We start from the raw sequence: 109096 nt of genomic DNA on the forward strand, positions 1-109096 counted from the left end.
TCCATATTCGCGACGCCGATGCCGGCACCGAAAAAGAAGTAGCTCGCATAGAGCATTACGCGCCCGTGCTGCACCGAGAACGGCCCGAACTCGAACCAGCTGCTTGGTCCATAATACATCAGCCCGGGAACATAGAACGCCGCGGTGACGGCAAGCATGACCGCGAAGAACGCGGCGGGCCGACGCCGACCGTATAGCGAGAGGCGGTTGATCGGATCGAGCAGGGTGGGTGACAGCCGATGCAATATGCAGGCTACCACGTCGAATCCGAGCAGGACCCAAAGGAACCAGATCGGCCCGCTCGGCCACGGGCCCTTCGTGATCATATTCCAATAGTATTCCGAAAAGCCGATCTCGGGATGGTGCCTGAGCGAGATGGCGTAATAGGCGAGCGGGATGATCGTGAATGCGCAGATCACGAATGGCAGGCCAAGCCGAAGCAGGCGATCTGCCAGATAGTTCAGCGCGCCCTTGCGGGCGATGCCCGACCACGCAAACAAGCCCGACAGGAAGAAGAACATCGCCATGAAGAAGCTGTCGGTGGCCAGCACGATCATGTCGAAGCCGAAGAAGAATTTCGGATCGGTATGACCGAAGTAGGTATAGGGGATGACGGCATGGTGCAGCAGCACCACCAGCGTCAGGAAGGTGCGGGCGCGGTCGAGCGACAAATTGCGCGCCTTGCTCTTCGGCGCGACGGGTGCCTCCGCGCCGATCATCGCAGAATCTGAGATCGTGGTCATGGTCGCACCGGTTGCGTTGCTGCCCCGGCTGGACTGTGCCGCCCGGAACCGGATTCAGCAAGGGCGTTTGAGCCGGACTTCAGTCCTGACACCCTTGGGAACCAGTTCCGCGCCGCGAAGTTAGCGTTCGCGAAGGGGGCGGCCGCACCCTGCGGCCTCAAGGTCGGAGCTGGCGATGACTATCCTGAAATGGGCGCTGATCTTCTTACTTGTCTCGATCGTGGCCGGCGTGCTCGGCTTCACCGGCGTCTCGGCCGCCTCCGCCGATATCGCCCGCTTCCTGTTCTATATCTTCGTCGTGATCTTCCTGGTGCTGCTGGTGCTGGGGCTCACGATATTCAGGGCGTAGCCGGGTCGCCGCGCGACACCTGACAGGACGTGCCGGCCCCCAGGCCGGCCGTTCAATCTGGCACGAGAGGTCTGACGTAGGCGACCAGCTCCGCCAAGAACTCGTCGGGACGATCGAATGGAATGAAATGACCCCCGCCGCGCACCCGCACGAATTCCTTATGCGGAGCGATGATCTGATTGAAGAGCTGTTCGGCCGGCCCGCTCGGCGTGTTGTAGTCCGCATCGCCCTCAATGAAGACCACCGGGATCGGAAATGCGAGCCCCAGTGAGGCGACGTCGCGCTTGAACATGGGGCCTTCTCGCCCGCGTAGATATTTTGCGGAGAAGGCCATGCCTTTGCGCCAGTTGTACCAGTCGAGCAGCGAGAAATCCGGCATAAATGGGGGCGGGACGGGGCCCGCCAACTGGAAGCTCTCGATCGAGGGCAGCCCCAGCGACTTGCTCCATTTGTCTGCAACCAGTCGGTTCTGTGGCGTAATCCGAGGTCGCGCAACGATTGGCGCCAACTCCGCTAGGGCCTCGCTGTTGCTTGCGGACTGCGCCAACTCCTGCAGATGCGTGATCGCAAGTTCGAATGACTTCTCGAATGTCACCCTGCCGACCACCTGTCCCGTGCCGACATAGGCATAAAACAGATCCGGGCGCTGCTTGACGATGTGAATGCCCAGGAACGAGCCCCAGGAATGCCCGACCAGGACAATCTTGTCCTTGTGAAGATGGTTTCGCAGATACTCGACGAGCTCGATGCCGTCCTGCGTCATTCGCTCCAACGTCATGGTTGGCGCGAGCGCATCTTCTCCAGCGGCGCCATAGGTGCGGCCGGCGCCGCGCTGGTCCCATTGGACAACGGTGAAATGCTTTTCCCAGGGCCGCCACCCCGACGAGATCGGCAAGGTGGAGCCTCCAGGCCCGCCGTGAACGAACAGGAGAACCGGGTTGTCCCGATCCTCGCCGCGGATCTGGATCCATTGCTTGATGCCGCCGATGTCGACGTATGCACCCTCCTGCACGCCGTTCGGCGAGCGGATCGCGAGAGTTTCGGCAGCAAGATGCTGGCGATAGGCGCGAAAGCCCAGTCCGGCAACGGTCGATGCAACGAGGACGCCGGCCAATCCCAGCAACGAGACCCCAATCAGTCTTGCGGCCTTGCGCGGCATCGCGTGCCTTGAGTCGACGCGGGGAGGCGAACCTGATGATCGCCCCGGCGTCAGAGCGCCAAAGAGCTCACCCCACTTCCTCGATCTTCACCTTGTCCGGATAGAAGGCGAGATGGCCGGAAATTTCGGTCATCGCGGGGTAGGGCGTCTCATAGGTCCAGATCGCGTTGTCCAGCGTCTTGCCGTCGGCCTTGACGCTGTAATAGCTCGCATCGCCCTTGTAGGGGCAGTGGGTGGTGCGGTCGGTGCGCTCCAGGAGCGCCATGTTGGTGTCCTCCCGCGGCACATATTGCACTGCCGGATATCTGGCCTCCTTGAGGGTCAGCGCCCTGCTGGTCTCGGCGATCACGATATCGCCCGCCGTGACGCGGACGCGCCGGGGGTTTTGGGTGATGGTGATGGGGTGGTCGGGCCCTGGAAGCTTCATGATTTCACGCCTTTTCGATCAATCTGCCGCGCGCGGCACTTTGTCGTGCCTTTATCCTGGTGGGATCACGGATATAGTGCCGGAAAGCGTGACGCAGAAGCCCGTTCACGCTAAGTTTGTCGCCGCCGGCGAGGGGACCCCGGCAGCGATTCGACGGTGAGGCTGATCCAAGCCGAGATTAAGGAGCTAGACTCGAATGCCCATGGACGCCCACGATATCGAGGCGATGATCAAGGCAGCAATCCCCGATGCCGAGGTGACCATCCGAGACCTCGCCGGCGATGGCGACCACTACGCCGCGACCGTGATCTCGGAATCCTTCCGCGGCAAGTCCCGCGTCCAGCAGCACCAGATCGTCTATCAGTCCCTGCGCGGCCAGATGGGCGGCGTGTTGCATGCGCTGGCGCTGCAGACCGGGGTGCCGGGTACTTGACCCGACTGGGCCTGATTGACGAGCACCTGATCTGACCAGCGCGACGGGGGACGACGATGGCTGCGGACAATCCGCGCGGCGCGATGTTTCGCGTCATCGTGCCGAACCAGCACAGCCGCGTCACCAATGCCGAGCTGTTCTTCGACCTCGTCTTCGTGTTCGCGATCACGCAGGTGTCGCACACGCTGCTGCACCATTTCACGCCGCTCGGCGCGGTCGAGGTCACGCTGCTGTTCCTCGCGGTGTGGTGGGTGTGGGTCTACACCGCCTGGGTCACCAACTGGCTCAATCCCGAGCTGACGCCGGTCCGCATCCTGCTCTTCGTGATGATGCTCGGCGGGCTCGTGCTGTCGACGACGATTCCGACCGCCTTCGAGGGGCGGGGCCTGTGGTTCGCGATCGCCTACGCGACCATGCAGGTTGGACGTACCGCGTTCTGGATGTTCGCAACCCCGCGCCACCGCACCGCGGTACGGCACAACGCGATCCGCATCCTGGTCTGGCTCTGCGGCTCCGCGGTCTTCTGGATCCTCGGCGGGCTGGCGCACGGGGAGCAGCGGCTGTGGTTCTGGATCACGGCGCTGACGATCGAGTATGTCTCGCCGGCGGTCCGCTTCTGGGTCCCGAAGCTCGGCTTCTCGTCGGTGGAGGCCTGGGCCGTCGAGGGCGGCCACATGGCGGAACGCTGCGCCGGCTTCATCATCATCGCGCTCGGTGAAGCCATCGTCGTCAACGGCGCCACCTTTGCCGAGCTGGAGTGGACCGCGGACAACATCCTGGCCTTCGTCTCGGCCCTGGTCGGCAGCATCGCGATGTGGTGGGTCTATTTCCACAGGGGCGCCGAAGCCGGCTCCGAACGGATCTCGAAATCCGCCGAATCCGGCCTGCTGGCACGGCTCGCCTACACCTACCTGCACATGCCGATCGTCGCCGGCATCATCCTGACCGCGGTCTCGGACGAGCTGGTGCTGAAGCATCCGACCGGCCATTCGGATATCAGAACCATCCTGAGCACGATCGGCGGTCCTCTGGTATTCCTGATCGGCACCATCCTGTTCAAGCACTCGATCCGCGGCTTCCTCCAGCTCTCGCACGGCATCGGCATCATCCTGCTGCTGGCGCTGTGGTGGTTCGCCGCCGATCTGTCGCCGCTCTGGCTCTCGGTCGCGACAACCGTGATCTTGATCGTGGTGGCGGCGTGGGAGTCGGTGTCGCTGGGGTCGAACGCGGAGGAGGCCGAGGAGCATTGAACCGCGGAGCGGCCCGATGACAGGCTCCGCGGTCGTCTCGAAGGATGCGCCGCAGGGAAAGCGCTCTCAAATAGCGGGAAGAAGCGGTGGGAGCGCCTACTCCGCCACTTCCAGCGCGTGCACCGAGAACATCTTCGCTGCATCCGTCCAGCTCTCGCGCACGCGCCAGCCGGCGCCATGCGCCAGCGCCGCGAAGCGCTCGATGCTGTATTTGTAGCTGTTCTCGGTGTGGATGCTCTCGCCCGGACGGAACGAGAAGCTGGTGCCGAGCAGGCGCACGGTCTGGTTCTTCTTGCTGATCAGATGCATCTCGATGCGGTGTCGCTCACGATTGTAGATCGCGCGGTGAGTGAAGGCGGAGAGATCGAAATTGCCGCCGAGCTCGCGGTTGATGCGCACGAGAACGTTGAGGTTGAAGCGCGCGGTGACGCCGGCGGCGTCATTATAGGCATCGAAGAGCACGCGCTCGTCCTTCTCCAGGTCGGCGCCGATGATCATCTGCGCGCCCTTGCCGAGGATCAAGCGTGCGCTGTTCAGGAAGGCCTGCGCCTCATGCGGCTCGAAATTGCCGATGGTCGAGCCGGGGAAGAAACCGACTTTTGGCATCGCCGCGACCGCTTTGGGCAGCTCGAACGGCGTGGTGAAGTCGGCCGCGACGGGATAGATGCCGAGCGCCGGAAAATCCCGCTTCAAGCCATTGGCCTGCGCGGTCAGGAAGTCGCCGGAGATGTCGACCGGGACATAGGCCGCGAACTTGCAGTGATTAAGCAGCAGGCGGACCTTCGTGGTCGCGCCGGCGCCGAATTCGACGAGGGCGGCATGCTCCGGAATGATTTTTGCGATCTCGCTGCCGCGCTCCCTCAGGATCGATAGTTCGGTGCGCGTCGGGTAATATTCCGGCAGCTTCGTGATGGCCTCGAACAGCTCCGAGCCGGTCGCATCGTAAAAATACTTCGGCGACAGCTTTTTCGGCTGTTGCGAGAGGTCCTCGATGGCCTCGCGGGCGAAGGCAGTGGTCTGTTCGTCGGGCAGATGGGCTTCGGCCAAAGCGCTGGCGTGCACATTCATGATACTCTCCTGAACGCGCTGTCCGGCGCGCATTGTCGTCGGATAAGAACTAGTCGTACTGGGCGAGCCGCAGGCCCGTGAATTGCCAGCGGTGGTGTGGATAGAAGAAGTTGCGATAGGTGATACGGCTGTGGCCCTCGGGAGTTGCAAGCGAGGAGCCGCGCAGCACCAGCTGATTGACCATGAACTTGCCGTTATATTCCCCGAGCGCGCCTTCGATGGCACGATAGCCGGGGTAGGGCGAGTATGAAGAACGCGTCCACTGCCAGACGATGCCGAAGGCATCGTTGAGCTGGCCCGCGCGAGCCGCGACTTCCCATTCCATCTCGGTCGGCAGGTGCTTGCCGGCCCAGCGGGCGAAGGCGTCGGCCTCGTAATAGCTGACGTGGCAAACCGGCGCGTCCGGATCGACCGGCTTGAGGCCGGCGAGCGTCATCACCTGCCATGCGCCATCGACCTCGCGCCAATGTCCCGGCGCCTGCCAGTCTTCCTTGCTGGCCGCGGCAAAGCCATCCATCAGCCACAGCGTTGCTTTCGCATAGCCGCCGTCGCGCATGAAGGCGAGCCATTCGGCATTGGTGACGAGATTGCGGGCGACTTTGACCGGACCGACGAGGGCGCGATGCGCCGGCTTCTCGTTGTCGAAATGAAAACTGTCGTCGACATGACCGACGGTGTGGATGCCCTCGTTGAGCGTCAGCCAGTCCTCGCCGCTGCGCGTCGCGGACGGGAAACGCCAGTCCGGATCATAGGCCGGGTAGACCGGGTTCTGCGCGAAGGCGTGCAGGATGTCGGTGAACATCAATTCCTGATGCTGCTGCTCGTGGTTGAGCCCGACCTCGACCAGCGGCGCGAGGGAGCGAAGCTTGTCCTCACCAGCCTCGCGGAAGAATTTGACGATCGACGCATCGACATGGCGGCGATAGGCGCCGACCTCGTCCGCGCTGGGACGGGTGATGTCGCCGCGATGATTGCGGGCATGGCGCGGGCCGGCGCTGACGTAATAGGAATTGAACAGGAAGGCGAAGTCGGGGCGGAAGGGCCGGTAGCCGGTCGCGTGCTCGCCGAGCAGAAACTGCTCCCAGAACCAGGTGGTATGGGCCCGGTGCCATTTCGCCGGGCTCGCATCGGGCATGGACTGGATCTGCTGGTCTTCAGGCGACAGCGGGGCGGCCCGGCGCTCGGTCTCGTTGCGGACGGCAAGATACGCGTCCTGGAGCCGCTGGGCGAGGTTGCCGGGGGCGGAGAACGGTGACGAAAGCGGGTCGGTGGCCGTGGCTGAGGCTGGTTTCGTCACGTTTTTCTCCAGACAGAACAAGAGAACGTTGTTGGCGTTGCCCGGTTCCAAAACCAGGGTTCGTCCTAGATGGGGCCTCCGTTACGGGATAAAAGTCCTCCCCGCCGTTAATATTAGTGTCATCAGCCCATCGGCCCGGGGCCGTCCCGGCCAGCCGTCGCCGCCATTTTACTTTGGATGCACAACGGTTTGGGCTACATATATGGGTAAGGATCGGGTTAGATCGGCTGAGCCGGCCCGAGGGAATTGTTGAGGGCTCCGCCCCAGAAGGACACGGATATGAGCATCGAGGAATTCATCGCCAACGAAGTGAAGTCGAACGACGTGGTTCTGTTCATGAAGGGCACGCCGCAATTTCCGCAGTGCGGTTTCTCCGGCCAGGTCGTCCAGATCCTCGACCACATCGGCGTCGGCTATAAGGGCCTCAACGTTCTCGAATCCGCCGAGTTGCGCAACGGCATCAAGGAATATTCGAACTGGCCGACCATCCCGCAGCTCTATGTGAAGGGCGAGTTCATCGGCGGCTGCGACATCGTCCGCGAGATGTTCCAGGCCGGCGAATTGCAGCAGCTCTTCACCGAGAAGGGCGTCGCTGTCGCGGCCTAAGGCATGACCGCGCTGACGCGCCGGATTGGCGGCGCGGAGCTCGAAGTCATCGTAGCCGACATCACGACACTCGGCGTTGACGCCATCGTCAACGCCGCAAATTCGTCACTCCTTGGCGGGGGCGGCGTCGATGGCGCGATCCATCGCGCGGCCGGTCCTGAGCTCGTCGCAGAATGCCGCATGCTCCACGGCTGCAAGACGGGCGATGCCAAGATCACCAAAGGCTACCGGCTCAAGGCCGCGCATGTGATCCACACCGTCGGGCCGGTCTGGAACGGCGGCACAATCGGCGAGGACGACCTGCTCGCCTCCTGCTATCGCCGTTCGATCGAGCTGTGCGGCAAGCACAAGCTGACCTCGGTGGCATTCCCCGCGATTTCGACCGGCATTTTCCGCTTTCCCGCCGACCGGGCCGCGAAGATCGCGGTCCATACGACCATTGACGCCCTGCCGGCCGCGCCGCTGGTCGGCCACGTCATATTCTGTTGTTTCTCCGAGGCAAGTGCCGCGCTCCATACGGACGTTCTGGCGCGCTACGGCAGCCCTTGTGCCTGATGGCGCGGCCGGTACACTCCGCCTGGCCATGTTCCGGGGAGGGGATATGATTTCAAATTCTGGACTGCGTGCGCTGGTTTGCAGCGCGCTGGTGTCGCTGAGTGCGACGTCGCTCGCACGCGCCGAGGGCACTTACGAGATTCCGGCCGGCGCGCACTTCAATCAGGAGAAGCTCGGCAAGATTAGCGACTTCTTCAAGAACGAGGTTGCGACCGGCAAGATCGCCGGCGCGACCGTGCTGATCAACCAGCACGGCAAGCCGGTCTATCACGAAGCCTTCGGCGTGCAGGATGTGGTCAGCAAGGCGCCGATCACCGACAAGACCATCTTCCGCCTGTTCTCGATGACCAAGGCGATCACCGCGGTGGTCGCGATGAAAATGCTCGAGGACGGCAAGATCAAGCTCGACGATCCCGTCTCCAAGTACATCCCGTCCTTCGCCGATGTGAAGGTCGGCGTCGAGAAGAAGGCGGAGGATGGCACCAAGTCGCTCGAGCTCGTGCCACCGAACCGCCCGATGACGGTGAAGGATCTGATGACGCACACTTCGGGCGTCACCTACGGCTTCTATGGCGACAGCCTGGTGCGCAAGGCCTATCGCGACGCGAAGATCTATGACGGCGATTTCGATCTCGCCGAGTTCGCCGAGCGCATCGCCAAGCTGCCGCTGCACAATCAACCCGGCGCACTCTGGCAATACGGACATTCCACCGACATCCTGGCGCGGGTCATGGAAGTCGCCGCCGGCAAGCCGCTGATCGACATCATGCGGGAGAAGCTGCTCGATCCGCTCGGCATGGTCGATACCGGGTTTTTCGTCACCGCTCCCGAGAAGCAGAAGCTGCTGGCGCAGCCGGTGCCGAACGACAGCGATTTCCGCGTTGGCCGGATCAACGATCCGACCGTCGTCAAGAAGATCCAGTTCGCCAGCGGCGGCATGGTCACGACCATGGCCGACTATCAGCGCTTCGCGCAGATGCTGCTCAACGGCGGCAGCCTCGACGGCAAGACCATCCTCAAGCCCGAGACGTTCAAGCTGATGGTGACCGACCAGATCGGCCCGAAATCGGGCGTCGATCGGGACTATTTCTACTTCCCCGGTGACGGCTTCGGCTTCGGCTTCGGCCTTGCCGTCCGCACCGATCCCGGCAACGCAAAGCCGCCGCCGCCTGGCGATCTCGGGGAATTGAAGTGGGACGGCGCCTCCGGCTGCTATTTCGTGATCGACCCCAAGCAGGACATGTTCTTCGTCCTGCTCGAGCAGACCCCCACCGAGCGCCAGCGCGTGCAGCGGACATTGAAGCAGTTGGTCTATGAAGCCATGGAGAATTGACATGTTCGGGCGCCGCACGCTGATTGCGGCGCTCGTCCTTTTGTTTGGTGCAGTCGGTGCGCAGGCGGGCTCGGAGGGGCGCACCGCGCACAATCTCTCGCCCGAAGGTTTGGCAAAGGTCTCCGACTACATCCGGAGCGAGATCGCCGCCGGCACGTTCCCGGGCGCGATCCTGCTGCTCCAGCAGCACGGCAAGCCGGTCTATTACGAGAATTTCGGCGTTCGCGACGTTGCGACCGAGCTGTCGATGAGCGCGGACACGATCTTCCGCCTCTACTCGATGTCGAAGCCGATCACATCAGTGATGGCGATGATGCTGGTCGAGGAGGGCAAGCTCTCGCTCGACGATCCCGTCGCCAAGTACATTCCGGCCTTTGGCACGATGAAGGTCGGCGTCGAGACGAAGGCCGAGGACGGCAAGGTTTCGCTGGTGCTGGAGCCGGTGAATCGTTCGGTCACGATCAAGGATCTGATGCGCCACACCTCCGGGCTGCCTTACGGCTATGTCGGCGGCGGCATGGTGCGCGAGCTCTATGCCGAGGCCAATCTCTTCAACAGCAATCTCAGCAATGCCGAGTTCGCCGCGAAGGTCGCCACGCTGCCGCTGGTCGAGCAGCCCGGCACGATGTGGGATTACGGCTATTCCACCGACGTGCTCGGCCGCGTCGTCGAGGTGGTGTCGGGGAAGACGCTGCTCCAGTTCGAGAAGGAGCGGCTGCTCGATCCGCTCGGCATGAGCGAGACCGCGTTCTTCGTCGCCGATCCCAAAAAATTTCCCCGCATCGCCGAGCCGATGCCGGCGGATCGCAACATCAATCCGACGACGCAGGTGCGCGACATCAGGCTGCCGCTGAAATGGGAGTCGGGCGGCGGCGGCATGGTCGGCACGATCGGCGACTACGCCCGTTTCGCGCAGATGCTGCTGAACGGCGGCACGTATGACGGCCGGCGCTATCTCAAGCCCGAGACCATCGCGCTGATGGCGTCGGACCATATCGGCCCTGAGACCAGGATCGGGCGCGACCAGCACTATTATCCGGGCGGGACGAGCGGCTTCGGCCTGGGCTTCGCGGTGCGCACTTCGGTGCCTTCAGGGACGTCATGGCCTCTCGGCGAATATCGCTGGGACGGCGTCGGCGGCACGTTCTTCTTCATCGATCCCGAGGACGATCTGTTCGGCATCTTCATGGTGCAGACGCCGTCACAGCGCGGCCGGATCCAGCTCGCGCTGAAGACGCTGATCTATCGGGCGATGGGGCGGTGAGCGCGAGGGTTGCTGCCTTCGTCGCCCGTATGGAGCGAAGCGCAATCCGGGATTCGCGCCGCCGAAAGACTGCCCCGGATTTCGCTGCGCTCCATCCGGGCTACGGGACTCATGCCCCGCGCACGATCTCGCGGACGTAGCCGATCGTCTCCTCGACCTGGCCCGCATTGACGTCGAGATGGGTGCAGGCGCGGATGCGGCCGTCCATCATCGCGAGCGTGACGCCGCGCTGGCGCAGCGCTGCGACCATCTTGTCGCCGGCAACGCCAGCACCATCAGGCTTGAAGAACACGAGATTGGTCTCGGGCTCCTGCACCTCGATGCCTGCGATCTGCGACAGACCGCGGGCGAGCGCGCGCGCATTGGCGTGGTCGTCGGCAAGGCGCTCGACGTGGTGGTCGAGCGCATAGATGCAGGCGGCGGCGCAGATGCCGGCCTGCCGCATCGAGCCGCCGAGGCGCTGTTTCCACTGCCAGACCGCATCGATGAAGGCACGCGTGCCCGCGAGCACGCCGCCGATCGGCGCGCCGAGGCCCTTGGAGAAATCGATCCAGGCCGAATCCCAGCCCGCGGTCATGTCGCGCGGGGAGATGCCGCTCGCGACCGTGGCGTTCAAGAGGCGCGCGCCGTCCATGTGGGTGACGAGGCCGTGCTGTCTGGCGATCGCGACGATCTCGTCGAGCGCCGCCTTCTTCCAGATCGTGCCGCCGCCGATATTGGCGGTCTGCTCGACGCTGACGACGGTCTGCGGCGGCTGGTAGCGCGTGCGCGGATGCAGCGCCTTGCGAAACGTCTCCGGCGTGAACTGGCCGTCAGGACCCCTGAGCTGCGTCACCTGGAAGCCGCCGATCGCGGCATGCGCGCCACCTTCGCGGGCGATGATGTGCGCGGTCTCATGCGCCAGGATCTCGTCGCCGGGACGGCAATGCACCAGCGTCGCGGTGACGTTGCACATCGTGCCCGAGGGCATGTAGACCGCCGCTTCCTTGCCGAGCAGATCGGCCACGCGCTCGCACAGCGCATTCACCGTCGGATCGTCGCCCACCTGCTCGTCGCCGACCTCCGCCCGCGCCATCGCCTCGCGCATCCCAGCGGTTGGTTTCGTCTGCGTGTCCGAGAGCAGATTGATGCGCACCGGCGGCGCCTTGGGATCGATCGGGGGAGGGGTGTAGAGCATGGCGGATCTCGTCATTTCATCTAGTCGAACAATTGCGGTCTGATGTCTTGTGCGCCGTGAAGAATGGCACGGATTTCGACGTGGTCGGGCTGCACCGTGTAGAAAATCAGATGGGATTGGAAGCGGAAACGTCGATAGCCCGGAGCGAGCTCGTCCACTTGCTGGCCGATCAGGGGGAAATCGGCGAGGAGTCCGAAGGAACGGACGCGGCCAGCGTAATAAGCTTCAGCCTGATATTTGCCGAACCGGCTCTCGGTAAAGTCGTAGATGTCGATCAGGTCGGCTCGGGTACGCTCCGATAACCGGTACTCAGCCATGGCGGCGTTGAGCAACGCGTTGACGTGCGGCAGCGAGGATGTCGTCCGGCGTATCTGCGGTAAAACTGTTGCAATCGGGCTGAGCGAAGAGCGCCTGATATCGGCGGACCTGCTCGTCGCGGGGCAGCTTGGCCCATGCCTCAAGCTCTGCCTCCGAAGGCGTTGCCGATGGGGCAATGTTGGCGAGCTGGTCGGTAGTCTGGGCCATCGTTCGCAGGTTACCACAAGAAAAAGGCCCCGGAAACCGGGGCCTTTGAAAGTCGTTCCGCCGAACTATCAGCGCGAATAGAATTCGACGACCAGATGCGGCTCCATCTGCACCGGGAACGGTACGTCGGAGAGGCCGGGGATGCGCACATACTTGGCGGTCATCTTGCCGTGGTCGACTTCGAGATAGTCGGGGACGTCGCGCTCGGGCAGCTGGCTGGCTTCGAGCACGTGGGCGAGCTGCTTGGAGGCTTCCTTGACCTCGATCACGTCGCCGACCTTGAGCTGGTAGCTCGAGATGTTGACCTTGCGGCCGTTCACCTTGACGTGGCCGTGGTTGATGAACTGGCGAGCGGCGAAGATCGTGGAGACGAACTTGGCGCGGTACACGACCGCGTCCAGGCGACGCTCGAGAAGGCCGATCAGGTTCTCGCCGGTGTCACCCTTGAGGCGGCTGGCCTCGACGTAGATGCCGTGGAACTGACGCTCGCTGATGTTGGCGTAGTAGCCCTTCAGCTTCTGCTTGGCGCGCAGCTGCACGCCGAAGTCGGAGAGCTTGCCCTTGCGGCGCTGGCCGTGCTGGCCGGGGCCGTACTCGCGGCGGTTCACGGGGCTCTTCGGGCGGCCCCAGATGTTCTGGCCCATACGGCGATCGATCTTGTACTTCGCCTCACTGCGCTTAGTCATCGCGTCCTCTTCGGTTGCATGGTTTGAGGAAACGCGCCCTCCTGTGTGACGGGATGATCCCGGCACCGACAGGTCCGATCCCCAAAGCTAGAGGGAGCCGACCACGGGTCGCGAAACGCTTCGCGGGCCGAAATCGGCCCGCGAGCAGGCGGCTTTTAGGGGAGTTTGGGGTTCGCTGTCAATTCTTTAGCCCGTCATTCCGGGGGCCTTAGGCCGTCATTCCGGGGCGCTCGTAGAGCGAACTATGGTGCGCAATTGCGCACCTGAGAATCTCGAGGTTCCGGGTTCGGCTCTACGAGCCGCCCCGGAACGACGGTACTTATATCCCGACCGCCCGGATCGACTTTGGCGCCGCTGCCCCCAATTCGGCAGCGATTTCAGTGTTCAGGACCTGCTCCAGCCGGGTCAGGACCCGGGCGATGGGGGCCGCGTCGGTCACTCGATGATCCCAGCGGATCACGACATGGATGGTCTGGTCGCCCTCGACCGCCCCATAGCTGAGGATGAAGGGGCCCGGCGTGACCGGGTGGAGCTCGCCGCCGCCATAGGCGGCCACCGAGCTCACCGCGAAGCTGCCGAACCAGTTGCCGCGCTGCCGGCCGAAATTGAGGCCGACCGCCCAGCACAGCCGCCGCAGGGGCAGCGGCAGACGGGTGGCGCGCATGACCTTGCGGAACATCGGAACGTCGTCGACCGGGGCGGTCTTGGCGCGCCGGATCTCGGCATCAACCGCCACCAGCGTCATGGCCTCGGGGGCAGCGATCCGCTGCGGCATCACGCATTCCTCGCCGTCCTCGACCCGGGCGATCGCCACCGACGCCACGCTATTGGGCAGCTCGTAGAGCGTCGGCCGGGGCCATTTGGCGTAGACCGTGCGCAGGACCGGCTCGTTCCTGGCGACCAGGGCGAAGGCCTTCACGAACATCGCGGCCCAGCCGGCGGGCGCCATCGCGCCCGTACGCGCCTCCAGCAGCGGGCGGATATTGAGCGAACGGGAGAGCGAGACGAACGGCACGTCCATCGAGGCGTGCATGAGGTCGCAAATCAGGCGGCGCGGCAACGAAATGGTCTTGGGCGTCCCGCGCATCGGCTCTTTCGGTTCCCCTGGATTAAAAAATGTGCAGCGAGCGGGGTCCGCTCGCGGCTGCTGTAGCACGACCCAGCCCACTTGGGGGCGGTCGGTTCGCCGCATCAGGGCGCCGGCGAGGCCAGTGGCTTGGTCTTGTCGACGACGTAAACTCCAAGCACTTTCATGGCCTTATCGCCATGAGTCTTGGCGTCGTGCACGGCCCCTGCCGGGATCTGGTAGGAATCACCAGCTTTCAGGGTTTTCTCCGGCTGACCGTCGATGAGGAGACTTAGCTCGCCTTCGAGCACGTAACCGGTCTCGATTCCCGGATGGGTGTGGCGTCCGGCCGAGCCGCCCGCCGGAACTTCCGCGATGGCGGTGATGGTGTTGTAGCCGTCTGGGAATTCGACCTTCTGGAGTGGGGTGCGCTTGATGCCGGGCTGCTGAGCGAAGGCCGCAAAGGCAAGGCCTGCGAAGGACAGAGCGAGCAAAGTCTTCTTGAGCATGGTTGTTTTTCCTCCCTGGAATGCGCCGACCCTAGCAGCGCGGCGGTTCCCGGCAAGGTGGTAATCGGCTGCTCAGCGCCTGATCCCGTCGAACGCCGCCATGATGCCGCGCTGGAACAGGGACCAATCGAAGCCGAGTGCGATCGCGCGGTAGCCGCGGTCGATCAGCTCGTTGGCCTGGTCGGCACTGCGCGCCACGCCGCCGATCGGCACGCCGCTTCTGAGGATGCCGGCCTCGGCGCGAGCGACCAGCGCCCGCAATTCCGGATCGTCCATCTGCCCGCGCTTGTTGATGGAGGTGGCGAGATCGCCGGGTCCGATCACCGCGACGTCGATGCCTGATGTCGCCATGATCTCGTCGATGCGGTTGACGGCATCGACATGCTCGATGGTGACCATGCAGATCATCTCGTCGTCGGCAGAGGCCATGTAGTCGGGCATCGACTGGCCCCAGCGGAATGGCGCGTGGAACGGACCCCAGAGTCGATCGCCGCGGGGCGGATAGCGCACGCTGCGCACCGCCTTCTCGGCCTCGTCGCGATTGGTGATCATCGGGAAATTGATGCCGAAGGCGCCGATGTCCATCGGTGCCTTCGCAAGCCACGGCTCGTTGGCCGCGATCCGCACCAGGGGCGTGCACGGCGTGCCTGTCGTCGCAGCGATCATCGCATGCGCTTCGGTGAGGCCGATCGGGCCGTGCTCGAGATCGACGATGATCCAGTCGAGCGAGCGCGCCATGATCTGCACCAGTTGCACACTGGGGATGGTCGCGATCGCGCCGAAGGCGGGACGGCCCTCGCGCCACAATTGGCGGAGGCGATTGAGCGGCTTTGATGGGGCTGACATGGCCAGAAACCTGCGAGGGAGCGACGGTGCAACCTAGCAGCGTGCCAGCGCAGCGAAAAGTCAGGCCGGCACGCGACCGCCGAAGAACGGCCTCAGCGCAGGGCCGAGACTATGGGCACGCTTGGACGTGAAAACGATTTCGGCCCCCGATTCGACGAGATCCGAAACGCGCGGGCCCAGCAGATCCGAGACGCGGCGGGCGATTGCCGGAGCCGGATCGATCCAATTCACCGGCCAAGGTGCGAGTTTGATTAACCGGTCGAGCAGCAGCGGATAATGCGTGCAGGCGAGCACGATCGTGTCGGTGCGCCCCGTCACATCCTCGGGTTTTCCCACGAAGCAGGGCTTCAACTCCGCGAAAATGTCGCCGTCGCCGACCGTGTTGCCGCTGAGCGCAGCCTCCGCGAGCGAGGCAAGCTCGGGTGAACCGACCAGGGTCACCTCGCAGCCCTGGCCGTGGTCGCGGATCAGCGCCTGCGTGTATTCGCGTTTGACGGTGGCTTTGGTGCCGAGCACGGAGACGCGTCGGGTTTTCGACTGCGCGCAGGCCGGCTTGATCGCCGGCACCGTACCGACAAAGGGCACGCGATAGGCGGCACGCAAGTGGCCCATGACCGAAACGGACATGGTGTTGCAGGCGATGACGGCGAGGTCAGGATCATGGGTGCCGATCAGCTCCCCCATCAGCGGCACGACGCGGGCGATGATCTCGTCCTCGCTGTGGTGGCCGTAGGGAAAGAAGGCGTCGTCGGCGACGTAGACGTAATGCGCATCCGGGCGCGCGGCCACGACCTCACGGAGCACCGTGAGCCCGCCAAGGCCGGAATCGAACACCAGGATCGTCGGAGAATTGGTCACAGCTTTACCCTAACCCGCCATGGTTACCATTCGGTTTTTGGGGCGGTTTTGCGGCGGGCTGGCCCCGCCGGCAATTTGGAACGATTCAATTTCGCGTTGCCGCATTGCCCCGCTATCAGGCAGCGGTATTGCGCTGCGGATCGGGGGACATATCCGCAAAATCCCGGGGGCTGACATGATCAGAAACACAAAGGCCGGCTGGGGCAGCGTTTCCCGGTGGCTGCACTGGATTCTGGCGCTCGCCATCATCGGCATGATCGGCTTCGGCTGGTGGATGAACCACATCCCGGCGCGTCCGGACCGCTTCTTCTACCGCTCGATCCACGCCGACATGGGCTACGTGATCCTGCTGCTCACGCTGCTGCGCCTGGTCTGGCGCGTCATCAACCCGACGCCGGCACTGCCGGCCGACAGCCAACCCTGGCAGAAGCTCGCCGCCCGCGTCAGCCACGGCGCGCTCTACCTCGCCGTGATCATCGTCATCATGCTCGGCTGGGCGCATTCCGGCGCACACACGCCGGACTATTCGGGCTTCTTCGGCCTGTTTCACGTGCCGCAATTCACCACGCCCGACCGCGCGGCGGCGAACGCCTATGAGGACCGCCACATCCTCTTTGCCTATGTGCTGCTCGCGCTGATCGCGCTTCACATGGTCGCCGCCCTCTGGCACCACTTCATCCGCCGCGACCGCGTGGTGGCGCGGATGGTGGCGGACGAGGCGAGGTAGGAGACGGTCTCGGTGTAGTGGCAATGCGTCCCCATCCGACGCTGTCATGCCCCCGGCTTGACCCGGGCATCCAGTAGGCCGCGGCTTCTCCGTATCCTCGCGCTGCTCTGGAATACTGGATCGCCCGCCTTCGCGGGCGATGACAGTGAGGTTGTGCTGCGCTCCCAATGACGTAGTAAGATGTCACGACTGATCCGACAGTCTCAGGAAGGCCCCCCATGCTCACCGTCCATCATCTCGGCAAGTCGCAGTCCGAGCGCATCGTCTGGCTTTGCGAGGAGCTCGAACTTCCTTACGAGCTGAAGCGCTACACGCGCGATCCCGTCACCATGCTCGCGCCGCCTGATTACAAGGCGCTGCATCCGATCGGGGCGGCGCCGGTCATCACCGACGGTGATCTCGTGCTCGCCGAGTCCGGTGCCATCGTCGATTACATCATGGCAAAGCACGGCAATGGCCATCTCGCGCTTCGTCGTGATGATGCTGACTTCGCGCAGTTCCTGTACTGGTTTCACTTCGCCAACGGCACGCTGCAAGCCGGCATGGGCCGGCTGATGATGCTGAACCGGCTCAAGCTTGCCGAGGACAATCCGATGCTGGCCGCGACAAGGGCGCGCGTCGATCGCGCCTTCGATCTCGTCGATGCGCGCGTGCGTGATGCCGAATATCTGGCGGGCAACACCTTCACCACCGCAGACATCATGATTGGCTTCTCGCTCACCACAATGCGCTACTTCCAGCCTTATGATCTGCAGCGCTGCCCGAACGTGATGAAATATCTCGGACGGGTCAGTGCGCGGCCGGCCTACCGGCGCGCGATGGAGAAGGGCGATCCGGGCATGGCGCTGCTCTTGAGCTGAGCGGCGGTCACGCGATCCTGTTGGTCGTGGCCGCCTGCGCGGTTGCCAGCTGCTTCTGCAGGCGATCGATGTTCTGCAACAGGCGCTGGCTGGTCAGCACCAGGAAATAGTAGCCGAACTGCGGGTCCTGGAAATAGATCTCGAGCAGGCGGTCGTAGGTGATCGTCAGCACCTGGCCGTCCTCGATGCATTCGATCGTTCCCGTGCGCCGGTTATCCGGCGTGAGGAAGCCGAGCTCGCCCATGAGAGCTCCGGGCCCGATCTCGACATTGATCTCCTTGACGAGGAACTTGCCGGTCACGGTGAGGAGCATCTCCTTGGCGGGATCGCCCAGCTTGAACAGCGTGTCGCCGCGGCGATATTTGCGCTCGGTCATGAACGGCTTCAGCCACTCGATCGACATGTCGCCTTCGGCGGCATGACGCGCCTTCTTGACCAGCTTGAGCATCTGCCGCAGGCGCAGCGCGTTGATCGGAAGCAAGAGCAGATACAGCAGGAACGTCGAGACGTTGGCGGAAAGCGCACCGAAAATGGCAAAGAACGCGCAGCCGATCATGTTGGCGACGCGCAAGGGCACCATCGTCCGCATCAAGAGCGTGGCGACGAAGAAGCCGGCGCCAACCGCGGCAAACAGATTGGCGAGCGTAATGTTGTGGACGAAGATCTCCAGCAGGCGGTTGAAGATCGCGTCGTAGGTGACGTTGTTGGGATCGAGGCCCATCTGGACCAAGATCTTCGCGATCCTGAGGTTATCCGTCGCCGCATCGAGGATGCGGTCGAGGATCGACGAAATGTCTGCGCTGCCGGACGGCATGGTACTAACCCCGCGTAAGGCCTTCAGTCCCGGTCGGTATTCGCGACAGCTATAGCCGAGATCGAATGACGACCGCTTGAAATGAAGCCTTCGGTCGCCCTGCCGCAAGAGGCAAATTTTAGCCTGATCGGGCGTTTCGGCAATTGCCCGTTGGTTGGGCGTATTTGAAGTGCTCGTGATTCGGGAGCCGGAACGGGCGCCGGCGTGGTCGATCCTGGGCGCCCGACGAGGCAGGCGCGAGGCGATCTTGGCGTTACGGCTTGGCGGCGGGCTGCAAGACCTGCTGCTCGACCAGGGCAAGATGGCCCGGCAGCGCGCCGGCGCGCAGCAGCATGGCGACGCTGCTCGCTTCCTCCAGCGTGAAATTGCCGGAGATCTGGCCCGAGCCGCCGATGATGGGCTCGCGGATCACGGGGGCGGAGATCACCTTGCCGTCGAGCACGATGGCGAAGGGCTTTCCGATGTTCTCCTCGGTGACGTGTGCGAACCGGCGGGTGCCGCGGCCGTTGAAGCGGAACGAGGCGATCGGGTCCTTCGTGCCGCTGGCAAATCCCGGGCCGGCATAGCTGATGTCGTCGCCGTCAATCGCGCTGTCCTTGGCAACCAGATAGGGGCGCTTGTCCTTGAAACCGAGCAGGACTTCCGCGCCCGCAGGCGGCGTGCCCGATTGCGCCTGCTCTCCCGACATCGAGATGTCGACCATGCGGAAGCTGACCTTGACCTTCGTGGCGAAGATCGCGGTCACGCGCTCCGGTTCCATCATTCCCGGGATGAAGATGCGGATGCGGTCGGTCCCGTCGGGCTGGACGCTCGCGAGTGTGATGTCGGCGTCCTTCAGGCGCTGCTCGATCATGGCGACGGAATCCTCGACCAGCTCGCGCAACCGTGCGGCGGAGGCGGCATCGGTCGGCGTGAGCCTGACCAGCCCGTCGCCGCCGTCAGTCACGGTGAGCGCATGTGATGGCAGTCCCTCAGCGGCCGATGCGAGCTTGCGCTTCAGCTCTTCGCGGCCCTTGGCATCGGCAATCTTCACCTCGACGCCGCCATCGCGGATCGCGAGGCCGGAGAACGCGATCTTGCCCTCGCGCAGGATCTTGTAGACGTCGTCGCGCAAGTCCGTGACTACGTTCTCGCGCAGGCCGTCGGTGTCGACCTTGTAGACGACGCGCGAGCCGCCGAGCTTCTGCATCTTGTCGCCGACGAAGGCGGCGATCCTGGCGCGCATCTTGTCGAACTGGCTGTCCTCGGCGAGCGCCGCGCGGGGGAGGGCGATCGCGGATGCCGTGATCATCGATGTCATGACGAGCGCGGCGAACAGCCGTGCGATGCGATCCCGCGGGGGCATGGTCATGATCACCTCAAGTCTTGCGGCAGGACGCTGACAGGCGAATCCAATGCTTGTTCTTGGTGCTCCGATCGGCAACGGAGGTTCAAACGCCTCGAATCCGGGTGCTACGACCGTAGCCGTCAAGCCATGGACGAACGCCAAATCATCCATCATTCTGTCCGCGCTCGACCGGCCATCGGTCGAGGCTCCGCCTGAACCAAATGTCAAAAGACAGCGGGCGGGGGCATGCATCTGAGGGAGGACGGAATTCCATGGCGGGCATCCACGCGCTCGATCGGTTCATCGGCGACGACTACCCCGACTTTTTCACGGACGCGGAGGTCAGGGCTTTCGAGCAGGTCCCCTATGCCGATCGCGTCGCCGCCGCGAGCACCTATGATGCCGTCAGGCTGGGCGCGGCGCTCAATCCCGACGGTGCGGCGATCCAGTTTCTGCAAAATGCCGATCCGGCCGATACGCCGGTGGTGGTCACGTATCGCGACCTGATCGCACGCGTGACCCAGGCGGCGAACATGTTTCACGCGCTTGGCGTGGGAAAAGACGACGTCGTCAGCTTCATGCTGCCGCTGGTGCCCGATGCGTTCGTGACGCTGCTCGGCGCGGAGGCGGCCGGCATCGCCAATCCGGTCAATCCGCTGCTCGAGCCGCATCAGATCGCGGAAATCCTGGAAGCTGCGAACACCAAGGTCCTGGTGGCGCTCGGGCCGGTGCCGGGCACCGATATCTGGCAGAAGGTGGAGCAGATCCGTCCGCAGCTGAAGCATCTCAAGGCGGTCGTGCAGGTGTTCGGCGGCGGCGATCCCGACAAGGGCATCTTTTCGTTCAACGATCTGATCAAGCAGCAGCCGGCGGACCGGCTTGTCAGCGGGCGCAAGATTTCGGGTGCCGACATCGCCGCCTATTTCCACACCGGCGGCACCACGGGCACGCCAAAACTGGTGCGGCACACCCACGCCAACCAGGTCTATCAGGCCTGGGCGCTCAACCTTCTGCTGAAAGCCAAGCCCGGCGCCAATCTGTTGTTCGGCATGCCGCTGTTTCACGTCGGAGGATCGTTGACACAGGTGCTGCTGATGCTGTCGAGCGGCGGCTCGCTGGTCGTGCTGTCGCCGAGCGGCTGGCGCAATCCGAATTCGGTGAAGAACATCTGGGGGCTGGTCGAGCGGTATAGGCCCGAGGCGCTGTCGAGCGTGCCGACGGTGCTCGCAGCAGCGCTCGGGGTGCCTCCCGGCAATGCCGACATCTCCAGCCTGAAATATGCCGCCGGCGGCGGCTCGGCGATCCCCGTCGCGGTGGGCTCCGCGATCCAGGACAAGCTCAAGCTGCCGGTGGTCGAGGTCTACGGCATGACCGAGACCTCGAGCGTTCACACGCTGGCCTATCCGTCGCGGCCGATCCGGCTCGGCTCGGTCGGCCTTCCCATGCCTTATGCGCGCGTGCGCATCGTGCAGCTAGATGCGGACGGCCGTCTGATCCGCGACTGCAAGCCCGACGAGATCGGCGTTGTCATCATGGCCGGGCCAGGCGTGTTCGGCGGCTATCTCAACGACGAGCACAACAAGGGTGCCTTCGTCGACGAGGTCTGGGTCAATTCCGGCGATCTCGGGCGGCTGGATGCCGGCGGCTATCTCTGGATCACCGGCCGCGCCAAGGATCTCGTGATCCGCGGCGGCCACAACATCGATCCGGCGCCGATCGAGGAGATCATGTTCCGCCATCCCGCCGTCGGCTTTGCCGCGGTGGTCGGGCAGCCCGATGCCTATGCCGGCGAGCTGCCTGTCGGCTACGTGCAATTGAAGCCGGGCACGAGCGTCGAGCCGGGCGAGCTGGAAGCCTGGGTGCGCGAGCGCACGCCGGAGCGCGCCGCCGTTCCGGTGCAGGTCATCCCGATCGATCCGATGCCGGTCACCGGCGTCGGCAAGGTGTTCAAGCCGCAGCTGCGCTGGGATGCGGCGCAGCGCGTGTTCACCAAGGTGCTGACGCTCTCGCTGAGCGCGGCATCGACTGCAAGGTGAAGGTCGGCGCGCACGGCAGCCACGGCTCGATCGCAACCGTGACGCTTGCTGGGCTGCCGGCCGACCAGCGCGAAATCGTCGCCGGCGAGGTGCACACGTTGCTCGCGCCGTTCGTGATGCGGCACGAGGTGGTGCATGCCTAGGTGAGGGCGGGTTGCGGCGAGGCTTGCGCGCCTCGCCGCAAGCGCGCATCATTCCCAAAAAACTTGGGGGAAAACGATGCCTCAATTCTCGCGCCGCCGGCACCTTCAGCAATTGTCGGCCGTGGTCGGAGCCGCCGCGCTGCCTGCATGGCCGAGGTCCGCGTCGGCGTCGGAGGCGGACGTTCCCCAAGAGGGTATCGGCAAGGGCATCAAGCACATCTCCTACAGCGACATCGGCGGGCGGCCCGACAGCGTGCAGGTGATGTTCAACCGCCAGCACGTCTATGTCGGGCACATGTTCAGCGACGGCGTGACCATCCTGGATGCATCCGATCCACGTGCGCTCAAGCCGGTCAACTTCTTCACCGCAGGGCAATACACCCGCACCCACCATCTCCAGGTGGCGGAAGACATGCTGTTGCTTGCGAACGGCGCCAACATCGTTGCGATGCAGTCCTACGACAGCATGCGCGGCTATTTCGAGAACACGCTGGCCGACAGCATCACCAAGGCCAAGAAATTCCGTTCCGGCCTCTCGATCCACGACATCTCGAAGCCGGGCGAGATGCGCGAGATCGCGTTCCTCGAAATGCCGGGCTTCGGCATCAACCGGCTGTGGTGGCCGGGCGGCCGCTATGCCTATGTGTCGGCGCATTTCGACGGCTTCACCGACCACATCCTCTGCATCGTCGATCTCAACACCATCACGAAGCCGGAGATCGTCGCGAAATGGTGGCTGCCGGGCATGAACCGCGCGGGCGGCGAGCCGGCGACGCCGAAGGGCAAGCGCTTTGCGCTGCATCACATGATCACGGCGGGCGATCGCGGCTATGCCGCCTGGCGCGACGGCGGCTTCACCATCCACGACATCAGCGATCCCACCAATCCAAAACTCTTGTCCCACATCAACTGGTCGCCGCCCTTCGCGGGCGGCACGCATACGCCGCTGCCGTTGCCGAAGCGCCAACTCGCGGTCGTCGCGGACGAAGCCAACGCGGACCAATGCGCCAAGGGCCTGTTCCACACCTTCGTGCTCGACGTGCGCGCGCCGCAAAATCCGGTGCCGATCGCGACCTTGCCGACGCCGCGCGATCGCGACTTCTGCAGCAACGGTACCTTCGGCCCGCATAATCTGCACGAGAACCGCCCGGGCTCGTTCCAGAGCGAGGAGACGATCTTCGCGACCTACAACAATGCCGGCGTCAGGGTGTTCGACATCAAGGACGCTTTTTCGCCGAAGGAGATTGCGTATTGGGTGCCGCCGACGCCGAAGAAGCTGGTCGATCCGCGCCCGAACGTCGCGCTCGCAGCCAAGACCTGCGACGCCTATGTCCGGCCCGACGGGATGATGTTCGTCTCCGACTGGAACGCCGGGATGCACGTGCTGCAATATCAGGGATGAACACCGCACAAGGTGGGTTGGCGGCTTTTCTGCCGTGGCCAGTTCTTCCGATTGGACAACGCCTCGCCGCTACCCGCGGATCGCCGCATTGGCCCTTTCGGCTGCGCCTGTCATCGCATCCTTCGCCGATTTCGCACCGTTGACCACTTCATTGACGCCGATCATGAAGGCGTCGAGGATCGGTCTCGATTGCGGATGGAAAAGAATAGCCTTGGCACGATCGACGTCGGCATTCTGCAAGTTGGTCAGCGCCGCCTCGGCGGCTTGCGAGCCGAACGCCTTCTTGAAGCCGTCGCTCGACCAGGCCGACACGCGTGTCGTCGCCAGCCCCGCTGCAGCAGTCTGCAGCGAGGTCGCCTTGCTCGTCGCCCAGATCAGGAACAGGAAAGCCGCCCGTTTGTTTCGTGATTTGGAATTGATGCAGGCCTGCCAGTGCGACATGAAGGGGACGGGTGTGCGACCAGGGACACGCGGAAAGACCGCAAACTGGGCCTGCTTCGCGACGCGACTCCTGGCTGGATTGGAGATGTCGGTCGCGAAATTGCTGCTGTCGATCGCGAGTGCAGCCCGCCCCTGCAGGAAGTCGTCCAGCACGTGGTACCATTCGTAGCTGCCGACGCCGCTGGGTCCGGCCTGGCTGAGCAGCTGTCCGTACATCTCGACGGCCGCGATCGCTTCGGGGCTTGCGAACACGGCCTTGTTGTCCTTGACCATGGCGCCGCCGTAAGAGAACAGGAAGCCCATGGCCGGCGGGGAGGAATTGCCGCTGGCCTGGGCCCGCATGGCGATCCCCGACATCTCGCTGGACTTGAGCGCCTTGGCGGTCACAAGCAGCTCTTCGAATGTCTGCGGAACCGGCAGGTTCTTGGCCGCCAGCGCGTCTCCGTTGATGAACATGGTCATCGCCTCGGAGGTGATCGGTATGGCGTACCGTTCGCCGTCAGACCACAGCGGGAAGGCCCGAGCCGTCTTGAGCAGGTCGCTCTCGTCATACCAGCCGAGATCGGTCAGCGATCTGTTGGAATAATAGCCGTTCAGCGGCTCGAGCCATCCTCCTAAGATGCCCTGGCCATAGGTCGTGAACATGAAGACGTCGGGCGTTGTGCTGCCGCGGGCGAGCCTGATCGCTAAGGCGCCGAGGAATGTGGTTTCGAGTTGGAAATCGATGGTGACGCTGATGCCGGTGAGTCTGGTGAACTCCGGCAGCAGCGGCGTGATCGCATTCGACCAGGGATGGATCGCGCCCGCCAGGGTGATCGTCTGTCCCGCAAACTGCTGCCAATCGATGTTCGCGTTGGCGTACGTCGCAGCGCGATCCTCGGCAAAGCTCCACCGCGGCAGCGCGGCCAGGGCCGGCAAGACTGCGCCCGCCGCCCCCAATCCCCTAACGAAGCTGCGACGGCTGGTCGGCTTTCGACCGCTCTGTGCGTATGTCATGCTGGCTCTCCCTGCGACGGGCAATCATTCGCGACACGCGAGCGAGCCATACCGGTGATGTTGCGGCCCTCGCGCGACGACTGACGGCCAAACCGGTGTAATCTTGGGGACGAGAATGTCGGGTTCGCGACCCACCTAACCATGCTATTATTCTATCATGCTCCGGCGTCGACACCAGAAGACGCGCAGTCACACGGGCACCAAAGACCCAAGGCCAATGTCAGTCCGTGCTCGGGTCCCGTCTTTGCGATGGCTTGCTCGTCCGCTGATCGTGGCGGTCGTGGCGCTTCTGACGCTGTTTGCCGCGACCGCGTTTCTCGGCCTGCAATATCGGCAGGAGCGGCAGGCGGCCCATGACCTGCTCGGGCATAGCCGCCAGGTGCTCGAAACGCTCGATCGCTTGCGCGCGCTCACCGCCGAGCTGGAGACCGAACGGCGCGGGTATCTAATGACCCTCGACCCCACTTATCTCAAAGCCTACGGCGTCTCCGACGAAGGTGTGCGGCGCGAGGCGCAGGCGCTCCAGGCGCTGGTTGCGGACGATCCGTTGCAGAGTCTGCGCGCTCAACATCTGGCGCTGACCGTTTCGGCCAAGCTGCGCGAGATCGACGAGATGGTGAAGACCGCCGGCACATCCGGGCAGGCGGCGCTGGCGATGATCCGCAGCATGGATGAGATCCGCTCGCAAATCGACCAGATGGTGGATCACGAGCGCTTTCGGCTCGCCGACCGGGAGACGCACGCCGAAGCATTCGAGCAACGCTGGATCTGGCTGATCGCCGGCGCCGTCGTCCTCATCGTTGCGCTGGCGGGAGCAGCGTTGGCGCTCGCGCGGCTCGAAGCGAAGCGGCGCAGACAGGCGACCGAGGAGAACATTCAACTCCAAAGCGATCTTGCAGCGCGAGATATCAAGATCCGACGCCTGTTCGATGCCAACATCATCGGCATCATCATCTGGGAGGTCGAGGGGCGCATTCTCGAGGCCAATGATGCATTCCTGCGCATCGTGGGATACGACCGGGATGACCTCACCTCCGGGCGCCTGCATCGGTTCGACCTGACGCCGCCGGACTGGCGCAACCGCGACGTACAAACCGTGGCGGAATTGAAGCGGGTCGGGACGGCCCACCCATTCGAGAAGGAGTATGTGCGGAAGGACGGAAGCCGTGTGCCTGTGCTGATCGGCGGGACGATGCTTGCAGAAGGCGGGGATCAAGGGGTCGGCTTTGTCCTCGATCTGACGGCTCTCAAGCGGGCGGAGGCCGAAGGCCGCGAGCACGAGCGGCGCTACCGTGAAGTCCTGATGGAGCTAGCGCACGCCAGTCGCGTCACCACGATGGGGCAACTCACCGCTTCGATAGCCCATGAAGTCAACCAGCCGATTGGCGCGATCGTGGCGAACGCCGAGGCCGGGTTGAATTGGCTGCAGGCTCAACCGCCAAATCTGGAGCGGGTTCGACAGACGTTCGACTGCATCGCCGGCGACGGCATGCGCGCCGGCGACATCATCGGCCGGATCCGGGCGATGATCAGGAACGCGCCCCCGCAAACGGAGGATATGGAGATCAACCAGGCGGTGCTTGAGGTCATCGCGCTGACACGCAGCGAGGCGTTCAAGCACGAAGTCTCGGTGCGAACGCAGCTTGCCGAAGGCCTGCCGCCTATTCAGGCAGATCGGGTTCAACTTCAGCAAGTGTTGCTCAACCTGATTGTCAACGCGATCGAGGCGATGGCTGCAGTCGGCGAGGGAGGACGCGAGTTGCTGATCAGCACCGAAAGGGATGCATCGAACGGCGTTCACGTCACGTTGCGGGATTCTGGTCCGGGACTGGATCCGAAGAATGTCGAGTCCCTGTTCGATGCCTTCTACACCACCAAGCCAACAGGCATGGGGATGGGCCTCGCCATCTGCCGCTCGATCATCGAGGCGCATGGCGGGCGGATGTGGGCCGGCGCAAACGACCCTCGGGGCGCTGTCTTTCAGTTCACCCTGCCTCTTGCGTCAGACGAGACCAAGTCGCGCCTGTTGGAGGCGGACGAGCCAACGGGCCTGCGCTCTGTGGCCCGCTGACGGGGCCGCGTAACTTATTTTTTTGCGGTTACGCGGCTACGCCGCACGCGCCTTTCGTGATCCGGCCCCTGGTGCAACCGCAGGAAGTGAGGCGGCATCAGAGCTCGGCCCGGCCGGACTGAACGGCGACGCTTCGCCGCACGATCAGCAAGCTGTCCGAACACCTTATGTGACGACTGTCACATAGGGAAGAATTGGCATTCGGGCATACTCCGAATAGTCTCATGGAATTGCATCCGGGGGGACGCAAGTGATTCCGGTTCGGCTATTTGCTTTTGTGATTTTTGCGATGAGCCTTGCCTGCGGATCGGCGCATGCCGACCGGCGGGTCGCGCTCATCATCGGCAATTCCGCTTACAAGAGCGCGCCCAAGCTCGGCAATCCCGTGAACGATGCCGCGCTGGTCGGCGGCATGTTCAAGAAGGCCGGCTTCGATTCCGTCGACGTCAGGCTGGATCTCAGCGCCAGCGAGATGCGGCGCATGTTGCGCGAGTTTGCCGGCAGGACGCGCGATGCGGACATGGCGGTGATCTATTACGCCGGTCACGGCATCGAGCTCGACGGCAACAACTATCTCATTCCGATCGACGCCACACTGGAGACCGATGGCGACGTTCTCGACGAGACCATTCCGGTCGAGCGTGCGCTGTTCGCAGTCGAGCCGGCCAAGCAGCTGCGCTTGATCATCCTGGACGCCTGCCGCGACAACCCATTCGCGAAGACGATGAAGCGCACGCTGGCCTCGCGCGCGATCGGACGCGGCCTCGCCAAGGTCGAGCCGACCAGCCCCAACACCATGATTGCGTTCGCAGCCAAGGCGGGATCGACTGCATCGGACGGCGATGCCAGAAACAGCCCGTTCGCCGCTGCGCTGGTCGAGCACCTGCCGAAGCCCGGACTCGATCTGCGCAAGGCCTTCGGCTTCGTGCGCGACGACGTGCTCAAGGCGACCGGCTACAAGCAGGAGCCTTATGTCTACGGCTCGCTCGGCGGCGACGACGTGCCACTCGTCGTCAGGCCAGCGGCAACCGGTCCCCAGGCCAACCCGCAGGATGCCATTCGCAGGGACTATGAGCTCGCGCTTCAGCTTGCCACGCGTGACGCTTGGGAAGCGTTTCTGGCGGCCTACCCGGACGGGTTCTACGCCAACCTCGCCAAGGGCCAGTTGAACAAGATTGGCGCCGAAGAAACGCGCGTGGCAGCCGAGCAAAAGGCCAGGGCGGCAGAGCAGGAAAAGACAAGGCTCATTGCCGAGCGGGCTCAAAAGGCGGAGCAGGAGAAGGCGGCGGCGACAGCCAAGGCCGCCGAAGAGGCACGGATCGCGGCTGAAAGGAAGAAGGAGATCGAGCAGGCGAAGGCCGAAGCGGCCGAACGCGAGCGCAAGGCGGCGGAGGCGGCGGCTGCGAAAGCGCTGGCCGAGAAGCAGGCGGCAGAGAAGGCCAAGGCCGAACTCGCTGCAAAGCAGGCGGCGGAGAGGGCAGAGCAGGCTGCAAAGCCGGCGGCCGACCGGCAGTTGCCCGAGGTCGAGCAAAAAGTCGCTGCGCTCTCGCCCGGGCCAACATCACAAATGTCTGCGGTCGACCTCACGAAATCCGTGCAAAGCGAATTGCGCCGTGTCGGCTGCCTCACCTCGGCCGCGGAAGGCGAGTGGACCTCCGCCGCGCAGCGTTCGCTGACGCTGTTCAACAAATATGCCGGCACCCAGTTCGACGCGAAGCTTGCCAGCGTCGACGCACTCGATGCGCTGAAGGCGAAGCCGGGACGGGTCTGTCCGTTGGTGTGCAATTTCGGCTTCAAGGCCGACGGCGATCAATGCGTGAAGATCACCTGCCGCGCCGGCTATCGCGTCGGCGACGACAACGAGTGCGAGAAGATCCAGGAGAAGAAACCGGTCGCGACGCGCGAGGATTCGAGGAGGCGGGACGCGGACCGGAAGACAACCGAAGCTGCGCCGTCCAAGCCGGAAGCGAGCGGGCAGATTGTCTGCAATTCGGCAGGCTGTCGTCCGGTGCAGAAAGGATGCAGGCTCGTGGCCGGGGCCACGCCCGGAAGATATAACGCCGCCGTGGGAAGCGGCAATTACGAGGTCTGTAATTGATCGTGCGGAATCGTAGTTCGGATCAGCGGAGCGACCATCCGGGGCCGTACTGAAATCGTGCGAGACGTGTCCCGGGCGTCGCTGCCGACTTCGCTCTTCGAGCTATGGCGGACAAGTCGCTCACCCGGGCTACAAGATTTGCAAAATGCGACGTCAGCTACGCCGGCATCCGTGTCTCGATCATGCGCACCCAGAACGAGGCGCCGTGGCCGAGGATGTTGTCGTTGAAGACATAGGCCGGGTGGTGGCACTCGTTGCCGTCACCCATGCCGACCAGCACCATCGCGCCGGGACGTGCTTCCAGCATGAAGGAGAAGTCCTCGGCGCCCATCATCGGAACGAACTTGTCGTTGACGCGCTCGGTGCCGACGATGTCGCGGGCGACGTCGGCGGCAAGGCCGGCCTCGCGCGCATGGTTCATCGTCACCGGATACATCCGCGTGTATTTCGTCTCGGCCGAGCCGCCATAGGCGCGGGCGACGCTGTCGGCGACCTCGCCGATGCGGCGCTCGACGAGATCACGGACTTCAGGATCGAGTGTGCGCACGGTGCCGGCGAGCTCGGCGACCTCCGGGATGATGTTGAAGGCGGTGCCGGCGTGGAACTGGGTGATCGAGATGACGGCCGATTTAAGCGGGTCGACATTGCGCGAGACGATCGACTGCAGCGCGTTGACGATCTGCGATCCGATCAGGACGCTGTCGACCGATTTGTGCGGGCCGGCGCCGGCATGGCCGCCCTTGCCATTGACGATGATCTGGATGTTGTCGGAGGAGGCGAGCATCGCGCCCGCCGTCGTGGCGAAATGGCCTTCGGGCAGGCCGGGCATGTTGTGCATGCCGTAGACCTCCTCGATGTTCCAGCGCGTCATCAGGCCGTCCTCGACCATGGCCTTGCCGCCGCCACCGCCTTCCTCGGCGGGCTGGAAGATCAGAACCGCGGTACCGTCGAAATTGCGCGTCTCGGCGAGATATTTGGCGGCGCCGAGCAGCATGGCGGTGTGGCCGTCATGGCCGCAGGCGTGCATCTTGCCGGGCACCTTGGAGGCGTAGGGCACGCCCGAGGTTTCCATGATCGGCAGCGCGTCCATGTCGGCGCGCAGGCCAATGGTTCTGCCCGAAGCCGACTTGCGGCCACGGATCACGCCGACCACGCCGGTGCGGCCGATGCCCGTCACCACCTCGTCGCAGCCGAACTCGCGCAGCTTGTCGGCGACGATGCCGGCGGTGCGGTGAACTTCGTAGAGCAACTCCGGGTTCTCGTGGAAGTCATGGCGCCAGGCGGCCATTTCGTCGGAGAGGGCGGCAACGCGGTTGACGATGGGCATGGGGGGAGTCCGTTCCTGTGGTCTTGGCGCCCGGATGAGCGAAGCGGCTTTCTACGCCCGGATTTGGCGGAGGGGGAGGGCGAAACGGCTGGCGGGACGAGGTTTGCCGGGGATGGCGCAGGCGGCGGGCCGATTTGCCAGTTCCCGACCATGGCCCGGGGACGGGCCGCAAAAATTAACTGTCAGTCACGGATCATTGACTGACAGATATTGAAATCTGTTAGCTAGACGTGTATATCCCTTCCCGGACGCCCCGATTGGGCGTCCCGTGGTCATCCCATCCCGGGGGCCCGACGTCCAAAACACCGGACCGAGGGGCGTAATTTGGGGGTGGGGACCGCGGACGAATGGAGACTTAAGAAAATGACGACCGAAATCCTCAATTTCACCGGCGCGATTGGGCATTGGCTCAATTTGCTGGTGGCGCGCCAGATCGCGGCGCAGGCTGCAAAACTGCCTCATTAAGGCGAGAGCTTTCCGAAACGACCGGCACGGGCGCTTCGGAAGCAGCCCTATCGCCGGATGAACCCTGAACGGGAACAAGGTGCTGGCATGAATGAAGCCGTTGTCTTGACGCCGGAGCGGATCCTCGAAGTCACCGAGGACGTTCTGCGGCGCTACGGACTTGCCAAGGCCACCGTGGTCGACGTTGCCCGTGCGCTCGATGTGAGCCACGGCAGCGTCTATCGCCATTTCCCGAGCAAGGCCTCGCTGCGCGAGGCCGTTGCCAAACGCTGGCTCGATCGCATCGACGCTCCGCTCCTGGCGATCGCCAGGGAGCAGGGCCCTGCGCCCGACAGGCTCGACCGCTGGCTGCGCACGCTGTTCGCCGCCAAGCGTTCGCGCGTGCTCGACGATCCCGAGATGTTCGAGACCTACCTGACGCTGGCGCGCGAGGCCTGCGCGGCGGTCAAGTGCCACAAGGACACGATGATCGACCAGATCGCGGCGATCCTGACCGACGGCGTCAAGCGGGGCGAGTTTGCCGTGGACGACGTCAAGACCACGGCGCGCGCGCTGTTCGATGCGACCTGCCGCTTCCACCATCCGGCCCATGCCGACGAGTGGAAGGATGCGGAGCTGCCTGCGCGCGTTGATGCGACGCTGGCACTGGTGCTGCGCGGGTTGAAGGCCTGCTAGACCGCGACCGCCTGACTTACCCTCTCGCCTTGTGAAGAAGCGCGCTCTCCCGAACGGTGGGCGAGGCAGTCGCGTGCCTGCGTGGGTGCATCCCGCCGTTGGCTGATGGCACGACCGGCGGGCTCTCCGGATATGCATTGACCGCGATCTCGACGGCATCCTTTGATCGCTTTCGAAGGCGGTAGAATGTCAGCTCCTGCTCGAGCATGGGGCAGCGGAAGTGAACGACGGCCGTGTCGGGCAGGCGGCAAAGTTCGTCGATGAGCTCGCCTACAGTGATGATCGGGGGATGGTCGATTGCCTTGTGATGAGCCTTGCGCATGGCGATTTACTCCTCCACTCCACTACTAACCGGAGCTGGATGGCCTCCGTTCCATCCCGCTGGGCAGATTCAAGATCGCCAAGCGATGTGAGGAAAGCGGCAGCCCCGCTGCTAGATTTTCGTCAGCCCGCAACTCGCCGCCAGCCGCACGAGCTGGGCATCCGTCCGTGCGCCCGTCTTGGTCTTGATCAGATAGTGATAGTTCTGGACCGTCTTCACACTGAGATTGAGATGCGCCGCAATCTGCTCGGTGGTGGCGCCGCCGGCGAATTGACGCAGGATCTCGATCTCGCGCTCGCCCAATTGGTCCAGCGCCGAGCCTGACGACAGGCTGTCCTCGGCGAGGATGTGCGCGATGTCGTCGCTCATGGCGCGCTCGCCGCGGGCGACGCTGCGGATCGCGGTGACGACGGCGGACGGCTCGCTGCTCTTGGTGACGAAGCCGCTCGCGCCGGCGGCAAAGGCGGCTTTCACCAGCACCGCCTCGTTGTGCATGGTGAAAACGAGGATGCGCGCACGCGGATTGCGGGCGCGGATGTTGCGGATCGCTTCCAGCCCGCTCGCGCCTGGCATCGAGATGTCGAGCACGACGACGTCAGGGTCGTGCGCCTTGAAGGCGCCGTAAGCATCCGCGGCGTTGTCGGCCTCCGCCACGACAACCAGATCGCCCTGGCTTTCCAGCACGCGGCGGTAGCCTTGCCGCACGATCGGATGATCATCGACCAGCAAAACCGAGATGCCTGTTGCCGCGACCTCGGTCATGCCTTCCTCATGCGGCGAGCGGAATGGTGGCGGCGACGCTGAGGCCGCCGCGCGCAGGCAGGATCGACAGCGATCCGCCGGCGGCCGTGACGCGCTCGCGGATGCCGGTGAGGCCGAAGCCGGCCGACTGCGCGACCCGTTCCGCATCGCCGCCGCCGTCGTCCTCTACCCTGATCAGCAGTGCATCGTCCTCGCCCGCGCGCCGCTCGACACGCAAGGAGATCTCGCGCGCGGAGCTGTGACGCAGCGCGTTGGTCAGGCATTCCTGGGCGACGCGATAGGCGGTGGTGGCGGCCGGGCCGCTGATGTCGGTGAGATCGCCTTTGACGTCGAGCTGGATCGTTGGCCTCGCCGCGCTTTGCGAGCGCCAGCTGTCGACGAGATTGACGAGGCTCGCCTCAAGCCCCAGCTCCTCGGGCAGGGGATTGCGCAACCGCTTCAAGGCATCGCGCAATGATGCCATCAGGTGATGGGTGGCCTGCGAGATCATGCGCGCGTCCTGCGCGATGCTGTTGTCCTTGCGGTCCCTCGCGCCGGCTGTCTCGATGGTGTTGGCGAAGGCGAGGATCGCCGACAGGTTCTGCCCGAACTCGTCATGCAGCTCGCGGGCAAGCGCCCGGCGCTCGTCGTCGCGGATTTCGATCAGTCGCCGCGTCAGCGCCGCGCGCTGTTCGGTGGCCTCCTCCAGCCGGCCGCCGAGCTCGCCGACGGCGTTGCCGATCATCGCCAGCTCCATCGAGCGGAAGCGCGGCAGCCTGGTGCGATATTGGCCCCGCGCCATGCGCTGGAGCGCGGTGACGATCGCGCGCGCCGGCGCCAGCGCATGCGCGATCGCAAGCGAGGCGAGGATCGCGATCGCCGCCGCCATCAGAAGCGCGACGTCGATCACGTTGAGAATGTACTCCCAGGCGAGCGAGATCGCGGCTGCGGCATCCGGCGTTGCGACGACCGTTCCGGCCGACGCGGCGCGGGGGCTGACCGGCCGCACCACCTCGGCATGGCTGCCGAGGAAGGTCGGCACGATCGAGGCGAACCAGCGCGGCGGCGTCTTGCCGATGCCTTGGCTCTGGCCGCAAAGCGGCTTTTCGAATGCGATGGCCGGCTGGAACTCGACGCAGACACCGGGCGAGATCAGCTTCATCGTCTCCAGCGTGCGCCACTCGGGAACCGGCAGGAGCTGCTCGCGCGTTCTGCTGCTTCGCAGCAAGAACTCGTGCCAATACAGTGCCTGAAGCGCCTGCGCGACCCGCTGGGCGGACGCCGCGGTCGCCCGGTCGACGCTGCGATAGGCATCGAACGTGGCCCACACGGTCGCGGCGCCAAGGCACAGCACCACGATGAGAAGCAGACGGGCGACAAGCTGAAGCACGAGGCGCATGCGATCATCCCCGACGTTTGATAAGCTCAGCCTAACAATGCCGCCGGTCCTTGCCAATTGCGGGGTTTGGACCGGATCACAGCTCGGGCAAATTTCCCAATCCGGATTGGGCATCGCTCTTTGGACCGGGCGCGGTGGCTTTGATCTAATGGCCAAGGAATCGTTGCAGGCCAGTCCCTGCAAGATGAGGAGCAGTGCCGCATGAGCTCGATGACGATTGGACCAATTGCAGGGTCTGCTGCCGACCCGTCCGAGCGCAGCGCGCTGCTGTTCTGGATGATCTTCACCGGGCTTTCGGTCTTCGCCGTCGTGCTGCTGTGGCGATTCGGCCTGATCCATCTGATGCTGACCTCGGATCGCACCTACATTTCCAGCGTAATCGCGGTGCTCTATGTCCTGACCTGCGGCCATTGCTTCCTGCGCACACGGGCGATCGCCCGCGAGGGCGCGGCGGCGCGGCGCTGCCGGGCGGCGCTCGCTGCGCCCGACGGCGGCAAGCTGCTCGATGCGCGCGCGGCGGCGCTCCCACGCGGGCTGGTGCGCGATCACATCGAGAGCCTCGTCACCAAGGCCGCGGCACAGGACTACCGTCCGGTCGACCAGACGCTGCTGCTGCGGACGCTCGCCGACCGTCTGCGCGGCTCCAACGGCTTCGGCGCCTTCGTCTCGGACACGCTGATGAAGCTCGGCCTGCTCGGCACCATCATCGGCTTCATCATCATGCTGGCGCCGATCGCGGGACTGGACGCCGCAGACAAGGTCGCGATGCGCTCTTCCATGGGATTGATGAGCGACGGCATGGCGGTCGCGATGTACACGACGCTCGCCGGCCTTGTCGGCTCGATCCTGGTCCGCATCCAGTATTACATGCTGGATGCCGCGACCCAGCGGGTGTTCTCGGATGCGGTGGTGCTGACCGAGACCTATGTGACGCCGGTGCTCGAGCGCCAAGGCGCTGGAATCAAAGGCGCTGGAACCTCGTCATGATGGATGACTTTGGTCTCTATCCGCGCGAGGAGCCGTTCGATCCGCTCGGCGTCATGCTGTTCAAGGCGCTCCAGGTGATCGCGTTCCTGTTCTTTCTGGCGCTGCTCGCGATCTCGCCCGATGCCAAGGACGGCAAGATCGACTCCAAGGCCGAGTTCATGATCACGCTGGACTGGCCGGACAACCACCCCGACGATCTCGACCTGTTCGTGCAGGATCCCGCCGGCAACATCGCCTGGTATCGCCACCGCGAGGCCGGCTTCCTCACGCTCGACCGCGACGACCGCGGCGGTGCCAACGACTTCATCATGGTCGCCGGCAAAAAGATCGCCTCGCCCATCCGCGAGGAGATCGTCACCGTGCGCGGCATTCTCGCCGGCGAATACACGGTGAATGTCTCGCACTTCGTCGCCACGACCGGTGAGCCTGTCACCGCTAATGTGAAGGTGCAAAAACTCAATCCGACCGCGCAGGTGATCTTCGACAACAAGTTCACGCTCGACCACACCGGCGACGAGAAGACCGCGGTGCGGTTCCGGCTCGACGCTGAGGGCAAGGTCGTCAATGTCGACCAGCGGCCGAAATCGCTGCTGGAGACGTTCCGCAGCAGCTGGCGCAACGGCGCTGATGTCGATCCGAAGACCCGGGTGAGGGTGCGCCGTGAGTGATTTACAGACGGTGATCCTGACGCTGTCGATCGCCTACGCCGTCATCGGGGCGCTGCTGCTGGTCGTGCTGGTCTATGCCCGGCTGCACTGGTCGTTCAAGGCAGTCGCGGTGGTCGTGACCAGCGCATTCTATGTCGTCAGCTTCACCGAGATGCGCGGGCTGCTCGGCTGGGCCAGCACGGACCGGCTGCCCACCACCTTCAAGCTGCTGAAGGCGCGCATCGTGGAGCCGCATTCGCTGGAAGGCGATCCCGGCTCGATCTATCTCTGGGTCGAGCAGCTCGACGAGGACAATCGCCCGAGCGGCATCCCGCGCGCCTTTCGCGTACCCTACAATGACCGGCTTGCCGACAAGACCCATGCGGCCGAGAACGAGATCGCGGCCGGGCATCCGCAAGGCGGCCGCGCCGCCGATTTCGGCGGCGGCGATGGCAGCCTGATCGACATGGTCCGGGAATATGTGACGCCCAAGACCATCATCGAGACCAGCGGCGGCGATTCCTCGACCGGCGAGTTCAATGCCCCACCGGCCGGCGCGCAAGGCGCCGTGTTCACCCCGATTCCGCCGCCCCGGATGCCGCCGAAGGACGAGCAATAGGCCCTTCACCATCGCAGCAGGGGCACGCTGGAAAACCGCACCCAGCTGGCGCATCTTGTTGACGTCCCTCAAATTGGCTTTATCGGCTCCCAATAAGGTTTGAGGGTGGAGGGTGCGTGCTTCTCGCTGTCTTCTCGGATATCCACGGCAACCGGCAGGCGTTCGAGGCCTGCCTGAAGGCGGCGCGCGCGAAGGGCGCGGAGCGGTTCGTGCTGCTCGGCGATTTCGTCGGCTATGGTGCCGATCCCGAATGGGTCGTGGAGACCGCGATGGCGCTGGTCGCGGAGGGCGCCATCGCTGTCCGCGGCAATCATGACGAGGCCGTCAACACCACGACCGAGACCATGAATGCCGAGGCGCAGATCGCGATCGAGTGGACGCGCGGCCGGCTCGACGTCGCGCAGCGGCGGTTCCTGGCCGAGCTGCCAATGGTGGTCGACGAGAAGGAGCGCCTTTACGTCCACTCTGAAGCCTCCAGCCCGCAGCGCTGGCATTATGTCCGCTCGACGGCGGATGCGGCCAAGAGCCTGATCGCGACGCCCGCCCATGTCACGTTCTGCGGCCATATCCATCGCCCCGCACTCTATTCGATGTCGGTGACGGCGAAGATGACGAGCCTCGTGCCCAAGACCGATGTCTCCGTGCCGCTGCTGCGCGGACGGCAATGGCTCGCGGTGCTCGGCTCGGTCGGCCAGCCCCGCGACGGCGATCCATCCGCGGCCTTCGTGCTGTTCGACACGATCTCCCGCGAGATTACGTATTGCCGCGCGCCCTACGACATCGAGGCGGCCGCGAGCCGGATTCGCGACAACGGCCTGCCGCACTGGCTCGCTGACCGGCTGTCGCAGGGGCGCTAGAGGCCGATGCCCAAACCCCTGGTCAAATCAGGCGCCGTCATCGACGGCTACACCATCGGCGAATGCGTCCATGCCGGCGGCATGGCGACGCTGTGGACCGTCACCCATCCCGGCATCGACGTGCCGCTGCTGATGAAGATTCCGCGGGTGTCGGAGGGCGAAGACCCCGCCGCGATCGTCTCCTTCGAGATGGAGATGATGATCCTGCCGCGGCTCGCAGGGCCGCACGTGCCCTCGTGGTTCGGCACCGGCGATTTCGCGCATCAGGCCTATGTCGTGATCGAGCGCATCGCCGGCACTACGCTCTACAAGCGGTTGCCCGATTTGCCGCTGCCTTACGACGAGGCGCGGCAGCTCGTCGCCAAGGTCGCAACCGCGCTTGCCGACCTGCACCGGCAGAACGTGATCCATCACGACATCAAGCCGAGCAGCATCATGTTCCGCGAGAGCGGCGAGGCGGTGCTGATCGACTACGGCCTGTCGCACCACGACCATCTGCCCGACCTGTTGCAGGAGGAATTCCGCCTGCCTTACGGCACCGCGCCCTATATGGCGCCGGAGCGGCTGCTCGGCGTGCGCGACGATCCGCGCAGCGATCTGTTCTCGCTCGGCGTGCTGCTCTATTTCTTCACCACGGGCGAGCGTCCCTTCGGCGAGGGCGAGACGCTGCGCGCGATGCGGCGCAGGCTGTGGCGCGATCCGCATCCGCCGCGCGCATTGCGCGCCGACTATCCGCCCTGGCTCCAGGAGGTGGTGCTGCGATGCCTCGAGATCGAGCCGGTGTGGCGCTATCCGACCGCGTCCCAGCTCGCCTTCGATCTCGCCCATCCGGATCAGGTCAAGCTCACCGCGCGCTCGGAGCGGTTGAAGCGCGATCCGCTCAGCGTCGCCTGGCGGCGCCGATTCAACCAGGGTGTGATGCGGCCGCGCGCCAAATCCGACGTCGCGGAACAGATCGCATCGAGCCCGATCCTCGCGGTCGCGCTCGATACCGCGGAAGGCGCGCCGGAGCTGAACGAGGCGCTGCGCATTACCACCGAGCGCATTCTGGCCACGTTACCTTCGGCGCGGCTTGCCTGCGTCAATGTCCTCAAGCTCAACCGCATCGCCATTGACAAGACGCTGGACGAGCAGGGCTCCAACAAGCACATCGACCGCCTGGTGGCGCTCCGGCATTGGGCCACGCCGCTGAAGCTCGACGAGAGCCGGCTGTCGGTTCACGTGCTGGAGGCGGTCGATCCCGCCACGGCGCTCTTGGAATTCGCCGAGGTGAACTCGGTCGACCATCTCATCATCGGGGCGCGGCAAAATTCGTTCATGCGTACCTGGCTCGGTAGCGTCTCGGCCAAGGTGGCCGCGGAAGCGAGCTGCACCGTCACCGTGGTGCGGCCGCCGCGGATGGCCGCGACGAAACCAGACGCCGGCGTGGTGTGGGGCTAAAGCATGATTCGGAAAAATGCGAAGCGGTTTTCCGAAAAGATCACGCCGCGTGAGCGGTGTGGACGGCGCGCTTGCGGCGGATCGGCCAGGAGAAGTGCGGGCCCGGTTCGCCGTGATCTGCGCTGCCGCCAAAATACTGGATGATCTCGCGGCAGGGCTCGCAATTGAACAGGTTACGCGACGCGGATGCCTTGGTCATTTCCTTCAGGCAGTTCGGGCAGTGCGGCTTCATGGTGGCGTTCCGGAAGTAGGAAGTCTCAGTGGTGGCAGTGGTCGAGATCCGGATTGTCGAACCCGGCATCCTCGTCCAGCGTGCCATCGCTGCGTTCGAGGCGGCCGAAGAAATAGTCGAGGCCCGGATGCGGGCGACGCGGGATTCGGCACCTGCGCTTCGGCTGGCGTTTCACGAGCGCGATCTGCATGGCGCTCAGCCCCGGCGGCGATGAAGCTGGATGATGCGGGCGGAAGCCGCGACCTTCACCGGTCGCATCACGTAGATGCAGCGAGCCGCAATCGCAGCGTTGAATCCGAGCCACAACGCCACGCCAGTCCATACCAGGGTCGTCGTCATGATGTGCTCCCGTCAAAAGCAGGCAGGAGTCACTTGCAGTGATTTGCGCGAATCAGGGAAGTCCGGAGGAGTACGGAATTTGGTTACAATTTGACGAATTGCGCGCTGCACTGCGGCAAGAGCCGCAATGTTTGCACTGTCGCGTCAAGCTTTCGAGTGCAGCTCAGATCGCTTCGCCGCGTGCCCCGAGCGCCGCGTTGCGGATCGCGGCGATGTTGGTCTTGTAGGCGTCCTGCGTGCCGCCCTTGAACACGGAGGTGCCGGCGACGAAGGCGTTGGCGCCGGCTGCTGCCAGCGCGCCCGCAACGTCCGGGCCGACGCCACCATCGACCTCGATGTCGATCGGGCGGCCCGCCGTCATCGCGCGGATGTCGCGGATCTTGCCGATGGCGGAGGGGATGAAGGCCTGACCGCCGAAGCCGGGATTGACCGACATCACCAGCACGAGGTCGACGAGGTCGAGGACGTATTCGAGCGCGCTGATCGGTGTGCCCGGATTGAGCGAGACGCCGGCCTTCTTGCCGAGCGCGCGGATTGCCTGGAGCGAGCGGTGCAGATGGGGGCCGGCCTCCGCATGTACGGTGATGTGGTCGCAGCCGGCCTTCGCAAAGGCCTCGAGATAGGGATCGCAGGGCGAGATCATCAGATGCGCATCGAACACCTTCTTGGTGTGCGGGCGCATCGCCTTGATGACGTCGGGGCCGTAGGAGATGTTGGGAACGAAGTGCCCGTCCATCACGTCGAGATGGATCCAGTCGGCGCCGGCGGCGTCCACCGCGCGCACCTCTTCGCCGAGCCTGGAAAAATCCGAAGCCAGGATCGAGGGCGCGATGGCCAGGGGGCGGGGAGCGAAGGCTTGGTTCATGGCGCGGTTTCCGTGGCGGCCGTAGGAAGATCAGGCCCCGCCTAACATGGGCATCTCGGCCGGGCAATGCAGGGGAGGCGTGCTTCCTGTGGGCGGAAATTTCTGCCGCGACCGGCATGAATTGCCGGTGTTCCCGCACCCGCCAGACGCGGCAAGGGCGGATTTCATTGAGCTTTTCGCGCTGGCACGACGCTTGCTGACTTCACGTCCAGAACATTGGCCGCGGCATGCCGCATCGTTGGAGTTGTGCAATGTTGTTCGCCCTTGGTGCCGTATCGAGCGCGCTCGACGCGATCCAGTCGCTGACGAACTCGAAATCGTCCTCCGCGACGCAGAAGACCGGATCCTCGCAAAGCGCTGCGACCAATCCGTTCGCGATCGACAGCGGCAGCAGCATAAGTAGCGGCGCGGCCTCGTCGGTCAATTCGGGCAATTGCGCGCAGATTTCCCCGGAGACGATGAGCGCGCTGATCGCGGCGCAGAGCCAGTCGTCGGACACGACCGGCAGCACGAGCAGCTCGACCTCGTCGGGCTCGACCTCCTCGACGTCGATGAGCCGGGACGCGGCGCTGAAGGACCTGTTCTCGCAGATCGATGCGGACGGCGACGGCAAGATCAGCAAGTCCGAGTTCGAGAAAGCGCTCGGAGCCGGCGGCACCAATCTGGCGCAGGCCGACGACGTCTTCTCGAAGATGGATGCCAATTCCGACGGCAACGTCAGCCTGGACGAAATGTCGAAGGCGCTGAAGAGCGGCCATCACGGCCGCCATGCGCATGGGGCGAGCGGCGCGGGCGATGCCTCCGGCAGCGGCTCGGATTCCTCATCCTCGTCGAGCGGCGGTTCGACCTCGACCACGACGACCAACGCCGACGGCTCGACCACCACCACCGTCACCTATGCCGACGGCTTCAAGATGTCGACCACGGTGCCGGGCGCCTCCAAGTCCTCCGCCAATTCGGCTTACGATCTGTTCGCGCAGTTGATGCAGCGGCAAGGCGGGCAAGGCCAAGGCGCCTCAGCGACTGCCGGCTCGTCCATGTCGATGAGTGTGTGAGCTAAGAGCGCTCTCTCGGCGAATTGCGCTGTCATGCCCCGCGAAAGCGGGGCATGCAGTACGCCGCGGCCTTCCGGTTCAATCACAACCGTCTCTGGAATACTGGATCGCCCGGTCTTCGCCGGGCGATGACACCCGATGTGAGGCGCTAGCCGAACCGGTCCTTCCACGCCGGCTGCGCGCCCGGGAACGGCAGGGCGGTCGCACTGTAGACGCCGCGGGCGATCGCGCGCGCGACCACGTTGGCGGCGACCATGCCGAGCTCGGTGAGGCCGACGAGCGGCTCGACCGGCTTCTCGCAGGTCGCGGCGGCGAACAGCACGTCGCCGTCGGTCGGCGCATGCACCGGATAGATCGCGCGGGCAAAACCCGTGTGCGCGATCATGGCAAGGCGCTTGGCCTGGGGCTTGGTCAGCGTGGCGTCGGTGACGACGACGCCGATCGTGGTGTTCTCGCGCTCGGCTGCGGCGGGCCCGCCCTTGATGCGCATCCTCAGCATGTCCTCGGTGAACGCGTTCGGTAGGCCGCGTCCGCCGAACTCGCCCGCCACCTCGAACGGCGCCGCCCAGAACCACGGGCCGTCGCCGACGGTGACGCTGCCGACCGCATTGACGGCGATGATGGCTGCCACCCTGGCGCCGCTGCTCGTGACGGCGGAAGCCGAGCCGAGCCCGCCCTTGAGGGTCGCCGTCGTCGCGCCAAAACCGGCGCCGACGCTGCCGAGCGCAAAATCGGATGCGGCGGCCGAGGCTGCCGCGGCGTAGCCGAGGTCGCGATAGGGCGCAAATCGCCCCCAGGCCTTGTCGCCGCCATTGAGCAGATCGAACAGGATTGCGCCCGGCACAATCGGGATCAGCGCCTCGCGGACGCGAAAACCGCGGCCCTGCTCGGCGAGCCAGGCCTGAACGCCGCCGCCGGTCTCGAGTCCGAAGGCCGAGCCGCCCGAAAGGGCGATCGCATCGACGCGCTCGACCGTGTTGGCAAGGTCGAGCAGGGCATCCTCGCGGGTGCCGGGACCGCCGCCGCGCACGTCGATCGCCGCAACGGCCGGCTGGTCGAACACGACCGCCGTCACGCCCGAGGCGATTTTCGCATCTTCGGCATGGCCGACGCGGACGCCGGCGATGTCGGTCAGCAGGTTGTTCACGATGGCGATTCCCTCACGTTCGATTTTGCGATGCGAAGGGCGGCATTATCCGCCGGCGGACGAGCCCGTCAATCGCGGCGCCGCCACGAACGATCCCGGCTTGACCGTGCAGCCGGGCTCGAACAATCTGAGGATGTCGCGAGATGACTGCGCCAACCGTCCATCGAATGGGAGATTGGAGATGCTGAGCTGTCTGGTCGATGCTCTCCGCTATGTGTTGCCCGCGATCAGTTTCATCGGCCTTATCGTCGGGGGCATCGCCTACGTCACGAACCAGCCTTATCGCGACGACATCGACCATGCTCTTAGAGGCGATCTGAAAATTCCGGAGCGAATGCTGCCGTGGGGCTACAATGCGGATCAGGTCCGGCAGGTGAAAGAAAGGCTCCGCGGCAAGCTCGTCGACGATCGGCAGACGCTGCTCGATGTCTATGTCAGCCCGGTCCTGTACTGGAACGACATCGTGTTCGCGGTGGGGATCGCGGTGTTCTCGGCCTCACTCTGGCTGTGGGTCCTGCTTCAGTTCGAGCCCACGGGCCTTGCGCGCTGGCTCGTGATCATCTTCGCCGCAAGCGGCGTGCTGTACGGCATCGCCGATGTCGCAGAGGACGTCATGCTTGCCCGGCTGTTCAGGGCGAACAGGGTCTCCGCCGATGAGGCTCATCTTGCGAGCGCGCTGACGCTTGCCAAGGTGGTCACGATGAGCGCATCTGTCGCCGGCGGCTTGGTCTTCCTGGTGTTGAACGTCCTGACGCCGCACAAGACGTTCGCGCCGGTCAACTCACCAGCGCCGTCCTGAGCATCTTGGCGAGCTCGGTCTTGCGGTAGGGCTTGGCCAGCAGCAGCACGCCGGAATCGAGCCGGCCGTGATGCACGATGGCGTTCTCGGTATAGCCCGAGGTGAACAGCGTCTTCAGGTCGGGCCGCCGCCGCGCCGCCTCGTCGGCGAGCTGCCGGCCGTTCATGTTGCCGGGCATGATGACGTCGGTGAACAGCAGGTCGATGTTGTCGTCGGCGTCGATGATGGTGAGGGCTTCGGCCGCATTGGCGGCTTCGAGCGCGGTATAGCCGAGGCTCTTGACCTGGGTCACGACGTACTGCCGCACCAAGGCGTCGTCTTCGACGATCAGGATCTTCTCGTCGCCGCCGGCGATGGGCACGTTCTGGAGCGCCTCGTACTCGGTCTCCTGCACGCCGCTCGATCGCGGCAGGTAGATCTTCACGCTGGTGCCGTGGCCTTCCTCGCTGTAGATCTTGATGTGGCCGCCGGACTGCTTGACGAAGCCGAACACCATGCTGAGCCCGAGGCCCGTGCCCTTGCCGACCTCCTTGGTGGTGAAGAACGGATCGAACACGCGGTCGATCAGTTCAGCGGGAATTCCGCTGCCGGTGTCGCTGACCGCGATCATCACGTAATTGCCGGCGGCGACGTCGGGATTCATGCTGGCATAGCCGTCGTCGAGGAAGACGTTGCGGGTCTCCAGCACCAGGGTGCCGCCGTCGGGCATGGCATCGCGCGCGTTCAGCGCGAGATTGAGGATTGCGGTGGAGAGCTGGCCGGGGTCGACCAGTGTCGGCCAGGCATCCTCGGTCAACTGCGGCATGATCGTGATCTGCTCGCCCAGCGTCGGATGCAGCAGCTTGGCGGCCTCGAGCGCCAGCGCGTTGACGTCGATCTCGCGCGGCTGGAGCGGCTGCTTGCGGGCGAAGGCGAGCAGATGCTTGGTCAGCTGCGCGCCGCGCTCGGCGGCATCGTCGATCAGCTTGGTGATGGCGGCAAGCTCCGGCCGGTCGGCGACGGCATCGGCCAGGATGCCGATCGTGCCGGTGATGACCGTCAGCACGTTGTTGAAGTCGTGGGCGACGCCGCCCGTCAACTGGCCGATCGAGTCCATCTTCTGGACCTGCCTGAGCTGGGCCTCGGCGGCCTGCTTCTCGGTGAGGTCGCGGCCGATGAAGAAATGGCGCTTCACCGGCTCCGACCAGGTGCCCATCCAGTTCAGCGTGACCTCGTGGCCGTCGTAGTGATAGTAGCGCGCCTCGAAGCTGCGCTTGACCGCGCCGCGCCTGGCCGCGCGCATCTCGTTTCGGGTGTTCTCGAGGTCATCAGGGTGGATGAACTCGGTCGCGCTGTGCCCGACCATGTCCTCCGGGCTGAAGCCCAGGATGGCCTTCACGCTGGGGCTGACCTGGATGAAATTGCCGAAGCCGTCGGTGACCAGGATGAGGTCCTGCGAGGTCTCGAAGATGCGCTGGCGCTCCTCGATCTCGCGGTTGAGCGCGGTCTCGGTCCGCTTCCGCTCGGTGATGTCGCGGGCCACCTTGGAGGCACCGATGATCTTGCCATCGGTCGATCGGAGCGGGACCTGGCTCAGCACCACGTCGATCGGCTGGCCGCTCTTGTGCAGCCGCACCGTCTCCTGCTGGTCGATGACCTCGCCGTTGCGCGTGCGGGCCAGGTTCTCGGCGACTTCGTCGCGCTGATCCTCCGGCATGATGATGTCGATGGGACGGCCGATCGCCTCGTTGGCGGAGTATCCGAAGACGCGCTCGGCCGCATTGTTCCAGGTCGTGATGGTGCCGTCGAGCGACTTGGTGATGATGGCGTCGTTGGAGGATGCGACGACGGCGGTGAACAACCGCTCGCGCTCGACGTGATAATTGCGCTCCTCATCCGATCGGCGCTTCAATGCGTCGACCATGCCCGCGGTCTGCGCCTGGAGACGGACATTCTCGATCAGCAGCACGGCGAGAACGAAGGTCGCCGCGCAGAGGCCGTAGAGGCGGCCGGCGTAGAAGCCGAGATCGAAGCGGGCGACGTTCACGATCGCCGACAGCGCGATGTCGAACAGCCAGGCGCACATCACGACCATGAGCCAGACGTCGATCACCGAATGCGGCCTGCGGAACCACAGCGAGACGAGCGCGGCAAAGCTCAGGGACCACACGAAGGACACGACCCCGATCATGGTCGGCGTGTAGCGGCCATCGCGCAGCAGGACCGGCAGCAGATCGTGCTGAGTGGTGACGATCCAGGCGAAGACGCCCATCGCGGCGATGACGCCGAGGACGCACGCGTAGATCGCGGTGCTCATCGCGCCCTGGACCCGGGGGCCGCCGTCCTTTTCCTTCAGCCAGGCATAGCCCAGCACGAACAGCGGAAAGCCGCCGTGCCAAATCATGTAGAGCCAGACCGTGGTTTGCCCGCCCGCGCCGAAGAGCCCGGTCGGTGCGAACAGGCCCGGGAAGGTGAGGGCATGGACCAGCGCGGCTGCGGCGGTGAACAGGTAGCCGGTCGCGAGCCATTGGAGTGCGCGGGTACGCAACACCGCAAACTGCGACAGCAGCAGCACGGCCGTGACGATGTCGCTGACAGCGAGGGCGGATTGATAACTCGCTACGAAGGCCGGGACCGGCAGCAGCGGGATACCCGCGAAAGGAACGGCCAGCGCGAACAGGACCGAGGACACGCCGACGATCCACAATGCTGCCCTGCGGTCGGTCGAGGTGGCCGGCAGGGTCGAAAGGAATGTGCTTCGGTCTATCGTTGTGGGCACGTCCACCTCTCGTCGACCGGTCTTCGCCATCTTCGCCGACTTCATCCGGAGTCCCGCAGCCTTGCTCCATGGTAGCGGGTTCTGGGCTCGAATCCCGAGCCGTTGCGACCGCGACTCAACCGAAGGTTAGAGCTTACTTAATTGGGATGGGAACACGGAATAGGCAGCGGGTAAGATGCGCTTTACTGAACGGTGTCATAATGCCCCTCCGCTGCGGCGGGTTCCAGGTTTAAAATCAGACGATTTCGATCTTGCTATCGGGAGTTGGTCCCCATGCCCCGCGTTCTCATCATCGACGACCAGAAGGACGTCCGCGCGATGATCGCGATCGTGCTGCGGGTCAATCGTTTCGAGGTCGTGGAGGCGGAGAGCGGCGCTGCGGGGCTGAAAGCCTTTGCGGACGAGCCGTTCGACGCGGCGATCGTCGACATCTTCCTTGGTGACACCAGTGGCGTCGACGTCATCGCGACCCTGCGCGAGCGTGCGCCTGGACTCCCCGTCATAGCGGTATCCGGGATGACGGCACTCGACTTCATGGAACAGGCGCCCCACCTCGCCAACGTGGTCTGCCTGCAAAAGCCGTTTCGGCCGAACGATCTGCTGCAAGCGCTGCGCAAGGCCCAGGCCGGCGCCGGCGGCGAGCTGCCCGCGGCCGTCTGAACTCGCCGCAAGAAGAAGCGCCCCGGGGAGAGCCGGGGCGCGGTCATGATCGGCATGGTGGCCTTGAGGCCTGGCAAGCGCGCTTAGGTGCCGTTGCCGCGGACTTCGGCGTAGCCGCCCTTGGCGTCCCATTTGTAGACGACGTAGTCGATCTGCTTGATGTCGCCCTTGGCGTCATACTCGATCGGGCCGATCACGGTGTCCCACTTGCCGGCCTTCATCGCCTCCATGACCTTCTTGGCGTCGGTGGTGCCGGCCTTCTTGGCAGCCTGCGACCACACCTGCATCGCCGCGTAGGTGTAGAGCGTATAGCCTTCGGGGTCGATGTTCTTGGCCTTGAAGGCGTCGACGATCTTCTTGGCGGTCGGCTTGTTGCGCGGATCGGGGCCGAAGGTGAACAGGGTGCCTTCGCCGGCGGGGCCGGTGATGGAGGCGTACTCCTTGTCGGCGAGCGCGTCGCCGGCCATCAGCACCGTCTTGAGGCCCTGGTCGCGCATCTGGCGCAGGATCAGGCCGCTCTCCTGATGATAGCCGCCGACATAGACGAGGTCGATATTGTCGCGCTTCAGGCGCGAGACGATCGCGTTGAAGTCCTTGTCGCCCTTGTTATAGGACTCGTACATCTTCTCGGTGATGCCGGCCTTGTTGAGCGCCTTCTTGGTCTCGTCGGCAAGACCCTTGCCGTAGGTGGTCTTGTCGTTGAGGATGGCGATGTTCTTGCCCTTGTAGTTCTTGGCGATGTACTGCGCCGCGATCAGGCCCTGCTGATCGTCGCGGCCGCAGACGCGCGCCACGTTCCAGAGCTTGCGCTCTGTGAACAGCGGATTGGTCGAGGCCGGGGTGATCTGCAGCACGTTGCCGTCGGCATAGGCTTCCGAGGCCGGGATCGACGACGAGGAGCAATAATGTCCGGCGACGAAAGGCATCTTGGCGCTGGCGATCTTCTCGGCGACCGAGCGTGCCTGCTTCGGATCGCAGGCATCGTCCTCGACGGAGAGCGCGAGCTTCTTGCCGTTGACGCCGCCGGCGGCGTTGATATCGGCGACGGCCATCTCGGCGCCGTTCTTCATCTGGCGGCCGAAGGCGGACTCGCCGCCGGTCATCGGGCCTGCGACTGCGACGGTGACATCCTGCGCGAATGCCGCGCTCGACAGCGCGAGCGATGCGCCGAATGCCAGTCCGATGAGCTTCAGTGATTTCATGAGATACCTCGCGGGTGGTCGCCTGTGGAAGTTGCCGGGCCTGCCCGGTCCAAACCGGCGCCATTCTTGAATGAATTCGAGGAGAAGTCACCGGCAAAATACGGGCATGTGTGGAGATATCTCGCCACATTCCGCCGCACGCGATCCGCTTTCTGGCCCGGTCAGCCGTGCCGGCCGCCTTCGAGGTAGGCGGCGCGGATTTCGGGGCGCTGCAGCAACTCGGCGCCGGTGCCCGCCAGCGTGATCAGGCCATTGACCATGACATAGCCGCGATGGGCGAGCTTGAGCGCGTGGTTGGCGTTCTGCTCGACGATCAGCACGGTCAGGGCGTCCTGCCGGTTCAGGGTGCGGATCGCGTCGAAAATCTGGCGGGCGATCAGCGGCGCGAGCCCGAGCGAGGGCTCGTCGAGCAGGAGCAGGCGGGGGCGGCTCATCAAGGCGCGGCCGATCGCCAGCATCTGCTGCTCGCCGCCGGACAGGGTTCCGCCGCGCTGGGCGTAACGTTCCTTCAGCCGCGGGAACAGCGTGAAGACGCGTTGCAGCGTCGCCTCGCGTTCCGCGTCGGTGCATCCGGTGGCGTCCGCGCCCATCTGGAGGTTCTCGGCGACACTCATGCGCGGGAAGATGCGGCGGCCTTCCGGCGACTGCGCGATGCGCAAATGCGCAATTTCGTGGGTGGGAACGCCGGTGATGTCGCGGCCTTCGTACAGGATCTGCCCCGAGCGGGCGCGTGGCTTGCCGAAGATCGTCATCATCAGCGTCGACTTGCCGGCCCCGTTGGCGCCGATCAGCGCCACGATCTCGCCGGCGTTGATCTCGACATCGACGCCCTTCAGCGCCTCGATCTTGCCGTAGGCTGCACGCAGGCCCCGGATCGCGAGCAGGGGAGTGGGCGACGTCACGACCCGCTCTCCATCACCGCCGCCGCCTCGTCCTCGTCGGTGCCGAGATAGGCGGCGATCACCTTGGGATCGTCGCGGACCTCGCGGGGCGAGCCTTCGGCGATCTTGACGCCGTGATCCATCACCACGATGTGGTCGGAGATCTCCATCACCACCGACATGTCGTGCTCGATCAGCAGGATCGAGGTTCCATCGTTGCGGATCGAGAGCAGCAGCTCGCTGAGAGCGGCGCTCTCGCGCGCGTTGAGGCCGGCGGCGGGCTCGTCCAGGCACAGCAGCGCCGGCTCGGTGCACATGGCGCGCGCGATCTCGAGCCGGCGCTGGTCGCCATAGGCGAGGTTGCCGGCGGCGTCGTCGGCGCGGTCGAGCAGGTTGACGCGCCTGAGCCAATCGGTGGCGAGGTCGATCGCGTGCTTCTCGGCGTCGCGGTACACGGGGGCGCCGACGAGGCCGAGGAAGGTGAAGCCGGATGCGCGCATCAAGGCGTTGTGCTGCGCCACCATCAGATTCTCCAGCGCGGTCATGCCGGGAAACAGGCGGATGTTCTGGAAGGTGCGGGCCACCTTGGCCTGCTTGGCGATACGAAAATCGTTCAGCCGCTCCAGCGCGATCACCCGGCCGTCGTCATGGGTGAGGCGGATGGTGCCTCCGCTCGGCTTGTAGAAGCCGGTGATGCAGTTGAATACGGTGGTCTTGCCGGCGCCGTTCGGCCCGATCAAAGCGGTGATCTTCTTCCGCTCGGCGGCGAAAGAGAGGTCCTGCACGGCGACGATGCCGCCGAAGCGCATGGTGAGCCGGTCGACACTGAGGATCCTGTCGCCGCTCATCCGTGGCCTTCCTTGACCAGGTCGGAGGAAATCGCCTGCGCCTTGGTTAGATACACGGTCGGGGCGCGATGGCCGATCAGGCCGCGCGGCCGCCAGATCATGATCAGCACCATGGCCATGCCGAACACCAGCATGCGGTAGCCCTCCAGGCCCCGGAACAGCTCGAAGCCGCCGATCATGGCGAGGGCGGCGAGCGCGACGCCGAGCTGGGAGCCCATGCCGCCGAGCACGACGATGGCGAGCACCAAGGCCGATTCCTGGAAGGTGAAGGATTCAGGGCTGATGAAGCCCTGGCGCGTCGCGAAGAACGCGCCGGCAAAGCCGCCGAACATGGCCCCGGTCGCGAACGCCGTGAGCTTCGTCGTCGTCGTGTTGATGCCGAGCGCGCGACAGGCGACCTCGTCCTCGCGCAACGCTTCCCAGGCGCGCCCGATCGGCAGGCGGCGCAGGCGGATCGTGACCCAGTTGGTCAGCAGCGCGAGCGCCAGGATCAGATAGAACAGGAAGACGATGCGGTGGGTCGGGGAGTACTCGATGCCGAGTTTTGCCGCGAGCCCGTCGTCGCTGTTGTCGAGCGGAATGCCGAAGAAGGTGGGGCGCGGAATGCCGGAGACGCCGTTGGGGCCGCCGGTGAGCTCCTGCCAGTTGATGATGACGAGGCGGATGATCTCGCCGAAGGCGAGCGTCACGATGGCGAGATAGTCGCCGCGCAGCCGCAGCACGGGAAAGCCGAGCAGCACGCCCCAGAACGCGGCGAGGATGCCGGCGAGAGGCAGGCAGATCCAGAACGACCAGCCGAAATTGGTGGCGAGCAGGCCGTAGGAATAGGCGCCGACCGCGTAGAAGGCGACGTAGCCGAGATCGAGCAGGCCGGCGAGCCCAACCACGACGTTCAATCCCCAGCCCAGCATGACATAAGTGAGGACGAGGATCGCGAGGTCGAGGATGTAGCGCTGGTTATAGAAGATGACGGGCACCAACAGCGTGAAGATCAAGAGCGCGGGCGCGAGATAGCGGCCGATGAACGACATTCCGCTCTGCACGGCTGGTGGCACCAGCTTCTCGGCGCCGGTCGGGCCGATCCATTGCCGCAGCAGCTCGATCACGATCGAGCCGCCGAATACTGCGGCAACGAGGGATGCAAGCTCGCCGAAGCGCGTCCAATAGGTGAGCTGGCCGTCGGATCCGGCCTCGGTGCGGATGCCGACCATCAGCGAGAACAGCACCAGCGCGACCAGCGCGTTGAAGAAGGCTGTCTTCAGAAGGGGGAGGATGCCGGCGGAGCGACTTGCGGATGCGGTATCTTGCGAGAGGGCTGTCACGCGCGGACCGTCAGACTTTTTCGACTTCGGGACGGCCGAGCAGGCCGGTCGGCATGAAGATCAGCACGACGATCAGGATCGAGAACGCCGCGACGTCCTTGTACTCGACCGAGAAATAGGCCGACCAGAACGTCTCGATCAAGCCGATCGCAAGGCCGCCGAGCATGGCGCCCGGCAGCGAGCCGATGCCGCCGAGCACGGCTGCGGTGAACGCCTTGATGCCGGCGACGAAGCCCATGAAGAAATCGACCAGGCCGTAATAGAGCAGGTACATCAGGCCGGCGACCGCGGCGAGCGCGGCACCGATTACGAAGGTCATGGAAATGGTGCGGTCGACGTCGACGCCGAGCAGCGCCGCCATGGTCTGGTCCTGCTCGCAGGCGCGCATGTCGCGCCCGAGCCGCGTGCGCGAGACCAGCCAGGTGAAGATGGCGAGCAGCACGATGGTAGTGACGACCACCATGATCTGGATGTTGGAGAGCTGGATGACGAAGCCGTCCGGGCTCTCATGCAGGGTGTAGCCGCCGGTGATGAAGGGCGGGATCGGCTTGACGCGCGCACCTTGCGCAACTTGCGAATAATTGGTCAGCACGAACGACATGCCGATCGCCGACAGCATCGGGGCGAGGCGGAAGGAATGCCGCAGCGGCCGGTAGGCGATGCGCTCGATGGTCCAGCCATAGAGCGCCGTGATCGCCATCGCGACCAGGAGCACCACGAGCAGGATGACCGGGATCGCGGTCAGGCCGAGCGAAACCAGGATCAGGAAGGTGATGAGGGCGATGAAGCCGCCGATCATGAAGATGTCGCCATGGGCGAAATTGATCATGCCGACGATGCCGTAGACCATCGTGTAGCCGATGGCGATCAGGCCGTAGATCGAGCCGAGTACAAGGCCGTTGATGAGCTGCTGGGCGAAATAATCCATGGACTGCCGTACCAACCTGACGCGGCTCAAAGGGAGCTCTTGAGAGAGAGTTCTTGGGCCCCGGCAGCCCTTGAGCGTTCGTCTCGTTTTCTAACAGGAGGGAACTGGCCGCCGCAACAGCCGAGGCCTCGGCATAAAGGCTTGTACAGAGGTCATTTCGGCTACGGACGTCATTTCGGCGGTTCCGCAGGTGCGGGAACCGGGTTCCGCAGGGCAACCAAAATGCGGGCGGCACGTTATCTCCGCTCTGACGTCCAACAAGGGAGTTTCCCCGAATGACGAAGCAGCAGAACCAGAATCCGGGCCAGCAGAGTCAGAACCCCGGCCAGCAGCGCCCCGGTCAGCCAGGGCAGCAGCAGGGCGGCGGTCAGAAACCCGGACAGCAGCAGCAGAACGACCCGATGCGCCAGGGCGACCGCCCCGGCCAGCAGAGCGGCCAACGCAATCAGGAATAAACTTTGGGAGTCCAAGGGAGTCCACTTAGGGAGTCCAAGAGCGGAGAGTAGTAAGAGAGGTCCCGCCGAAAGGCGGGGCCTTTTTTCTTTGGCAGGCAATGCGCCGGGCCAGTTAAGGTAAATAAAGGGTTTAAATTGCCGCCACAGTCTGATGCGAGTTAGCTCCCGGCAAAGCCTTCCCAGTGAAGGCGCGTGGCAGGCGAAGCGGGAAGCGGCATGTTCAGGAATTGGCGGATCGGCTCGGTGAACGGCGCGCTGCTGGCGGCCTATTTCATTCCGGCCTGGGCCCTCGTCGCCTTCAACATCATGATCGCGCCGGTGCACGGCCTTTACGAGCGGCCGAGTGTCGCGGTCGCCCTGTTCCTCAGCGACCATCTCCAGATGGCGGGAATGGAAACGGTGCGCGCGGCTTGGCTGCTGGCGCTCGGCCGGGCGACCGTGGTGGCGTTCTTCGCGATCTATCTCGTGTTGCTGTGCATTCCGCGCACCCGCAAGAGCGGCAGCAGCGACGAGGCGCTCGGGATCGCGCTGGCGATCGGCAGCCTGATCTCGTTCGCCAGCATGGTGATGGCCTCCAAGGTCGGCGAGATGGCCGCGCTGCGGCTGCACGCCACCGAGCTCCTGCTCCTGCTCGGTGCCGCCATCGTGGTGGTGATCGAGAAGCCGGCGGCAGCGCCCAAGATGGTTCAGAAGGCCGTCGAGGCGCCTGCGCCGCTAGCTCTTGAGCAGGCCGAGCTCCTGCACAATCGCTGAGGCTTCCTTGACGGCGTGGTTCGCCGCCGGCACGCCGCAATAGATTGCCTGCTGCAACAGGATTTCCTTGATGTCGTCGGGCGTGAAGCCGCCCTCGGCGAGCGCCGCCCGCACATGCAGGCGGAACTCGTCCCATTGCCCGAGCGCGACCATGGTGCCGATCACGAGCACGCGCCGCGTGCGCTCGTCGAAATGCGGCCGCGTCCAGATCTCGCCCCAGGCGTAGCGCGTGATCAGGTCCTGGAAGTCGGTGTTGAAGGCGTTGCGGTTCGCGACCGACTTGTCGACCCAGGCATTGCCCAGCACCTTGCGGCGCACATTCATGCCGGCATCGCGGCGCTTCTGGTCGTCCATTCTATCCTCCTCTCCGTCATTGCGAGCGTAGCGAAGCAATCCAGAAATGCGTCAGCAGAGGCAGTCTGGATTGCTTCGTCGCTACGCTCCTCGCAATGACGGTTGTTGCTATCGCTGCGTCAAGAAGCCCACCACTGCGTCGGTGAACGCGTGCGGCTGCTCGACGTTGGAAATGTGGGCGGCGTCGATGATGGTCATGCTGGCGCCGGGAATGCTGGAGCGGATCAATTCGCCCGCCGAGATCGGCGTCGCCATGTCGTGGCGGCCGGCGATCACCAGTGTCGGGCTCTTGATCTTCGGCAGCAGCGCGCGCTGGTCGAGCGTCGACAGCGCCTCGCAGCAGGCGAGATAGCCTTCGACGGGGGAGGCGAGCAGCATCGATTTCATCTTAGCGGCGATCTCGGGCTCGCGTTCGCGGAAATCAGCCGTGAGCCAGCCCGCCAGCACGGCATCGGCGACCGCCGCGATGCCGCCCTTCTTCACGGCGTCGATGCGCTCCAGCCATTTGGTCGGCTCGGCATAGTAGCAGGAGGTGTTGGCGAGAATCAGCTTGCCGAAGCGCTCCGGCGCATTGGCGCCCAGCCATTGCCCGACCATGCCGCCCATCGACAGGCCGCACCAATGCACCTTCTCGATGTTAAGGTCGTCGAGGATCGCGAGCACGTCGCGGCCGAACCGCTCCATCGTGTAGGGGCCCGGCGGAACGTTGGACCTGCCGTGGCCGCGGCGGTCGTAGCGGATGACGCGGAACACCTGCGTCAGCGCCTTCATCTGCGGCTCCCACATCTGCAGCGTGCAGCCGAGCGAATTGGAGAGCATCAGGGTCGGCCCGCCGTCGCGGCCCTCGACGGAGACGTTGATCAGGCAACCGTCGGCATCGATCATGGGCATTGCATGTTCCTTGTCATGCGCGGGCTTGACCCGCGCATCCATCCAGAAAGTGAATCTATCCTAGATGATGGATTGCCGGGTCAAGCCCGGCAATGACATCAGGAGAGATCCAACGAAGCGAGCAGGCGGTCGATCAAGGCCTGCGATGCGCCTTGATAGGCCATCGGCTCGAACAATGCCGCAATTTTTTCCGGTGAAAGATGCGTGGTGACCTGCGAATCGGCCGACAGCACCTCGCGCAGATGCTTCTTCTCGGCAACCGCGCGCTTGCTCGCGGCCTCGATCAGATGATGTGCATCGCTCTTGCCGATCTTGTCGGCGAGCGCGAAGGTGACGGCCTCGGCCATGATCAGCCCATGGGTCGCATCGAGATTGCTGCGCATGCGCGCGGCATCGACGTCGAGGCCTTCGGCGATGTCGACGATGGCGGCGAGCGCGCCGGAGGCGACCAGCATCAATTGCGGCAGTGTCGGCCATTCCGCGTGCCAGGGGCCGGCGCTGCGCTCGTGGTCCTGCACCTGGGCTGCAAAAATCGTTGCGGCGAGCTGCGGGGCCATGGTGGCAGCGCCGAGCGCGCTTGCGGCTGCGACCGGATTGCGCTTGTGCGGCATGGTCGAGGAGCCGCCGCGGCCTTCGCCGGCGGGCTCGAACGCTTCGCCGACATCGGTCTGCATCAGCAGCGAGACGTCGCGGGCGATCTTGCCGCAGCTGCCGGCGAGAATCGCAAAGCATGAAGCCGCCTCGGCGATCCGGTCGCGATGGGTGTGCCAGGGCGCTTCCGGCAGCGGCAGGCTCAATTCCTGCGCCAATCGTTCCGCAACGACGAGCCCCTTGTCGCCGAGCGCGGCGAGCGTGCCGGCGGCACCACCGAATTGCAGCGCGAGGCCCTCGCGGCGGAGCCGCCGCAGCCGGCAGCGTGCGCGGGCAAGGCTCGACGCGTATTCCGCGGCCTTCAGTCCGAACGGCATCGGCAGCGCGTGCTGCAGCCAGGTCCGCGCCACCATCGCGGTGTTGCGGTGCTTGCGCGCCAGTGCGGCAAAGCCCTTGATGGCACGGCTGAGGTCGGCGTCCAGCGCGTCGATGCCAGCGCGCAAGCCGAGCATGGTCGCGGTGTCGATGACGTCCTGGCTGGTCGCGCCCCAATGGACGTAGCGGGCGGCCTCCGCATCGACCTTGCCGACATTGGCGGTCAGCGCCTTGACCAGGGGGATCGCGAGATTGCCCGACCGCGTCGCAGCCTCGGCCAGCGCGGCCATGTCGAAGGTGTCAGCCTTGCACGCCACCTCGATCGGTCCCGCCGCAGATGCGGGAATCACGCCCGTCGCGGCCTCGGCGCGTGCCAGGGCTGCCTCGAAATCGAGCATGTACTGGAGGGTCGACCGGTCGTCGCAGATCGCGCGCATGGCCGGGCTCGACAGCATCGGCGCGAGCAGGGGGGAGAGGGATGTGCTCATATTATGCGGGACCTAACCACCATGGGTCGCCTGTGCCAATCCCAAACCATCGGCGCAAGCTTTTTGCAGTTGCGAATATGCATTGCACGTGACCGGGCGCCGCCCTTTCCTTTGCCGCCTCCGTGCGTTACTTGAGCAGCACCAGAGTGACAAGATCCGGGAGGCGCCCCATGGCCATGACGATGAACGGCGAAGTCCAGCTTGCGGCGCCGCGCGAGGCGGTCTGGGAGAAGCTCAACGATCCCGAGGTGCTCAAGGCCTGCATCCCCGGCTGCGAGGAGCTGGAGAAGACCGAGGACGGCGGCTTCCGTGCAACGGCAAAGATGAAGGTCGGGCCGGTGTCGGCGCGCTTCAAGGGCAAGGTCATGCTGAGCGATCTCGACCCGCCGAACGGCTACAAGATCTCAGGTGAAGGCGAGGGCGGCGTGGCCGGATTCGCCAAGGGCGGCGCCGCGGTCAAGCTCGCTGAGAAGGACGGCGGCACGCTGCTCTCCTACGATGTCGAGGCGCAGATCGGCGGCAAGTTGGCGCAGCTCGGCCAGCGCCTGATCAACGGCACCGCCAAGAAACTGGCCGACGAGTTTTTCGCGAATTTCGCCAAGGCGGTACAGGGCTGAAACCTATCGCCTTTCGGCATGGCGGCTTGCGTCCGGGGTGATGTTGCCCCAGGGGACAATGGCCCATATGATGGGTTGGAATAATTATAAGAACGCTTCGACGGGACCCGTCGGGGCGCTGATAGAGAGTGCTTATGGCAAAAATCTCCCTCATCGTGAACGGCAATCCTGTGACGGCCAATGTCGATCCCCGCACGCTTCTGGTGCAGTTCCTGCGCGAGAATCTGCGCCTGACCGGCACCCATGTCGGCTGCGACACCTCACAGTGCGGCGCCTGCGTCGTGCATCTCGACGGCAAGGCCGTGAAGTCCTGCACCACGCTTGCCGTGATGGCCGACGGCCATGAGGTCAAGACGATCGAGGGGCTGGCTGCCGACGGCGCGCCGCTGCATCCGATGCAGGAGGCCTTCCGCGAGCACCATGGCCTGCAGTGCGGCTTCTGCACGCCGGGCATGATCATGACCGCGATCGACATCGTCCATCGCAAGGGCCACGAGCTCGACGACCATACGATCCGCGAGGAGCTGGAAGGCAATCTCTGCCGCTGCACCGGCTACCAGAACATCGTCGCCTCGATCTCCGCCGGCGCCAAGGCGATGGCGAAATCCGATCTCGCCTAACCCGCGCATCCCGCGATCAGGACATTCAGATGTACGAATTCAAATATCACCGCCCCGGGACCGTGCGGCAGGCCGCCAACCTCCTGGTGAAGAACGAAGACGCCAAGGTGATCGCCGGCGGCCACACGCTGATTCCCGTCATGAAGCAGCGTCTCGCCAGCCCCCCGCATCTGGTCGACCTCTCCCATATCGAGGGGCTCGACACGATCGAGATGAAGGGCCGCTCGCTGGTGATCGGCGCCACCGCCAAGCACGCGGAGGTCGCGACCTCCGCCATCGTCGGTGAAGCCATCCCGGCGCTGGCGGATCTCGCCGGCCAGATCGGCGATCCCGCCGTGCGCCACCGGGGCACGATCGGCGGCTCGCTCGCCAATAACGATCCGACCGCCGACTATCCCGCCGCGGTGCTTGCGCTCGGGGCGACCATCGTCACCAACAAGCGCCGCCTCAAGGCCGAGGAGTATTTCCAGGGCCTGTTCTCGACCGCCCTGGAAGCGGACGAGATCATCACCAAGGTGATGTTCCCGCTGCCGAAGAAGGCGGCCTACGTCAAATTCCGCAACCAGGCCTCGCGCTATGCGCTGGTCGGCGTGTTCGTGGCCCGGCGTCCGTCGGACGTGCGGGTCGCCGTCACCGGCGCCGGCTCCGAAGGTGTGTTCCGCGTCACCGCGTTCGAGGAAGCCCTGAAGAAGCGCTTCGCGTCGAAGGCGATCGAAGGCATCGAGGTGCCGGCGGACGGCCTCAACAGCGACATCCACGGCAGCGCCGAATATCGCGCGCATCTCATCGGGGTGCTGACGCGGCGTGCCCTCGACGCCGCCAACGCCAAGGCTTGAGTGAACCTCACGCCTCGGCCAAACTTGTCCCTGGTAGGGGCGTAGCGAGACTGGCTTTTTCATGAATTCAGCGGCCAATTCTTCCGGTGCTTTGCCGGCATCGGTCGATGCGATGCTCGAACTCTTGACGTCGCGCGGCTATCTCGCCGAGCGGTCGCTGGCGACGGTGACCTATCTGTCGCTGCGCATGGGCCGGCCGCTGTTCCTGGAAGGCGAGGCCGGCGTCGGCAAGACCGAGATCGCAAAGGTGCTCTCGGCGGCGCTGGGGCGGAAGCTGATCCGTCTGCAATGCTATGAGGGCCTCGACGTTTCCTCCGCGGTCTATGAGTGGAACAGCGCCGCGCAGATGATCGCGATCCGGATGGCGGAAGCCGCCGGCGATACCGATCGCGATCAGCTCTCGAGCGACATCTTCGCCGATCGCTACATGATCAAGCGGCCGCTGCTCCAGGCGCTGGAGCCTGATGTGGCCGGCCCGCCGGTGCTCTTGATCGACGAGCTCGACCGCGCCGACGAGGCGTTCGAGGCGTACCTGCTCGAAATCCTCAGCGACTTCCAGGTGACCATCCCCGAATTCGGCACCGTGAAGGCGCCGCATCCGCCGATCGTCATCATCACCTCCAACCGTACCCGCGAGATCCACGACGCGCTGAAGCGGCGCTGCCTCTATCACTGGGTCGATTATCCCGCCGCCGAGCGCGAGCTCGCCATCGTCAAGACGCGCGTGCCCGGCATCTCGGCAAAACTCTCGCAGCAAGTCGTGCGCTTCGTGCAGGCCCTGCGCAACCAGGATTTCTACAAGTCGCCTGGTGTCGCCGAGACCATCGACTGGGCCACCGCTTTGTCGGAGCTCGATGCCCGCTCGCTGACCCCGCAGGTGGTCGGCGACACGCTGGGCGCGCTGCTCAAGTACCAGGACGACATCACCCGGATGCAGGGCGATGCCTTGCAGAAGGTGCTGAAGGACGCGACGAGCGAGAATTGACGTGCTCGTCATTCCGGGGCGCGCGTCCGAACTCGGGTTTACCCGAGTTCGGAATCTCAGATGTCCAAGTCGGCAACAGCCGACTTGGATGGCGAACCCGGAATCCATCGGGCCGCGGAGTTGGTGGATGAATGGATTCCGGGCTCGCGACTTCGTCGCGCCCCGGAATGACGAGGGGATGGATACGAAACCATGGCCATCAACCACCTTGCGCCCGAGCAAACCGAGCAGTTCGCCGACAACATCGTCGGCTTCGCCCGCGCGCTGCGCTCTGCCGGCATGCCGGTGGGCCCAGGGGCCGTCATCGATGCGATGAGCGCGCTGCAGGTGATCGACATCGGCAACCGGTCCGACGTCTTCACCACGCTGGAGGCGATCTTCGTCAAGCGCCACGAGCATGCGCAGATCTTCAGGCAGGCCTTCAACCTGTTCTTCCGCGCCTCGGAAGAGTGGAAGCACATGCTGGATTCGGTGCCGCTGCCGGAGCAGGCCAAGAAGAAGCCGCAGGCCGGCGCCCGCCGCGTGCAGGAGGCGATGTCGCAGCCGCGCATGACCGAGACGCCGCAGCACCAGGAGCAGGACCTGCGCCTGTCGGTCTCCGACAAGGAGATCCTTCAGAAGAAGGATTTTGCGCAAATGAGCGCGGCGGAGATCAGCGAGGCGCTGCGCGCGATCGCGCGGATGCACCTGCCGCAGGCCGAGCTCCTGACGCGCCGGCACCAGCGCGATCCGCGCGGGCTGCGTCTCGACCTGCGCCGCACGCTGCGCGCGTCCTTACGCACCGGCGGCGACATCATCGACATCCATCGCTTGGGGCGGATCGAGAAGCCGGCGCCGATCGTCGCGCTGCTCGATATCTCGGGCTCGATGAGCGAGTACACCCGCCTGTTCCTGCACTTCCTCCACGCCATCACCGACGCGCGCAAGCGCGTCTCGGTGTTTCTGTTCGGCACCCGTCTCACCAACGTCACACGGGCGCTGCGCCAGCGCGACCCCGACGAGGCGCTGGCGAGCTGCTCGGCTTCGGTCGAGGACTGGGCCGGCGGCACGCGGATTTCGGCCTCGCTGCACAACTTCAACAAATTGTGGGCGCGGCGCGTGCTGAGCCAGGGCGCCATCGTGCTCCTGATCTCCGACGGGCTGGAGCGGGAGGCCGATTCCAGGCTGGCCTTCGAGATGGACCGGCTGCACCGGTCCTGCCGCCGGTTGATCTGGCTCAACCCGCTGTTGCGCTTCGGCGGCTTCGAAGCCAAGGCCCAGGGCATCAAAATGATGCTCCCGCACGTTGACGAATTCCGCCCGGTACATAATTTGAGTTCGATCCAGGAGCTGATCACGACGCTCTCCCAGCCGCTGCCGCCGCATCACCGCAGCCTGATCCGCTCCGCAGCTTGAGAGGCAACCCATGCTCGATCGCGACGAGGATATTCTGAAGGCGGCGGAGGACTGGCAGAAGGCCGGCCGTGGCGTCGCGCTGGCGACGGTCGTCGAGACCTGGGGCTCGGCCCCGCGCCCGGCAGGCTCGAGCCTCGTCATCAACGATGAGGGCACGTTCTTAGGCTCCGTCTCCGGCGGCTGCGTCGAGGGCGCCGTGGTCACCGAGGCCATGGACGTGATCGAGAGCGGCAAGCCCAAGATGCTGGAGTTCGGCGTCGCCGACGAGACCGCCTGGAACGTCGGTCTGTCCTGCGGCGGCACCATCCGCGTCTTCGTCGAGAAGGTCGGCTAGCCGTGAAGCTCGCGATCCTGCACGAACTCAACGCCGAACGCGCCGCGCGCCGGCCGGCGATTCTGGTGACGGACACCGAGAGCGGCGAGCAGCGCCTGGTCAAGGCCGCAGACTTCGCCAAGGACCCGCTGCGGGCTGAATTGGAAAAGCAGCTTCGCATGGGCAAGAGCGCCAATGTCGAGGCCGGCGGCAAGAAGCTCTTCCTCAACGTCTACGCGCCGACCGCAAAGCTCGTCATCATCGGCGCGGTCCATATCAGCCAGGCCCTGGCGCCGCTGGCGCGCTCGCTCGGCTATGACGTCACCGTCGTCGATCCGCGCACGGCCTTTGCCAGCCCGGAGCGCTTTCCCGACATTCCGCTCGTTGCCGAATGGCCCGACACGGCGCTGCCGCCGCTCAATGTCGATGCCTATACGGCGTTCGTCGCGGTGACGCACGATCCCAAGATCGACGATCCCGCGCTGCTGCACGCCTTCGAGCGCAACTGCTTCTATATCGGCGCGCTCGGCTCGCGGAAGACGCATGCCAAGCGCGGCGACCGGCTGCGGGCGCAGGGCGCCAAGGAAAGCGACATCGCGCGCATCCACGCGCCCATTGGCCTTGCGATCGGCGCGGTCTCGCCGTCCGAGATCGCGGTCGCCATCATGGCCGAGATCACGGCAGTGCTGCGTCTGCCACCAAAAGAAAAAGAAGAAGCGGCATGAAGTTCGGACCGGCGAGCCCCAGAGATGCAATCGGCGGGGTGACCGTCCATACCCTGCGCCAGGGTCCGCTGGTGCTGAAGAAGGGCACGACGATCGGGTCTGCCGAGGTCGAGGCGCTCGAGCGCGCCGGCATCCAGGATATCGTCGTGGTGCGCATGGAGCAGGGCGACGTCTCCGAGGACGTCGCGGCCGCCAGCATTGCGCTTGCCATCGGCGGCGAGGGCATCCATGTCGAGCGCGCCTTCACCGGCCGCGCAAATCTGTTCGCTGCGCAGCCGGGCGTGCTGGTGATCGACCGTGCCGCGGTCGACCGCATCAACAATATCGACGAGGCCATCACCTTTGCCACGCTCACCGCCTACAAGCCGGTGGTCGAGGGCGAGATGGTCGGCACCGTCAAGATCATCCCGTTCGGGGTCGAAGGGACCTTGCGCGATGCCGCGGTGAAGGCCGCCGGCAGGGACGTGCTGAAGATTGCGCCCTATGTCATCAAGCGCGTCGGCGTGGTCTCGACGCTGCTGCCGGGCCTCTCTTCGAAGGTGGTCGACAAGACCCTGCGCGTCACCGCCGAGCGGCTCGCGCCGGCCGGCGCCAGCATCATCGCCGAGCGGCGGGTCCAGCACGACGAACATGCGCTGTCGGTCGCGATCAAGGAATTGCTCGGGCTCGGCGCCGAGCTCGTCATTGTGTTCGGCGCGTCCGCGATCGCCGACCGTCGCGACGTCATTCCGGCGGCCGTGACCGGCATCGGCGGCGAGATCGAGCATTTCGGCATGCCGGTTGATCCCGGCAATCTCTTGCTGATCGCGCGCGCCGGCGGTGTGCCGGTGCTGGGCGCGCCGGGCTGCGCCCGCTCGCCGGTCGAGAATGGGTTTGACTGGGTGCTGATGCGGCTGCTCGCCGGCATCAAGGTGACGCGGTCCGAGCTGATGGGCATGGGCGTCGGCGGCCTCTTGATGGAGATCGTGACGCGCCCGCAGCCGCGCGCCAAGCCCGAGACCGAGGGCAATAGCCAGGTTGCGGCTATCGTGCTCGCGGCGGGCCGCTCGACCCGCATGGGCGGGCCGAACAAGCTGCTCGCCGAGCTCGATGGCAAGAAGCTGGTGCGGATCGCCACCGAGCAGGCGCTGGCATCCAAGGCATCCGAGGTGATCGTCGTCACCGGCCATCAGACCGAGCTGGTCGAGCAGGCGCTGCAGGGCTTGAAGGTGCGCTTCGTCAAGAACCCGGATTTCGCCGGCGGCATCGCGAGCTCGGTCAAGGCCGGCATCGCCGCCGTGCCGGAGACCTGCGACGGCGCAATCGTCTGTCTCGGCGACATGCCGCTGATCGATGCCGGCCTGATCGATCGCCTCATCGACAGTTTTGCCCCGGACCGTGGCAACCTGATCGTCGTGCCCGTCAGCGAAGGCCGCCGCGGCAATCCCGTGCTGTGGTCGCGCCGCTTCTTCAGGGAGTTAATGACGCTCGACGGCGATGTTGGCGCACGGCACCTGATCGCCAAGCACACAGAGGCGGTTGCCGAAGTGCCCGTGGATGGCGAGAGCGCCTTCCTCGACATCGACACGCCGCAGGCGCTGGAAGCGGCACGCCGCGGCTGACGCTGGCGTAGGATGGGCAAAGGCGCGAAGCGCCGTGCCCAACATCTCGTCGCATCGTGATCGCTGACTGGTGGTGGGCACGCTTCCGCCGTCGCTCTTCGAGCTATGGCGGACAAGTCGCTTGCCCACCCTACGGCGCTCCTGATCGCGGAGAGTGGCGTGCGTGTCTGCTACAGGCCGCCCACGACCTTGAGCACCAGGCTTGGAGCAGGTCCCGAAACATCGTGGACTAGCGTTGCCATCATGGCATCGCTTTCGCAGGTGAACGCCTGGCTGAGCGCATAGGTTCGGCCGGTCAGCGTGAAGGCCAGCTTGATGCCGCCGCAGGTGTGCTCCACGCTGGTCTTTTTCGATGAGCGGACCGATTGGAAGAGGTCGTGCAGACCAGTTCCGGCCAGCAGCGGCACTTTCTCACAGGCGTCACAGCCGATCGGGAGCTGCTTGGTCAGTTCAGCCACATCGCTGGGGGCACTGAGAAATGTCTCGGACAGCAGGATCGTCGGCGAAAGCCGGAGCAGGCGCGTCTGCAACAGGCGGATGTCCGGATCGAGATTGAGCTCCTTGGCGCTCTTGACGTACCGGCCGATCTTGTCAACGAGAGCCGGATCCTGAACCTCTTGAAGCCTGACTTCGTTGACGGCATCTGCCGGCGCCAGCACGGCGATCATGGCGGCGTCTTTCGGCGGCTGGGTTGCGACCTGTAGCCGTGTGCTGGTTGCAATGCCGTTCTGGAATTCCTCGTTCTTGTTCGAGAACCTTTCCTTCGGCTGGGCTGCGCTCTTCCAGTCCTTGGCGATCACCGTGACCTGCGCGCCCTTCGGGATTGTCCCGTACACGCAGACGGAAGATGGTCCTCGCCCCGGGCAGAGGTAGGCGTCGCGAAAAGCTCCGCCTTGTTGCTCGGCGGAGCAAACATGTGTCGTCGACAAGATGGCGAGTATGACGAGTGACAAGGACTTCATCACGATCAGGCTTCTCCTCCCGGACTACAGCGGTCAGCCTACTTAGGCGGACGCAATGATGCCAGAGGGGCGGGGCATGCGATGTCGTCGGCAAGCCGCATGCCGTCATCAAAAGGATCGCGGCAGCGAGCGGGGTAGTCAGCCGGCTTCGTCCGCCGCAGCTCTACGACGTCGGCGGACAAGTCGCCAACCTATCCGAAGCTGATCGCGCTGCTCGTCTATTTCTTGGTGTTCGACAGCTTCTCGACGCCGGACTTCAGACTGACGCCTTCCTTCATCAGCAGGGCCTTGTCGCCGCTGTTGAACGTGAACGTGTCAGCGCCCGCGCTGATGCCGTTCCAAGCCACCGTTTCGGCCAGCGACAGATACCACAATCCCTGGAATCCCGCCGAATTGTTCAACTGCCCGGTCCAGACGGTGGTCGAGCCGCAGCCGACGAAATTCACCGAGAAGCTGATCGCGGTGCCGGTGTTGCCGTAGACAAGCCAACCGGTCACGCCTTGCGGCTTGCCCTCATCGCAGCTGTTCGCCGCGTTGTTGATGTAGGTCCCTGCGATTGCGCCCGTGCTCTGGTTGAAGCTGGTGATGGCCAGTGTCGAGCCGTACTGGTTGGTCCAGGTCCAGTTCACGCTCTGCGCCTGCGCCGATCCGATCAGGCACGCCGATACAAGTAGTCCCAACAGCATTCCTTTGCCGTGACGCATGGTCGTTTCCTCCGGATCTCTGATTGGAGCTGATAATCTGCGACTACCTTAAATGATGCGATTGAATAATACAACTAAAAGATGTATAGAGCGGTTTGTTCGTCCGCGCGGCTTTTCAACCACCCGTTCACCAAGTGGAAACGACCGCCGCTTAGAGTCCCCTCCACCTGCCTTGGGGGGAGGGGCTTTCCATGACTTCAAATGCCGTCGCGCGCCGTTGCGCGATGTTTTTCTTTGCGCTGTCGGTTTGTGTCGCGGGCGCTCGCCACGTCACGGATGCGCACGCGGCCGGCGCCATTGCGGTCGGCAAGTGCGGCGCCTATGGCCAGGCCTATGATTACGGCGCCGAGCACGAAGCGCGCGCCGCGGCGCAGAAGCAGTGCAAGGGCGATTGCACAACGGTGACGATGAAGCGCGCCTGCGCTGCGATGTCGGTCGATATGACCAACCCCTGCGGCGCCTATGGCTACGCCGTCAAGCCGAAGATCGCCGCCTCGCTCAATGCCGCCACGCGCGAATGCTACAAATACGGCGGCAAGGAATGCGTGATCCGCGCCTGGGCCTGCGACGCCAAGGGCTGATTCCTCTTGCTGTCGTTCCGGGGCGATGCGTAGCATCGAGCCCGGAATGACAGCCGAGGAAGCATATGCAGTTCGACACCAAGATCGCCGTCGTGATCCGTACCGACCTTCAGGCCTGGCAGAAGCTCAACGTCGCGTCCTTTCTCACCAGCGGCATCGCAGCTGCGTTTCCCGAATGTATCGGCGATCCCTATGAGGACGCTTCAAGCACGAAATATCTGCCGCTGATCGGCCAGCCGATCCTGATCTACGGCGCCGACGGCCCCGCGCTGTCGCGGGCACTCGACCGCGCGCTGACGCGCAATGTGAAGCCGGCGGTCTATACCGAGGACATGTTCAAGACCACGCATGACGCCGCCAATCGTGAGGCGGTGAGGGCCGTGGCGCGCACCGATCTCAACCTCGTCGGGATCGCGATGCGCGCCGAGCGCAAGGTGATCGACAAGATCGTCGATGGCTTGAAGTTCCATAACTGACGTGACGTCCACTTAGCCTTCACGTCCCTGTCATCATGCTATCCGCGCCACATAAAGTTGCGCCGTTTGACTCCGATCAAGGGCACGCCGCGCGGCATCGCTAGTCTGCCCTTCGTATTGCAACGGAGCAGACAGATGCCGACCATGAAAGCCGCCATCGTCAAACAATTCGGCAAACCGCTGGTGATCGAGGACGTGCCGGTGCCGCAGCCCGGCCCCGGCGAGGTCCTGGTCAAGGTGAAAGCGTGCGGCGTCTGCCACACCGACCTGCACGCTGCCGCCGGCGACTGGCCGGTGAAGCCGGCACCGCCCTTCATTCCCGGCCATGAGGCCGCCGGCATCGTCGCCGCGCTCGGGCCCGGCGTGAAAAATCTGAAGATCGGCGATGCCGTCGGCGTCGCCTGGCTGCACGATGCGTGCATGGCTTGCGAATATTGCCAGACCGGCTGGGAGACGCTGTGCGAGCACCAGCACAACACCGGCTACAGCGTGAACGGCGGGTTTGCCGAATACGTCATCGCCTCGGCCGCCTTCGCCGCCAAGCTGCCGGCGACGATCGACTTCGCTGCCATCGCGCCGATCCTCTGCGCCGGCGTCACCACCTACAAGGGACTGAAGGAGACCGACGCGCGGCCCGGCGAGTGGGTCGCGATCTCAGGCGTCGGCGGGCTTGGTCATGTCGCGATCCAGTACGCCAAGGCGATGGGGTTCAAGATCGCCGCCATCGATATCGCCGAGGACAAGCTTGCGCTCGCACGCGAGTCTGGTGCGGATCTCGCGGTCAACGCGCTTGAAGCCGATGCCGTGGACAAGGTGCTGACGGCGACCGGAGGAGGGGCCCACGGCGTGCTGGTGACGGCGGTCTCGACCGCGGCGTTCGCGCAGGCGCTGAAGATGGTGCGCCGCAAGGGCACCGTCAGCCTCGTCGGCTTGCCGCCGGGCGAATTCCCGACGCCGATCTTCGACGTCGTGCTCAAGCGCATCACCGTGCGCGGCTCCATCGTCGGCACGAGGCGCGATCTCGACGAAGCCATCGCCTTCGCCGCCGACGGCAAGGTCAAGGCCGAGGTGACGAAGGTGCCGCTTGCGCAAATCAACGACGTCTTCGATCGGATGAAGGCCGGCAAGATCGACGGCCGCATGGTGCTGGATTTTGCCTAAAGCGTTTTCGAGCGAAGTGGATACCGGTTCGGGTAAAGAAAACGCGTCAAAACAGGAATCTGGCGCCTCAGCCCGGCGGCATGCCTGCGAATGTTGGCAAGTTGGGATCGAGGCGATCCCAATCATGGGCGCGCGCGGCGTAAGTCACGGCTTGCGGCTTGTAGCGGGCCGGCTCGTCGAGGCTAGCGGCGCGGATCGTGAAGATCTCGGGCATGGCGGCGAAGGTCATGTAGACCGGCAGGCCGCACTGCGGACAGAAGCCGCGCGTCTTCACATTGCCGCTGTCGCCGACCATGTCCCAGTGCTTCGCCTCGCCGGTCAGCGTGACACCGGCGCGCGCGAAGTTCGCGTACGAGCCGTGTCCGCTGCCGCTTTCGCGCTGGCAGTCCCGGCACTGGCAGTGATTGCTGAAGAGGGGATCACCGATGATCGAATAGCGGATCGCGCCGCAGGCGCAGCCGCCGGTAAAGGGCTTTGTCATCGCGATAACTCCTCACTTCTCGCCGCTGATCTCATCGAGCTGGCGAACAACCTTCTTCCAGCCGCCGCTCATGACCGTGTAGGCCGACTCGTTCCTCGGCAGGACGAAGCCGGCATGAACGAGCCGGATCCGCGTGCCGGCCTCGACCGGGGTGAGGGACCACGTCACGACGGTGTCGAGCGGCGCGCCGTAGCCGATGTTGCGCGCATCGCCGCCCTTCCAGGCGTAGACGAGGCGGCGGTTCACCACGACTTCGAGAACGCGGCAATGGATGACGCCATCCCAATTGCCGCCCGGGGTGGTCTGGAACGTAAAGGCCTTGCCTTCGACCGCTTCGAAGCCGGTCGGCTGCATCAGCCAGCGCGCGATCAATTGCGCATTGGTCAGCACCTTCCAGACGGTCTCCGGCGCATGAGGGAGCACCTCGTCGATGACGATGTCCTTGGTCTCGGCTTGCAACGCGGCTGCATTCACGGGTCGATCTCCTTCAAGAGGTCACGCAGGTTCTGGAAGCGCTCGCGCCAGAACACGCCGTAATGGTCCATCCAGGTGACCAGCGGCTCCAGTCCTTGCGGCGCGGCGCGGTAATAGACGTTGCGGCCCTCGGCGCGCTCGGCGACGAGGCCGGCCTGCTTGAGCGACTTCAGGTGCTGCGAGACGGCTCCCTGCGTGACGCCACTGCCGCGCGTCAGCTCGGCGACGCTGATCTCCTTGCTCTCGAACACACGCTCGAACACGGCGCGGCGGGTCGGATCGGCGAGGGCGCGCATCACGGTGGTGACGGGATTTGGGGCGGCTTCGATCATGACAGTTCAATTAGCAAATGCTAATGCATTAGTCAATGCTAATTTGTTTGCTGAATAGAGCCCGTCCCTGACTTGACTATGACTGACTAGTCAGTCATAAATTGAAGATGCCCAAGAAGTCGACCAAAGCCTCCATGCCGCCGGCAGCTCGCGCCAACGCGAACGTCCCGGTAGCGAGCGAGGAGGGACCTGCCTCGAACCGTGCCACACGCGCGGCGGAGCGGCGCGCGGCGATCGTGGAGGCCGCGATGGAGGAGTTCATCGCGCGCGGCTTCGCGGCGACGCGGCTCGACGACATTGCCAAGCGCGCCGGTGTCGCCAAGGGCACGATCTACCTGCACTTCAAGGACAAGGAATCGATGTTCGAGGAGCTGGTACGCATCGTCATCGTGCCTGTGGTGGCGCGATTGGCCGAATTGCCGCCGCCAGCGGGCTCGGTGCGCGATCTCGTCGAGGCCTTCGCCCGCAACTTCCTGAAGGAAGTGATCGGCACGAGGCGCGGCGATCTGGTGCGCCTGATCGTGGCGGAGGGGCCGCGCTTTCCCTCCGTCGCCGATTTCTACTACCGCGAGGTCGTCTCGCGCGGCATCGCCACGATGCGCACCCTGATCGAGCTCGGCATCGCTCGCGGCGAGATCCGGGAGAAGGACCTTGCGCGCTATCCGCAGATCCTGGTCGCGCCGGCGATGATCGCGGTGATCTGGCAGAGCCTGTTTGCGCGGCACGCGCCGCTCGATGCGCAGGACATGCTGCGCGTCCATCTCGATTTGATTTTTGGCGAACGGAGGACGACATGAGGTCGTCGCGGGTATTTTTGACATTTGCATTGGCCCTCGTGCTCGGAACCGGCCTCGCCGGCTGTAATGAGAAGCGCGATCCCGGCTTCCAGGGTTGGGTCGAGGCCGACATGATCTTCGTCAGCCCGGATGAGGCGGGCCGGGTGACGAAGCTGAACGTGCGCGAGGGCGACGAGGTCAAGGTTGGCGATCACCTCTATTCGGTCGATGACGATCTCCAGCTCGCCGACCTCAACCAGAACAAGGCGACGCTGGCGAATGCGCAGCAGACCTATGATCGCGCGGCCTCGCTGAGCAAGACCGGATCGGGCACGCAGGCCAATCTCGACTCCGCGGTGTCGGCCTTGCGCGTTGCCGAGGCGCGGGTGGCGACGTCGGAGACGCGGATGGCGCGGCGCAAGGGCTTTGCGCCGGTCGCCGGCACCATCCAGCAGATCTATTTTCGTGAGGGCGAGATGGTGGCGGCACAGCGACCGGTGCTGTCGATCATGCCGCCCGGTAACATGAAGCTGCGCTTCTTCGTGCCGGAGACCGAGCTGCCGAAGCTTACGATCGGCGACACGGTGCGGATCGCCTGCGACAATTGCGCCGCCGATCTCACCGCCAAGATCTACTTCATCGCGACCTCGGCGGAATACACCCCGCCCGTCATCTACAGCCTCGAGGAGCGCAACAAGCTGGTCTATCTGATCCAGGCGCGGCCCTCGCGTCCCGACGCCTTGCGCGTCGGCCAGCCGATCAACGTCTATCTCAACCCCAAGACGCCGGTGGCGGACAAGCGATGAACGGCAATAGCGACATCGCGATCGACGTCAAGGGCCTCACCAAATCGTTCGGCGGGCGTGAGGTCGTGCACGATCTGTCCATGCAGGTGAAGCGCGGCTCGATCTACGGCTTCCTCGGGCCGAACGGGTCGGGCAAGACCACGACCATCCGCATCCTCTGCGGCCTGCTGACGCCCGACAGCGGCGAGGGCACCTGCCTCGGCTACGACATCCTTAAGGACGCTGAGAAGATCAAGCGCCAGGTCGGCTACATGACGCAGCGCTTCAGCCTGTATCAGGACCTCTCGGTGCGCGAGAACCTCGAATTTGTTGCGCGGCTCTATGGCCTTGCCGATGCGCGCGGCGCCGCGCGCGACATGATCAAGCGGCTCGGGCTCTCGGGGCGCGAGGAGCAGCTCGCGGGCGAGCTCTCAGGCGGCTGGAAGCAGCGGCTGGCGCTGGGTGCATGCACGCTGCCCAATCCGAAGCTGCTACTGCTGGACGAGCCGACCGCCGGCGTCGATCCCAAGGCCCGGCGCGATTTCTGGAACGAGATCCACGCGCTCGCGGCAGAAGGGCTCACCGTGCTGGTCTCGACCCACTACATGGACGAAGCCGAGCGCTGCCACGAGATTGCCTACATCGCCTACGGCCATTTGCTGACCCATGGCACGGTCGAGGAGGTGATCGCGGGATCCGCGCTCTCGACCTACACCGTCACCGGCGAGGACCTGAACGGCCTCACGGCCGAACTCACCGGCAAGCCCGGCATCGACATGGTGGCGCCGTTCGGCACCTCGTTGCACGTCTCGGGGCGCGACGTCGCCGCGCTCGAAGCCAGCATCGCGCCCTGGCGCGAGAAAAGCGGCCTGCACTGGCACAAATCCTCGCCCTCGCTCGAAGACGTCTTCATCGAGCTGATGAGCCGCTCCAAGGACAATTTCCAATGAGCGCTGCCGATCAAGCCGCACCACGGCACGAAATCCGCGAACGCTTCGGCTTCTGGAAGCGCTCCTACGCGATGCTGATCAAGGAGTTCATCCAGCTGAGGCGCGACCGCGTCTCGTTCGCGATGATCGTGATGCTGCCGGTGATGCAGCTTCTGTTGTTCGGCTATGCCATCAACACCACGCCGCACCATCTGCCGAGCGCAGTGCTGCTCCAGGAGGATTCCGATCTTGCCCGCTCGATCCTGAAGGCGCTGGAGAACACTGCCTATTTCCGCTTCATCTACGAGGTGCACGACGTCGACGATTTCGACAATCTGCTGAAATCCGGCAAAGTGCTATTCGGGGTCGAGATCCCGCGCGGTTTCGAGCGGGCGGTGCGGCGCGGCGACAAGCCGGCGCTGCTGGTCGCGGCCGACGCCACCGACCCCGTGGCGGCCAGCTCCGCGCTCGGCTCGCTCGGCAAGGTGGTGCAGACCGCGCTCGCGCACGATCTCTACATCGGCGATCCCCCGGAGATGCCGTTCGAGATCCGAGCGCATGCCCGCTACAATCCGGCAGCGGCCTCCAGCCTCAACATCGTGCCGGGCCTCGTCGGTACCATCCTCACCATGACCATGCTGATCTTCACCGCGCTGTCGGTCACGCGCGAGGTCGAGCGCGGCACCATGGAAAGCCTGTTGTCGATGCCGATCAAGCCGGTCGAGGTGATGTTCGGCAAGATCATCCCTTACGTGCTGGTCGGCTTCGTCCAGGCCTTCCTCATCATCGGCATCGGCGTGCTCCTGTTCGGCGTGCCCGTGCTCGGCAATCTGTTCCTGCTGGCGCTGCTCTCGACGCTGTTCATCACCACCAATCTCGCGATCGGCTACACGATCTCGACCGTGGTGCAGAACCAGCTCCAGGCCATGCAGATGTCGATGATGTTCTTCCTGCCGAGCATCCTGCTGTCCGGCTTCATGTTCCCGTTCGCGGGCATGCCGGCCTGGGCGCAATATCTCGGCGAAGGCCTGCCGCTGACGCATTATTTGCGCATCGTCCGCGCCATCATGCTGAAGGGCGCGACCATGCAGAACCTGCGGTTCGACGCCCTGGCGCTGGCGGCCCTGATGCTGCTCGCCATGGTCATCGCCGTGACGCGCTTCCGCCGCACGCTGGATTGAGGCAAACTGTTCCCGATGTCATTCCGGAGCGATGCGATAGCATCGAGCCCGGAATCTCGAGATTGCGGGTTCACGCTTGCGCGCGGCCCGGAACGAGCAGGGGGAATGATGGCGAGGTTTGCGAGCAGGAAGGCGCGGCAGCATGCCGTGCTCTCGGAGGATTTCGAGCGCGAGCTGACGCGGGAGGTGCTGCGCACCGAGCTGTTGCGGGTGCGGACACTGATCATCACCGGCTGCGTTATGGTCTTGTTCCTCACCTCGACCTTCCTGATCGACCCTGCTCTCGTGAACCGAGTCTGGCGCGGGACAGAGGGCCTCGTCCGCGAATACATCCTTTTAGGAGGCTTCATCCTCTTCGAAGCCTGGGTTCACGGCCAGATCAGGCGAAACCTGAAGCTCGATCGCGACCTCCCGGTGATCAGGCGCTATGTCGGCGCCTTCATCGAAACGTCGCTGCCGACGATCATCCTGATCCTGCAGATCCGCAGCATGGGCGCTGGGCCCGCGCTCGGTTTCGTGCTGCCGCTGGTCTATTTCATCTTCGTCATTCTTTCGACGCTGCGGCTCGATTTCTGGCTGTCGACCTTCACGGGATTTGTGGCTGGAGCCCAGCTCCTGGCTGTCGCGCTGTATTACAATTCGGTGAACGACGCCGGCGAGCCCCTGATCTACTTCCACGCAGTGCGCAGCACGGTCATCCTGATCTGCGGCGTGCTTGCGGGCTCCGTCGGCGCGCAGCTCCGCCGCCAGTTTGCCGCGAGCATCGCAGCGGCCACCGCGCGCGACCGCGTGACGAACCTGTTCGGCCAGCACGTGTCCCCGCAAGTTGTGGAGCGGCTGATGGCAACGGGAACTACTGCGAGTGGTGACGTCCGCCGCGTCGCCGTGATGTTCGTGGATTTCCGCGGCTTCACCGCCGGTGCGCAGTCGCGCACGCCGCAGGAGGTGGTCGACCGGCTCGACGGCGCCTTCGCCGTGCTGGTCGACATCCTCGACCGCGAGGGTGGCATCGTGAACAAGTTTCTCGGTGACGGCTTTCTCGCCCTGTTCGGTGCGCCGCTGGAGGCCTCGGATGCCGCGCATCGCGCGGTCGCGGCCGGCCGCGAGATGCTGACCGCGATGGACCGCATCAATGCAGAGACGAGCTGGCCGCTGCGGATCGGCATCGGCATCCATTTCGGCGAGGTCGTCGCCGGCAATATCGGCTCGCCCCGGCGCAAGGAATACACTGTGATCGGCGACACCGTGAACTTCGCCTCGCGGCTGGAGGCGCTGAACAAGGAGTTCGGCTCGCAGCTGTTGATCTCCGCATCCGTGCGCGAGGCGCTCGGCGATGACGGCAAGGACGCCGTCGCGCTCGGCGAAGTCGAGGTGCGCGGCTACGAGCAGAAGGTCGCGGTGTATCAACTGGGGTAGCGCGACTTCAAATGTCAGTCGCGTTTCGTTGAAGCGGATCGCGTTCCGTTGAAGGCGCGTGATGAAATATCCTTGGTAGCCTTCGGGTCTTGCACAGTGAAAGCCGAAACATCTCGGCTTTCACTTGTCATCCGGAGAAAGCCAATGACCCGATTGTCTCTTGTTGCGACCGCTCTGATCGCTGCCGCCGTCTACCAGACCCAGGCCGCTGCGGCGCGCGACGTCGCCCCACGGCGCGCCGCGACCCAGGCGACGGCGGACTGCGTCAGGGCTCCGGCAGAAGGCTCGTATGCTTCTGCGCCCTACAGGCAGCCGCCGTGCCTGCCGAACGCGGCGTACACCTACGCGTATCCGTACTAGCGATCACGACGGACGAGGCCGGGCTGGCGGACTCTGCCAGCCCGGCCTCGCGAACGGTTGCGCCTTCGTCTACCAACGCGTCATTCGCCATTGCTCCGATTGCTCCGAATTTTGGGGCATGACGGACGATGTCGCCGGCCTGTAGACTGCCGCGCGATGCGGCCGGTCGTGGCCGCGACTTGCATGGGGAAGTGACGATGCAGCGCCGCTACATCACCGTCGACGTGTTCACCGACCGCGCCTTCGGCGGCAACCAGCTCGCCGTGGTGCTCGATGCCGGCGGGCTTTCGACCACGCAGATGCAGGCGATCGCGACCGAGTTCAACTATTCCGAGACGACCTTCGTGCTGCCGCCGCGCGACAAGGCCAATGACGCCGAGGTGCGCATCTTCACGCCGGTGCAGGAGATCGCCTTTGCCGGCCATCCCAATGTCGGCACCGCCTTCGTGCTGGCCTCGATGGCGAAAGAGCCGAAGCTGCGGCTACTGTTCGAGGAGAAGGCCGGGCTCGTACCTGTCAAGATCGTGCGGGATCAGGGCCGGGTGATCAGGACCGAACTCACCGCGCCGCAGTCTCTGGCGCGGCATGCGCCGCTGTCTCCCGCTGAAGCGGCCAGCTGCATTTCGCTTGGCGCAGATGACATCAAGATCGACAACCACGCACCGCATGTCGTTACCGTCGGAAACGCGTTCCTGGTGATGGAGCTGCATTCGCGCGAGGCGCTCAAGCGGGCCCGGCCCGATGCTGTGGCCTACGGCAAGGTCTTGCCGCGCGACGGTGCCCGCTCGGTGTGGTTCTATACGCGCGACGTGCCGCCAGCGGAGGCGCCTTGCGAGCGGCAGGCGCGGATGTTCATGCGCGGCGCCTCCGGGCTCGTCGAGGACCCCGCCACCGGCAGCGCCACGGTCGCCGCCGCGGCGCTGTTCGCCGATCTCGATCCCGCGCGTGACGGTGAACTGAAGCTCACTGTCGGCCAGGGCTTTGACATGGGCCGGCCCAGCATCCTCCAGACGTGCGTGCGCAAGCAGGGCGGCAAGATCGTCTCCGCCCATGTCGGCGGCAGCTGCGTGCAGATGATGGAGGGGACGTTCAAGCTGGCGGGGGAGGGCTGAATCGTCATTCCGGGGCGCGACGAAGTCGCGAGCCCGGAATCCATTCTTCCACCTGCGCTGCCGCTCAATGGATTCCGGGCTCGCGCTACGCGCGCCCCGGAATGACGGCAACAGCTACACCTGCCGTCCCGCCAAATTTTTCACCGCCACGCCATCGCGCTCCTCGATGATCTCCGCGATCATCTGGCGGTGGCAGTGGGTGTGATCGCGCTCGTAGCAGAGCAGGCACACGGGACCTGCCTTCTTCACCAGCGCCGAAAGCTCGTCCATCGCTTCCTTGGCTTCGGGCGCCTTCAGGTGCCTCGAGAAGACTTTCTCCAGCACGTCATATTGGCCGCTGCGCGCGGCAAGCCGCCCTTCCTTCGGCGTGCCGAGGGCTGCGAGATGGACATAGGCGATGCCGCGTTCGTCCAAGCCGGCGGCGAGCTGCTTCTTGGAAAAGCCCGGCCGGCGCGACGACGTCACCGCGCGCACGTCGACCACGAGCTTGACGCCGGCCTGCTCCAGCTCGTCCAGCACCGCCTTGGGCGGCGTCTGCTCATAGCCGATGGTGAAGAGCTTCTTCGCCTTTGCCATGAGACACCTCAGGTCACGACACGGGAGGTCGTCATGCCCGGGCTTGTCCCGGGCATCCACGTTCTTCGTGCCGCGCAGCTAGGCGTGGATGGCCGGGACAAGCCCGGCCATGACGATGTGAAAGCTTTCGTGGCCTTAACTGAGAGTGTCATAGGCGGTAGCCCGCTCAGCTCACCCGCGCGATCAGTTCCATGGCGCCGTGCGGCGCGCGCACCTTGCCCTCGTGGATGACATAGGCGAACACGTCGCGCGGCTCCTTGTTCGGCTTGGCCTTGTCAACCTTTGGCAGGTCGTCGGGTTCACTGCCGGAGGCCCACGCCTGAAAGCGCTCGGCCCAGGCATCGAGCTGTTTCGGCGGATAGCAGGTCTTGATCTCGTCATCGCCTTTTTGCAGCCGCGCATAGACGAAGTCGCTGGCGACATCGGCGATCGCCGGATATTTGCCGTGCTCGGCGAACACAACCGGCGTCTCGAACTCGCGGATCAGCGCGATGAAATCCGGCGTGCAGAAACTGTCGTGGCGGACCTCGACGACATGGCGCAGCGCACGGCCGTCGAGCTTGCGCGGCAGCAGCTCGAGGAACTTGCCGAAGTCGGCGCCGTCGAACTTCTTCGTCGGCGCGAACTGCCAGAGTGCCGGCCCGAGCCGGTCGCCGAGCTCCAGCACGCCGGAATCGTAGAACCGTTTGATGGAGTCGCCGGCGTCAGCGAGCACGCGGCGATTGGTGGCGAAGCGCGGTCCCTTCACGGAGAATACGAATCCGTCGGGGACTTCGCTCGCCCATTTGCGAAAGCTCTCCGGCTTCTGCGAGCCGTAATAGGTGCCGTTGATCTCGATCGAGGTCAGCTTCGAGGCGGCGTAAGACAGCTCCTTCGCCTGCGTCAGCTTCTCCGGGTAGAACACGCCGCGCCAGGGCTCGAAGGTCCAACCGCCGATGCCGATGAAGATGTTGCCGGATTTTTTGGACGCGGTTTTTGCTTTGGCCACGGGAGGGATCTCGCAACGACGGGGAGGGACCTCATCTTAATCAAACCAGATGTGATTGGCCAGTTGCCGCCTCCGGTCTAAGCTTGCGAGGTGACCCGCGAAAAGGAGAACAAGATGCGGATGCTGGTGGTGGGAGCGGCGCTCGTCATGATGACATCTGCTGCCATGATATCTTCCGCCATCGCGGATGACGACGATGCCAAGAACGACGCCAAGAGCGCACAGAAGCTCGCCCAGCAGGGTCGCGACGATTACTGGCATTGTCTGGCGCGAGAATATTCGCGCGACAGCAATCAGGGCCTGTCGGAACAGGATTTTGGCCGCTCGGTTGCAGGCGCCTGTCCGTCGGAGCGTCAATACTACCGGGTGGCGCTGCTCGACTATCTCACCACGCAATATCCCAACATCGATTCCGGCGCCCATCTCGCCACCGCGAACAGGGCGGTCGAGTCGGCGCAGAAGGACATCGTGACGGCCTTCGTCAAGCGCCGAGCGCCGGCGAAGTAGGGGAATGGCAAATGGCCAATAGGGGCAGGCCTTCCTCTTTCGCTCCTCGCTATTCGCTACTCGCCCGGGGCCTTTCGGTGCAGCGCGCATCCGTGGTATCACTCGCGGCATCCGGAACAGGGAAGGTTTCCATGTCGTCTGAGTCGGTGGGGGGCATTCTGGGCGCGATCGTCGCGGCGATCGTGCTTGCGGTCGCCGTCGTCCTCGGGCCAATCGGCCAGTACGGCAAGCCGCCCAAGCCGGCGAAGGTCGAGCCTGCCCCGGCGGCACCCGCAGCCCCCGCCGCGCCCGCGCCGCGCGGGCCGGTGATCAAGGAAGTCCCCAACCAATAGGGCCGAAAATCGACCTTTCGCCCCTTGCGAAGCGGGTTTGCCGTTCCTATTTAGTTTCTAACGGCGACGTTGAGCGAAAACTCCGGCGCTGGGACGACCTTGGAATAGCTTGGGCCTGCGCCGGATGTACGCGCGGTCCGCCGTTCCGGGGTCGTTGGCATTTTAGGGCCCCTTTTGGCCCGTTCCCCAGAAAAAACCCCGGCTTGGCAGCGCAGGACGCGGCGGATATACGCTGCCGTCATGAATGAAGCGATCAGACCGGGCACCGACAGCCCGCCGCAGGCTCACGAAGGCCCGGAACTGTCGGTCATCGTCCCGACCTTCAACGAGCGCGACAACGTCACGGTGCTGTACCGACGGCTGGAGGCGACCCTCGCCAACGTCGTCTGGGAGGTCGTGTTCGTCGACGACAATTCGCCCGACGGCACCTGGGACGTCGTGCGCGCGCTGGCTCAGCGCGACAGCCGCGTGCGCTGCGTCCGGCGCATCGGCCGCCGTGGCCTGTCCGGGGCCTGCATTGAGGGTATCCTGGCCTCCAGCGCGCCCTATGTGGCCGTGATCGACGCCGACCTCCAGCACGACGAGACGCAACTGCCGAAGATGCTGTTGCTGCTCGCGAGCGACCAGGCCGATCTGGTCGTCGGCAGCCGCTACATCGAGGGCTACAAGAGCGAAGGCTTCAACAAGCAGCGTGCCGGCGCCAGCGCGCTGGCGACCGAGGTCGCAAAGAAGGTGCTGCGGGTCGAGATCGCCGATCCCATGAGTGGTTTCTTCATGGTTCGCCGCGAACGTTTCGAGGAGCTCGCGCCGAAGCTGTCGGTGCACGGCTTCAAGATCCTGCTCGACCTCGTCGCGAGCGCGAATGGCAGCTTGCGAGCCGTTGAAATTCCCTACACGTTCGGTGAGCGCCAGCACGGCGAGAGCAAGCTCGATTCCATGGTCGCGTTGGATTTTCTCGGCCTGGTGCTGGCCAAGTTCACCAACGATGCTGTCTCGCTGCGCTTCATCCTGTTCGCGATGGTCGGCGGCATCGGCCTCGTGGTGCATCTCACCACGCTGTTCATCGCCCTTGAACTGTTCAGGGCGCCGTTCGCGGAGGCGCAGGCCGCGGGCGCCATCGTCGCCATGACCAGCAACTTCGTCCTCAACAACTTCCTCACCTATCGCGACCAGCGGCTGAAGGGCTTTGCGCTGCTGCGCGGTCTGATCGCGTTCTACATCGTGTGCAGCGTCGGCCTGCTCGCCAATGTCGGTGTCGCGTTCTCGGTCTACGACCAGGAGCCGATCTGGTGGCTGGCCGGCATGGCCGGTGCACTGATGGGCGTGGTGTGGAACTACGCGATGTCCGGGCTGTTCGTCTGGCGCAAGAAATAGCGCACGATGGGCGGGGCTGACGCGCGGATCGTCCGCAACACCGCGCTGGTGATCGTCGCGCTGGTCGCCTTGCGGCTGGTCGCGGCCGCGTTCACGCCAATCACCTTCGACGAAGCCTACTACTGGATGTGGTCGAAGAGCCTCGCGGGCGGCTATTATGATCACCCGCCGATGGTCGCCTACGTCATCCGCGCCGGCACCATGATCGCCGGCGATACCGAGCTGGGCGTCCGTCTGGTGTCGATCCTGCTCGCGCTGCCGATGAGCTATGCGATCTATCGCACCGCCGCGATCCTGTTCGGCGGGGCGCGGGTGGCGGCGACCAGCGCCATCCTGCTCAACGTGACCATGATGGCGTCCGTCGGCACGCTGATCGTGACGCCGGATGCGCCGCTGCTGGTGGCCTCCAGCTTCGTGCTGTTCTTCCTCGCAAAAGTGCTGGAGACCGGGCGCGGCGTCTGGTGGCTTGCGGTCGGTGCCGCGGTCGGCGCGGCGCTGCTGTCTAAGTACACCGCGATGTTCTTTGGCGCCGCGATCCTGATCTGGCTTGCGGCGGTACCGAAGCTCCGGCGCTGGTTCCTCTCGCCCTGGCCCTATCTCGGCGGGCTCGTTGCGCTGGCGCTGTTCTCGCCGGTGATCCTCTGGAATGCCGACCATCATTGGGTCTCGTTCGCAAAGCAGCTCGGCCGCGCCAGGATCGAGGACTTCCGCCCGGTCTTCATCGCCGAGCTGATCCCGACCCAGATCGCATTCGCAACCCCGCTGGTCTTCATCCTCGGCGCGATGGGGCTGCATGCGCTGACCTGGCACCGGGCCGGCGCGCTGGCCTCGCGCGTGCTGATCGAGACGATGTTCTGGACCATCGTCGTCTATTTCGTCTGGCACTCGCTGCACGCCCGCGTCGAGGCCAACTGGTTCGCGCCGGTCTATCCGCCCTTCGTCGTTGCCGCGGCGGCCGCTGCCAATCTCGTGCAGTGGCAGCCGCGCCAGCGGCGCCTCGTCGATTTCTGCCTGCGCTGGGCCGCGCCCGCCGGCATCGTGATGTTCGCCGCGCTGATCGTGCAGGCCAACACCGGCTGGCTTTCCGGTTATCGCCGCGATGCGACCGTGCGCAGTGTCGGCGTCGGCTGGCGCGAGCTTGCTAACGAGGTCGAGGCGTTGCGCGTGCGCACCGGCGCGACCTGCGTGCTTGCGCCGGACTACGGCACGACCGGCTGGCTCGCCTTCTACCTGCCGCGCGGCACCTGCGTGGCGCAGCAGAACCAGCGCATCCGCTGGGTCAACATGGGCGAGCCCGATCCGAAGCTCCTGGCCGGCAAGCTGCTCTTTGTCGACGAGCTGCGCGAAGGCGACCATCCCGCCCTCAAGGACCTGTTCGCGCAGGTGACGCAGGTCGCGCAGTTGCAGCGCAAGCGCGGACCGCTCGTCGTCGAAACCTACGGCATCGATCTGCTCGAAGGCGCCAGGGGCGACGTGCTGGACCGCTCGCCGCCGCCTGAACTTGTGCCTTGAGCGATCACAAGATCTTGCCGTTGATCGACAATTCCTTGATTCTTTTTTCCCAGTCGATCAGGGAACGATACCATCCCAGTGTATGGGTCGTGGGATCGTCGCCACTGACCGTGCCCCGCTCCAAAGCCTGTTTTATCTCCACGATCCCTTCGTGCACGCGGGAGGACGGATCGAATTTCAGGCGTTGGGTGATCTTGGCGAAAGACAAATTATAGGTTCGCTTGTCCGTCGCATCCGGGATCGTGTGGGTGACGATGTTGGGGATGATGTCTTTGACGAAGTTCGCGAGCTGCTTGATCTGATAATTGAGATCGTCGCCGCCGACGTTGAACGTCTCACCTGACACGACCGATGCTTCGCTCTCGATGCCCATGATCAGGGCGCGGCAGACGTCGTGAACGTGGATGAACGGCCGCCACTGCTCGCCGCCGCCCATGACGTAGATCACTCGCTCCTTCCAGGCGCGCAGCGTCATGACGTTGATGGCGAGGTCGAAGCGCATGCGCGGGGCGAGGCCAAACACGGTGCTGTTGCGCAGGATGACCGTTTCGAACGTGCCGCCTTGCAGCTTGCGCAGCTCGTCCTCGACGTGAAGCTTGCTTTCGGCATACAGCGTCTGCGGACGGCAGGCGGCATGCTCGTTCAGCGAGACTTCCTGGCCGTGACCGTAGACCGATGCCGAGCTCGAATAGACATAGCGGCGAACGCCGGCCCGTTTGGCCGCGCGTGCCAGACGAACGCCACCCTGGTGGTTGATCGAGACCGTCAGTTCGGGGTCGATTTCGGCGGAGGCGTCGTTGCTCAGTCCGGCCAGATCGATGACGGCGTCCATGCCCTCGAACTGCTGGGGGTCCACGGTGCGGATGTCTTCGACGAGCATCTTGATGTTTGGGTGCGAAGCCGCCTGCGTGAAGCGATCCCGGCCGAAAAAACATCGATCAAGCGCAGTCACCGAATAACCCTTCTGGGCCAGCATCTGGCAGAGGGGAATGCCGATATATCCACCCGCTCCAGTGACGAGAACTTTCTGCATGTCTTAGACTTCCATGTTCGTGGGAAGCATCGGGGTTAGGTACGATTCTGCGACTGATGCGTCGTTCCGCCGAGCGCTGATCGGCGTGCGTACTGGATGGCGGCAACGATGAGATCGCACTCTTCACCGGTCATGTCGTTGTAGACTGGGAGCGCAATGACGTTGTAGGCGACCCTTTCCGTCACAGCCAAATTCACCTCTCTTTGCGTGTTGTAAGCCGTCAAGTGGTGGCACGGTGGGCTGTAGTACTTCCGGACGAAGACGTTGTTCTTCTCGAGCGCCGACGCCAGCGTATCCCGATCCATTCCGAATTCCCTGGCGTCAACGACGACCGGCAGGTACAGCCAGTTCGTCTGCACGCCTGCTGGCTCTTGCCCCACGAGCAAGCCGGGAATTCTGGAAAGGCCGATCCGCATGCGCTCGACAGCGAGGCGGCGCGTCGCAATGGACTGCTCGAACGTCTTGAGTTGCTCGAGGCCGATGATGGCCGAAATCTCCAGCATCTTGCCGTTCAAGCCCGGCTCGTGGCAGTCGGCGCCCTCGACTTGCCCGAAGTTGCGGATTGCCTTGACGCGCGCGAGCAACTCCGTGTCGTGAGTGCAGACACACCCGCCTTCCATCGTCGCGAAAGCCTTGGTGGCGTGGAAACTGAACATCTGCGCATCTGCGCACCCTCCCACCAGCTGCCCATTGACGCGCGTGCCGAAGGAGGGAGCGCTGTCGACGAGAAATTTCAGCTTGTAGCGCTCGGCCAGGCGAGCAAGTGAGGCGTAATCGCTGGCGACCCCATACGCGTCGACCGCAAGGATGGCGACCGTCCGGTCCGTGATCCGGCGCTCCACATCATGAGGGTCGAGGCGCATGGTCATGTCATCGAGAATGTCCGCGAATACAGGCTCGGCGCCGACCCATTTGACGGCATGCGGAGTGGCGCTGAACGTGAATGCCGGCACGATCACTTCGCCGCCGGTGATTCCCGCGGCCCTCAGCATGGCCATCATCCCGATCTGGCCGTTGCAGAAAACCAGGGTCGGAACGCCGAGATACTCGCTCAGGCGCGTTTCGAATTCGACGACCCAGCGCGAATTGTTCGTGACCTGGCCGGTCTCCAGCGCTTTCTCGAAAGCGTCCAGGAACTGCTCTGTTCTTGGAAACCTTGGACGCACGATATGGAGCGGGCTCCTGGCCAGCGGCGTTAGAGAGTCAAGGGGGACTGCGGCAGTCATCTCGAGTCCTGATCATCGATACGGTCTGTGACTGGTTATCGATATAGACCGAAACTTGCGTGGAGCATTCCTGTGCAGCGGAGGTCCGCGATTGACACGCGTATTTGGGCTAGCCGTAACTGTGGCGAATCATATTTGAGTAAGCATCACCGCTATTCATTCGCCACCGGTGCTTTCGCATATGAAGAACTTCGTCATCAATCTCGATCGCTGTCCGGAAAAGTATCAACGCTTTCTGGAGCGGAACGCAGGTTGCGGAATCGCTTTCGAGCGCTTCTCTGCGACCAATGGGCTGGAGCTGACCGACCAGGAGGCGATGGCGATGCGGCTTGTCGCCCCCGGATCGGTGTTCACCAGGGGAGCCGTTGGCGGCGCCGCTTCGCTATGGCGGATCCTGAATTGGATCGCGAAGCAGGATCAGCCAGCCCTTGTCTTTGAGGACGATTGTACCATCCGCCACGACATCAGCGCACGCTTGGCGATGCTTCTTCCGTCCCTTGAAAACTGGGATCTTCTGGTCCTCGGCTACAATACGGACTCCATACTCGATCTCGAGCTGGCGCCAGGCATGAAGTCGATGATGAGCTTCAGCCCTCAGCGCCCGGATGACCAGACCGATGCCGCTTTCCAGAGAGCGAATTCCCAGGTCGCGGCGCTCCGGCTCAATTGCTGTTTCGGTCCAGCCGGGTCGTTGATATCCCCTGCGGGAGCGAGGAAGCTCCTGGAGTTTTGTTATCCGATGGACAATCGGCCGGTCAAAGTCGAGGCACTCGGCGACCGCGTGCTGCCAACGATTGGCCTGGATGGGATGGGGAACAGCATCTATCGCTTCATCAAAGCGTATGTTTGCTTCGCGCCGCTTGTAGTGCCGCGCAATGATAACGCCACTTCGACGACCTTCACGCAAGATGCACGCGCCTGGGGCTTGGCGCAGCCGAGCCTGATGGGCGTGAGGAGCTGACGAAGGCAAATTGAGAGCCGTTCGTCACCGCCCGAGATCATGTGCCGCGACCGGCCGAGTGCTTCGCCGGTCGACTCACGCCGGTATGGGTCGATCCGTCGTGAGCGAAATTTGCGAATGAATGTCTTCACAGTAGCAGGGCGTCACACCCGATGAATCTCGCGATCATGCAGCCGTACTTTCTGCCCTACATCGGCTACTATCAGCTGATTTCGGCAGTCGATCTCTTCATCGTCTACGACAACATCAAATATGTGAAGAAGGGGTGGATCAACCGCAACCGGATGCTGCTCAACGGAACGGACGCGATGTTCTCGCTTCCGTTGAAGAAGGATTCGGATGCCCTGGACATTCGCGACAGGGAGCTGGCGGCTGACTTTGACCGTACGAAACTGCTGAACCGGTGGCGAGGGGCCTATCGGACCGCGCCGTTCTTCGAGGAGACCTTTCCGCTTCTGGAAAAGATCGTCAACTTCGAAGACACCAATCTATTCCAGTACCTCTTCAATTCGTTGCGGATGACCAGTGACCATCTGGGCCTGAAAACCACCTTCAAGATCTCGTCTGAGGTGCCCATCGACCATTCGCTCAAGTTTCAGGACAAGGTGCTGGCCTTGTGCGAGGCGGAAGGTACGAAAAGGTATATCAACGCGATCGGCGGCCTGGAACTCTACGAATCCGCTGCTTTCAGCGCGCGCGGAATCGAATTCAGGGCGCTTCGAGCCAGGCCGTTTCCCTATGAGCAGTTCGGTCAGCCCCACGTGCCATATCTTTCGATCGTGGACCTGCTGATGTTCAACTCGGTTTCGAAGCTCGGCGAGGTCATCGCCGAGAACTACGACCTGGTTGAGGGGACGTAGCCGCACTCAGCTTGCGAATTCGGTTTCCGGTCGTGGAAAATGACGCCTGATCCCGCGCCGGCGGGATCAGGCGATTGTGGCACGCTTGTCTCGACGGCTGGCGGCTTCGCGCACCAGCCACGCTGCATCCCGCATCAAAACCGGCGAGTTACTCGAACACGACGTAACTCTGCTGCGGTGAGATCGTGCTGCGGCAGACGCGATACCCTTGGGTGCCCCATGCCTCGCGCAATGCCAGGGTTTCTCCGGGATTTTCGGCCAGCACCAGCTCATCAAACCCGACGACGCTGTTCTTCGCCAGATAAGGGCGAATGAGCTCGAGGCATTTTTTCGTCGGCTCGTAGAGATCGAGGTCGAAATACGCCAGCGCGATGATCGTCTCGGGATGCTTTTCCAGATAGCGAGGAAGAGTTTCGGTCACATCGCCCTTGACCAGCTCGAACTTGCGAAGGTGATTACGTGGCGCGAGCTTTTCCTGCGCCGACAGGATGTCTGTAAGCACGTCCTCGTAATTCGGTGTGACGTTGAGCCCACCGACTTTCAAGCCGTCGAAATCGCCGTCTTGCGGTGCGACTGACGGGAAACCCTCGAACGTGTCGAAGCCGACGACCTTGCGGCTCATGTTGTAGGGTTCGTAGATGTGGCGCATCGTCGTGAACAGCGCCATGTTCTGCCCCCAGCGCACGCCGAACTCCATGATGACGCCATGCGTATGCAGGGCCTTCGAATAGAGATCATGCATGAAGAGGATGCGCGCCAGCGACGGGCGGTTCAGGAACAGGCCGAGGTTCGCGTGGAATTCACGCGGAGGCATCGGCGACGTCTTCATCAGTTCCTGCAGCCGGCTATAGGCAGCCACTTCGTCCATGGCGGCATAGGTGAAGTTCTGCGCATCTTGCGGATCGTTTGAGGTCATAGTCTGCGCTCATAAGCCAATTGAATGTGAAGTTTCATCGTGATTCGGCGAAGGCGCGAAGCGGAGATCAATCCGCAAGCCGCCTGAGATTTCTCGCGCCGGTTTTCAGTCCGCCGTAGTAGTAGTCATTGAAGCCTGCGGCTTCCATCAGCTCGAATACCTTCGGCATGTTGTACTCGACCCGATGCAGTTCGAAGCTCTTGCCGTCGAACGTTGCGAACGCCGCCCGTGGATCGCCGTCGCGCGGCTGTCCGACCGATCCGGGATTGCAATAGGTCTTTCCGCCGAAGTGATGGACACTTTGCACGTGGGTATGGCCGCTTACAAAAATGCTGCCGGACAGTCGCGCAAAATAGGCTTCGTCGGGCTCCTTGATGTATTCATCGATCGGGTCCGACCATCCGCCATGTACGACTTGAGCGTCCTCTACTTGCATGTGCACCCGGAACGTCCGTAGCCAGTTCAGATTCTCGGGCGTGATCACCTTGCGCTGATAGACCAAACATTCGTTGACGCTCTTGGACCGAATGCAAAAGCCCCCAAAGCCCAGATACCAGTCATGGTTGCCAAGAAGGCTTTTGATGCCGCGCCTTTTCAGCTCGTCGCAGCATTCGTTCACCTGGGAATAGTATCCGACCACGTCGCCGACGCAGAAGATCTCGGTGACGCGCATGCGGTCGAGCTCGGCGAGAACCGCCGTCAGCGCCTCGAAATTCCCATGGATGTCAGAGATGAACGCTATTTTCATAGAAGATATGATCCTCCGTATAGCGGACGGCTCGACCGCGCTTGATGTCCGGCTGGACCGGCATCCGGTTCTCGATGGCCATGTCAACCGCCATCAGTGCTTCGTTGTATCCGAAGGCGGCGCGTATCGACGTGGACGAAGAGATCCTCGGATTGATCTCGAGCAGCTTCAGGCCGTGGTCGGTCCTGCGAAACTGGAAATTGGTCGGTCCGACGGGAGAGAACGCCTGACATAGATCCCGAACCGCTTCGGAAAACTCGGCTTCATCGACGACCTCGGCCTTTTCCGTGAACCCGTCCTTGGAGAGCTTTCGTCGAAGCGCCATGATCGCCGAATAGCTCCCACGGCCATCGCAAAACGCGGACACCGTGAATTCCTCGTCATCGCGTCCGACGATAGGCTGGGCCATCAGTGTCGGCTTCGTCGCGGGATCAATCCCGGCAAATTGCTCCGCAGTTGCGACCACCACGAGTCCCTTGGAGCCAAAGCCCCGGCGAGGTTTCAGCAGAAACGGCAGGCCGCATTTCTCTTTGAGAAAATCGAAGTCCATCTCCAGATGGCTCGGGATCGCATAGGGCAGCTTCAGTTCGAGCTGGTGCTGGTAAAACCCCCATTTGTCGGAGCATCTGGCGATCAGGTCGGGTGAATTCAGGACGACCCTGGTTCCGGTCGATTCAATCTCGGCCAGTCGGTCCGCCCATTTGTACATGTCTGCATCGATGCCGGGGATCGCCACGTCGACGCGATGCTTGCGCAGCAGCGCGAGAAGCCAATCGAGGTAATCAGGCACATCCGTCCTGGGCACCCGTTCAAAGACGTCGCAGAATCCCGGCGCCACCGAGTCGGTATAGATCGAGGTGCCGATGAGCTTCATCGGGCTGTTCGATCGTTTCAGGGAGCGCAAGATTCCGTAGCCGACGATTCCCGCGGCACCGGAAACCAAGATCGTTCTCATGACGCCTGCTTTCGATGAGCCACTTCCATCCGCATTCCCTGCTCCATGGAGATGCGGGGAAAATAGTCGAGCAGTCGGAACAGCGTCTCGTCACAAGCAAAGCCATTGCTCGGGATGTCAGGCTTGTCTTTCAGGAAGGCGACCTTGCTCTTGCTCGCGAAGGCGGAAATGGCCGCCGCCGCAATTTGCGAGTAGGTGACATTGTCGGGGTGCACGCAAGGGTAGGTGCCTTCAATCTTCGTCGCAATGACGGCCGAGATGATCCTGGCTACGTCCTGTGCGTGAATGAAGTTCCGCAAAGGATCGTTCGAGCCAAACAGATTTATGTCTTCATGGCCCTGGGCCTTGTCCATGATGGTGTACAGGAACGGCTGATGCCTTCGAAACCCTGGTCCCACACCATAAATCTGGGAAGGCTTCAGGACCGCGACCGGCAAGTGGAATTCCCGGCCGCAAAACTGCGCGACGTCTTCTGAGTGCCTTTTTGAGAGCGAGTAGGCGCCGAAGAAGGGAGACGCGCTGTCGAGGTCCGAAAAAATGCTGGAGATGTGCACAAGGTGCTTTGCGCCTGCCTTCGAGCTGGCATGGCAGAGCTTCATCACGCCAAGCACGTTGACATCCGTAGCTTGCAGGATGTCGGTCGGTTCCTTGCTCCCGAAAGCCGCGGCCACGTTCACGACGCACTCGATCCCGTCAGGAATTTGTATGTCGCGCGAACACAAGTCCAATTCGACATCGCAGCCCTTGCGCCCCGCCGTCAGCAGCTCGTACCGTTCACGCAGAAGCGGGATGAGCGTCTGAGCCAGCGAAGAGGTCCCCCCAACGAGCAGGACCCTCATGATCGCGGCGGATCGACTGGAGTGAGCTGAGCCAGCATCCCGGAGGAAAGTTCCGGGTAGTCAATTCCGATCTCGCACATGGCCTGAATGATGCTGTCCGCGAGATTCAGCGACAGGATCTGACTGGTCGCGAGGGGCTTTAGATATATACCTTCCAGTTTTTCGATTTTGTAACCGGCATCGCTCACCAGCCTGGTGAGTGAGCTGACCGTAAAGTAGCGCTGATGCCCGAGGAGGAGATCGTTCTCCGAGAGAGCCTCCATATCGGGCAGCATCCCCGCTAGATGTCCCACCCTCCGGTTCATGACCTCGGCGTTCGGGACCGCGACAAAAAGCTTGCCTGTAGGTGTCAGGAACTTTCTGAAGCGCTTCAAGATCAAAAGGGGGTCGTCGACATGCTCGAGGACGAACCCCATGACAATGAGGTCGAAACGTTCCTTGGTATCGAACTCCTCGAAGTAGGTTTCGATGACTTCGCTTCTGTTGTCCGGAAATTTCAGCTTGAAGTTCTGGATGACTGCGGGAGAGCCCTCAAGAACGACATGGCGCGCGCATCGGTCCGAAAAAATCTCGGTGGCAAAACCATGCCCCAATCCCAGATCCAGAACGGAACGCGGATCCTTGACGACGTGAGCAATCCGTTTCGGATACCAGGTCAGTAGAATTTCGTTGTCGAAATCGTAGATGTTCTTGCCTTGATAGGCCGCGACATGGACGTCCAGTTGATTGCTCGTGGCCAAATGACCGTCCTCTCCACCGAAGACCAGATCGAAAGACCGGACAAGGTGCGCCGGTCGCTATTTGCTGCCATATCAGCGCCCCCTTTGATTCGCCACGCGGCGGAGCGATGAGGCGAAGGCGGTGTCAAGCTTCGTGCAAGCTACAGGCGGGATAGTTGAATGGCGGCGAGCTTCCCGAAGATTCGGGAGGCGGGTTGTTGCCTGCTGACCCCTGATCCGAAAGGTTCCTGATGAATTATCACGACGGCACTCTCGCAAGGGCGGACGAGATCTCGAGACAGCCGTCGTCGCTGACGCGGGATGAGGTTTACCAGATCTGCCTTCGGCATCTGAAATCGGGCGAGCTTGAGCAAGCCGTGGCTCGTTGCCGGGAAGGGCTCGCCGCAGACGAAAACCATGCTGGGCTGCTTCACTTGATGGCCGGTGTGTCGCTGCTCAACGGAAATTACGATGCCGCCATCCACTGGGCCGGGCGTGCTCTCACGAACGAGATGAAGGCGACTTATCTCGCGACGTTCGGGACGGCCCTGCAAGGCAAGGGGATGCAGGAGCCCGCGCTCGAGGCGTTTCGGCGCGCGGTGGAGCTCGATCCCGTCGATCCCTCTATCTGGGAGAATTACGGCCACGCCTTGAACAGGGCGGGGCATATCAACCAGGCGAGTCTCTGCTTCCTGATCGGGAGGGCGTATCAGAAATTGCCGTTCCTGGCGGAGTGCCGTTCTGCTCCGCGCAGCGGCTGGAACGCCCTGACAGAGAAGTTCAACGCGCATCTTCAGAGCCGATCGGCGCCGGGAGAGACCCGCGATCCCATCCATTGCTTTTGGTCGATGGGGCCGCTCGGCGAGATGCAGCGTCTCTCGCTCCAGTCGATGATCCGCCAGGGCCATCCGGTCAAGCTCTACACCTATGACGACGTGGCCGCCGTGCAGGCGGTTGTGCCACCCGGGGTCATCGTGGCCGACGCCGGAAACGTCGTGCCGGCTTCGATCTGCCAGCACGCGGTCAAGAACAGCGAGATCCGCTATTTCAGCGACATCTTCCGCTATGCCGTTCTTCATGAGTTCGGCGGGTGGTGGCTCGACACGGACATCGTCCTCGTGAAGCCCCTGGATTTCGGCAGGGAGCACGTGTTCTCCACGCAATGGTCGGGAGTCGAGAACGGCCATGTTTGCGCCGGCGACGTGATGCGCGCGCCCAAGGGCTCGCTTCACATGGCCAATCTGTATGCCTTGTCGCAACGGCGCCTCTTCGGCGAGAAGCGCGTCGAATACGGCGCGGTGGGGCCGTTGCTGCTGAGCGAATATCTGCTTCTGTCAGATGACGAGGAACTCCAGTCGTCGATCTTGCCACCGACAACCTTCAATGCGATCGCCTGGCATGAAGTGGACCTGTTCGCCTCCGAAAGCCGGGCCGGCTTCGAGCTGTTGAGCGATCCCCGTGTGACGGGTATCCATCTATGGGGAAAAAGCTGGGCCGACAGGAGCATGCGCTTCGAGGCCGTTTCCGAGCAAAGCGTGGCCGGTTATCTCAAGAAGCTGGTTCTCGAGCCGATTGGCTGACGCAGCTGGCGGCGAAGTTCGACTAGGACAAGGGCGCGCAAGGCGCATCCGTCGGACGCGCGCAATAATCTGAAGCGCGATGACGATTCATCCTGATCTCATCGCACTTTAGTCGATCATCTCGGCCCTGGTTGCCGGCTGGCCCGGCTCGCCCTGATCGCGCCAGAACCAGACCGTCACGACGCCGGAGCGGCCGCGGATCGGGGTGAGCAGGGGGCCGGACAAAATGCCCTCGGGAGCGCCCTGGAAGTCGGCCGCGTCCAGCAGCGTATCGGTCAGCGCGAGCCGCGCGCAGTTCTGGGCGGCGACCTCCATCAGGCGGCTCGCGACATTGACGGTGTCGCCGTTCGCCGTGATGTGCTGATGGCTTTCGCCGAGACGGGAGGCGACGATCGGGCCGCAATGCGCGCCGATCTTGAAACCGAGTTGACCGCGGATTGCGGGCGGCAACGAAGCGATCCAGCGATCGACGCTGCGATAGAGCTCGATCGAACATTTCAGCGCGCGCGCCGCGTCGTCCGGCATCGCGCTTGGCAGGCCGAACAGGATCATTGCGCCGTCGCCGAGAAAGCTGGTGATCATGCCGCCACAATCGATCGCAGTCTTGTCGATCAACACATGGAATGCCTCGAGAACGTCCTGGAGCTCGTCCGGATCAATCCGTTCGGTCAATGTCGTGAAGCCGGAGAGATCGATAAAGACGGCGGCACCGTCCTGCCGGACCGGCTTCAACAGGAAATTCGGATCGCGCGCCAGCCACTCCTGCACGGCGGGTGCCTGCAGTTGCGCCAGCGACCGGCTCTTGGCCGTAAGATATTGCGTGCGGCGGCCGCCCGCCCACAGCTGCACGCCGGCAAACACCGCAACCGGGGGCACCGCGGCCGCGAGCGTGGTTGCGGCATTCAGCCAGATGCCGTGCGTGAACGCGAACAGGTTGAGCCCGGCCCAGGCGATCATCACGATAGCTGCCGCCACGATGCCGAGCGCGCTGCGCCGCCAGGCGAGCAGGCCGACCAACAGCATCGGCAGCAGGATCGCGGTGAGCGCGTCGGTGATGTGCACCTTGCGGTCGCGCACGATGCCATCGCCGGCGACGAGATGCGTGATCGCGGTCGAGACCACCTCGACGCCGGGCATCAGGGAATCGAACGGCGTCGGATAGAAGTCGCCGCCGCCAGCGACCGCGGCGCCGATCACGACGATACGGTTCTCTATCGCGGCGCGATCGAGCGTGCCGTCGAAGATGCTCTGCGCGCTGACGGTGCGGATGGTGCGGCGCGGGCCGTAATAGGTGATCGGCAGCGCGAAGTCGGTGTCGGTCGGCACCGCGCGGTCGCCGAGCATGAGATGATCCGGCGCGATCGTCAGCGGCTTGTCGAGCGCGCGCGTTGCCACGCGCAGCGGGAACGACAGCTCGACCTTGTCGCGCGTCCGGAACAGCATCGGCACCGAGAGCGGCGAGCCCGATTGTCCCGTTGCGACGTTGACGACGCCGACCTCGGCATGGTCGGCGAACGCCGGCAGCGGCAACAGGAAGCGCTCGGCCTGCGGCAGGACGGCGAGGGGACCTTCGCTGCCGGGCGCCACGGTCTCGCTGGCGGACGGGAAGATCGCCGCGGCGGCGAGCACCATGGGGCCGGTGGCGAGCGTGTTCGCCAACGTGGCATCGCCGATCGCGGCGCTGCGGTCGACCAGCAGCAAGTCGATCGCGATGACCTTCGGCTTGAACTGCACGATGGTGTCGACGACGCGGGCGAGATCGGCGCGCGGCAGCGGATAGCTGCCGCCGCGTTTGATCACGGTGTCGTCGATCGCGACGATGGTGACGAGATCGGGCGCATGCTGCACGCCGCGCACCTGGGTCCGCAGATCGGTCAGCGTTGCCTCGATCCGGTCGAGAAACTGCAAATGGCCGTTGGCGTGAGCGGCATAGATGCCCGCGCCCCACAGCGCGGTGAGAACGAGTGCCACCAGGATCTGAACGCGTCGGCTACTCATGCGATCGTTTTTGTGGTCGTTCTGCAATCTTCCAGTGTCCAAATCTCATTCGCCGGGCCGTGACTGATCCAGGCCTATCGTTTCGAATCTTATTGTCCGAGCCTCGCCATCAGCGCGTCGACGCGCGCCTGGCCCCATGTCTTGACGGTCAGCGGACCGGTTGCCTCGACGTCGACGCCTTCGCCGGGGCCCAATACGACGCCGCGCCCGCGAGTCCTGCGGCTCACGCCGACACGGCCGTCGGCGACGAACACGGAGGTCTTGGCCTCGGCGACATCGACCGCCCATTTGGTGCCGCGCACGGCGGCGATCGCCTGCGGCGTCAGCACCTTGAAGGGGTTGCCGCCGGGCTTCTTGGGCACCTCGATCAGCAGCGCCTTGCTGCTCAACTCCACGGAGTCAATATGTCCGTCGCGGTTGGCGTCCTTAAGTTCAAATCTGGCGCCATTTTCCGCAACGATGGTGATGCCGTTGTCGCAGCGCCAGAGTTGCGTGCCGGCGGCCGCTGGCGATGCGGTGCAGCCCGCATTGGCGGCAGGCTGTGCAGTCGCAGATCCAATCAACAGAAACGACCACGCCAGAGCGAAAAACCCGGCGCGCGAAAACCTTCTCATGCCAGCCTCCGTTTGCGTGCGTGGCACAGTTCAAGGCGATGTTGATACGGTACCGTATCACACGCAGAGGCTGCTGAAAAGTGCCGCTCTCGCAGCTATTTTCTCGCCGCGGTATTTTCCAGTGCGGCACGATCAACTTTCAGTCAGGGCGCCGTGTTGCGTGAGCGCTCCGTGCGCGATGTGGGATGTGCTGAGCTGCCGTTCCGCTGACTCGGCCGGGCGAGAAGGCAGCACGCACCAGCCTCGCGCAACGCTTCCCCGCTATCTTCCGGGTATTGAAGACCACGAAAAGGACTTGGTTGGTGCGTTTAGAGAGGCGGCCGGAAGAGGTCCGCTGACCGTGCCGATCCGGCCGAGGATTATGGTTAACAGTTGCGCCTAAGTCCGTAGTTCTGCGGACTTTTTTCTCGAAATGGCACAGCGTTAACGAGTTGCCCCACATCTGCCCGAACTTAATCTGCATTTAACGAAAAGTCGCCTTAATGACGCTCCGACCTCCTGCGAGATGCTGTTCCCGGATCGTGACCAGCGGCACTTCGAAGGGGGACTGAGTGACACCGTCCTGGACGCAAGGCGAATGAGTACGAGTATCGCTGCGCAGAGTAACGCGGCACGGAAGTCCAACAATCCTGGCAAGCATTCACATCGGAAGCCTTCCCGGAAAATGACCACCCAAAACGTGCTTGGCGCGGCTGTGATCGGCTGCGTCGTGCTTGCCGGCTGGACCGTCTACAACACTATCTTCGCCGCCAGCGTCTACCCGTCCGTCGGCAGCGCCGGTTACGACGAGCCCGTGATCAAGCGCGCGCCCAAGGTCGCGCTGCGCGAGGCGGGCGATGCCATCAAGGAAGCTTTTGCGCTGCTGCCCGATCGCTTGCAGGTCGCAGCCCCGATCTCGCGCGAGATGTTCAACGAGCGCTTCGCCGCGGCTGCCACGCAGGGCGTGGAGTCGAATGCGGCCAGCGCCGCGCCTGCGACCAAGGTTGCCGAGGCCCCGAAGCAGAGCGTGATCGCGAAGGTCGCCGAGGCGCTGAAGCCTGCGGCCCCGGCCAAAACCGTGGATGCCGCGAAGGGCAAGCGCGCACCGGATGCGCAGATGCAGCTGGCTTCGGCTGATCCGGCGGAGATCGTGCCGGCGCCCGAGGCCAAGCCCAAATCGTTCGCCGACCGCGCCAAGGCCGCGGTGATGTCGATCACCGGCCCGCGCCAGTCGATGGTGGACAAGCTCTGGGGCAAGCGTGAGCCGTCCGGCGGCCTGCTCGCCTATGCCTCCGCCGATGCCAGCGTGACCGCGTCCATCGCGCCGAAGGAGCAGAACCCGATGCTCGGCGGCGCGCCGCCCTATGAGCGCGACACCGCTGTCTACGACATCACCGCCAAGATGGTTTACCTGCCCGACGGCACCAAGCTCGAGGCGCATTCGGGCCTCGGCTCCAACCTCGACGATCCGCGCTCCTCGAAGGTCCGCATGCGCGGCGTGACGCCGCCGCACATCTACACGCTGAAGCCGCGCGAGGCGCTGTTCCACGGCGTGCCGGCGCTGCGCCTGACCCCGATCGGTGGCGAGAGCGCGATCTACGGCCGCGACGGCCTGCTCGCGCACACCTTCATGCTCGGGCCGAACGGCGATTCCAACGGCTGCGTGTCGTTCAAGGACTATTACGCGTTCCTCGACGCCTATCGCAACAAGGGCATCCGCAAGCTCGCGGTGCTGGCGCGAGTCGACTAAAGCCTGATCCGGACCCGAAGGGCCGCGTTAGGACCTTCAAGCCGTCATCGTCTTGCGCAGCGCCATCTCGATGGCGATCGCCTCTTTCACCGCCGGCCGCGCCTGCATGCGCGCGAGATAGGCCGACAACGACGGCCATTGCGCGATGTCGACTCCGGCGGGCCGGAGCAGCAGCAAGGCCCAGGCGAGGTGGGCATCGGCGATGGTGAAGCGGTCGCCAACGAGGAATTCGCGGTCGGCGAGATGCGCTGACGGCACCTGCAACGTCTGCACGATCCTTGCCCGCGGCTTCGCCAGCGAGCCGTCGTCCTGGTACCAGAAGGTCGGAAACAGGAACGCCTTGTGGATTTCGGAGCCGGTGAAGCTCAGCCATTCCTGCAGGCGGTAGCGGTCGGGCTCACCGGAGCGGGGCGCAAGACCCGCCTCCGGTTTCAGATCGGCGATGTATTGCAGCACCGCCGCGCTCTCGGTCAGCCGCTCGCCGTTGTCCAGCACCAGCACCGGCACCGCGCCCTTCGGCGAAATCCCGTGAAAATCGCCGTCGTCGTCAACGACCTTCTTGGTCCGGAGCCGAACCAGGTGATAGCGCGCCTCGAGGCCAGCTTCCATCAGCGCGATCCGGCTCGCAAGCGAGCATGCCAGCGGCGAGAAATAGAGTTGCAGCATCGCGTTGCTCCGTTACCTCAGCGCATCGCCGCGCGCGATGATCGCGAAGCGGTCGGATAGCTCGGCGAGCGCGACCTCGTGGATGGTCCGGGCGTTCAGCGTGCCGCCGAGGCCGTCGGGCAGGTCGCGCGTGGCGCAAGCGTCGGCGTCGATCGTGGTGCGAAAGCCGAGGTCGAGCGCGGCACGGGCGGTGGAGGAGACGCACATATGCGTCATGAAGCCGGCCAGCACGATGTTCTTCCTCTCGGTTGCGGCAAGGCGCGCCTGCAGATCAGTGCCGGCAAACGCGTTCGGCAGTTCCTTCTCGATCACCAGCTCGCCGGCACCGGGGCTCAGCTCGGCGACGATGGCGCCGCGTTCGGCGCTACGGTCGAACAGGCTGCCCGCCTTGCCGCGATGGGCGATGTGGATGATGGCGGAGCCGGCCTCGCGTGCGCGTGCCAGCAGGGCGGCTGCCTGCGCGATCGCGGGCTTGGCGTCGGGCAAAGCGAGGGGGCCCGCGAGATATTCGTTCTGGATGTCGATCAGCACCAGCGCGGCTTCGCCAAGACGTGGCGGGTTGAGGTCGGCGCCGGCGAGCTGCAGCAGGGTCTTTGCGGTCGTCATGATCTCTGAAATCTCCGGAGCGAAATGCTGACAGAAACATAGCTCCGCCAATGCCTGCCGATATGCAGGGATATTGCAGCGGGTGGCTGCGATATTGCAGGCGGCCGCGGAGCGATATAGCCTTGTGCCATGAACTGGGACGATCTTCGCATCATCGCCGCCGTCAGGGACGAAGGCACTTATGCCGGCGCCAGCGCGCGGCTGCGCATCGACGAGACCACGGTCGGGCGCAGGCTGTCGCGCATCGAGCGTGCGCTCGGCTTGCGTCTGTTCGAGGCCGCCGACGGCGTCCGCAGGCCGACGCGCAGTTGCGAGGCGGTGCTGGCGCATGTCGAGGCGATGGCCGCGCATGCCGCCGAGATCGGCCGCCTCAGCGAGAGCCTGGAAGGTCCGGTGGGGCGCCTGCGCATCGCCTCCACCAACACGGTCGCCGAGGAGGTGCTGTCGCCGCGCGCGAGCGATTTCCTGCGCGCCCATCCCGGCCTGACGCTGCAATTCCTCACCTCGAGCGAGAACGTCAAGTTCTCGCGCTGGGAGGCCGATCTCGCCATCCGCCTGCGCAAACCCGACAAGGGCGACTTCGCGATCTCGAAGCTCGGCGACATCAAGCTCTATTATTTCGAGCCCGTCGCGACCGAGGGCGAGCCGATGCTGTGCGCCTATCCGGACGAGCTCGGCGCCATTCCCGAGATGCAATTCCTGCGCACCAGGAAAGCCCGCGCGCGCTGCGTCACCGACAACGTTCGCGTCATCCGCAACCTGATCCGTGCCCATCAGGCCGCCGGCGTGCTGCCGGAGTATGTTTGCGCGGATCTGCTCGGCGATCGCCGCCTGCGCGCCACGCTGCTGCCGAAGCGGCGCGACGTCTGGCTGCTCGTGCAAAATCATCTCAAGCGCGACGCCGCGACACGCGTCACCATCGACTGGGTGAGGGCGTGCTTCCAGGACACGTCGCGGAGTTGACGTCGCTTCGCACTGTGCATCTTTTGATTGATCCGAATTTCGCTCGATCCTAACATCCGGTCGTCATTCCGGGGCGGCGCGAAGCGCCGAGCCCGGAATCCATAACCACAGGCGGATGCAATGGCGTACTACGTCTACATCCTGGCAAGTAAGAAATACGGCACGCTGTACATTGGCGTAACGAGCGACCTCGTTCGACGCGTCTACGAGCACAAGACAAAGGTCGTCCCTGGGTTCACGAAACGATACGGGGTCGACAAGCTGGTTCTGTTTGAGACTTTCGATGACCCCCTAAGTGCAATCGCTCGAGAGAAAGAGCTCAAGAAATGGCGGCGCGATTGGAAGACACGATTGATCGATGAACAGAATCCGAACTGGGATGACCTCTACAGCGGTATCTCCAATTAAGGCCTGTGGTTATGGATTCTCAGGTGCGCAATTGCGCACCGTAGCTCGCGGCTTCGCCGCGCCCCGGAATGACAAACTGGAAAAATCTCGCACCATCCCCTTGCAACCCGAACGTGCTTCGTCTATTAGCGCGGTCCTTCGCTAGGCCATGGGTTCGGGCTCTCTGAGATCCCGACTGGCGCGGGCCGGTCTCCGGTGTCGTGTTCCGCCGAATGAAGGAGAAACGCAGGACGTAGCTCATGGAGAGCGTCGGGGTGAAACCCGAAGGCATCGGTTCGATTCCGGTCTCTTGCACCAAGGGATAGCTCAGTTGGTAGAGCAGATGACTGCTAATCATCGTGACGCGGGTTCGAATCCCGCTCCAGCGCTCCGTTTCAGCCTGAAAAGCTGATACCTCTGACGAGGACCGGACGCGCGCTTCAGTCGCGGTCCGGCCGTTTTGCCGCTAGGCTTTCCGTCCGAACCTGACACTGTGAGACCGGCTTTGCGCCGCGGGTCGATACCGCTTGCGTTGATGCCGGGTGGCTCCGCAAGACCGCGCGACACGCGTCGCGCGATCGCGCGCGTGCGCCCGTCGTCACGCAAGCTCAAGCCCCGGCCCGCCGATGTCACGGGAAGCGTCGTCCGCGTCCTCACGTCCTTTGCAAACGAAACTGTCGTCCGGCATCCGGCCGGGCGCAAACGAAGGAGGCGTGTCATGACTTTGAACAAGAGCTGGCACTTGCTGACGCTGAACGTGACGGTGAAGGATGGCGAGCGTGCGTTGCTGACGCGCAACGGGCGGCTCGTGCGCGTGCTCGCGCCCGGCAAGCACCGCCTGTTCGATCCCTGGCACGAGCTGAAGGCCGAGGTGCTCGACGTGGTTCGCAGCGAATTCCCTGCGGATCGCTACGCGGTGCTGAAGGCCGCGCGGCCTGATCTTGCCGCCGAGCTGTTCGAGGCGGTCGAGACCAGGGCGGACGAGATCGCCATCGTCAGCCTCGACGGCCGGCCCGTGCATCTGATGACGCCCTGGCAGGTGCGCGTCTACTGGAAGGTCGCAACCCGCGTCGATGTCGAGCGCATCGACGTGTCGAGCGATGTCAGGGTTGGCGCACGGCATCTGACCATGATCGAGCGTAACCGCTCGACCGTGACGTCGGAGACGGTGGTCGAGAACCACGAGGCGGGCCTGCTCTATGTCGAGGGCCGGCTCACCGAGCGGCTCGCGCCCGGCCGGCACGCCTTCTGGACCGTCGGCCGCAAGATCGAGGTGAAGCGCCTCGACCTTCGGCCCCAATCGGTCGAGATCACCGCGCAGGAGATGCTGACCAAGGATCGCATCGCGCTGCGGGTGACGCTGACGGCGTTCCGTAAGGTGGTCGATCCCGAGCGCACGGTTGCGACCGTGCCCGACGTGGATGCGTGGCTGTACCGCCTGGTGCAGTTCGCGATCCGCGAGGCGGTGGCGAGCCGGACGCTGGACGAGGTGCTGTCTGCGAAGGCGGCGCTGGATGCGGAGCTACGCGACTATGTGCGTGCACGCGTCGCAGAGTCCGGTGTCGAAGTCACCGAGCTCGGCGTCAAGGACGTGATCCTGCCCGGCGAGATCCGGGAGCTGGTGAACAAGGTGGTGGAGGCGGAGCGGGTCGCCAAGGCGAACCTGATCCGCCGGCAGGAGGAGACGGCGGCAACGCGGTCGCTTCTGAACACCGCCCGCCTGATGGAGGAGAACCCCCTGCTGCTTCGGCTCAAGGAGCTGGAGTCGCTGGAGCGGCTGGTCGAGAAGGTCGGCCGCATCGACCTCCACGCCGGAAGCGGCGAGGGCCTCGATGCCCTCCTGACCCGGCTCGTGCGCCTGAAGGCGCCCGAGAGCGCGTGACAATCGAGAAGGGCCGCCCACGGGCGGCCCTTCACATCTCCGTCGTCAACGCCGGCGATGAACGCGCGAGCGCGCCGCTGCGACCAAGATACCGAGCGGGGATTGCGTGCGCGCGAAGGTTGCGTAAGCTCGCAACGTCGGCAGTCTCGACCAGGAAGGGCGCATGACCACTCTCGAGCAAACCATCCGACCCTCGGCCAAATCCGGGGAATGGAAGGCGATCGTCGTCCTGATCCTGCTGATCCCGGTGCTGTGGTCGCCGCCGTTCCTGTTTCGCTTCTTCCTGTACCAGCCGTTCAACATCCCCTCGGGCTCGATGATGCCGACGCTGGTGGTCGGCGACTACGTCTTCGCCGCGAAATATGCCTATGGTTATGGCCGCTATTCCTTCCCGTTTGCGCCGTCATGGATCTCGGGCCGTTTCCGCGCCGCCGACCCTGATTATGGTGATGTCGTCGTGTTCCGCACGCCGAAGGACACCTCGGTCGACTACGTCAAGCGCGTGATCGGCTTGCCCGGCGACCGCATCCAGATGCGGGGAGGGCAACTCTTTCTCAATGACCGTGCGGTGACGCGCGTCGCCCTGAAGGAGACTGTCGCCGGCTCGGCCTGCGGGACCGACGATACCGCAAAAGTCAGGCGCTGGCGCGAGACACTGCCGAACGGCGCGAGCTACATCACCTATGACTGCATCGACAACGGCTATCTCGACAACACCAACGTCTTCACGGTGCCGCCGGGCCATTTCTTCGTGCTCGGTGATAACAGAGACAACTCCACCGACAGCCGCATGGCAGCGATGGGCTTCATCCCCTTGGACAATCTCGTCGGCAAGGTGACGCGGATCTTCTGGTCGCTCGACCAAAACGGCGAGCCGCACATGGAGCGGCTCGGCAAGGTGTGGTGAGGCTTCCTGTCATTCCGGGGCGCGCCCTCTTGGGCGCGAGCCCGGAATCCATAACCACAGGCGGATATTGTGGCGTACTATGTCTACATCCTCGCAAGCAAGAAGCACGGCACGCTCTACATCGGCATGACCAGTGATCTCGTGCGCCGTGTGTACGAGCATAAGACGAAGGTCGTCCCCGGCTTCACGACGAAGTACGGCGTCGACAAGCTCGTCTTGTTCGAGATCTACGACGATGCCGCCACGGCCATCGCCCGCGAGAAGGAGCTCAAGAAGTGCGGCGCGACTGGAAGACGCGGCTGATCGAGGAACAGAATCCGAACTGGGATGATCTCTATCCGGGGATCGCCAACTAGCGTTCGTGGTTATGGATTCCGGGCTCGCGCCTAAGTGGGCGCGCCCCGGAATGACGAGGAGAGAAAACAAAAACCCCGGCATCGCTGCCGGGGTTTCGTAGTCCTTGAGGTCGTTGGACCTTAGAAGTCCATGCCGCCCATGCCGCCGCCCGGGGGCATCGCCGGACCGGCGCCGCCCTTCTTGGGCAGCTCGGCGACCATGGCTTCCGTGGTGATCAGGAGCGCGGCAACCGAGGCAGCGTTCTGGATCGCGGTACGGACCACCTTGGTCGGGTCGATGATGCCCTTCTTGACGAGGTCGGCATACTCGCCGGTCTGGGAGTCGAAGCCGTAATTGTAGGCCTTGTTCTCCAGGATCTTGCCGACGATCACCGAGCCGTCTTCACCGGCGTTGATCGCGATCTGGCGAGCGGGAGCCGACAGCGCCTTGCGCACGATCTCGACGCCGGTCTTCTGGTCGTCGTTCTTGGTGCGCAGGCCCTTGAGCTGCTCGGAAGCACGGAGCAGGGCGACGCCGCCGCCCGGAACGATGCCTTCCTCGACAGCCGCACGGGTCGCATGCATCGCGTCATCAACGCGATCCTTGCGCTCCTTCACCTCGACCTCGGTCGCGCCGCCGACGCGGATCACCGCGACGCCGCCCGCGAGCTTGGCAAGACGCTCCTGGAGCTTCTCACGGTCGTAGTCCGAGGTGGTCTCCTCGATCTGCGCCTTGATCTGGGCCACGCGCGCCTCGATGTCGGCCTTCTTGCCGGCGCCGTTGACGATCGTGGTGTTCTCCTTGTCGATCATCACCTTCTTGGCGCGACCGAGCATGTTGAGCGTCACGTTCTCGAGCTTGATGCCGAGATCTTCCGAGATCGCCTGGCCGCCGGTCAGGATCGCGATGTCCTGCAGCATGGCCTTGCGGCGATCGCCGAAGCCCGGAGCCTTGACGGCCGCGACCTTCAGGCCGCCACGGAGGCGGTTCACGACCAGGGTCGCGAGCGCTTCACCCTCGACGTCCTCGGCGACGATGACCAGCGGCTTGCCGGTCTGCACCACGGCCTCGAGCAGCGGCAGCAGCTCGTTCAGCGAGGAGAGCTTCTTCTCGTTGATGAGGATGTAGGCGTCGTCCATCTCAACGCGCATCTTGTCGGCGTTGGTGACGAAGTAGGGCGAGATGTAGCCGCGGTCGAACTGCATGCCCTCGACGACGTCGAGTTCGGTCTCGAGCGACTTGGCTTCCTCGACGGTGATGACACCCTCGTTGCCGACCTTCTTCATGGCGTCGGAGAGGAACTTGCCGATCTCCTGGTCGCCGTTGGCCGAGATGGTGCCGACCTGGGCGATCTCCTCGTTGGAGGTGACCTTCTTGGAGTTCTTCTGGAGGTCCGCAACGACGGCTTCGACCGCGAGGTCGATACCGCGCTTGAGGTCCATCGGGTTCATGCCGGCGGCAACGGACTTGGCGCCTTCCTTCACGATCGCCTGGGCGAGCACGGTGGCGGTGGTGGTGCCGTCGCCGGCCGCGTCAGCGGACTTGGAGGCGACTTCGCGCACCATCTGGGCGCCCATGTTCTCGAACTTGTCGTCGAGCTCGATCTCCTTGGCGACGGTGACGCCGTCCTTGGTGATGCGGGGAGCGCCGAACGACTTGTCGAGCACGACGTTGCGGCCCTTCGGACCGAGCGTGACCTTCACCGCGTTGGCGAGGACGTCGACGCCGCGCAGCATCTTGTCGCGCGCTTCAACCGAGAATTTGACTTCTTTGGCTGCCATCTGGAATTTTCCTTGAGGATGTTGACTGGTGGGAGAGAGGGGCTGTTAGGCCGCCTTCTTCTTGGAAGCGGGGACGTCGAGGACGCCCATGATGTCGCTTTCCTTCATGATCAGCAGGTCTTCGCCGTCGATCTTGACTTCGGTGCCGGACCACTTGCCGAACAGCACGCGGTCGCCGACCTTCAGGTCGATCGGGATCAGCTTGCCGGCTTCGTCGCGGCCACCGGGGCCAACGGCGACGACTTCGCCCTGGGAGGGCTTTTCCTTGGCAGTGTCGGGAATGATGATGCCGCCAGCGGTCTTCTCTTCTGCGTCGATGCGCTTGACCACGACGCGGTCGTGAAGCGGACGGAATTTCATGCAGTCCTCCTAAACATTTGCACGAGTTGAGGATTTTGAGATTGTTAGCAATCGTTGCCCGCGAGTGCTAGCACGGGCGAGGCTGAAATAGGACAGGAATTTTGCGGGGGCAAGGGCTTCTAGCAGAAAAATCAGCACTCGAAAGCGCGGATTGCCAGAAATTCTTTACCATCGTTAACCGGCTTAGTGGCCTCTTGGAGGCTCCTTGGCGGACCGTATTAGCACGGGGCCGCATCTGCTGCTAACGCTTTGAATTTCAACAGCTTGTTAAACTTTTGGGCTTGAGATGGATTGTCAGTTTGCGTCACATTTCTCTCATGTGAGCGCATCGTTTCCGGGTGGCTCCCGGGGCACCGATCAAGCCACTCCCCGAATGCGCTCCTGCAAAGGAGGTTTGGCATGGGACTGCGCGTTGGGGGCGTTTCCGAGGATTTCCGGAAACAGATGCTGGGTTACGGGCTGACGACGGCACAAATTCTCTACCGGATGCCGGATCACCCGTCGCTACTCCAGACCTATGTCTGGCAGAACTACGACATGTTTCCGAAATTCCCGGCCCTGACCGACTTCCTGGCCTTCTGGCAGGAGAAGCTCGACGGCCCGCTGCATTCGGTCACGGTCGCCCATTCCAAGCTGATCAAGCCCGCCGAGCTGCGCGCCGTGGACGGCGTGTTCCGGCTGCATTGAGGCGAGCACCGGTCTCGTAGGGTGGGCAAGGGCGCGTAAGCGCCGTGCCCACCATCTCTCTCCGATCGCAACTGACATTGGTGGGCACGCTCCGCTTTGCCCACCCTACGGCATCTCGTTCTGTGCTCGCGTGTAGGATGGGTAGAGCGAAGCGAAACCCATCGCCTTGGCCGCCGTGAGATGATGGGTTTCGCAAGAGCTCTACCCATCCTACGGACCTTCGTTCTGTGCTAGCCTCTCGCTATAACAACAGGGAGGCGGCCCATGGCCAAGAAGGTGAAATCGCGCAGCGCAACGCAAGCCGCGGTGAAGAAGCGGAGCGGCACCAAAGCCGCGGCGCGATCCACAGCCCGCAAGGCAGTGAAGGTGAAAGCGCGCCCGGCCGCTCCGAAAAAGCCTGCTCGTCCCAAGCAGCGCATCGCCATCAGCCACCACCGCGAGGAAGATTTTAAAGCCGACGGCCTGCGCGCCTACGCCAAATACCGCGACCTCGGCATTGCAGATGCGACCCACGGTCTCGCGCAGGCGCATGTGATCCGCCTGCAAGGCCCCTGCAATCCGGATGAAGTCTCGAAACTGCACTTCCACGACGTCGAATTCCAGATGGTCTACGTGCTCAAGGGCTGGGTGAAGACCTACATGGACGGGCAGGGCGAGACCCTGATGAAGGAAGGCAGCGCCTGGACCCAGCCGCCGAAGATCAAGCACATGATCCTGGATTATTCGGACGACGTGGAGCTGCTGGAGGTGATTTTGCCAGCAGAATTCAAGACCGTGGAGCTGAAGGCGTAGGCACCCTCTCTCAGCCGTCATTCCGGGGCGCGCGAAGCGCGAGCCCGGAATCCATCGGGCGGCGTAACGCGAGGTGAAATGGATTCCGGGCTCGCCGCTTTCGCGGCGCCCCGGAATGACGAGCAGAGAGAGTCTAGCTCAACACCCCCATCAGACACGTCGTCAGCGTCCCCGACACGATCTCTAAAAAGCGACCGATCCGCGAAACCGGGAAGTTACCCATCGGGTGGTTTCAGCCGCCCCGCGGGCGGGCGCTAACCAGTCGAAAATATTCCTCGCGTCAACTCAGGGCTGTGAACATGCAGGACATGCTTTCATGGCGACCAACACCTTTGGCCGACGCGGCGTCGTGGCGCCACCACCAAGTGGACCGTTTCAACGCGCATCGCTTCAACCCCTGGCCGCGCCGATCGCTCCTCAGCCCTTGCCCAGTGAGGGGACGCTCTTTGCCGATAACAAGCTGCTGGCCGACATCCCCTTCCTCACCATTGGCCTGATTTTCGGTCTGCTGCTGGTCTTCGCCCTGCAACGCAGTCTGGCCATCGACGTTGCGCGGGACGGCTCGGTCGATGTCCGCTCGCTGATCGCTTATGGCGCGACCAGCTACGATCTGGTTGTTGGAAGGGGAGAGTGGTGGCGAATTGGCCTCGCGCCGCTTCTGCACGGCAGCGATTGGCACCTCATCGGCAACTGCATTGCGCTGTTCATCGTCGGCGTCAGGCTGGAGCCTCTGATCGGCCGTGGCTGGTTTGCGCTGATCTTTGTTGCCAGTGCACTGGTCGGCGAGGCCGGGTCGCTCCTCGGCAATGCGCCCGGCCAGCCAGGCGTCGGTGCGTCCGGCGCCATTACCGGCCTCATCGCCGCGCTGTTCGTCTCGAGCTTCGATCCCGAAGCGGACGCCGATCAGACGATATCGAGACTGAAGACGTCGCTCTTCTTCGGGGTTCCCGCGCTGCTGCCGCTTGCCTTCGGCGCCTCCGGCAATGTCGACTATTTTGCCCATGCAGGTGGTGCGCTGGCCGGCGGCGCGCTTGCCATCATGCCGTGGCTCCTGTTCTGTTCCTATGACAGCCTGCCGCGGAGCGCGAGCATGACGTTGCTCGCAGGATGCGTCGGATCTCTGATCTGCGCCGGCTTTGCCGCTGCTCATTATGCGTCCTACATGGCCGAGGCCAGGCAGTATGTCCGGATTTCGGAATACCCGGACAAGGGTGCCAAGGTGGCTGACCGGTCCTTCGATCTGGTCACGCGCTACCCGAAAGACCCACGGGCTCATTTTTTCCGTGCGGTCTACTTCCTGGAGCAGGAGAATCTCAGTGCCGCCGAAGCGGAAGTGCGGGCCGCCATGTCGCTCGCGACCTCGGATGTAGCGGGCGGACCGGTGCGCTCCGGGGCGCAGGGCTTGATGGCGGTGTTGCTGTTGGTGCAGGGACGGACCAGCGAGGCGAAAGCCATGGCGGCCGAGCCGTGCGGCGCCAAGATGGCCGACGTGCGTCGCATCCTGCAGAAGCACAAATTGTGTGGTTGAGGCGTAGACTCTCTCCGCCGTCATTGCGAGGAGCTCTTGCGACGAAGCAATCCAGACTGCTTCCGCAGATGCATTCTGGATTGCTTCGCTTCGCTCGCAATGACCGCGGAGATGTCTACGCCAACACCCCCACCACCGCGCCCATCAAACACGTCGTCAGCGTCCCCGATACGATCGACTTCAGTCCGAGCGCATTGATCTCCTCGCGCCGATCCGGCGCCATCACGCCGAGCCCGCCGATCATGATGCCGAGGCTGGCGAAATTGGCGAAGCCGCACATTGCGTAGAGCATGATCAGACGCGAGCGCGGATCGAGCGCATCGGGCGGCAGTTTCGACAGATCGACATAGGCGATCAATTCGTTGAGCACGGTTTTGGTGCCCATCAGGCTGCCGGCGGTGATCGCCTGGTCCCAGGGCAGCCCCATCAGCCAGCACACCGGCGCCATCACGAGGCCCAGCAGGCGCTGCAACGAGATCGCGGCGCCGCCGATATCAGGCAGCAATCCGAGCGCGGCGTTGACGAGATGGACCAGCGCCACCAGCACCAGCAGCATCGCGACGATGTTGAGCAGCAGCTCGAGGCCGGCGGTGGTGCCCTTCACGATTGCATCCATCGTGCTGGCGACGTCCATGTCAGGATCCTCCAGCGCGCCGCCGGTGCGCCTGTCAGTCGTCTCGGGCACCATGATCAGGCTGACGAGGATCGCGGCGGGCGCGCCCAGCACCGAGGCGATGACGAAATGCGCGGCCGCGTCGGGAATCAGCGGCGCCAGCAGCGTCGCATAGAGCACCAGCACCGTCCCGGCGATGCCGGCCATGCCGCCGGTCATCACCAGAAACAATTCGCTGCGCGTCATCTGCGCCAGGTATGGCCGCACGAACAGCGGCGCCTCGACCATGCCGAGGAAGATGTTGGCGGCGGTCGACAGGCCTACCGCACCGCCGACGCCGAGCGTGCGTTCGAGCAGCCAGGCCATGCCGCGCACGATTGGCGGCAGCACCCGCCAATAGAACAGCAGCGTCGTCAGCGCGCTCATCACCAGCACGATCGGCAGCGCCTGGAAGGCGAGGATGAAATCGGCGCCCGGCACCTTGAGGTCAAAGGGCAGGGTGCCGCCGCCGACATAGCCGAACACGAAGGCGGAGCCGGCGCGCGAGGCCGCCGAGATCGCGCCGACCGCATCGTTGATGGCGCCGAAAGCGTGCGCGACGACGGGCAGCTTCAACAGCACGAGCGCGGTGACGAAGGTCACGACGAGGCCGATCGCGGCCTGCCGCAGCGAGACGGCGCGGCGATTCTCCGCCAGCGCATAGGCGAGCAGCAGCAATGCGAAAATGCCGAGTGCCGATTGCAGCCGCAGCATGATGTCCCCAAACCCTCAATGATTATGGCCGCGCCTGCGTTGCAAACGCAATGCCGGATGGTCCTGGCGGCCACCCGCTGTTGACAAGAATGTTCCCGTCAGCCACGCGGGGCATCGTCATTATCTGCCGCGGATGGTCCAGAAGGTGAGCCAAAAGGCAAGTGAAGCGCTTAGCGAAGCGCAGCCGGTGACGGCCAGTCCGCCGGTGACGGCCGGCCAGCTCCTCACCCACCGCGCCTTCCTGTTCTTCCTGCTCTCGCGCAGCCTGTCGAGATTCTCCAGCCAGATCGCGGCGGTCGCGATCGGCTGGCAGATCTACGATCTCACCGGCTCGGCATTCGATCTCGGCATGGTCGGGCTCGTGCAGTTCCTCCCCACGGCCCTCCTGGTGTTCGTCGCCGGCCACGCCGCCGACCGTTTCGAGCGCAAGCGCGTGGTCCAGCTCTGTCAGTTGGTGGAAGCCGCGACCGCGCTCTATCTTGCTGTCATCACCTACCTCGGCGCGGTCGGCGAGGTGCAGATCTTCGTTGCGACCTTCGTGCTCGGCATCGCCGGCGCCTTCGAAAGCCCGACCACGGCGGCACTGCTGCCGCTGATCGCGCCGCAGGGCTCGCTCCAGCGTGCCACCGCGGTCTCCAGCGGCGCGGCGCAAGTCGCGACCATCACGGGCCCTGCGCTCGGCGGCTTTGCCTACGCGATCGCGCCGCATCTTGCCTACGCCGTGATGGTGCTGTTCTGGATTCTCGGGATGATCCTGACCGGCTTCATCCGGCCGCGTCCGCAGGCCATCGCCAGGGACATGGACGCCGCCGACAATATCTTTGCCGGCGTCCGTTTCATCCGCAGCAACCCCGCGATCCTCGGCACCATCTCGCTCGATCTGTTCGCCGTGCTGTTCGGCGGCGTCACCGCGCTGCTGCCGATCTATGCCCGCGATATCCTCCAGACCGGCCCGTTGGGGCTCGGCGTGCTGCGCGCCGCGCCCGCGGTCGGCGCGCTGCTGATGACCGTGGTGCTGGCGCGTCACGCCATCTCGCGGCATGTAGGCCTGCGCATGTTCCAGGCCGTGATCGTGTTCGGCCTCGCCACCATCGTGTTCGCGCTGTCGTCCTGGATGTGGCTGTCGGTGCTCTCGCTCGCCGTTCTCGGCGCCGCCGACACGATCAGCGTCGTGATCCGCTTCTCGTTGGTGCAACTCGCCACCCCCGACGAGATGCGTGGCCGCGTCGGCGCGGTGAATTTTCTCTTCATCAACGCCTCGAACCAGCTCGGCCAGTTCGAGAGCGGGCTGACAGCTGCGTTGTTCGGCGCCATGCCGGCGGCGGTGCTCGGCGGCGTCTGCACCGTCGCAGTGGCGCTGCTCTGGATGAAGCTGTTTCCCAGTCTCCGCCAGGTGGAGAGCTTGGAGTAGCGGAAGGTCTCGTGTCCCGGACGCGGTGCAGCGCGTAAGCGGTGCGCCGCAGAGCCGGGACCCATGTTGCCGCGGGCGATGTCGGAGAGAGGTGGGCCCCGGCTCAGCAGCGCGTCATTGCATGCCGCGCTGCGTCCGGGGCACGAGAGATCGACTAGCCGCGCCCCACGAACGGCATCTTCGTCGCCATCACCGTCATGGTCAGCACGTTGGCATCGAGCGGCAGGCCGGCCATGTAGGCGACGGCATCGCCGACCGCTTTCGCGTCCATGCGCGGTTCGTGCTTGGTGGTGCCGTCGGGCTGAAGCACGCCGGGGCCGTTGACCATGCGGTCGGTCATCGGCGTTGCGGCATTGCCGATGTCGACCTGGCCGACCGCGATGTCATACATGCGGCCGTCGAGGTTCGAGGCCTTGGTCAGGCCGGTGATGGCGTGCTTGGTCGAGGTGTAGGCCGCCGAGAACGGCCGCGGCGCATGCGCCGAGATCGAGCCGTTGTTGATGATGCGGCCGCCGCGCGGGTTCTGGTCCTTCATGATGCGGAAGGCGTGCTGGGTGCACAGGAACGGGCCGGTGAGGTTGGTGTTCACCACCGCCTGCCACTGCTCGAGGCTGAGATCCTCGAAGTTCACCGCCGGCGCGCCCGTGCCGGCATTGTTGAACAGCACGTCGAGACGGCCATAGGTCGCCTTCACCTTGTCGAACAGCGCTGCAATCGAGTCCGGCTTGGTCATGTCGGCGGTGACGCACAGGCTCTTGCCCGCGGGGCCGAGCTTTGCGGTCTCCTCGAGCATGTCGAGGCGGCGGCCGGCGAGCACCACGGTGAAGCCGGTGTTCATCAGCGCCAGCGACGCGGCGCGTCCGACGCCGGTGCCGGCGCCCGTCACCAATGCGATCTTTTTCGCTTCACTCATCGTTTCCTGCCTTTTCTCTTGCTGTCAGGTTTTGGAGTCTTTGTCGTTCTTGTAGGGCGGCCGCGGGATGTTCTGATGCGCCGCGCGCAAGGCCGCCGACCAGCGCGAGCGCAGATCGTGGAAATAGGGCTCACCCGCCTCGATGCGGTGGTTGAGATCGGCATCATAGGCGTCCGAGCGCACCACCAGGACGTCGATGGGAAGGCCGACGCCGAGATTGGAGCGCATGGTCGAGTCCATCGAGATCAGGCCGGTCTTCAGCGCTTCATAGAGCTCGACGTCGTAATGCATGGCGCGGTCGAGCACCGGCTTGCCGTATTTGTGCTCACCGATCTGCAAGTAGGGCGTGTCGGTGGTGCACTCGATGAAATTGCCGGCGGTGTAGACCATGAACAGGCGCATCCGCGCGCCCTTGATCTGCCCGCCGAACAGGAAGGAGACGTCGAAGGAGACATCCTCGGACTTCAGCGCCGGACCTTCGGTGGCATGCACCGCGCGGATCGCCCGGCCGATACGCTGGGCGGCCTGGAACATGGTCGGCGCGTTCATCAGCGTCTCGACCTCGCCCGTGTTGGGGTCCTCCAGGCCCTCGGTCAGGGTGGACAGCACCGACTGGCTGATGGCGAGGTTGCCGGCACTGGCGATCGCCATGATGCGGTCGCCGGGCTTGGAGAAGATGTGCAGCTTGCGGAAGGTCGAGACGTTGTCGAGGCCGGCATTGGTGCGGGTATCGG

113 protein-coding genes, 2 tRNA genes and 4 pseudogenes (2 of these 119 cut by a window edge) are annotated in these 109096 nt (G+C 64.2%); 62 read left to right on the forward strand and 57 right to left on the reverse strand.

The genetic code is table 11. The features are described from left to right. Positions 1-743: the 5' portion of an acyltransferase gene (locus AAFG16_RS19850; RefSeq protein WP_342740287.1), read on the reverse strand. 448 nt of this gene lie to the left of the window's left edge; the window shows 743 of its 1191 coding nt (coding positions 1-743); it begins with the start codon at positions 741-743; the stop codon falls past the left edge of the window. Between the two features lie 175 nt (positions 744-918). Between AAFG16_RS19850 and AAFG16_RS19855 the strand changes: the two genes are divergently transcribed. After that, on the forward strand, positions 919-1092 hold the full coding sequence (locus AAFG16_RS19855) for a DUF1328 domain-containing protein (RefSeq protein ID WP_283085973.1): 174 nt from the start codon (positions 919-921) through the stop codon (positions 1090-1092). Positions 1093-1144: 52 nt separating this feature from the next. On the opposite strand, the gene AAFG16_RS19860 is transcribed toward AAFG16_RS19855, so the two are convergent. Both AAFG16_RS19860 and AAFG16_RS19865 read right to left on the reverse strand, forming a co-directional pair. After that, complete coding sequence (locus tag AAFG16_RS19860) at positions 1145-2251, reverse strand: alpha/beta hydrolase (RefSeq protein ID WP_342740288.1); 1107 nt, start codon at positions 2249-2251, stop codon at positions 1145-1147. Between the two features lie 67 nt (positions 2252-2318). Further along, positions 2319-2678 carry a DUF427 domain-containing protein gene (locus tag AAFG16_RS19865; protein WP_283085975.1) on the reverse strand — a complete coding sequence of 120 codons (360 nt, stop codon included), beginning with the start codon at positions 2676-2678 and terminating at the stop codon, positions 2319-2321. 196 nt (positions 2679-2874) lie between these two features. Between AAFG16_RS19865 and AAFG16_RS19870 the strand changes: the two genes are divergently transcribed. Together AAFG16_RS19870 and AAFG16_RS19875 are read left to right on the forward strand one after the other, a co-directional pair. Beyond that, positions 2875-3111 (forward strand): BolA family transcriptional regulator, encoded by a 237-nt coding sequence (locus AAFG16_RS19870; RefSeq protein ID WP_011088461.1) that lies wholly within the window; start codon positions 2875-2877, stop codon positions 3109-3111. Between the two features lie 56 nt (positions 3112-3167). Next, complete coding sequence (locus AAFG16_RS19875) at positions 3168-4361, forward strand: low temperature requirement protein A (RefSeq protein ID WP_342740289.1); 1194 nt, start codon at positions 3168-3170, stop codon at positions 4359-4361. Between the two features lie 96 nt (positions 4362-4457). Here AAFG16_RS19875 and egtD read toward each other — a convergent pair whose 3' ends face one another. Together egtD and egtB are read right to left on the reverse strand one after the other, a co-directional pair. Beyond that, the gene (gene egtD, locus AAFG16_RS19880) at positions 4458-5429 is read right to left on the reverse strand and encodes an L-histidine N(alpha)-methyltransferase (RefSeq protein WP_342740290.1); all 972 of its coding nucleotides are present in this window, start codon (positions 5427-5429) and stop codon (positions 4458-4460) included. A gap of 49 nt (positions 5430-5478) precedes the next feature. Beyond that, a complete protein-coding gene (gene egtB, locus AAFG16_RS19885) occupies positions 5479-6777 on the reverse strand; it encodes an ergothioneine biosynthesis protein EgtB (RefSeq protein WP_342740291.1) in 1299 nt (432 codons plus the stop codon). Between the two features lie 228 nt (positions 6778-7005). Here egtB and grxD point away from each other — a divergent pair, with 228 nt between their 5' ends. Genes grxD through AAFG16_RS19905 form a run of 4 tightly spaced genes read left to right on the forward strand, consistent with a single transcriptional unit; the run spans position 7006 to position 10484 of the window. Further along, positions 7006-7332, forward strand: coding sequence for a Grx4 family monothiol glutaredoxin (gene grxD, locus AAFG16_RS19890; protein WP_027560233.1), 327 nt, complete (start codon positions 7006-7008; stop codon positions 7330-7332). Between the two features lie 3 nt (positions 7333-7335). Continuing rightward, positions 7336-7887, forward strand: coding sequence for an O-acetyl-ADP-ribose deacetylase (locus AAFG16_RS19895; RefSeq protein ID WP_342740292.1), 552 nt, complete (start codon positions 7336-7338; stop codon positions 7885-7887). A gap of 46 nt (positions 7888-7933) precedes the next feature. Next, complete coding sequence (locus AAFG16_RS19900) at positions 7934-9220, forward strand: serine hydrolase domain-containing protein (RefSeq protein WP_342740293.1); 1287 nt, start codon at positions 7934-7936, stop codon at positions 9218-9220. Between the two features lies 1 nt (position 9221). Then, a complete protein-coding gene (locus tag AAFG16_RS19905; protein ID WP_342740294.1) occupies positions 9222-10484 on the forward strand; it encodes a serine hydrolase domain-containing protein in 1263 nt (420 codons plus the stop codon). 109 nt (positions 10485-10593) lie between these two features. Here AAFG16_RS19905 and AAFG16_RS19910 read toward each other — a convergent pair whose 3' ends face one another. From AAFG16_RS19910 to murI, 8 genes are all read right to left on the reverse strand, one after another. After that, the gene (locus AAFG16_RS19910; protein WP_342740295.1) at positions 10594-11661 is read right to left on the reverse strand and encodes a threonine aldolase family protein; all 1068 of its coding nucleotides are present in this window, start codon (positions 11659-11661) and stop codon (positions 10594-10596) included. A gap of 20 nt (positions 11662-11681) precedes the next feature. Further along, the gene (locus AAFG16_RS19915; RefSeq protein WP_342740296.1) at positions 11682-11993 is read right to left on the reverse strand and encodes a type II toxin-antitoxin system RelE/ParE family toxin; all 312 of its coding nucleotides are present in this window, start codon (positions 11991-11993) and stop codon (positions 11682-11684) included. Next, positions 11971-12186 (reverse strand): hypothetical protein, encoded by a 216-nt coding sequence (locus tag AAFG16_RS19920; RefSeq protein WP_342740297.1) that lies wholly within the window; start codon positions 12184-12186, stop codon positions 11971-11973. The genes AAFG16_RS19915 and AAFG16_RS19920 overlap by 23 nt, the downstream gene beginning before the upstream one ends. Before the next feature lie 68 nt (positions 12187-12254). Then, a complete protein-coding gene (rpsD, locus tag AAFG16_RS19925; RefSeq protein ID WP_283085984.1) occupies positions 12255-12872 on the reverse strand; it encodes a 30S ribosomal protein S4 in 618 nt (205 codons plus the stop codon). 319 nt (positions 12873-13191) lie between these two features. Continuing rightward, positions 13192-13959, reverse strand: a complete 768-nt coding sequence (locus AAFG16_RS19930; RefSeq protein ID WP_342740299.1) for an acyltransferase — start codon at positions 13957-13959, stop codon at positions 13192-13194. A 104-nt stretch (positions 13960-14063) separates the two neighbouring features. Further along, positions 14064-14447: a cupin domain-containing protein gene (locus AAFG16_RS19935; RefSeq protein WP_342740300.1), complete on the reverse strand. Its 384-nt coding sequence runs from the start codon at positions 14445-14447 to the stop codon at positions 14064-14066. Positions 14448-14519: 72 nt separating this feature from the next. Next, positions 14520-15293, reverse strand: coding sequence for an aldolase/citrate lyase family protein (locus tag AAFG16_RS19940; protein WP_342740301.1), 774 nt, complete (start codon positions 15291-15293; stop codon positions 14520-14522). A 60-nt stretch (positions 15294-15353) separates the two neighbouring features. Beyond that, entirely contained in the window at positions 15354-16151 is a 798-nt protein-coding gene (gene murI / locus AAFG16_RS19945; protein ID WP_283085986.1) for a glutamate racemase, read from the reverse strand. A gap of 175 nt (positions 16152-16326) precedes the next feature. Between murI and AAFG16_RS19950 the strand changes: the two genes are divergently transcribed. Together AAFG16_RS19950 and AAFG16_RS19955 are read left to right on the forward strand one after the other, a co-directional pair. Continuing rightward, positions 16327-16878, forward strand: coding sequence for a cytochrome b (locus AAFG16_RS19950; RefSeq protein WP_342740302.1), 552 nt, complete (start codon positions 16327-16329; stop codon positions 16876-16878). Positions 16879-17096: 218 nt separating this feature from the next. Next, positions 17097-17738 carry a glutathione S-transferase family protein gene (locus tag AAFG16_RS19955; RefSeq protein WP_342740303.1) on the forward strand — a complete coding sequence of 214 codons (642 nt, stop codon included), beginning with the start codon at positions 17097-17099 and terminating at the stop codon, positions 17736-17738. 7 nt (positions 17739-17745) lie between these two features. Here the strand turns inward: AAFG16_RS19955 and AAFG16_RS19960 are convergent, their stop codons facing one another. Continuing rightward, a complete protein-coding gene (locus AAFG16_RS19960; protein WP_283085989.1) occupies positions 17746-18552 on the reverse strand; it encodes a cyclic nucleotide-binding domain-containing protein in 807 nt (268 codons plus the stop codon). Positions 18553-18805: 253 nt separating this feature from the next. Then, the gene (locus AAFG16_RS19965; protein WP_342740304.1) at positions 18806-19903 is read right to left on the reverse strand and encodes a preprotein translocase subunit SecD; all 1098 of its coding nucleotides are present in this window, start codon (positions 19901-19903) and stop codon (positions 18806-18808) included. Between the two features lie 248 nt (positions 19904-20151). Between AAFG16_RS19965 and AAFG16_RS19970 the strand changes: the two are divergent. Both AAFG16_RS19970 and AAFG16_RS19975 read left to right on the forward strand, forming a co-directional pair. Beyond that, positions 20152-22058, forward strand: a pseudogene (locus tag AAFG16_RS19970) (acyl-CoA synthetase). Positions 22059-22134: 76 nt separating this feature from the next. Continuing rightward, positions 22135-23460: a hypothetical protein gene (locus AAFG16_RS19975; RefSeq protein ID WP_342740305.1), complete on the forward strand. Its 1326-nt coding sequence runs from the start codon at positions 22135-22137 to the stop codon at positions 23458-23460. A gap of 69 nt (positions 23461-23529) precedes the next feature. On the opposite strand, the gene AAFG16_RS19980 is transcribed toward AAFG16_RS19975, so the two are convergent. Continuing rightward, positions 23530-24897, reverse strand: a complete 1368-nt coding sequence (locus AAFG16_RS19980) for an extracellular solute-binding protein (RefSeq protein ID WP_342740306.1) — start codon at positions 24895-24897, stop codon at positions 23530-23532. Positions 24898-25114: 217 nt separating this feature from the next. Here AAFG16_RS19980 and AAFG16_RS19985 point away from each other — a divergent pair. The 3 genes and pseudogenes from AAFG16_RS19985 to AAFG16_RS19995 all read left to right on the forward strand — a co-directional run. Beyond that, a pseudogene (locus tag AAFG16_RS19985) lies at positions 25115-25576 on the forward strand (CHASE3 domain-containing protein); the annotation flags it as partial. 183 nt (positions 25577-25759) lie between these two features. Further along, positions 25760-26968: pseudogene (locus tag AAFG16_RS19990) on the forward strand (ATP-binding protein); the annotation flags it as partial. Between the two features lie 289 nt (positions 26969-27257). Continuing rightward, the gene (locus AAFG16_RS19995) at positions 27258-29066 is read left to right on the forward strand and encodes a caspase family protein (protein WP_342740307.1); all 1809 of its coding nucleotides are present in this window, start codon (positions 27258-27260) and stop codon (positions 29064-29066) included. Positions 29067-29223: 157 nt separating this feature from the next. Here the strand turns inward: AAFG16_RS19995 and AAFG16_RS20000 are convergent, their stop codons facing one another. Continuing rightward, a complete protein-coding gene (locus AAFG16_RS20000; RefSeq protein WP_342740308.1) occupies positions 29224-30393 on the reverse strand; it encodes a M20 aminoacylase family protein in 1170 nt (389 codons plus the stop codon). A 552-nt stretch (positions 30394-30945) separates the two neighbouring features. Here AAFG16_RS20000 and AAFG16_RS20005 point away from each other — a divergent pair. After that, positions 30946-31533, forward strand: coding sequence for a TetR family transcriptional regulator (locus tag AAFG16_RS20005; RefSeq protein WP_283085996.1), 588 nt, complete (start codon positions 30946-30948; stop codon positions 31531-31533). Positions 31534-31549: 16 nt separating this feature from the next. Here AAFG16_RS20005 and AAFG16_RS20010 read toward each other — a convergent pair whose 3' ends face one another. From AAFG16_RS20010 to AAFG16_RS20020, 3 genes are all read right to left on the reverse strand, one after another. Then, positions 31550-31855, reverse strand: coding sequence for a hypothetical protein (locus AAFG16_RS20010; protein WP_342740309.1), 306 nt, complete (start codon positions 31853-31855; stop codon positions 31550-31552). Positions 31856-31966: 111 nt separating this feature from the next. Next, complete coding sequence (locus tag AAFG16_RS20015; RefSeq protein ID WP_342740310.1) at positions 31967-32617, reverse strand: response regulator transcription factor; 651 nt, start codon at positions 32615-32617, stop codon at positions 31967-31969. 7 nt (positions 32618-32624) lie between these two features. After that, complete coding sequence (locus AAFG16_RS20020) at positions 32625-33995, reverse strand: histidine kinase (RefSeq protein ID WP_342740311.1); 1371 nt, start codon at positions 33993-33995, stop codon at positions 32625-32627. A 201-nt stretch (positions 33996-34196) separates the two neighbouring features. Between AAFG16_RS20020 and AAFG16_RS20025 the strand changes: the two genes are divergently transcribed. The 5 genes from AAFG16_RS20025 to AAFG16_RS20045 all read left to right on the forward strand — a co-directional run bounded on the left by AAFG16_RS20025 (position 34197) and on the right by AAFG16_RS20045 (position 38545). Further along, positions 34197-34982: a MotA/TolQ/ExbB proton channel family protein gene (locus AAFG16_RS20025; RefSeq protein ID WP_283086000.1), complete on the forward strand. Its 786-nt coding sequence runs from the start codon at positions 34197-34199 to the stop codon at positions 34980-34982. Beyond that, positions 34979-35650: a hypothetical protein gene (locus tag AAFG16_RS20030; RefSeq protein ID WP_265441465.1), complete on the forward strand. Its 672-nt coding sequence runs from the start codon at positions 34979-34981 to the stop codon at positions 35648-35650. The genes AAFG16_RS20025 and AAFG16_RS20030 overlap by 4 nt, the downstream gene beginning before the upstream one ends. Then, positions 35643-36248, forward strand: coding sequence for a hypothetical protein (locus tag AAFG16_RS20035; RefSeq protein WP_342740312.1), 606 nt, complete (start codon positions 35643-35645; stop codon positions 36246-36248). Before AAFG16_RS20030 ends, AAFG16_RS20035 begins: the two co-directional genes overlap by 8 nt. A gap of 116 nt (positions 36249-36364) precedes the next feature. Further along, complete coding sequence (locus tag AAFG16_RS20040; RefSeq protein WP_342740313.1) at positions 36365-37105, forward strand: metallophosphoesterase family protein; 741 nt, start codon at positions 36365-36367, stop codon at positions 37103-37105. 6 nt (positions 37106-37111) lie between these two features. After that, positions 37112-38545 (forward strand): bifunctional serine/threonine-protein kinase/universal stress protein, encoded by a 1434-nt coding sequence (locus AAFG16_RS20045; protein WP_342740314.1) that lies wholly within the window; start codon positions 37112-37114, stop codon positions 38543-38545. A 40-nt stretch (positions 38546-38585) separates the two neighbouring features. Here the strand turns inward: AAFG16_RS20045 and AAFG16_RS20050 are convergent, their stop codons facing one another. The 4 genes from AAFG16_RS20050 to rpe all read right to left on the reverse strand — a co-directional run bounded on the left by AAFG16_RS20050 (position 38586) and on the right by rpe (position 39981). Beyond that, the gene (locus tag AAFG16_RS20050) at positions 38586-38777 is read right to left on the reverse strand and encodes a hypothetical protein (RefSeq protein ID WP_283086004.1); all 192 of its coding nucleotides are present in this window, start codon (positions 38775-38777) and stop codon (positions 38586-38588) included. A 25-nt stretch (positions 38778-38802) separates the two neighbouring features. Continuing rightward, on the reverse strand, positions 38803-38967 hold the full coding sequence (locus AAFG16_RS20055) for a hypothetical protein (protein WP_342740315.1): 165 nt from the start codon (positions 38965-38967) through the stop codon (positions 38803-38805). 5 nt (positions 38968-38972) lie between these two features. Continuing rightward, positions 38973-39116: a hypothetical protein gene (locus AAFG16_RS20060; RefSeq protein ID WP_283086006.1), complete on the reverse strand. Its 144-nt coding sequence runs from the start codon at positions 39114-39116 to the stop codon at positions 38973-38975. Between the two features lie 163 nt (positions 39117-39279). Beyond that, complete coding sequence (rpe, locus tag AAFG16_RS20065) at positions 39280-39981, reverse strand: ribulose-phosphate 3-epimerase (protein WP_283086007.1); 702 nt, start codon at positions 39979-39981, stop codon at positions 39280-39282. Positions 39982-40232: 251 nt separating this feature from the next. Between rpe and AAFG16_RS20070 the strand changes: the two genes are divergently transcribed. Beyond that, positions 40233-41036 (forward strand): EF-hand domain-containing protein, encoded by an 804-nt coding sequence (locus tag AAFG16_RS20070; protein WP_342740316.1) that lies wholly within the window; start codon positions 40233-40235, stop codon positions 41034-41036. A 148-nt stretch (positions 41037-41184) separates the two neighbouring features. On the opposite strand, the gene AAFG16_RS20075 is transcribed toward AAFG16_RS20070, so the two are convergent. Then, the gene (locus AAFG16_RS20075) at positions 41185-42183 is read right to left on the reverse strand and encodes a P1 family peptidase (protein ID WP_342740317.1); all 999 of its coding nucleotides are present in this window, start codon (positions 42181-42183) and stop codon (positions 41185-41187) included. Positions 42184-42364: 181 nt separating this feature from the next. On the opposite strand from AAFG16_RS20075, the gene AAFG16_RS20080 reads away from it, so the two are divergent. Continuing rightward, positions 42365-42982 (forward strand): hypothetical protein, encoded by a 618-nt coding sequence (locus tag AAFG16_RS20080; protein ID WP_342740319.1) that lies wholly within the window; start codon positions 42365-42367, stop codon positions 42980-42982. Here the strand turns inward: AAFG16_RS20080 and AAFG16_RS20085 are convergent. Beyond that, a complete protein-coding gene (locus tag AAFG16_RS20085) occupies positions 42960-45785 on the reverse strand; it encodes a PAS domain S-box protein (RefSeq protein ID WP_342740320.1) in 2826 nt (941 codons plus the stop codon). The genes AAFG16_RS20080 and AAFG16_RS20085 overlap by 23 nt on opposite strands. 228 nt (positions 45786-46013) lie before the next feature. Between AAFG16_RS20085 and AAFG16_RS20090 the strand changes: the two genes are divergently transcribed. After that, positions 46014-46400, forward strand: a complete 387-nt coding sequence (locus tag AAFG16_RS20090) for a response regulator (protein ID WP_283086012.1) — start codon at positions 46014-46016, stop codon at positions 46398-46400. Positions 46401-46483: 83 nt separating this feature from the next. Here AAFG16_RS20090 and AAFG16_RS20095 read toward each other — a convergent pair whose 3' ends face one another. The 5 genes from AAFG16_RS20095 to AAFG16_RS20115 form a co-directional block, all read right to left on the reverse strand. Continuing rightward, a complete protein-coding gene (locus tag AAFG16_RS20095; RefSeq protein WP_283086013.1) occupies positions 46484-47602 on the reverse strand; it encodes a branched-chain amino acid ABC transporter substrate-binding protein in 1119 nt (372 codons plus the stop codon). Between the two features lie 161 nt (positions 47603-47763). Then, complete coding sequence (locus tag AAFG16_RS20100) at positions 47764-48504, reverse strand: ABC transporter ATP-binding protein (protein ID WP_283086014.1); 741 nt, start codon at positions 48502-48504, stop codon at positions 47764-47766. Continuing rightward, positions 48501-49331 carry an ATP-binding cassette domain-containing protein gene (locus AAFG16_RS20105; protein WP_283086015.1) on the reverse strand — a complete coding sequence of 277 codons (831 nt, stop codon included), beginning with the start codon at positions 49329-49331 and terminating at the stop codon, positions 48501-48503. Before AAFG16_RS20105 ends, AAFG16_RS20100 begins: the two co-directional genes overlap by 4 nt. Further along, complete coding sequence (livM, locus tag AAFG16_RS20110; RefSeq protein WP_283086016.1) at positions 49328-50653, reverse strand: high-affinity branched-chain amino acid ABC transporter permease LivM; 1326 nt, start codon at positions 50651-50653, stop codon at positions 49328-49330. Before livM ends, AAFG16_RS20105 begins: the two co-directional genes overlap by 4 nt. 10 nt (positions 50654-50663) lie before the next feature. Then, the gene (locus AAFG16_RS20115) at positions 50664-51581 is read right to left on the reverse strand and encodes a branched-chain amino acid ABC transporter permease LivH (RefSeq protein ID WP_283086017.1); all 918 of its coding nucleotides are present in this window, start codon (positions 51579-51581) and stop codon (positions 50664-50666) included. A gap of 275 nt (positions 51582-51856) precedes the next feature. On the opposite strand from AAFG16_RS20115, the gene AAFG16_RS20120 reads away from it, so the two are divergent. Both AAFG16_RS20120 and AAFG16_RS20125 read left to right on the forward strand, forming a co-directional pair. Further along, a complete protein-coding gene (locus tag AAFG16_RS20120; protein ID WP_283086018.1) occupies positions 51857-52036 on the forward strand; it encodes a hypothetical protein in 180 nt (59 codons plus the stop codon). Positions 52037-52252: 216 nt separating this feature from the next. Beyond that, complete coding sequence (locus AAFG16_RS20125; RefSeq protein ID WP_283086019.1) at positions 52253-52789, forward strand: hypothetical protein; 537 nt, start codon at positions 52253-52255, stop codon at positions 52787-52789. Here the strand turns inward: AAFG16_RS20125 and AAFG16_RS20130 are convergent. From AAFG16_RS20130 to AAFG16_RS20140, 3 genes are all read right to left on the reverse strand, one after another. Then, the gene (locus AAFG16_RS20130) at positions 52751-53143 is read right to left on the reverse strand and encodes a carboxymuconolactone decarboxylase family protein (RefSeq protein ID WP_283086020.1); all 393 of its coding nucleotides are present in this window, start codon (positions 53141-53143) and stop codon (positions 52751-52753) included. The two genes, AAFG16_RS20125 and AAFG16_RS20130, sit on opposite strands and share 39 nt — an antisense overlap. A gap of 108 nt (positions 53144-53251) precedes the next feature. Further along, positions 53252-54034 carry a 3-oxoadipate enol-lactonase gene (pcaD, locus tag AAFG16_RS20135; RefSeq protein WP_342740321.1) on the reverse strand — a complete coding sequence of 261 codons (783 nt, stop codon included), beginning with the start codon at positions 54032-54034 and terminating at the stop codon, positions 53252-53254. A 98-nt stretch (positions 54035-54132) separates the two neighbouring features. After that, a complete protein-coding gene (locus AAFG16_RS20140) occupies positions 54133-55488 on the reverse strand; it encodes a 3-carboxy-cis,cis-muconate cycloisomerase (RefSeq protein ID WP_283086022.1) in 1356 nt (451 codons plus the stop codon). Between the two features lie 170 nt (positions 55489-55658). On the opposite strand from AAFG16_RS20140, the gene AAFG16_RS20145 reads away from it, so the two are divergent. The 8 genes from AAFG16_RS20145 to AAFG16_RS20180 all read left to right on the forward strand — a co-directional run bounded on the left by AAFG16_RS20145 (position 55659) and on the right by AAFG16_RS20180 (position 62580). Next, positions 55659-56105, forward strand: coding sequence for a carbon monoxide dehydrogenase subunit G (locus tag AAFG16_RS20145; RefSeq protein WP_027560188.1), 447 nt, complete (start codon positions 55659-55661; stop codon positions 56103-56105). Positions 56106-56239: 134 nt separating this feature from the next. Beyond that, positions 56240-56725: a (2Fe-2S)-binding protein gene (locus tag AAFG16_RS20150; RefSeq protein ID WP_014494194.1), complete on the forward strand. Its 486-nt coding sequence runs from the start codon at positions 56240-56242 to the stop codon at positions 56723-56725. Between the two features lie 29 nt (positions 56726-56754). Then, positions 56755-57561: a xanthine dehydrogenase family protein subunit M gene (locus tag AAFG16_RS20155; RefSeq protein WP_283086023.1), complete on the forward strand. Its 807-nt coding sequence runs from the start codon at positions 56755-56757 to the stop codon at positions 57559-57561. 61 nt (positions 57562-57622) lie between these two features. After that, positions 57623-58546 carry a MoxR family ATPase gene (locus tag AAFG16_RS20160; protein WP_027560185.1) on the forward strand — a complete coding sequence of 308 codons (924 nt, stop codon included), beginning with the start codon at positions 57623-57625 and terminating at the stop codon, positions 58544-58546. 192 nt (positions 58547-58738) lie between these two features. After that, positions 58739-59941 carry a VWA domain-containing protein gene (locus tag AAFG16_RS20165; RefSeq protein WP_283086024.1) on the forward strand — a complete coding sequence of 401 codons (1203 nt, stop codon included), beginning with the start codon at positions 58739-58741 and terminating at the stop codon, positions 59939-59941. A 10-nt stretch (positions 59942-59951) separates the two neighbouring features. Then, positions 59952-60275 (forward strand): XdhC family protein, encoded by a 324-nt coding sequence (locus tag AAFG16_RS20170; protein WP_008564652.1) that lies wholly within the window; start codon positions 59952-59954, stop codon positions 60273-60275. A 2-nt stretch (positions 60276-60277) separates the two neighbouring features. Continuing rightward, positions 60278-60979, forward strand: a complete 702-nt coding sequence (locus AAFG16_RS20175) for an XdhC family protein (RefSeq protein ID WP_283086025.1) — start codon at positions 60278-60280, stop codon at positions 60977-60979. Next, positions 60976-62580 carry a molybdopterin-binding/glycosyltransferase family 2 protein gene (locus tag AAFG16_RS20180; protein WP_283086026.1) on the forward strand — a complete coding sequence of 535 codons (1605 nt, stop codon included), beginning with the start codon at positions 60976-60978 and terminating at the stop codon, positions 62578-62580. Before AAFG16_RS20175 ends, AAFG16_RS20180 begins: the two co-directional genes overlap by 4 nt. A 170-nt stretch (positions 62581-62750) precedes the next feature. Here the strand turns inward: AAFG16_RS20180 and AAFG16_RS20185 are convergent, their stop codons facing one another. Together AAFG16_RS20185 and AAFG16_RS20190 are read right to left on the reverse strand one after the other, a co-directional pair. Continuing rightward, the gene (locus tag AAFG16_RS20185; RefSeq protein ID WP_342740322.1) at positions 62751-63416 is read right to left on the reverse strand and encodes a hypothetical protein; all 666 of its coding nucleotides are present in this window, start codon (positions 63414-63416) and stop codon (positions 62751-62753) included. A gap of 344 nt (positions 63417-63760) precedes the next feature. Beyond that, on the reverse strand, positions 63761-64246 hold the full coding sequence (locus AAFG16_RS20190; RefSeq protein WP_342740323.1) for an avidin/streptavidin family protein: 486 nt from the start codon (positions 64244-64246) through the stop codon (positions 63761-63763). 191 nt (positions 64247-64437) lie between these two features. Between AAFG16_RS20190 and AAFG16_RS20195 the strand changes: the two genes are divergently transcribed. The 3 genes from AAFG16_RS20195 (at position 64438) to adhP (ending at position 66464) form a co-directional block, all read left to right on the forward strand. Then, entirely contained in the window at positions 64438-64827 is a 390-nt protein-coding gene (locus AAFG16_RS20195) for a DUF4189 domain-containing protein (RefSeq protein ID WP_283086029.1), read from the forward strand. 65 nt (positions 64828-64892) lie between these two features. Beyond that, positions 64893-65303, forward strand: coding sequence for a DUF2000 family protein (locus tag AAFG16_RS20200; RefSeq protein WP_283086030.1), 411 nt, complete (start codon positions 64893-64895; stop codon positions 65301-65303). A 135-nt stretch (positions 65304-65438) separates the two neighbouring features. After that, positions 65439-66464 (forward strand): alcohol dehydrogenase AdhP, encoded by a 1026-nt coding sequence (gene adhP, locus AAFG16_RS20205; RefSeq protein WP_283086031.1) that lies wholly within the window; start codon positions 65439-65441, stop codon positions 66462-66464. Positions 66465-66531: 67 nt separating this feature from the next. Here adhP and AAFG16_RS20210 read toward each other — a convergent pair whose 3' ends face one another. From AAFG16_RS20210 to AAFG16_RS20220, 3 genes are read right to left on the reverse strand one after another with little or no spacing between them, the layout of a single operon-like run. Then, positions 66532-66945, reverse strand: a complete 414-nt coding sequence (locus tag AAFG16_RS20210) for a GFA family protein (RefSeq protein ID WP_342740324.1) — start codon at positions 66943-66945, stop codon at positions 66532-66534. A gap of 12 nt (positions 66946-66957) precedes the next feature. Next, complete coding sequence (locus tag AAFG16_RS20215; protein ID WP_342740327.1) at positions 66958-67419, reverse strand: SRPBCC domain-containing protein; 462 nt, start codon at positions 67417-67419, stop codon at positions 66958-66960. Next, positions 67416-67751, reverse strand: a complete 336-nt coding sequence (locus tag AAFG16_RS20220; protein ID WP_212343221.1) for a metalloregulator ArsR/SmtB family transcription factor — start codon at positions 67749-67751, stop codon at positions 67416-67418. Before AAFG16_RS20220 ends, AAFG16_RS20215 begins: the two co-directional genes overlap by 4 nt. Before the next feature lie 107 nt (positions 67752-67858). Between AAFG16_RS20220 and AAFG16_RS20225 the strand changes: the two genes are divergently transcribed. The 7 genes from AAFG16_RS20225 to AAFG16_RS20255 all read left to right on the forward strand — a co-directional run bounded on the left by AAFG16_RS20225 (position 67859) and on the right by AAFG16_RS20255 (position 74310). After that, complete coding sequence (locus tag AAFG16_RS20225) at positions 67859-68548, forward strand: TetR/AcrR family transcriptional regulator (RefSeq protein WP_283086035.1); 690 nt, start codon at positions 67859-67861, stop codon at positions 68546-68548. After that, complete coding sequence (locus AAFG16_RS20230; protein ID WP_283086036.1) at positions 68545-69333, forward strand: efflux RND transporter periplasmic adaptor subunit; 789 nt, start codon at positions 68545-68547, stop codon at positions 69331-69333. The genes AAFG16_RS20225 and AAFG16_RS20230 overlap by 4 nt, the downstream gene beginning before the upstream one ends. Continuing rightward, positions 69330-70262 (forward strand): ABC transporter ATP-binding protein, encoded by a 933-nt coding sequence (locus AAFG16_RS20235; protein ID WP_283086037.1) that lies wholly within the window; start codon positions 69330-69332, stop codon positions 70260-70262. The genes AAFG16_RS20230 and AAFG16_RS20235 overlap by 4 nt, the downstream gene beginning before the upstream one ends. Next, a complete protein-coding gene (locus AAFG16_RS20240) occupies positions 70259-71422 on the forward strand; it encodes an ABC transporter permease (RefSeq protein WP_283086038.1) in 1164 nt (387 codons plus the stop codon). Before AAFG16_RS20235 ends, AAFG16_RS20240 begins: the two co-directional genes overlap by 4 nt. A 108-nt stretch (positions 71423-71530) precedes the next feature. Continuing rightward, positions 71531-72838 carry an adenylate/guanylate cyclase domain-containing protein gene (locus tag AAFG16_RS20245; protein WP_283086925.1) on the forward strand — a complete coding sequence of 436 codons (1308 nt, stop codon included), beginning with the start codon at positions 71531-71533 and terminating at the stop codon, positions 72836-72838. A gap of 144 nt (positions 72839-72982) precedes the next feature. Further along, positions 72983-73198: a hypothetical protein gene (locus tag AAFG16_RS20250; protein WP_283086039.1), complete on the forward strand. Its 216-nt coding sequence runs from the start codon at positions 72983-72985 to the stop codon at positions 73196-73198. A 197-nt stretch (positions 73199-73395) separates the two neighbouring features. Beyond that, on the forward strand, positions 73396-74310 hold the full coding sequence (locus AAFG16_RS20255) for a PhzF family phenazine biosynthesis protein (RefSeq protein ID WP_283086040.1): 915 nt from the start codon (positions 73396-73398) through the stop codon (positions 74308-74310). 114 nt (positions 74311-74424) lie between these two features. Here the strand turns inward: AAFG16_RS20255 and AAFG16_RS20260 are convergent, their stop codons facing one another. After that, on the reverse strand, positions 74425-74886 hold the full coding sequence (locus tag AAFG16_RS20260) for a DUF488 domain-containing protein (protein ID WP_283086041.1): 462 nt from the start codon (positions 74884-74886) through the stop codon (positions 74425-74427). Positions 74887-75052: 166 nt separating this feature from the next. Then, complete coding sequence (locus tag AAFG16_RS20265; RefSeq protein WP_283086042.1) at positions 75053-75874, reverse strand: DUF72 domain-containing protein; 822 nt, start codon at positions 75872-75874, stop codon at positions 75053-75055. Positions 75875-75988: 114 nt separating this feature from the next. Between AAFG16_RS20265 and AAFG16_RS20270 the strand changes: the two genes are divergently transcribed. The 4 genes from AAFG16_RS20270 (at position 75989) to AAFG16_RS20285 (ending at position 79599) form a co-directional block, all read left to right on the forward strand. Beyond that, on the forward strand, positions 75989-76381 hold the full coding sequence (locus AAFG16_RS20270; protein WP_283086043.1) for a hypothetical protein: 393 nt from the start codon (positions 75989-75991) through the stop codon (positions 76379-76381). 131 nt (positions 76382-76512) lie between these two features. Continuing rightward, positions 76513-76713, forward strand: coding sequence for a hypothetical protein (locus tag AAFG16_RS20275; RefSeq protein ID WP_283086044.1), 201 nt, complete (start codon positions 76513-76515; stop codon positions 76711-76713). Positions 76714-76953: 240 nt separating this feature from the next. After that, positions 76954-78087, forward strand: coding sequence for a glycosyltransferase family 2 protein (locus AAFG16_RS20280; RefSeq protein ID WP_283086045.1), 1134 nt, complete (start codon positions 76954-76956; stop codon positions 78085-78087). 6 nt (positions 78088-78093) lie between these two features. Then, positions 78094-79599 (forward strand): glycosyltransferase family 39 protein, encoded by a 1506-nt coding sequence (locus AAFG16_RS20285; protein ID WP_283086046.1) that lies wholly within the window; start codon positions 78094-78096, stop codon positions 79597-79599. A 4-nt stretch (positions 79600-79603) separates the two neighbouring features. On the opposite strand, the gene AAFG16_RS20290 is transcribed toward AAFG16_RS20285, so the two are convergent. Beyond that, entirely contained in the window at positions 79604-80632 is a 1029-nt protein-coding gene (locus tag AAFG16_RS20290; protein WP_342740329.1) for an SDR family oxidoreductase, read from the reverse strand. 35 nt (positions 80633-80667) lie between these two features. Continuing rightward, a complete protein-coding gene (locus AAFG16_RS20295; protein WP_342740330.1) occupies positions 80668-81858 on the reverse strand; it encodes a DegT/DnrJ/EryC1/StrS family aminotransferase in 1191 nt (396 codons plus the stop codon). Between the two features lie 181 nt (positions 81859-82039). Between AAFG16_RS20295 and AAFG16_RS20300 the strand changes: the two genes are divergently transcribed. Together AAFG16_RS20300 and AAFG16_RS20305 are read left to right on the forward strand one after the other, a co-directional pair. Beyond that, complete coding sequence (locus AAFG16_RS20300; protein WP_283086049.1) at positions 82040-82819, forward strand: glycosyltransferase family 25 protein; 780 nt, start codon at positions 82040-82042, stop codon at positions 82817-82819. A 152-nt stretch (positions 82820-82971) separates the two neighbouring features. Then, the gene (locus tag AAFG16_RS20305) at positions 82972-83679 is read left to right on the forward strand and encodes a WbqC family protein (protein ID WP_283086050.1); all 708 of its coding nucleotides are present in this window, start codon (positions 82972-82974) and stop codon (positions 83677-83679) included. A 148-nt stretch (positions 83680-83827) separates the two neighbouring features. On the opposite strand, the gene AAFG16_RS20310 is transcribed toward AAFG16_RS20305, so the two are convergent. The 5 genes from AAFG16_RS20310 to AAFG16_RS20330 form a co-directional block, all read right to left on the reverse strand. After that, on the reverse strand, positions 83828-84595 hold the full coding sequence (locus AAFG16_RS20310; protein WP_283086051.1) for a TylF/MycF/NovP-related O-methyltransferase: 768 nt from the start codon (positions 84593-84595) through the stop codon (positions 83828-83830). Positions 84596-84662: 67 nt separating this feature from the next. Continuing rightward, on the reverse strand, positions 84663-85343 hold the full coding sequence (locus tag AAFG16_RS20315) for a metallophosphoesterase family protein (protein ID WP_342740331.1): 681 nt from the start codon (positions 85341-85343) through the stop codon (positions 84663-84665). Then, a complete protein-coding gene (locus AAFG16_RS20320; protein WP_342740332.1) occupies positions 85321-86298 on the reverse strand; it encodes an ATP-grasp domain-containing protein in 978 nt (325 codons plus the stop codon). Before AAFG16_RS20320 ends, AAFG16_RS20315 begins: the two co-directional genes overlap by 23 nt. Continuing rightward, positions 86295-87137, reverse strand: a complete 843-nt coding sequence (locus AAFG16_RS20325) for an NAD(P)-dependent oxidoreductase (RefSeq protein WP_342740333.1) — start codon at positions 87135-87137, stop codon at positions 86295-86297. The genes AAFG16_RS20320 and AAFG16_RS20325 overlap by 4 nt, the downstream gene beginning before the upstream one ends. Beyond that, positions 87134-87877 (reverse strand): class I SAM-dependent methyltransferase, encoded by a 744-nt coding sequence (locus tag AAFG16_RS20330; protein WP_283086055.1) that lies wholly within the window; start codon positions 87875-87877, stop codon positions 87134-87136. The genes AAFG16_RS20325 and AAFG16_RS20330 overlap by 4 nt, the downstream gene beginning before the upstream one ends. 230 nt (positions 87878-88107) lie before the next feature. Between AAFG16_RS20330 and AAFG16_RS20335 the strand changes: the two genes are divergently transcribed. Beyond that, a complete protein-coding gene (locus tag AAFG16_RS20335) occupies positions 88108-89436 on the forward strand; it encodes a glycosyltransferase (RefSeq protein WP_283086056.1) in 1329 nt (442 codons plus the stop codon). Positions 89437-89544: 108 nt separating this feature from the next. Here the strand turns inward: AAFG16_RS20335 and AAFG16_RS20340 are convergent, their stop codons facing one another. Beyond that, positions 89545-91434: an adenylate/guanylate cyclase domain-containing protein gene (locus AAFG16_RS20340; protein ID WP_283086057.1), complete on the reverse strand. Its 1890-nt coding sequence runs from the start codon at positions 91432-91434 to the stop codon at positions 89545-89547. A gap of 89 nt (positions 91435-91523) precedes the next feature. Then, on the reverse strand, positions 91524-92048 hold the full coding sequence (locus AAFG16_RS20345; protein WP_283086058.1) for a FecR domain-containing protein: 525 nt from the start codon (positions 92046-92048) through the stop codon (positions 91524-91526). A 664-nt stretch (positions 92049-92712) separates the two neighbouring features. Between AAFG16_RS20345 and AAFG16_RS20350 the strand changes: the two genes are divergently transcribed. After that, the gene (locus AAFG16_RS20350; protein WP_283086059.1) at positions 92713-93777 is read left to right on the forward strand and encodes a tlde1 domain-containing protein; all 1065 of its coding nucleotides are present in this window, start codon (positions 92713-92715) and stop codon (positions 93775-93777) included. 36 nt (positions 93778-93813) lie between these two features. Here AAFG16_RS20350 and AAFG16_RS20355 read toward each other — a convergent pair whose 3' ends face one another. Next, complete coding sequence (locus tag AAFG16_RS20355) at positions 93814-94443, reverse strand: glutathione binding-like protein (protein ID WP_342740334.1); 630 nt, start codon at positions 94441-94443, stop codon at positions 93814-93816. 12 nt (positions 94444-94455) lie between these two features. After that, positions 94456-95049, reverse strand: a complete 594-nt coding sequence (locus AAFG16_RS20360; RefSeq protein WP_283086061.1) for a cysteine hydrolase family protein — start codon at positions 95047-95049, stop codon at positions 94456-94458. 129 nt (positions 95050-95178) lie between these two features. Between AAFG16_RS20360 and AAFG16_RS20365 the strand changes: the two genes are divergently transcribed. From AAFG16_RS20365 to AAFG16_RS20395, 7 genes and pseudogenes are all read left to right on the forward strand, one after another. Next, positions 95179-96012, forward strand: coding sequence for a LysR family transcriptional regulator (locus AAFG16_RS20365; protein WP_283086062.1), 834 nt, complete (start codon positions 95179-95181; stop codon positions 96010-96012). Positions 96013-96132: 120 nt separating this feature from the next. Continuing rightward, complete coding sequence (locus AAFG16_RS20370) at positions 96133-96420, forward strand: GIY-YIG nuclease family protein (RefSeq protein ID WP_283086063.1); 288 nt, start codon at positions 96133-96135, stop codon at positions 96418-96420. Between the two features lie 225 nt (positions 96421-96645). Further along, positions 96646-96717: transfer RNA gene (locus AAFG16_RS20375), tRNA-Ser, on the forward strand. Between the two features lie 2 nt (positions 96718-96719). Beyond that, positions 96720-96784 (forward strand) — tRNA-Ser (locus AAFG16_RS20380). 333 nt (positions 96785-97117) lie between these two features. Next, positions 97118-98281 (forward strand): slipin family protein, encoded by a 1164-nt coding sequence (locus AAFG16_RS20385; RefSeq protein WP_283086064.1) that lies wholly within the window; start codon positions 97118-97120, stop codon positions 98279-98281. Positions 98282-98444: 163 nt separating this feature from the next. Beyond that, positions 98445-99188, forward strand: a complete 744-nt coding sequence (gene lepB / locus AAFG16_RS20390) for a signal peptidase I (protein WP_283086065.1) — start codon at positions 98445-98447, stop codon at positions 99186-99188. A 69-nt stretch (positions 99189-99257) separates the two neighbouring features. Beyond that, a pseudogene (locus AAFG16_RS20395) lies at positions 99258-99544 on the forward strand (GIY-YIG nuclease family protein). 120 nt (positions 99545-99664) lie between these two features. Here the strand turns inward: AAFG16_RS20395 and groL are convergent. Both groL and groES read right to left on the reverse strand, forming a co-directional pair. Further along, on the reverse strand, positions 99665-101305 hold the full coding sequence (gene groL, locus AAFG16_RS20400; RefSeq protein ID WP_027560140.1) for a chaperonin GroEL: 1641 nt from the start codon (positions 101303-101305) through the stop codon (positions 99665-99667). Positions 101306-101350: 45 nt separating this feature from the next. Then, positions 101351-101665 carry a co-chaperone GroES gene (gene groES / locus AAFG16_RS20405; protein ID WP_027560139.1) on the reverse strand — a complete coding sequence of 105 codons (315 nt, stop codon included), beginning with the start codon at positions 101663-101665 and terminating at the stop codon, positions 101351-101353. 399 nt (positions 101666-102064) lie between these two features. Here groES and AAFG16_RS20410 point away from each other — a divergent pair, with 399 nt between their 5' ends. The 3 genes from AAFG16_RS20410 to AAFG16_RS20420 all read left to right on the forward strand — a co-directional run bounded on the left by AAFG16_RS20410 (position 102065) and on the right by AAFG16_RS20420 (position 104672). Continuing rightward, complete coding sequence (locus tag AAFG16_RS20410) at positions 102065-102352, forward strand: usg protein (RefSeq protein WP_027560138.1); 288 nt, start codon at positions 102065-102067, stop codon at positions 102350-102352. A gap of 264 nt (positions 102353-102616) precedes the next feature. Next, complete coding sequence (locus AAFG16_RS20415) at positions 102617-103144, forward strand: cupin domain-containing protein (RefSeq protein WP_283086067.1); 528 nt, start codon at positions 102617-102619, stop codon at positions 103142-103144. 316 nt (positions 103145-103460) lie between these two features. Further along, positions 103461-104672 carry a rhomboid family intramembrane serine protease gene (locus tag AAFG16_RS20420; RefSeq protein WP_342740335.1) on the forward strand — a complete coding sequence of 404 codons (1212 nt, stop codon included), beginning with the start codon at positions 103461-103463 and terminating at the stop codon, positions 104670-104672. Between the two features lie 115 nt (positions 104673-104787). On the opposite strand, the gene AAFG16_RS20425 is transcribed toward AAFG16_RS20420, so the two are convergent. Next, positions 104788-106038, reverse strand: coding sequence for a nucleoside transporter C-terminal domain-containing protein (locus tag AAFG16_RS20425; RefSeq protein WP_283086069.1), 1251 nt, complete (start codon positions 106036-106038; stop codon positions 104788-104790). Positions 106039-106225: 187 nt separating this feature from the next. On the opposite strand from AAFG16_RS20425, the gene AAFG16_RS20430 reads away from it, so the two are divergent. Then, a complete protein-coding gene (locus tag AAFG16_RS20430) occupies positions 106226-107449 on the forward strand; it encodes an MFS transporter (RefSeq protein WP_283086926.1) in 1224 nt (407 codons plus the stop codon). Between the two features lie 154 nt (positions 107450-107603). Here the strand turns inward: AAFG16_RS20430 and AAFG16_RS20435 are convergent, their stop codons facing one another. Beyond that, positions 107604-108362 carry an SDR family oxidoreductase gene (locus AAFG16_RS20435; protein ID WP_342740336.1) on the reverse strand — a complete coding sequence of 253 codons (759 nt, stop codon included), beginning with the start codon at positions 108360-108362 and terminating at the stop codon, positions 107604-107606. A gap of 24 nt (positions 108363-108386) precedes the next feature. Beyond that, positions 108387-109096: the 3' portion of a peptidase gene (locus AAFG16_RS20440; RefSeq protein WP_283086071.1), read on the reverse strand. Its footprint extends 49 nt past the window's final position; the window shows 710 of its 759 coding nt (coding positions 50-759); its start codon lies off the right edge, out of view; its stop codon occupies positions 108387-108389.

The sequence above is a fragment of the Bradyrhizobium sp. B117 genome, from assembly GCF_038969555.1.
In the GTDB taxonomy this organism is placed as follows: Bacteria; Pseudomonadota; Alphaproteobacteria; order Rhizobiales; family Xanthobacteraceae; genus Bradyrhizobium.

Coding starts and splice junctions, on each gene's coding strand:
- AAFG16_RS19980 (WP_342740306.1), bottom strand. CDS start 24,897: ATGACATACGCACAGAGCGGTCGAAAGCCGACCAGCCGTCGCAGCTTC.
- AAFG16_RS20165 (WP_283086024.1), top strand. CDS start 58,739: ATGGCCATCAACCACCTTGCGCCCGAGCAAACCGAGCAGTTCGCCGAC.
- AAFG16_RS20320 (WP_342740332.1), bottom strand. CDS start 86,298: ATGAGAACGATCTTGGTTTCCGGTGCCGCGGGAATCGTCGGCTACGGA.
- AAFG16_RS20080 (WP_342740319.1), top strand. CDS start 42,365: ATGCTGAGCTGTCTGGTCGATGCTCTCCGCTATGTGTTGCCCGCGATC.
- AAFG16_RS19950 (WP_342740302.1), top strand. CDS start 16,327: ATGATCAGAAACACAAAGGCCGGCTGGGGCAGCGTTTCCCGGTGGCTG.
- AAFG16_RS19910 (WP_342740295.1), bottom strand. CDS start 11,661: ATGCTCTACACCCCTCCCCCGATCGATCCCAAGGCGCCGCCGGTGCGC.
- AAFG16_RS20010 (WP_342740309.1), bottom strand. CDS start 31,855: ATGCGCAAGGCTCATCACAAGGCAATCGACCATCCCCCGATCATCACT.
- AAFG16_RS20270 (WP_283086043.1), top strand. CDS start 75,989: ATGCGGATGCTGGTGGTGGGAGCGGCGCTCGTCATGATGACATCTGCT.
- AAFG16_RS19955 (WP_342740303.1), top strand. CDS start 17,097: ATGCTCACCGTCCATCATCTCGGCAAGTCGCAGTCCGAGCGCATCGTC.
- AAFG16_RS20385 (WP_283086064.1), top strand. CDS start 97,118: ATGACTTTGAACAAGAGCTGGCACTTGCTGACGCTGAACGTGACGGTG.
- AAFG16_RS20055 (WP_342740315.1), bottom strand. CDS start 38,967: ATGCAGATCGCGCTCGTGAAACGCCAGCCGAAGCGCAGGTGCCGAATC.
- AAFG16_RS19895 (WP_342740292.1), top strand. CDS start 7,336: ATGACCGCGCTGACGCGCCGGATTGGCGGCGCGGAGCTCGAAGTCATC.
- AAFG16_RS20425 (WP_283086069.1), bottom strand. CDS start 106,038: ATGCTGCGGCTGCAATCGGCACTCGGCATTTTCGCATTGCTGCTGCTC.
- AAFG16_RS20235 (WP_283086037.1), top strand. CDS start 69,330: ATGAACGGCAATAGCGACATCGCGATCGACGTCAAGGGCCTCACCAAA.
- pcaD (WP_342740321.1), bottom strand. CDS start 54,034: ATGCCCATGATCGATGCCGACGGTTGCCTGATCAACGTCTCCGTCGAG.
- AAFG16_RS19960 (WP_283085989.1), bottom strand. CDS start 18,552: ATGCCGTCCGGCAGCGCAGACATTTCGTCGATCCTCGACCGCATCCTC.
- AAFG16_RS20250 (WP_283086039.1), top strand. CDS start 72,983: ATGACCCGATTGTCTCTTGTTGCGACCGCTCTGATCGCTGCCGCCGTC.
- AAFG16_RS19905 (WP_342740294.1), top strand. CDS start 9,222: ATGTTCGGGCGCCGCACGCTGATTGCGGCGCTCGTCCTTTTGTTTGGT.
- AAFG16_RS20420 (WP_342740335.1), top strand. CDS start 103,461: ATGGCGACCAACACCTTTGGCCGACGCGGCGTCGTGGCGCCACCACCA.
- AAFG16_RS20210 (WP_342740324.1), bottom strand. CDS start 66,945: ATGACAAAGCCCTTTACCGGCGGCTGCGCCTGCGGCGCGATCCGCTAT.
- AAFG16_RS19965 (WP_342740304.1), bottom strand. CDS start 19,903: ATGACCATGCCCCCGCGGGATCGCATCGCACGGCTGTTCGCCGCGCTC.
- AAFG16_RS20200 (WP_283086030.1), top strand. CDS start 64,893: ATGCAGTTCGACACCAAGATCGCCGTCGTGATCCGTACCGACCTTCAG.
- AAFG16_RS20195 (WP_283086029.1), top strand. CDS start 64,438: ATGACTTCAAATGCCGTCGCGCGCCGTTGCGCGATGTTTTTCTTTGCG.
- AAFG16_RS20345 (WP_283086058.1), bottom strand. CDS start 92,048: ATGAGAAGGTTTTCGCGCGCCGGGTTTTTCGCTCTGGCGTGGTCGTTT.
- AAFG16_RS20115 (WP_283086017.1), bottom strand. CDS start 51,581: ATGGATTATTTCGCCCAGCAGCTCATCAACGGCCTTGTACTCGGCTCG.
- AAFG16_RS20370 (WP_283086063.1), top strand. CDS start 96,133: ATGGCGTACTACGTCTACATCCTGGCAAGTAAGAAATACGGCACGCTG.
- egtD (WP_342740290.1), bottom strand. CDS start 5,429: ATGAATGTGCACGCCAGCGCTTTGGCCGAAGCCCATCTGCCCGACGAA.
- rpe (WP_283086007.1), bottom strand. CDS start 39,981: ATGAACCAAGCCTTCGCTCCCCGCCCCCTGGCCATCGCGCCCTCGATC.
- AAFG16_RS20325 (WP_342740333.1), bottom strand. CDS start 87,137: ATGAGGGTCCTGCTCGTTGGGGGGACCTCTTCGCTGGCTCAGACGCTC.
- AAFG16_RS20230 (WP_283086036.1), top strand. CDS start 68,545: ATGAGGTCGTCGCGGGTATTTTTGACATTTGCATTGGCCCTCGTGCTC.
- AAFG16_RS20060 (WP_283086006.1), bottom strand. CDS start 39,116: ATGACGACGACCCTGGTATGGACTGGCGTGGCGTTGTGGCTCGGATTC.
- AAFG16_RS20020 (WP_342740311.1), bottom strand. CDS start 33,995: ATGCGCCTCGTGCTTCAGCTTGTCGCCCGTCTGCTTCTCATCGTGGTG.
- rpsD (WP_283085984.1), bottom strand. CDS start 12,872: ATGACTAAGCGCAGTGAGGCGAAGTACAAGATCGATCGCCGTATGGGC.
- AAFG16_RS20025 (WP_283086000.1), top strand. CDS start 34,197: ATGAGCTCGATGACGATTGGACCAATTGCAGGGTCTGCTGCCGACCCG.
- AAFG16_RS20130 (WP_283086020.1), bottom strand. CDS start 53,143: ATGGACGACCAGAAGCGCCGCGATGCCGGCATGAATGTGCGCCGCAAG.
- AAFG16_RS20105 (WP_283086015.1), bottom strand. CDS start 49,331: ATGAGCGGCGACAGGATCCTCAGTGTCGACCGGCTCACCATGCGCTTC.
- AAFG16_RS20275 (WP_283086044.1), top strand. CDS start 76,513: ATGTCGTCTGAGTCGGTGGGGGGCATTCTGGGCGCGATCGTCGCGGCG.
- AAFG16_RS19930 (WP_342740299.1), bottom strand. CDS start 13,959: ATGCGCGGGACGCCCAAGACCATTTCGTTGCCGCGCCGCCTGATTTGC.
- AAFG16_RS20045 (WP_342740314.1), top strand. CDS start 37,112: ATGCCCAAACCCCTGGTCAAATCAGGCGCCGTCATCGACGGCTACACC.
- AAFG16_RS20245 (WP_283086925.1), top strand. CDS start 71,531: ATGGCGAGGTTTGCGAGCAGGAAGGCGCGGCAGCATGCCGTGCTCTCG.
- AAFG16_RS20295 (WP_342740330.1), bottom strand. CDS start 81,858: ATGACTGCCGCAGTCCCCCTTGACTCTCTAACGCCGCTGGCCAGGAGC.
- AAFG16_RS20155 (WP_283086023.1), top strand. CDS start 56,755: ATGTACGAATTCAAATATCACCGCCCCGGGACCGTGCGGCAGGCCGCC.
- AAFG16_RS20285 (WP_283086046.1), top strand. CDS start 78,094: ATGGGCGGGGCTGACGCGCGGATCGTCCGCAACACCGCGCTGGTGATC.
- AAFG16_RS20160 (WP_027560185.1), top strand. CDS start 57,623: ATGAATTCAGCGGCCAATTCTTCCGGTGCTTTGCCGGCATCGGTCGAT.
- AAFG16_RS19865 (WP_283085975.1), bottom strand. CDS start 2,678: ATGAAGCTTCCAGGGCCCGACCACCCCATCACCATCACCCAAAACCCC.
- AAFG16_RS20305 (WP_283086050.1), top strand. CDS start 82,972: ATGAATCTCGCGATCATGCAGCCGTACTTTCTGCCCTACATCGGCTAC.
- AAFG16_RS20120 (WP_283086018.1), top strand. CDS start 51,857: ATGACGAAGCAGCAGAACCAGAATCCGGGCCAGCAGAGTCAGAACCCC.
- AAFG16_RS20090 (WP_283086012.1), top strand. CDS start 46,014: ATGCCCCGCGTTCTCATCATCGACGACCAGAAGGACGTCCGCGCGATG.
- AAFG16_RS19870 (WP_011088461.1), top strand. CDS start 2,875: ATGCCCATGGACGCCCACGATATCGAGGCGATGATCAAGGCAGCAATC.
- AAFG16_RS20125 (WP_283086019.1), top strand. CDS start 52,253: ATGTTCAGGAATTGGCGGATCGGCTCGGTGAACGGCGCGCTGCTGGCG.
- adhP (WP_283086031.1), top strand. CDS start 65,439: ATGCCGACCATGAAAGCCGCCATCGTCAAACAATTCGGCAAACCGCTG.
- AAFG16_RS19975 (WP_342740305.1), top strand. CDS start 22,135: ATGCCTCAATTCTCGCGCCGCCGGCACCTTCAGCAATTGTCGGCCGTG.
- grxD (WP_027560233.1), top strand. CDS start 7,006: ATGAGCATCGAGGAATTCATCGCCAACGAAGTGAAGTCGAACGACGTG.
- AAFG16_RS20170 (WP_008564652.1), top strand. CDS start 59,952: ATGCTCGATCGCGACGAGGATATTCTGAAGGCGGCGGAGGACTGGCAG.
- AAFG16_RS20070 (WP_342740316.1), top strand. CDS start 40,233: ATGTTGTTCGCCCTTGGTGCCGTATCGAGCGCGCTCGACGCGATCCAG.
- AAFG16_RS19920 (WP_342740297.1), bottom strand. CDS start 12,186: ATGGCCCAGACTACCGACCAGCTCGCCAACATTGCCCCATCGGCAACG.
- AAFG16_RS19940 (WP_342740301.1), bottom strand. CDS start 15,293: ATGTCAGCCCCATCAAAGCCGCTCAATCGCCTCCGCCAATTGTGGCGC.
- AAFG16_RS20315 (WP_342740331.1), bottom strand. CDS start 85,343: ATGAAAATAGCGTTCATCTCTGACATCCATGGGAATTTCGAGGCGCTG.
- AAFG16_RS20290 (WP_342740329.1), bottom strand. CDS start 80,632: ATGCAGAAAGTTCTCGTCACTGGAGCGGGTGGATATATCGGCATTCCC.
- AAFG16_RS20030 (WP_265441465.1), top strand. CDS start 34,979: ATGATGGATGACTTTGGTCTCTATCCGCGCGAGGAGCCGTTCGATCCG.
- AAFG16_RS20255 (WP_283086040.1), top strand. CDS start 73,396: ATGCAGCGCCGCTACATCACCGTCGACGTGTTCACCGACCGCGCCTTC.
- AAFG16_RS20095 (WP_283086013.1), bottom strand. CDS start 47,602: ATGAAATCACTGAAGCTCATCGGACTGGCATTCGGCGCATCGCTCGCG.
- AAFG16_RS20340 (WP_283086057.1), bottom strand. CDS start 91,434: ATGAGTAGCCGACGCGTTCAGATCCTGGTGGCACTCGTTCTCACCGCG.
- AAFG16_RS19900 (WP_342740293.1), top strand. CDS start 7,934: ATGATTTCAAATTCTGGACTGCGTGCGCTGGTTTGCAGCGCGCTGGTG.
- AAFG16_RS20145 (WP_027560188.1), top strand. CDS start 55,659: ATGGCCATGACGATGAACGGCGAAGTCCAGCTTGCGGCGCCGCGCGAG.
- AAFG16_RS19935 (WP_342740300.1), bottom strand. CDS start 14,447: ATGCTCAAGAAGACTTTGCTCGCTCTGTCCTTCGCAGGCCTTGCCTTT.
- AAFG16_RS20225 (WP_283086035.1), top strand. CDS start 67,859: ATGCCCAAGAAGTCGACCAAAGCCTCCATGCCGCCGGCAGCTCGCGCC.
- AAFG16_RS20280 (WP_283086045.1), top strand. CDS start 76,954: ATGAATGAAGCGATCAGACCGGGCACCGACAGCCCGCCGCAGGCTCAC.
- AAFG16_RS20360 (WP_283086061.1), bottom strand. CDS start 95,049: ATGACGACCGCAAAGACCCTGCTGCAGCTCGCCGGCGCCGACCTCAAC.
- AAFG16_RS20260 (WP_283086041.1), bottom strand. CDS start 74,886: ATGGCAAAGGCGAAGAAGCTCTTCACCATCGGCTATGAGCAGACGCCG.
- AAFG16_RS20005 (WP_283085996.1), top strand. CDS start 30,946: ATGAATGAAGCCGTTGTCTTGACGCCGGAGCGGATCCTCGAAGTCACC.
- AAFG16_RS20180 (WP_283086026.1), top strand. CDS start 60,976: ATGAAGTTCGGACCGGCGAGCCCCAGAGATGCAATCGGCGGGGTGACC.
- AAFG16_RS19875 (WP_342740289.1), top strand. CDS start 3,168: ATGGCTGCGGACAATCCGCGCGGCGCGATGTTTCGCGTCATCGTGCCG.
- AAFG16_RS20085 (WP_342740320.1), bottom strand. CDS start 45,785: ATGAAGTCGGCGAAGATGGCGAAGACCGGTCGACGAGAGGTGGACGTG.
- lepB (WP_283086065.1), top strand. CDS start 98,445: ATGACCACTCTCGAGCAAACCATCCGACCCTCGGCCAAATCCGGGGAA.
- AAFG16_RS20335 (WP_283086056.1), top strand. CDS start 88,108: ATGAATTATCACGACGGCACTCTCGCAAGGGCGGACGAGATCTCGAGA.
- AAFG16_RS20240 (WP_283086038.1), top strand. CDS start 70,259: ATGAGCGCTGCCGATCAAGCCGCACCACGGCACGAAATCCGCGAACGC.
- AAFG16_RS20300 (WP_283086049.1), top strand. CDS start 82,040: ATGAAGAACTTCGTCATCAATCTCGATCGCTGTCCGGAAAAGTATCAA.
- AAFG16_RS19855 (WP_283085973.1), top strand. CDS start 919: ATGACTATCCTGAAATGGGCGCTGATCTTCTTACTTGTCTCGATCGTG.
- AAFG16_RS19860 (WP_342740288.1), bottom strand. CDS start 2,251: ATGCCGCGCAAGGCCGCAAGACTGATTGGGGTCTCGTTGCTGGGATTG.
- AAFG16_RS20220 (WP_212343221.1), bottom strand. CDS start 67,751: ATGATCGAAGCCGCCCCAAATCCCGTCACCACCGTGATGCGCGCCCTC.
- AAFG16_RS20435 (WP_342740336.1), bottom strand. CDS start 108,362: ATGAGTGAAGCGAAAAAGATCGCATTGGTGACGGGCGCCGGCACCGGC.
- AAFG16_RS20190 (WP_342740323.1), bottom strand. CDS start 64,246: ATGCGTCACGGCAAAGGAATGCTGTTGGGACTACTTGTATCGGCGTGC.
- AAFG16_RS20415 (WP_283086067.1), top strand. CDS start 102,617: ATGGCCAAGAAGGTGAAATCGCGCAGCGCAACGCAAGCCGCGGTGAAG.
- groES (WP_027560139.1), bottom strand. CDS start 101,665: ATGAAATTCCGTCCGCTTCACGACCGCGTCGTGGTCAAGCGCATCGAC.
- AAFG16_RS20015 (WP_342740310.1), bottom strand. CDS start 32,617: ATGACCGAGGTCGCGGCAACAGGCATCTCGGTTTTGCTGGTCGATGAT.
- AAFG16_RS20350 (WP_283086059.1), top strand. CDS start 92,713: ATGACCACCCAAAACGTGCTTGGCGCGGCTGTGATCGGCTGCGTCGTG.
- AAFG16_RS20410 (WP_027560138.1), top strand. CDS start 102,065: ATGGGACTGCGCGTTGGGGGCGTTTCCGAGGATTTCCGGAAACAGATG.
- AAFG16_RS20150 (WP_014494194.1), top strand. CDS start 56,240: ATGGCAAAAATCTCCCTCATCGTGAACGGCAATCCTGTGACGGCCAAT.
- AAFG16_RS20140 (WP_283086022.1), bottom strand. CDS start 55,488: ATGAGCACATCCCTCTCCCCCCTGCTCGCGCCGATGCTGTCGAGCCCG.
- AAFG16_RS20050 (WP_283086004.1), bottom strand. CDS start 38,777: ATGAAGCCGCACTGCCCGAACTGCCTGAAGGAAATGACCAAGGCATCC.
- AAFG16_RS20355 (WP_342740334.1), bottom strand. CDS start 94,443: ATGCTGCAACTCTATTTCTCGCCGCTGGCATGCTCGCTTGCGAGCCGG.
- groL (WP_027560140.1), bottom strand. CDS start 101,305: ATGGCAGCCAAAGAAGTCAAATTCTCGGTTGAAGCGCGCGACAAGATG.
- AAFG16_RS20000 (WP_342740308.1), bottom strand. CDS start 30,393: ATGCCCATCGTCAACCGCGTTGCCGCCCTCTCCGACGAAATGGCCGCC.
- AAFG16_RS20310 (WP_283086051.1), bottom strand. CDS start 84,595: ATGACCTCAAACGATCCGCAAGATGCGCAGAACTTCACCTATGCCGCC.
- AAFG16_RS20365 (WP_283086062.1), top strand. CDS start 95,179: ATGAACTGGGACGATCTTCGCATCATCGCCGCCGTCAGGGACGAAGGC.
- AAFG16_RS19995 (WP_342740307.1), top strand. CDS start 27,258: ATGAGCCTTGCCTGCGGATCGGCGCATGCCGACCGGCGGGTCGCGCTC.